The following is a 114,796-nucleotide window of genomic DNA, read 5'->3' on the forward strand; positions in this document are numbered from 1 at the left end:
TGGAGAACCGGATGACTCCCTGTAGAGAGACTGGCGAGAGGCTGGTCTCTAGATCCCGGTGACTCGACAAGACCCGAGGCAACGTGTTATTGACCTCCGCCGCCGGTCCTGAAAAGGCCCCGGACGGAGAAGGAAGGATCGAGGTTATCCACAGGTGTGAATAAGCCTGTGTATTAAGCGTGTGCATATGGAATGTCACGATTTATGAGTGTCGATACGGTGTGGCAAGAGGCGCTGCATTACATCCAGGGGAAGGTCCCCAAGCAGGTCTACGACACCTGGTTTACCCCCGTTCATCTGGATCGGATCGAAAACTCCACCGCCCATATCGGCGTCCCCAATAAGTTTTTCGGAGACTGGCTCCATACTCACTATGGACCTCTGCTTGCGGAGGCCGTTGCGACGGCCAGAGGCGGCGGCGACCTGGCGGTGAACTTCGTCGTCTTCCAGAAATCGCCGGCCCGGCCCGTGGAACCTCAGGCGGTCTTGAATGCTGCAAAAGCGGCGAGTCCGGCCAAGCCTCGTCGCGGCATTCAACTTAACCCGAAGTATACGTTCAAGAATTTCGTGGTCGGCGCCGGCAATCAATTTGCCCATGCGGCTTGTATGGCGGTCGCCGAGCAGCCCGGCAAGGCCTACAATCCGCTGTTCATCTACGGCGGCGTGGGCTTGGGGAAGACACACCTGCTCAACGCGATCGGCAACCACGTCGCCGAACACACCGATCTGCGCATCGCGTACCTGACGACGGAACAGTTCACCAACGAAGTCATCAACTCGATCCGCTACGACAAGATGATGGACCTCCGCAAACGCTACCGGCACATCGACATGCTGATGATCGACGACATTCAATTCCTGGCCGGGAAGGAGCGCACGCAGGAGGAGTTCTTCCACACATTCAATGCCCTGTACGAAGCCCACAAACAGATCGTCCTGTCGAGCGACCGGTTTCCGAAAGACATGCCCGACATCGAGGAGCGCCTCCGCTCCCGGTTCGAATGGGGTCTCATCGCGGACCTGCAGCCGCCCGATGTCGAGACGCGCATCGCCATTCTGCGAAAGAAGTCCGAGGACGAGGGTGTCACGCTGCCGGAGGACGTCATTCAGTTCCTGTCCACGACGATGAAGAGCAACATCCGGGAGTTGGAAGGCAGTTTGGTGCGGCTGGGCGCCTATGCCTCGCTCACCGGCCAGGTCATCACGCTGGAGATGGCCAAGACCGTCTTGCGCGATCTGATCGGCGACAAAAAGAAGGTCGTCGCCATGGAAGACATCCAGGAAGCGGTCTGTGCGCAGTTCCATGTGAAGATGACGGAACTGAAGTCCCGCCGTCGCAGCAAAACGCTGGTGCATCCGCGCCAGATCGCCATGTATCTCTGCCGCGAGCTGACCGATGCGTCGTATCCGGAGATCGGACGGCATTTCGGCGGCAAGGACCATACCACCATCATTCACGCCTGCCGTCAGGTGGCCAAGGCGAAAGAGAGCGACCACGCGCTGCATCAGACGCTGGAAAGCTTGAAGGAACAGATTCTGCGCAGTTAGGGGCCTCCAAGGGAGAACGCGCCATGAAAGTACGCATTGGGCGGGACGAACTGCTGACCGGACTCCAGCGGGTGCAAGGAGTCGTCGAGAAGCGCAACACGATGCCGATTCTCTCCAACATTCTACTGGAGGCCAAGCAGGAAGGGGCGGAGATCGTCGCGACGGATCTCGAAATCGGCATGCGGGGCCTGTACAAAGCGACGGTCCTCCAACCCGGCGGCGTGACGGTGTCGGCCCGCAAGCTCTATGAGATCATCAAAGAACTTCCGGCGGGGGACATTGAATTGACCGCCGGCGACAATAATTGGACGACGATCCAAGCCGGAAAAAGCCAGTTCAAGGTGGTCGGTCTGCCGAGCGCGGAATATCCGGCGCTGCCGGCCATTGAGCGGGAGGGCCTCACGCCGCTGGCCGGCGAGGGTCTGCTGGAGCTGATCCGGAAGACGCTCTTCGCCGCCGGCGACAACGACGCCCGGTACATCCTGAACGGACTGCTCGTCACGCTCGTCATGACGGAGAAGAAAACCTCCCTCCGCCTGGTCGGCACCGACGGCCATCGGTTGGCCGTCGCCGAACAGGAAGTGAGCAAGACGGGCAGCAAGACGGGGCCGCAGGAGATCAAAGCCATCATCCCGAAGAAAGCGGCGCAGGAGATGCGGCGCCTGTTGGAAGAGGGCGGCGACGGCGAGCCGTTGATCGGGTTCACCAAGAATCTGATGATCTTCCGCAAAAGCGGGCTGCTGCTGACCTCGCGGTTGATGGAAGGGAATTATCCGAACTACCAGCAAGTCATTCCGAAAGAAGGCGGCAGGAAGATCAGCGTGAACCGCACCGAATTGGAAAGCGCGCTGCGACGCGTGTCGGTGCTCTCGAAAGACAAGGCCAACGCCGTGAAGGTATCGTTCGGGTCCGGCAAAATGACGCTGTTCTCCAGCAACCCGGATTTCGGAGAAGCCACCGAAGAATTGACCGCGCGGTACGAAGGTGAGGCGCTGAGCACGGGCTTCAATGCCCGCTATCTGCTCGACGTGTTCAGCGTGATGGACGGCGAGACGATTTCGCTCCAGATGGACACGCCGCTGAGCCCCTGTTTGATTCAGGAACCGGAAAGCCCGGGCTTTAAATGTGTCGTCATGCCGATCAAGATTTAGACGGATGCTGAACTGAGTAGGAGCCTATGGCCACCGAAGACACTCAACCCAAGCCGAAGTCCGACAGCTACAGCGCCGACCAGATCAAAGTCCTCGAAGGGCTCGATGCGGTCCGCAAGCGGCCGGCCATGTACATCGGCAGCACGGGCGTGGACGGCCTGCACCACCTGGTCTACGAAGTCGTCGACAACAGCGTCGACGAGCATATGGCGGGGTTCGGCGAAACGATCGAGGTCACGATCCACATCGACGGCAGCGTGACGGTCGTCGACAACGGCCGCGGCATCCCCACTGGCCTGCACCCGACCCAGAAGAAATCCGCCGCCGAAGTGGCGCTGACCGTGCTGCACGCCGGCGGTAAATTCGAGCAGGGCGCCTACACGGTGTCCGGCGGCTTGCACGGCGTCGGGATCTCGGTCGTCAACGCGCTGTCGGAATGGCTGGAATTGGAAATCTGGCAGGACGGCCAGGTCTTCGAACAGCGGTACGAGCGCGGGAAACCCGGCGCGCCGCTGAAGAGCACCGGAAAAACCAAGCGCCGCGGCACGAAGGTCCGCTTCAAACCGGACGGCCAGATCTTCGAGACCCTGGACTTCAGCTTCGACGTGCTGGCGCAGCGCCTGCGCGAACTGGCCTTCCTCAACAAAGGGCTCGAGATTACGCTCAGGGACGAGCGCAAAGAGCCGGTCAAAGAGCAGATCTTCTTGTACAAGGGCGGCATCATTTCCTTCGTCGAGCATTTGAACGAAGCCAAAACGCCGCTGCACAAGCCCATCTACGTCAAGGTCGAGAAGGCGGAAATGATTCTGGAGGTCGCCCTCCAGTACAACGACAGCTACGCGGAGAATCTGTTCTCCTTCGCCAACAACATCAACACGAAGGAAGGCGGCACCCATCTGGTCGGCTTCAAAGCCGCGCTCACCCGCACCATCAACACTTACGCCAACGCCAACGACCTGCTCAAAGAGACGGAATCGCTGACCGGCGACGACGTGCGCGAAGGGCTCACGGCGGTCGTGAGCGTGAAGGTCCGCAACCCGCAGTTCGAAGGCCAGACCAAGGCGAAGCTGGGCAACAGCGAAGTGAAGGGCGTCGTCGAAGCCGCCGTCAACGAGGCGCTGGGCAACTACTTCGAAGAAAACCCGCCGGTCGCCCGCAAGATCATCGGCAAGGCGGTCGATGCGGCGCGCGCACGGGAGGCGGCCCGGAAAGCCAAGGAACTCATCCGCCGCAAGAGCGCACTGGACGGCGGCTCACTCCCCGGCAAGCTGGCGGACTGCTCCGAAAAAGACCCGGCGATGAGCGAGCTCTACATCGTCGAGGGAGATTCGGCCGGCGGCTCGGCGAAGCAGGGCCGGGACCGGAAATTCCAGGCCATCCTGCCGCTCAAGGGCAAGATCCTGAACGTCGAGAAGGCCCGCTTCGACAAGATGCTCACCAGCGACGAGATCCGCACGCTCATCATGGCCCTGGGCACCGGCATCGGCCGCAAACGGGAAGAAAGCGACAAGGGGGACAAGGATACGTTCGATATCGCGAAAGCCCGGTACCACAAGATCATCCTCATGACGGACGCCGACGTGGACGGCAGTCATATCCGCACGCTGCTGCTCACCTTCTTCTTCCGCCAGATGCCGGAGCTGATCGAGCGCGGCTACGTCTACATCGCCCAGCCGCCCCTCTTCAAAGTGAAGAAGGGCAAGACGGAGCGCTATCTGAAGGATGAACCGTCGCTGAACGAATATCTGGCCGATCTGGCGGTCGAAGATGTCGAGGTCTATCTGGAAGGCGCCCAGAGTTACGTGACCGGCCGCCGGCTGCTCCCGATCTTGAAGAAGATGATCTCGTTCGAAACGCTCTTGGCCCGGCTCAACAAGAAGCCGCACGAGGCGGCGATGCTGCGGGTCTTCGTCGATGAACCGGGCCTCGACCGCGATCTGTTGAAGAACCGCGCCGCCCTCTCGGCGGTGGTGGATAATGCCAAGCGGACGCTTGCGGGCGTCTATCCCAAACTGACCCCGAGCTTCGAGATCGTGGACGACGAAGAACATCAATCGAACAAAGTCGTCTGCCGCCTGCACGCGAACGGAACGCTGCACAGTCTCGACGTCACGCATGAACTGGTCGGGTCGGCCGATTTCCGCGAGCTGCAGAAGCTGACCCCCTCGGCCATCGGTTTGGGCCGGTCGCCGTACAAGCTCAAGGCCAAGGGGCAGGAGACCCCGTACCATGGGACCGACGAGCTGGTGAAAGCCATTCTGGACATGGGCAAGCAGGGACTGAGCATCCAGCGCTACAAAGGCTTGGGAGAAATGAATCCGGCGCAGCTCTGGGAAACGACCATGAATCCGGAAGCCCGGACGCTGCTGCGCGTCACCCTGGAAGACCTCACCGGTGTGGACGAGATCTTCACGATCCTCATGGGCGACGAAGTCGAGCCGCGCCGCAATTTCATCCAGACCCACGCGCTCGAAGTCAGGAACTTGGACGTGTAAAGCGGTGACAAGTGACGAATGACAAGAAGCGGGCACACCAGCCCTCATGCGCGTCACTCATCACGCGTCACTGGTCACTAGGAGTTGTAGATGCCGCCTGATGAACGTTTAGGCCAAATCGCCATCGAAGACGAGATGAAGTCCTCCTATCTCGATTACGCCATGAGCGTGATCGTGGGGCGGGCGCTCCCCGACGTGCGCGATGGTCTGAAGCCGGTCCACCGCCGCATCCTCTTCGGCATGAACGAGATGGGCCTGGCGTCGAACCGGCCCTACCGCAAGTCCGCCAAGATCGTCGGCGAGATTATGGGGAACTACCATCCCCATGGCGATTCGGCGATCTACGACACGCTCGTGCGGATGGCGCAGGACTTCAACATGCGCTACGTGCTGGTCGACGGCCAGGGCAACTATGGCTCGATGGACGGCGATTCCCCGGCCGCCATGCGGTACACCGAAGCCCGCATGACCAAGCTGGCCGAGGAAATGCTGGCGGACATCGACAAGGAAACGGTCGACTTCGGCCCCAACTACGACGAATCCCGGCAGGAGCCGCTGGTGCTCCCGACCAGAGTGCCGAACCTGCTGATCAACGGAGCGGGCGGCATTGCGGTCGGCTACGCGACGAACATTCCGACACACAATCTCGCCGAGGTCATCGACGGGCTGCTTCTCTTGCTGGAGAACCCGGACGTGACCATCCCGCAGTTGATGAAGAAGATTCCGGGACCGGACTTCCCCACCGCCGGCTTCATCTATGGGATGAGCGGGATCAAGGAGGCCTACGAGACGGGCCGGGGCCTGCTCAAATTGCGCGCGAAAGTCGTGGTCGAAACCGACGAGCGGACGGAGCGGGAACGGCTGATCGTCACGGAGATCCCCTATCAGGTCAACAAGGCCAAGCTGATCGAAAAGATCGCCGAGCTGATCCAGGAGGACCGGATCAAGGGCATCTCGGACTTACGGGACGAATCGTCGGACCGGGAAGGGGTCCGGGTCGTCATCGAGCTGAAGCGGAACGAGATCCCGCTGGTCGTGCTGAATAATTTGTACAAGCACACGCAGCTGGAAACGACCTTCGGCGTCATCATGCTGGCGCTCGTCAACAACCGTCCAGAAGTGCTGAATCTCAAGCAGATCCTGCATCACTTCATCGAGCACCGGCGTGAAGTCGTCGTCCGCCGGACGGCGTACGAGCTGCGCAAGGCGGAAGAGCGGGCCCATATCCTCGAGGGCCTGAAGATCGCCCTCGACAATCTGGACGCCGTCATCGCGCTGATCCGGCGGTCGCAGTCGCCCGATGAAGCGCGCGCCGGCTTGATGCGGCAGTTCGGGCTCACGGAGATTCAAGCGAACGCGATTCTCGACATGCGGCTCCAGCGCCTGACGCAGCTCGAACGGGCCAAGCTGATCGAGGAATATCAGGAAGTCCTGAAGCAGATCGAATACTTAAAATCCGTGCTCGCGAGCGAGGCGCTGGTCCGGACGATCATCAAGGACGAGCTGACGGAAATCCGCGAGGCCTATAAAGACGATCGGCGCACGCAGATCGTGAAGGAAGAAGCGGAGATCAGCCTCGAGGATCTGATCGCCGAGGAAGAAGTCATCGTCACGATCACCCATACCGGCTACATCAAGCGGAACGCGGTGTCGCTCTACCGCGCGCAGCGGCGCGGGGGCAAAGGGCGCATCGGCATGGGGATCAAAGAAGAAGATTTCGTCGAGACGCTCTTCACCGCCTCCACGCACGATACGCTGCTCTTCTTCACCGATGCCGGCAAAGTCTATTGGCTCAAAGTGCACGAAATCCCGGAAGCGGGCCGTGCGGCGAAAGGCAAAGCCCTCGTCAATTTGCTCGCCTTGTCAGGATCGGAAAAAGTCACGGCCACCCTGCCCGTGAAAGAATTCCGCGACGATCGCTTTGTCGTCATGGCGACCAAGAAAGGCCTGGTCAAGAAGACCGAGCTGTCGGCCTACAGCAATCCACGTCAGGGCGGCATCATCGCGCTCAGTTTGGAGGGCGGCGACAAGCTGATCAGCGTCCACCTGACGGACGGCCAGCGCGAGATTCTGCTCGGCACGAAGCAGGGCATCACGATCCGGTTCAAAGAAGACGAAGTCCGTCCCATGGGCCGCACGGCGTACGGCGTCAAAGGCATCACCTTGGAAGAGGGCAACGAAGTCATCGGCATGGAGACGATCACGCCCGATTCCACCACGGCGATCCTGACCGTCACGGAAGGCGGCTACGGCAAGCGGACGCCGGTGGGCGAGTACCGCGTCCAGGGCCGCGGCGGCAAAGGCATCATCAGCGTGAAAACCACCGAGAAGAACGGGCCGGCGGTGGGTTTCCTGCAAGTCCGCGAAGGCGATGAGATCATGCTGATGGCGGCGCAAGGCAAAGTGCTCCGCTGCAAGGTGGACGACATCCGGGAAGTCGGCCGCAACACGCAGGGCGTGCGCGTCCTCGATCTCGAAGGAGAAGAAGACCGGGTCGTGGGGGTGGCGCGACTGGCCGAAACGGTCGAGCGGGAGGATGCCGTCGCGGACGAGCCGGCCGGGTGAGCGCCGTCGCCACCCGCCTGTCGTGCCATGGATCAGCCGATTTCCCCAGCGAGGCCCGCGCCCCAAAAGAAGCCGCTCGATACGGTCGTCAAGCTCGCGCTGATGGTCTTCTTCGGGTCCTTCGCCCTGATCTGGGGCGGCATGTACCTGAGCCGGCCGGACCGCTCCATTCCACCCTACAGCATCGGATCGCAGGAAGGCACCGCGGTGGCCGTGCACGTGCCGCCCTGGACGAGCGATACCGAAATCGAGACGCTCATCGAGCGGTTTCGCAAGGTGGGACAGGAGCGCCGGAATTTCGGCGCGATGAAAATACGCCCCACAACCCCCGACGATCCCCAGGGCCGGTATCGCCGCATGACGATCTACATCTTTACGCACGACGCGTGGGCCGAAGCGGACATTCTGCACAAGTATCTGACCGGCGAAGATCGGGAGGTGCGGGACGGGTTTCGGCGGGCGTTGCGGGGCTTCTATCGCTTGACGGAATCGGAGGCGGAGGGCCGGATCGGGCCGCTCGTCGAAGGGCCCGATTCAGCGGCGACGGCCGCCTACTCCCGGCAACTGTTCAAGGACGCGATCCCGTCGAGCCCTTAACGGTCGGCTCGCGAGAAGGCCTCGGCCATCACCTGCGTCAGGCGAGCCCGCAGTTCCGGATCCTGCACGGCGGCCGCATGGGCCTGCGCTTCGGCCAGCGCCGCGTCGGTCGCCGGCGGGGGAGCGTCCGATCCGGTGTGGGCGTCGCTTCGGAGAGCGGGGATTTCACCGACACGAAAGACGATCTCGGTGATCAGATCGGGTCCCGTTTCGGCCTGGATCTTTGCGAGCAGGGTCGGTTTGAGAAACGTGAGCTGCTGCAGCCAGACCGAGTTGCGCACGACAAGATAGAGTTTCTTGAAACGGATCTGATCCGGCCAGGTGTGCGAACCGGTGGGCTCGCCCACGATCTCGCGCCATCGATGTTGCAGGCGCAGCTCGACCAAACGGGGCTCGAGACCCAGTCGCTTGGCCAATCCTGAAAGGATCGCGCCGCAAGAGTCCAACGGATGAGAGCGGGCCATGCCGGGCATGTTAGTCCCGGGCTCCGGAGCGGTCAAGCGCCGAGACGCAGGATGCCATGTCGAAAGAAGACACCATCAGAGCGGTCGTCACCAATCGCAAGGCGTACCACGATTATTTCATCGAAGAGAAATTCGAAGCCGGCATGGTGCTGCAGGGCACCGAGGTGAAGTCGTTGCGCGACGGCCGGGCGAATTTGCAGGATAGTTACGCCTCCGTGAAGGACGGCGAAGTCTTTCTACACCACTGCCATATCAGCCCCTACAGCCACGGCAACATCATGAACCACGATCCCATGCGCGTGCGGAAGTTGCTGCTGCACAAAAAAGAGATCGACAAACTCCTGGGGAAGACGCAGCAGAAGGGCCTGACGCTCGTGCCGCTCCGCATGTATTTTTCCAAGCGCGGCCACGCCAAGGTGGAGCTCGGATTGGCGAAGGGCAAAAAGCTCTACGACCGGCGGGAGACCATCAAAGCCCGCGAAGCCGGCCGCGAAGTCGAGCGGGCGATCAAAGGGAGGGGGAAAGGCGAGTAATCGGCGCCTTCCGGGGCCAAGCGACCCTCGCCATTGACAAAGACGTCTGGACGTCCTAGCGTAGCGCCCGCCTGACCGATACGGCCCCTCACTCATGCTCACAAGACGAAAACCCGGCGAAGTCAGAGATGCGATCCTGACCGTTCTTGCCGCACATCCCCAGGGGGCTTCCGTTCAATCCATCGAACAACACGTCACCCAATTGATCGGAGAATCGGCCACCTCCAGCGTCCGGTCCTATCTCCGGCTGAATACGCCGTCGGTCTTTGTTCGAACCGCGCGCGCGCATTACGCGTTGAAAGCAACGCACGGGAATGGAACGGCGCGCGAAGCGCCGGCGGAGTACGCTGTTCGCCCTACCTTTTCATTCGGCCGGGCGACAATCATTAAGGACGACTGTCTGGAATGGTTAAGAAGACGAGAAGCCAATTCGATTCATGCTGTTGTCACCGATCCTCCCTACGGCCTATTCGAGTACACCGAAGAGCAACAAGAGAAACTGAGAATTGGAAAAGGCGGCGTGTGGCGCATTCCGCCGTCCTTTGACGGAGTCCGGCGCTCGCCGCTTCCCCGATTCACCGTTCTTTCGTCTCAAGACTTGCGGAATCTGGAGTCGTTTTTTTTCGAATGGGCGGAGGCGCTCAGCCCGGTGCTGGTGCCCGGGGCGAATGTCGTCGTCGCGTCAAACCCGCTACTGTCTTATGTCGTGTCGGGGGCACTCGCACGGGCGGACCTTGAGAGGCGCGGTGAAATCGCCAGGCTGGTGATGACTATGCGGGGCGGGGATAGACCGAAAGCGGCCCATGAAGAATTTTCCGACGTGAGCGTGATGCCCCGTTCGATGTGGGAGCCCTGGCTGTTGTTCCGCAAGCCGCTGGAGGGACGGGTGCAGGACAACTTGCGGAAGTGGGGGACCGGAGGATTTCGCCGGCCGTCCGCTGACAAGCCGTTTGGAGACGTCATCCCTTCTTCGCCGACGCACAAATCGGAACGGATGCTCGCGCCGCATCCGAGCTTGAAGCCCCAGGCGTTTCTCCGAGTGTTGGTGCGAGGAGTGCTTCCGCTGGGAAAAGGAGTGGTATTGGATCCGTTTTGCGGCGCGGCGTCGACCTTGGCGGCAGCGGAAGCCACAGGGTACGCCAGCATCGGCGTTGAAAAGGACATGCGTTATTTCGAGATGGCGAAACGAGCGTTGCCCAAGCTGGCATCATTCAAGAACGGCAACGGTCACTCGTTCAACTTGTAAATCCAATTGCTCCGCAGCTTCTCGATTCCACTTCTATGTAATGTCGCCGTGCGGGTGCCCAGTTCTCCCCTCGGGTTCTTCCGAAAATCAGCTTCCGTCACCTTGCCCAGATAGACCTCGGTAAAGGTCATGGGTGTTCGGTTGCGCGCCGGCTCAGTCGCGCAATCCACTTCATAGACAAACACGCACATCCAACGGTGCGCGCAATCAATGGTTGCGACGGTATTGCGCCGAATCGCCATTGAATGCCCACCTTAAGGGGCGGCGAGAGCGTAGGCTCGCCGCGTACCGGAGTCAAATGTGATTCGTAGCCACTTGACTTGGTTCTAGCTAGAACTATTATACTGTGCGTCAGGGCTCGGGGCGTGGTGCGATACAGTCTGCTCCGGCGTCACTCAACCGGGAGGTGCGCGATGCGGCGATTCTTTGAGACAGACGAGAGGTGGGCCGGGCTTATTCTGCGTGTGACGCTCGGGATCGTGATGTTCCCCCACGGCGCGCAGAAGATGCTCGGCTGGTTCGGGGGATTCGGGTTCGGCGGCACCATGGGCTACTTCACCGAAAAACTAGGGCTCCCCTGGATCATCGCCGTTCTGGTCATCGTCGGAGAATTCTTCGGCAGTCTGGGCCTGATCGCGGGATTCCTGACGCGCCTCAATGCGGCGAGCTTGATCGTCATCATGCTGGGCGCCATTACGATGGCCCATTGGCCGCACGGGTTCTTCATGAATTGGTCTGGGCAGCAACAGGGCGAAGGGTACGAGTATCATCTGCTGGTGATCGGCATCGCCGCTGCGCTGCTCCTGACCGGGGCCGGTCGCTGGTCGGTGGATCACGAGATCGCCGCGCGGCTGGACTAAGACACTCAGGCCACCGGCGTCAGGTGCCGGGGGAGAAAGGAATCACACCATGTCTACGGAAACGACGATGATGAAAGAAGTCCGGGGCGTCTATCAGCCCGGGTCCCAACACATGGTTGGTGACGGATTTCCCGTGCGCAATCTGTTTCCCAGCAATGACCTGGACCGGGAGTTGAGCCCGTTCCTGATGCTGGATTATGCGGGACCGCAGTACTTCGGGCCGACGGAGCATCCGCGCGGCGTCGGTGAGCATCCGCATCGCGGATTTGAGACGGTCACGCTCGTCTATGAAGGCCGTGTGGAGCATCGGGACTCGGCGGGCAACGCGGGGGTGATCGGCCCCGGCGATGTGCAGTGGATGACGGCAGCCTCCGGCGTGGTGCATGAGGAGATGCACGAGCGGGAGTTTGCGCGTCGGGGCGGCACCTTCCGCGCGATCCAGCTGTGGGTGAATCTGCCGCGCGCCTCGAAGATGTCGGCGCCGCGCTATCAGTCGATCCTGGATGCCGATATCCCGGCGATCCCACTGGAAGGGGACGCCGGTGTGCTGCGCGTCATCGCGGGAAGGGTGCATGGGCGCCGGGGGCCGGCTCGCACCGTCACGCCGGTGGAACTTTATGACGTCCGCCTGCGGGCCGGGGGCCGGATGACGCTGCCCTTGCCGGAGGGGCACAACGCGGCCGTCTTCGTGTTGCAGGGGCGTGTGACGGTGAACGGGTTCCAGCAGGCCGGAGAAGCCGAGTTGGTGCTCTACCAGCGGCAGGGGTCGGGCATCGGCATCGAGGCGCTGGAGGAGACCCGGCTGTTGATCATGAGCGGCGAGCCGATCGACGAGCCGATCGCCCGCTATGGGCCCTTCGTCATGAACACGAAGGCCGAGCTCATCGAAGCGGTGCAGGACTACCAAGCCGGGAGAATGGGGCATTTGTCATGACCGACAGCCGGCTCACGATCGAGGTCTATTCCGACGTTGTCTGTCCCTGGTGTTACGTCGGCAAGCGGCGCCTGGAACGGGCCTTGTCCCAGCTCGGCGACGCGGCGCAGGCCCGGATTGCCTGGCGGCCCTTCGAATTGAATCCCACCCTCCCGCGGGAGGGGATGGACCGCCGGGCCTATCTGGAAGCCAAGTTCGGCAGCCTCGCGGCGTTTCAACGACTGGAAGCGCAGGTGCTGGCGGCCGGCGAGGCCGAAGGCATCGCCTTCGCGTTCGAGAACATCCGCCGGACGCCCAATACGTTCTTGGCTCATCGGCTCATCTGGTATGCCGCGACACAGCATCGACAGGATGCCGTGGTGGAAGCGCTGTTCCGGGGCTACTTCGAGGAGGGCGACGATGTCGGCTCGCCGTCGGTGCTCACGCAACTCGCCGAACGGGCCGGTCTGGAGGCCGCTGCGTTTCTGGACGGCGACGGCGGGACGGAAGAGGTCCGGACGGAAGAAGCCGAAGGCCTCCGACTCGGCATCCGCGGCGTGCCCTACTTCGTGCTGAGCGGCGCCTACGGCCTTTCCGGCGCACAGCCGGTGGAGGTCTTCCTCTCGGCGATCCGGCAAGCGCAAGGCGAGAACCAGGCGCGCCTGTCCGGAGGGAGGTAACGATGGCCGTGCAAGTCTATGGCTGCAACCATATCGCGATCGAAGTCACCGACGCCAAACAGGCCGTCAAGTTCTACACGGACGTGTTCGGCTTGAAAATGCTGCGAGGCGGCGAAGGCGCGGCCTGGTGCCAGCTCGGCGAGCATCAGTTCATGGCGATCTTCGAAGTGGAGCGGCTCCAGCCGGATCGCGTCAAACACTTCGGGCTGATGGTCCGCGACGCCGATCAGATTCAGGAAGTCCGCCGCAAGCTGACGGCGAAATACAAGCTGAAGCTGCATCCGGATTTTCGCTGCGACTTCCGCGATCCGTGGGGCAACCGCATCCAGGTCGGCGACCTGTCCGACGAATCGCTGGTGTGGCTGCTCCCCTATCAAGAAGTCCAGAAGGCGGGCATCAGCTTTGAAAAACCCAAGGGCCGGAGACAACGATGAAGGCACATTATTTGGGTCACGTCGTCTTTTATGTGAAGGATCTGGAACGGTCCCTGGCGTTCTACCGTGATCTGCTGGGATTCACAGAAGTCGGCCGGATTTTCAACGGCGCCGCGGCTGCGCTTACGTCCGGACGCACACACCATGAGTTGCTGCTCATTCAAGTCGGCGACGCGCCCGGGCCGCCGGCGGGCCGCCGGCGCGGGCTCTACCACATCGGCATCAAGGTCGGCGACAGCCTCGACGAGTTGCGGCAGGCGAAGCGGGAACTGGAACAAGCCGGCGTCCCGATCGACGGCATGAGCGATCACACCGTGAGTCAAAGCCTCTATCTGCGCGACCCGGACAGCAACGAAGTCGAGCTCTATGTGGACGCCGACGAAGCGCTCTGGAAACGCGACCCGTCGACGGTCGTCTCCCCGATCAAGCCGTTGCGCTTGTGACGGGGCGTCGCCCTCAGGCGGCAGTTGCGGAAGCGCCGGCGCTTCCGCATACTACCGGCATGGCTGAAGCGGTCGCCAATGGCTGTGACACGGCGGCGGGTGCGCAACAGAACGCCCTGCTGCAGGTCTCCGAAGCGATTTCCCGTCATCGCGATCTCGCCTCGCTGTTTCGCGATCTGGCGCAACGGCTGCCCGCAGTCGCGCCCTTCGACTTCATCGGCCTGGTACTCCACAATGCGTCGACCAACATGATGCGGGTGCACATTCTCGAGACGGCCTCGGCCGGCCCCCTCAGCACCAGATTCGACGGACTGCAACTGCCGATCGAAGAGTCGTCCAGCGGCTGGGTCTGGACCCACCAGCAGCCCCTCATCATCCCCTCGCTCGCGGAGGAGACCCGATTTACGATGGGTATGGCGGCGCTGCGGGAAATCGGCGTCGAGTCCGTCTGCCTCTTCCCGCTCACCACGGCGATGCGGCGTTTGGGAGCGATGGGATTCGGGAGCCTGAAACCGCGGGCCTTCGGCGAGAGCGACGTGGAATTTCTCAGTCAAGTCGCCAGGCAGATCGCCATCGCCGTGGAGAACGCCCTGAATTACGAAGAGGCGCAGGAGGCGCAGCGCCAGTTGGCCAAGGAGCGCGACCGCCTGCATCTGTTGTTGGACATCAACAATGCCGTGGCCTCGCATCTCGAATTGCGCGATCTGTTCGATTCGTTGACCGTCAGCATTCGGCGCGTCCTGAAGGCGGACATCGTGAGCCTGACCCTGTTGGATCCGGGCACCAACCAGCTCCGGCTGTACGCGCTGGATTTTCCGGGCCAAGAGGGGTTCATCGAAGAAGGCACCACCTGCACGCTCTGCGGATGTCCCTCCACGGAAGCCATCACCGGACGGAAAGCGGTCCTCCTGAAGCGGTCGGATCTCGAACAGTCGGAGAGCACGGTATCCAAACGGCTGGTCGCAGCCGGCGTCAGGTCGGCCTGTTGCGTGCCGCTGCTGCTGCGCGATCGGCCGCTGGGCGCGCTCAACGTCGGCAGCCTGCAAGACGAAGCCTTCACCGCCGCCGATGCGGACTCGCTCACCGAAGTGGGGAAGCAGATCGCGCTCGCCGTCGCCAACTCGCTGGCCTACCAGGAAATCGCCGCGCTCAAGGATAAGCTCGCCAAGGAAAAGTTGTACCTCGAGGAGGAAATTCAGACCGAGTACAACTTCGAAGAGATCGTCGGCGACAGCCGCGCGCTCCGGCAGGTCCTCAAACAGGTCCAGACCGTGGCGAAGACCGATTCCACGGTGTTGATCCTGGGAGAAACCGGCAGCGGCAAAGAATTGATCGCCCGCGCGCTGCACAATCTGAGCGATCGGCGGGAGCGCACGTTCGTGAAGCTCAATTGCGCCGCCATCCCCACCGGTCTGCTGGAAAGCGAGCTGTTCGGGCACGAAAAAGGCGCCTTCACCGGCGCCATCGCCACCAAGATCGGCCGGTTCGAACTGGCGGACGGCGGCACGCTGTTCCTCGACGAGGTCGGCGACATTCCGCTCGAGCTGCAAGTGAAGCTGCTCCGCGTGCTGCAGGAGCAGGAATTCGAGCGTTTGGGCAGCACCCGTACGATCCGCGTTAACGTCCGGGTCGTGGCGGCGACCAACCGCGATCTCAGCCAGATGGTGGAGGAACAGAAGTTCCGCAGCGATTTGTACTACCGCCTCAAGGTGTTTCCCATTACCGTGCCGCCCTTGCGTGACCGGGCCGAAGATATCCCGTTGCTCGTGCGGCACTTTGCGCAGAAGTTCGCCTCTCGCATGAACAAACGCATTGAAACCATCCCGGCGGACGCCATGAAGGCGATGCAAGCCTACCACTGGCGCGGGAATATCCGCGAACTGGAAAACTTCATCGAACGCGCCGTCATTCTGTCTTCGGGCAGCCATCTTTTCGTCCCCTTGGCCGAGCTGAAGCGCCCCTCGCAGCCGCTGCACGGCGGGAACGGCGCCATCGCGACGCTCGAACAAGCCGAGCGCGAGCATATTCTCAAGGCCCTGCGCGAGACGAATTGGGTCATCGGCGGTCCCGCCGGCGCCGCGGCCAAACTCGGCATGAAACGCACGACGCTCCAATCGAAAATGCAGAAATTAGGCATCGCGCGACCCAGTTGACCTCCGGGAACACGTCTCCCCGCATCCTCGGTCTCCTTTCGTTACGGAAACCCGTATCATCGTAGCGCGGCGCCCATATTTCGGCGGGCGCCGACTTGTCGGCACCAGCAGATCGGCACAGCGTCGAATCGAGACCTGCGTGGCGCGAGCCCGGAGAGATATTTGTCCTTGCCCCGCGAGGGGTTAGGAGATGAAGCCTTCGCGTGCGTCACAAGGGAACAGTTTCTGCTGTAAGAGCGGCGTGAGCGACGGACGAAGGGAGGGAGCGATGACGCTGCTTATCATCGCAGGCGCGCTGGCGACTCTGAAGAAGCTAATCCACTACGAGCGCCGGCTGGTTCACGGGAAACCGGCTTTGCGCTCAGGCACGGCGGGTCGCGAGCAGGTCCGGCGAGGGCGCGCAGGGCGCCTGCAACCTCGGTTCCTGATGTTTTGAGCATGTCAATGTACAGGAGGACTGTCATGAAGCCCCTACTCGATCCGATGAAACCGTTGAGCAAGCCGTCTTGGGTGCCACTGGCCGGAGGTTCGTGTCGGCACCGGCAGCCGGCCGTCCTGCGAGGGCGGAGCCGGACCGTCACGGATGACAGCGGCATGCTGGCCATTACGGCCTGGACCTGTGCCGAGTGCGGACAAGTCATCGAAGAGATCCGCATCTTGTCGCGCGATGGACGATCGGAACGGCCGGCGATCCGATACGCGGTCGCAGCGCAAGACCGGTTCACGCTGCGTCACGCGGTATCCGGACGGCATTGAACCTGACACGAACGCACGGTGCGGAGGCCGGGCATCGTGCAAACCAGGGGGGCAAGTCATGAGCACGAGAACGCTGTTTGAACCGGTGAGGATAGGATTCCTCGACCTCAAGAATCGCATTGTGATGGCGCCGATGACGAGAAATCGAGCGAGCCGCGCCGGCCTGCCGTCGCAACTGGCGGTGACCTACTATGCCCAGCGCGCCGGCGCCGGCCTCATCATTACCGAAGGGACGCAGCCGAGCCCGGCCGGCCAGGGCTATCCGCGGACGCCGGGGATCCACACGCCCGAGCAGGTGGCGGCGTGGCGGACGATCACGGAAGCTGTGCATGACCGGGGAGGACGAATATTCCTCCAACTGATGCACGTGGGCCGTATCGCGCACCGCGCCAATCGGTTGATCGATGCCGCCCCGGTTGCGCCCTCGGCGATCCGCGCAGCCGGCGACATCTACACGGATGCCTTCGGGCCGCAGCCGCACAGCATGCCGCGGGCCCTGGCGACGGAAGAGATTCCGTCCGTCATCGACGAGTATCGGCAGGCGACGGGCCTCGCGCTCGCCGCCGGCTTCGACGGAGTGGAGTTGCATGCGGCGAACGGCTATCTGCCGATGCAGTTTCTCTCCTCGAACAGCAACCGGCGGACGGACCGCTACGGCGGCAGCATTCCCAATCGGGCGCGCTTCGTGCTCGAGACCTTGGAAGCGATGGTCGACGCAGCCCGAGAATCAGGCCGTGTCGGCATCCGCATCAGTCCGGACACCACCTTCAACGATATGCAGGACGAGGATCGCGTCGGGACCTATCTCCATCTCGTGACGGAAGTGAACAAGCTGCAGCTCGGCTATCTGCACGTGCAGCGGTCGCCGGGAGAGTTGCCGCCCGAGCAAGCCTTCGATCCCATCGCGCTGCTGCGGCCGCGTTTCGACGGCCCGCTGATCGCGACCGGCGGGTTCGACCTGGAAACCGGCGCCGCCCTCGTGGCTTCCGGCGGCGCCGATCTGATCGGCTACGCCAGCTTCTTCATCTCCAATCCGGATCTGGTCCAGCGGTTCCAGCGCGGCGAGCCGTTGGCACAGCCCGATCCCGCGACCTTCTATACACCGGGAGAAAAAGGCTACATCGACTATCCGGCGCTGCAGGCGCGCTGATCCGCCTCTCCGCAGCCGCCACAACAACGGGAGGGAACATGACGCCACTGAGGGAGAAAGTCGCCATTGTCACCGGCTCGTCCGCCGGAATCGGCCGCGCGATCGCCGAACGGCTCGCCCACGAGGGGGCGGCGGTGGCGGTGCACTACGGCAAGAGCCGGGACAAGGCCAAGGCGGTGGTCGCCGGCATCGAAGCGAAGGGCGGCAAGGCGAAGGCGTTCCAGGCGGACATGGCACGGCCGCAGGAGGTGCGTCGGCTCATCGAGGACGCCATCGTGGCATTCGGCCGTCTCGACATCCTGGTGAACAACGCCGCCATCTTTATCTACAAGCCACTCGTCCAAACGACCGAACAGGAGTTCGACGAGATCTTTGCCGTCAATGTGAAAGGACCCTATGTCGCGATGCAGGAAGCGGCGAAGGTCATCGTGGAAGGCGGCCGGATCGTCAATATCTCGAGCGACGGGACGCACATGGGGGCTCCCGGCATGACGGCCTATCTCGGCACGAAGGGGGCTCTGGAGCAGTTCACCAAGGGCTTGGCGCATGAGTTGGCGCCGAAGGGCGTCACGGTCAACACCGTCTCGCCGGGCCTGACCGATACCGACATGCTCGCTCCGGGTTATCGCGAAACCGGCGCGCAGCTCTCGCCACTGAGACGCCTCGGCACTCCGGCCGACATCGCCGACGTGGTGGCGTTCGTGGTGAGCGAGGAGGCCCGGTGGTTGACCGGACAAACCATTCATGCGGGCGGCGGCGTGGTGATGTGATGGACATTCTGGCCGACATTCTCCATCGCCATGGCGCGCTCGTGCTCTTCGCGGTCGTCTTGGCGGAGCAGCTCGGGCTGCCGCTGCCCGCCTTGCCGCTGTTGATTGCGGCAGGAGTCCTGATCGGGACCGGGCACCTCGGTCTGCTCGCTGCAGTGAGCGCGGCGTTTCTCGCGACCCTCCTGGCCGACGGGCTCTGGTACGTCGCCGGCCAGCGGCGGGGACGATCGGTGCTGGCGCTGCTCTGCAAGATTGCTTTGGAGCCGGATACCTGCGTGCGGCGCACGGAAGAGATCTTCCGCGCCCATGGGCCGCACGCGCTCGTGATCGCGAAGTTCGTCCCCGGGTTGAGCACCATTGCGCCGCCGTTGGCCGGCGTCGTAGGCCTCGGTCCCCTGCTCTTCCTGTCCTATGATGCGCTCGGGACCGCGCTTTGGATAGGATCCGGATTGGGGATCGGCTATGTCTTCGGCGCCGGTGCGCCGGAGATTGCCACCCAGGCCACACAACTGACGCCCGTGGTCGGCATCGTGTTGACAGTGCTCATGGTCCTGTACGTGACCGGGAAGGCCTGGTGGCGCAGAGCGGAGTTACAGCGTGCGCCCCGGATCACGGCGGCCGACGCGCTGGGACGAGTGCATGGAGGAGAAGCCATCCTCTTCGTGGATCTGCGCTCGGCGGCCGATCGTCGTGAAGCGCCCGGCATCGCCGGTTCGATAGCTCTCACCGTCGAAGAGGTGGCCGAGCAGGCGGTGACTCTACCGAAAGACAAGCCCATCGTCTTCTATTGCGCATGCCCGGAGGATGCCTCCAGCGCGCACGCGACCCTCCTCTTGCGCCGGTCGGGATTCGAGACGGTGTGGGCCCTCCAGGGCGGCTTGACCGCGTGGCAGGAAGCCGGAGAAGATCGGAACAAGGGTGTGCTGATTCCCATGACCGTCTCATCATGACGCGACGAGGAAGAGCGATGAAACACGCACGCACGACTCTCTTGATCTGCATGGCGGCCGCATGCGCTTGTCTTTCCGCAAAAGCCTCGGCGGATGACGTACGCGGGAGCCACGCGGGAGATCCAGTCCCGCTCTACGACAATCTGGGATCGCTGCATCATTCCATTACGGCGGGTCATCCAAAAGCCCAGCAGTATTTCGACCAGGGGCTGCGGCTGGTGTATGCCTTCAACCATGAAGAGGCGATCAATTCGTTCGAGCAGGCGCTGACGTTCGACGACAAGGCCGCCATGGCGTGGTGGGGCATCGCCCTGGCGCTCGGTCCGAACATCAACGCGGCGATGGGTCCGGCGGAGGAGCGCCGCGCGTTCCAGGCGATTCAACGGGCGAAGTCTCTCGTGAGCAACCTGAGCCCGTCGGAACGGGCCTACATCGAGGCGCTCGCCATACGCTACTCCGGCGAGCCGGAAACCGGACGCGCCGACCGGGATGCAGCCTATGCCCGAGCGATGGAGCAGGTATGGAAGCGCTTTCCGGGCGATGCAGATGCCGGCACGCTGTACGCCGAATCGCTGATGGTCTTGCAGCCCTGGGATTTCTGGACGCCCGATGGCGCGCCGAAGGGCCGCGCGACCGAAATCGAAGGGACGCTGGAGCGAGTGCTGAAGCTCAATCCGGATCATCCCGGCGCCTGCCATTACTATATCCATACGGTGGAGGCCTCTCCGCATCCGGAGCGGGCACTGCCTTGCGCAGACCGCTTGCCGAGCCTGGTTCCCGGCGCGGGCCATCTCGTGCATATGCCCGGCCATATCTATCTGCGGCTGGGCCGCTATCGGGAAGCGGCGGAGCGGAACGTCCATGCGGCGGCCGTGGATCACGAGCTGCTCGAGCATCGCAAGCTGACCGGCATCTATCCCTCCGGCTACTATCCGCACAATGTCCACTTTCTCTGGTCCGCGTTGACGATGGAAGGGCGCAGCAAGGAGGCGATCCAAGCGGCGCGCGATCTCGCCGTCCTGGTTCCCTGGGAGAAGGCCGTCGAAGCCCCGCCGCTGGAAGAGTTCACGCCGACGCTGCTGTTTGCCCTCACCCGGTTCGGTCGATGGAATGAGGTGTTGGAGCTGCCAAAGCCCCCCGCCGGTCTGCCGTACACGACCGCCATCTGGCACTATGCGAGAGGAGTGTCATTCGCCGCGCTGGCGCGTTTCGATGCCGCGCAAACGGAGCAGCGACAGCTCGTCGAGCTGGCGACCACACTGCCGAAGGATCGGACCGTCGGGGTGGCTTCGATCCGCGACCTCGCACAGATCGCTTCCGACGTGCTGGCCGGAGAGATTGCCGCGCGGCAAGGCCATCTGGATGAGGCCGTGAGGCATTTGCGCGCCGCCACCATGAAGGAGGACGCGCTGCGCTACTACGAGCCTCCCCTCTGGCATTACCCCGTTCGCCACTCCCTCGGCGCGGTGCTGCTGCAGGCCGGTCGCGCGGCCGAGGCGGAACAGGTCTATCGGCAGGATCTGAAGCAACATCCTGAAAACGGCTGGGCGCTCTATGGATTGAAAGAAAGCCTGCTCGCGCAGGACAAGCGCGAGGAAGCATCGGCCGTTCAACAACGCTTTCAGAAGGCCTGGGCCCGCGCGGACATTCAGTTACGCGCCTCCCGGCTATAGCGCCACCGGGGCCGCCTCGTCGCCCGCCTCATTTCACTCATATTGGTACCGGTCGTCTTCGCTATGGAGCGAGGAGATCTCCACAGTTGCCGATATTTCGGCAGGTGCCGAAGGAAAGGCAAGACAGTTTCGGCAGCAGCGCCCGGAGAAGGAGGACTTTTCCGGCTATCTGTTGAAAAGCCGTGTGGTTAGCGACCAATCCAAGAGTGGACGATGTGGAATGCCGCTTGCTGATTTTCCACTCTGTGGAGTCCGGCATGAAGGAGGAAGGTCGATGAAACATGGAGGCTGGATCGGGTCATCGCTGTTGCTCTTGACCCTTGTGACATCGGCTGCGGGGCTGGCCGCATGGAAGTACGGGACCATCCAGGATTCGATCGCCGCCTCGGCGAGCCAACCAGAGCCGATGGAATCAGTGACCGTGGCCGTCGCGAAGGAAGTGGAACATCGCGAGACCGCCACATCCATCGGGACAGTACTGGCGCTACGCTCGATCACGCTGCGGAACGAGCTGCCGGGCACCGTCGATCAGGTGCGGTTTACGCCGGGGCAGATCGTCGAAGCCGGCACGGTGCTCGTCGCTCTCGATGTGTCGGTCGAAGAAGCCGACTTACGGGCGCAGCAAGCGCAGGCGGCGCTGGCCAAGACGATCCTCGATCGCCGGCGGGCGCTCAGCGAGGACCAGGCGGCGGCGCAAGAGGAGGTCGATCGTGCCCGCGCGGATCTCGATGTGGCCCTGGCCCAGATCGCGCGGACGAAAGCCATCATCGCGCGCAAGACGATCCGCGCGCCGTTCCGCGCCCGCGTCGGTCTGGCCGACGTGCATCGCGGCCAGTACCTGAACGAAGGAACGCAGCTCACGACGCTGCAGGGCATCGACGAGGCGGTCCATGTCGATTTTGCCGTGCCGCAGCATGTGGCCGCCGGTTTGCGAGAGGGGGATCCGATCGAGATCTTCACACGCGGAGACGCCGCTCCGATGGACGCCCGGATCGTGGCCCTCGATGCGCGTGTCGATCCGGCCACCAGGAACGCGTTCGCACGAGCCCGACTCGCCCGTACGGCCGAGTCGCCCGCCCCGGGAGCCGCCGTGCGTGTCCGGGTGCCGGTCGGGGCTCCGCGCCAAGCGGTGTCCGTGCCGGTGAACGCCTTGCGCAAGGGGCCGGCCGGCGATCAGGTGTTCGTGATCGAAGCGGATCGGGACGGGAAAACCCGCGCGCGGGTGCGTCAGGTGGAGAGCGGCGCGATGCTGGGCGACGAGGTCGTGATCCAGGCCGGCCTGTCGGCCGGCGAACGGGTGGCGGCGTCGGGGTCCTTCAAGCTCCGCGACGGCGTTCTCGTGGCGGCGGACGGCGAACCGGAGAGCCGACCGGCGACCGAGCGCCTGGTCAGTCAACGTTGACATCGGAAGGAACACCGCCATGCGTTCGTTCACCGACCTCTTCATCAAACATCCGGTCCTCGCCGTGGTCGTCAACCTGGTGATCGTCCTGGTGGGATGGCGCGCGCTCACGACGTTGCCGGTGCAGCAGTACCCGAAAATCGAAAGCTCTTCGGTCGTCATTACGACGGTCTACTACGGCGCGAGCGCCGACACCGTCCGCGGCTTTCTCACGACGCCGATCGAGCGCGTGGTCTCGGCGATCAGCGGCGTGGACTACCTCGAATCCACCAGCCGCGCGGGCGTGAGCACCGTCACGGTGCACCTGAAGCTGAATCACAGCGCCACGGCGGCTCTGGCCGAAGTCACGGCGCGGCTCCAACAGGTCCGATCGGAATTGCCGGCGGACGCCGAGCCGCCGATGATCGAGGTGCAGCGGGCCGATCGCCCCTACGCCTCGTTCTACCTCAGCTTCACGTCCGCCGAGCGCAGCGTGCCGGCGCTCACGGACTGGCTGCTCCGCACGCTGCAGCCGCAGCTCGCCACCTTGCCGGGCGTCCAACGCGTGACGATCGAGGGCGGCCGCCAGATCGCGATGCGCGTCTGGATCGATCCGGAGCGCCTGGCCGCGTACAACCTGTCGCCCGGCGACGTGCAGGCCGCCTTGCGGCGCAACAATTACCTGGCGGCGGTCGGACGCACGAAGGGCAATCTGGTGCAGGTCAATCTGCTGGCGAACACCGACCTGCGCTCGGCCGCCGAATTCGAAGAGCTGATCGTCGCCGATCGCAGCGGCGCCATCGTCCGTCTGAGAGACGTGGCGCGGGTCGAGCACGGAGCCGAAGAAGCCGACATGGTCGCGAAGTACAACCGCACGGAGGGGGTCTATCTCGGCGTCTGGCCGCTGGTCGGCTCGAACGAGATCGACGTGGCCCACCGGCTGCGCGAGGAAATGGACCGCATTCGTCCGACCCTGCCGGCCGACATCGACATGCAGCTCGTCTGGGACGGCACGATGTTCATGGAGAGCGCGCTCAAGGAGATCACCAAGACGCTCGGCGAGACGATTCTCATCGTGGCTGCGGTCGTCTTCCTGTTCATGGGATCGGTACGCACGGCGCTGGTGCCGCTCGTCGCGATGCCGGTGTCGCTGATCGGCGCGGCCGTCTTCATGTATGCGTTCGGCTTCAGCCTGAACCTGCTGACGATCCTCGCGATCGTGCTGGCGGTGGGCCTGGTCGTGGACGACGCCATCGTCGTGGTCGAGAACGTCGAACGGCATCTGCGTGCCGGCAAGTCGAGAGCGCACGCGGCGCTCGTCGGCGCCAGAGAGCTGGTCGGGCCCATCGTCGCCATGACCATCACCCTCGCCACCGTATACGCGCCGATCGGGTTCCAGGGCGGCCTCACCGGGTCTCTGTTCATGGAGTTCGCGATCACGCTGGCCTCGGCCGTCGTGCTGTCCGGCGTCGTCGCGGTCACGTTGTCGCCGGTGATGAGCGCGCGCTTCGTGCACCCGCAAGGAGTGGAAAGCCGGCTGACCCGGCTGGTGAATCATGGGTTCGAGCTCGTCCGCCGGCTGTACGCGCGGTTGCTCGACGGCGCGCTGGAGATGCGCTGGGCGATCGTCGCGGCGTCGCTGCTCCTCACGATCGCCGCCTGGCCGCTCTATCAGTTCTCGCGCCAGGAGCTGGCGCCGGTCGAAGACCAAAGCCATATCAGTCTCTTCATGGAAGCGTCGCCCGACTCGACGGTGGCGGCGACGAACCGCGACTCCCTCAAAGTGGTTGAGGCCATCACGGCGTTCCCGGAAGCCCGGTTCATGTGGTCGCTGACCGCCTCGTGGGGCGGGTTCGGCGGGCTGGTCGCGAAGGACTGGCACGGGCGCCAGCGCTCGACCGAGCTGATGTACGGCGACGTGTTCGGCGCGGTGTCGCAGATTCCCGGCCTGCGCGTCTTCCCGCGCCTGGATCCGCCGCTGCCCAGCCCCGGGCAATATGACGTCGAGCTGATCCTCCAGAGCGACGTGCCGGTGGAGCAGATGCTGGAGACGACCGCGGCGGTGCTCGGCGCCGGCTGGCGGAGCGGCAAGTTTCTCTATGTGGACACGGATCTCAAGATCGACCTGCCCGAGGCGCGCGTCGTGCTGGATCGGGACCGTCTCGCCGATCTCGGATTGGACCTGGCCGGCGTCGGGCGGGAGTTGGGGACGCTGCTGGGCGGCGCCTACGTCAACCGCTTCAATTACTTCGATCGCAGCTACAAAGTCATTCCACAGATCGGCGATCGCGACCGGGCGACGGTCGGGCCGCTCCTGGATCTGAAGATCAAGACGCCGGGCGGCCAGCTGGTGCCGGTCTCGACGTTCACGCACATCGAGACCGGTACGGCGCCGCGCTCGTTGAATCGTTTCCAGCAGCGCAACGCCGTGCGGGTATTCGGCGGCGTCAAGCCGGGTGTCACCAAAGAGGAGGCGCTCGCGGTGCTCGAATCGGCCGCGGCTTCGGCCGTGGGGCCGCGCATCGTCCTCGATCATGCGGGGGAGTCGCGCCAGATCCGGCACGAGGGCGCCGCCCTCACCGCCACGCTGGGGTTCGCCGTGCTGCTCATCTACCTGGTCCTCGCCGCGCAGTTTCAGAGTTTTCGCGATCCGTTGATCGTCTTGCTGGGCTCGGTGCCGCTGGCGATCTCCGGCGCGCTGTTGTTCAGCTTTCTCGATCTCACCACCATCAATATCTATTCGCAGGTGGGCCTGATCACGCTCGTCGGATTGATCGCGAAGAACGGGATCCTGATCGTGGAGTTCGCCAACCAGCTCCAACGCCGGGGATTGTCGAAGTCCCTGGCGCTGCGGGAAGCCTCGCTGACCCGGCTGCGGCCGGTCTTGATGACCTCGGCCGCGACGGTCTTCGGGCATCTTCCGCTGGTGTTGGTCTCCGGACCCGGCGCGGCGGCCCGCAACAGTATCGGGATGGTCCTGGTCACCGGCATGAGCGTCGGCACGCTGTTCACGCTGTTCGTCGTGCCGGTCTTCTACTCGCTGATTGCCGCGCAGCACCGGCCGGCTCCGGTGCGGGACGAGGCGAAGGTGAAAGAACCGGAACCGGCGCTGGCGCTTGTCGGGGCCCGGGGATGAACCAGGCGCCGGGCCTCCTGGGGGGGGCATGCTGAAGATTACGCTGCATCGCGAAGACACGCCGGCCCGCATGGTGCTGGAAGGCCGGCTGGCGGGGGCCTGGGTCGAGGAAGTACGCGCGGCGTGGCGGACGTTCTCACTCGACGGACGGCCGCTGCTCGTCGACCTGACCGGCGTGACCTATGTGGACACGGAGGGCAAGGTGCTCCTCGCGGACATGGGAGACGGAGGCGCGCAGTTCCGGGCGGCGGGCTGTTGCATGAAATTTCTCGTCGAGGAGATTACGAAAGGCCGCCGCGAGTAAGTTCCTTATTGTTGCCCTTAAGAGGAAGCTGTTAGACTCGTCAGACTGAGTACACGACGATGATGCGCCGACATTTTGTTAGACACCTTCCGCCCCTTCTGCCCGTCGCGCTGGCGTGGTCGGTAGGGCTTTGGATCGGCGGCTGCAAGCCCGACGCCGGCTCGACGCCTGCCGCTCCGCCGGTGCCTCAGGTGGAAGTCGTGACGGCGGAGCGCCGGACCGTTCCGGATGAGCCGGAATTTATCGGACAAGCGGAAGCGTCCCGGCCGGTCGAGATCCGCTCGCAAGTCACGGGCATTCTCAAGGAGGTGCTGTTCGCCGAAGGCCGCGAGGTAAAAAAGGGCGACAAGTTGTACCAAATCGATCCCGTGCCGTTTCAGGCGGCGTATCAAAGCGCCAAGGCCCGCATCGCCGAGGCGGAGGCGCGCCTGGTCCAGGCGAAACAGAACCTGGCGCGGGTGAAGCCGTTGTTGGCGGAACAGGCCGTCAGCCAAAAAGATGTGGATGATGCCATCGCGGAAGACCTGGCGGCGAAGGCGGCCCTGCAGGGGGCCAAGGCGGACTTGGTCAAAGCGAAGTTCGACCTCGACAACACCCTGATCCTGGCCCCGATCGACGGATTGATCGAGCGCAGCCGGTACTATGAGGGACGGCTGGTCTCCGCGCAAACGGATTTGCTCACCATGATTTATCGTATCGATCCCATGTATGTGGTGGTGAGCGTCCCGGAGAGCTTCCTGCTCAAGCGGCGAGAGGATGCGATCGCGACGGGACTCCAACATCCGGACGCGGCGCAGCTCAAAGGCACGGTCATCTTCGCCGACGGCAGCACGTACGCCCATGAGGGCGTGCTGGATTTCGCCGACGTCGGCCTGCGGACGGAAACGGGATCTCGGCAGGCGCGGTTCGTCGTCCCCAACCCCCATGGTGTGCTGCTGCCGGGACAGTTTGTCACCGTCCGGTTCAAAGGCACCGTCAAGGAGAACGCCATCCTGGTGCCGCAGCGGGCGGTCCAGCAGGGCCCGCAGGGCCCGATTGTATTCGTGGCGGGTGCAGGCGACACGGTGGAAATCCGGCCGGTCAAGGCCAGCAGCTGGCAGGACCGGGAATGGATCATCGAGTCCGGCGTCCAGCCAGGCGAACGGGTGATCGTCGGTGGGTTTCACAAGCTGGTGCCCGGCGCGCCGGTCAAACCGGTCCCGGCCGCCGAGGCCGTCCGGAACGGGCAAGCGGGCGACGGCACGCCGGCCGGCGCGGCGAATCGCGTTGAGGAGGCCAAGCCGGAGGCTTCGAGGGACGCAAAGTGAGCTCGCGATTTTTCATCGAGCGACCGATCTTCGCGTCGGTCCTCTCGATCGTCATCGTCGTCATCGGGCTGGCGGCGCTCACGACCCTCCCCATCGCGCAGTTTCCGGATATCAGTCCGCCCGTCGTTCAGATCGAAGCCGACTACCCCGGCGCCAGCGCGGAGGTCGTCGCCGATTCGGTGGCGCGCACCATCGAAGTGCAGCTCCCCGGCATCGACAATCTCCTGTATTACGATTCCACCAGCACGAACGACGGGCACGTCAGCGTGCGGCTTACGTTCGAGATCGGCACGAACGTCGACATCGCGCAGGTGCAGACGCAGAACCGGGTGAAGCTGGCGGAGCCGCAACTGCCGCCCGAAGTGGTCCGCCAGGGGATCAGCGTCTTGAAGTTCTCGCCGGATTTGCTCGCGGTCGTCGCGCTCAGCTCCAGCGATCCGACGCACGACACGGTCTTCATCTCGAACTATGCGCTCCTCCGGGTGATCGACAATCTCAAACGCATTCCGGGCGTCGGACAGGCCATGGTCTTCGGCCAGCAAAACTATTCCATGCGCCTGATCCTGGACCCGGTGCGGATGGCGCAGTTGGGTTTGACGCCCACCGATATCGCCAACGTGGTTCGGGAGCAGAACCGTGATTTCCCGGCCGGCCAAGTGGGGCGCGAGCCCGCGCCGAAGGGGACGGAGCTCACGATTCCCATCATGGCGCAGGGGCGGTTGACGGAGGTGAGGGACTTCGAACAGCTCATCGTCCGCGCCCTGCCGGACGGGTCCATGATCCGCCTCAAGGATGTGGCGCGGGTCGAACTGGGCGCCCAATCGTACGTCATGGAAGGGCGGTGGAACGGCAAGCCCAATGTCTTCCTGATCACGTTCCTCGCCCCCGGCGCCAACGCGCTCGACACGGTGAAGCGCGTGCGCACGGAGATGCAGGAGCTGGCGAAGGCGTTTCCGCCCGGCATGATGTTCGACGTACCGTACGATACGACCAAGTTCATCGAGGTCTCGATCAAGGAAGTGCTCAAGACGCTGGCCGAGGCGATGATCCTCGTCATCCTGGTCGTCTATTTGTTCCTGCAGAGTTGGCGCGCGACCTTGATCCCCGCCGTGGCGGTGCCCGTGTCGCTCATCGGGACCTTTGCCGGGATGGAGGCGCTCGGCTTTTCCATCAATACCCTCACGCTCTTCGGCATGGTGCTGGCCATCGGGATCGTGGTGGACGACGCGATCGTGGTGGTCGAGAACGTCGAGCGCCACATGCGGGAGGAATTAGTGTCCCCTAAGGAAGCCGCCCGGCGGGCCATGGCGGAAGTCACCAGACCGGTGATCGCCATCGTCCTGGTCCTCGGCGCCGTCTTCGTGCCGGTGGCGTTTCTGGGCGGGATCACCGGCGAGCTCTACAAGCAGTTCGCGATCACGATCGCCATGGCCGTCACGATTTCCGGCGTGGTGGCCCTGACGCTCAGTCCCGCGCTGTCGGCGCTGGTGCTGAAGCCGGGCGGCGAGCGGCACCGGCGGGGATTCTTCGCGCTGTTCAACCGGTTTTTTGATTGGACGCGGCATCGTTACACACGGACGGTCGAGCTCGTGATCCGGCGCTGGGCGCTGTCGCTCGGCGTCTTCGCGGTCATCGTGACGGCGGCCCTCGTGCTGTTCCGGTTGATTCCCCCCAGTTTCCTGCCTGAAGAGGATCAGGGCTATTTCATCACCGTCGTGCAGCTCCCGGACGGCGCCTCCAAGCAACGGACCGACGCCGTGCTGAGCAAGGTCGAGCAGTATTTTCTCTCGATCCCCGCCGTGCATTCGACGGACGCGATGTCCGGGATGAACTTCGTCTTCAACACGCGGGGACCCAACAGCGCCACCATGTTCATCCCCCTGCGTCACTGGGACGAGCGCCGGCCGTGGGAACACGTCCAGGCCTTGGTCGGCGCGGCGTATGGCGAGTTCGCCAAGATCCCGGAGGCGTTGATTCTCGCGTTCAACGCCCCGCCCATCCGCGGGATCGGCGCGACGGGGGGGTTCTCCTTGCAAGTGCAGGATCCCAGCGGAGGCGACTTCCGGAAGTTCGCCGCGGTCACGCAGGAATTCATCGCGAAAGCGAAGGAGAATCCCGCAATCGGCGGGATCGGCTCGAATTTTCGGGTGACGGCGCCGCGGCTGTTCGCGCGCGTGAACCGGGAGCGGGCCAAGGCCCTGGGCGTGCCGATTTCCGAGATCTTCGACACGATGCAGGCCTACTTCGGCAACTTGTACATCAACGACTTTCTGAAATTCGGCCGGGTCTATCGGGTGCAGACCGAGGCCGAGGCCGAGTTCCGGTCGAGTCCGGCCGACATCGGCAAGGTCTACGTGCGGTCGGTGAGTCCTGCCGTTTCGGGGCTCTTCGGCCGGAGCGGGATGCCGGCCCTCGGAGGAACCGGCCTGGGGGGCATGATGATCCCGCTCGACACGGTGGTCGATGTCGAGTTCACGAGCGGTCCCGACCCGGTGACGCATTTCAACGGTTTCAACACCGCCTGGGTACTGGGGGCGGCGGCTCCCGGCTACAGCTCGGGCCAGGCCCTTGAGGCGCTGGAGCGCACGGCCCAGGAGGTGCTCGCGCCCCAAGGCTACGCCATGGAGTGGAGCGGCATCTCCTATCAGGAAGCGAAGGTCGGCGGACAATCGGGGCTGGCCTTCGGGTTCGGCCTGCTGATGGTTTTTCTGGTGCTGGCGGCGCAGTTCGAAAGTTGGACGGTGCCGTTGGCGGTCATCCTCGCCGTGCCCTTCGGCGTCTTCGGCGCCATGTCCGCCGTGTGGCTCCGCGGCATGACGAACGACATTTATTTCCAGATCGGCTTGGTGACGCTGATCGGGCTGGCGGCCAAAAACGCCATCCTGATCGTGGAATTCGCCAATCACCGGAGGGCGGCCGGCATGCCGCTGGTGCGGGCGGCGTCGGAAGCGGCCCGGCTCCGGTTCCGGGCGATCATCATGACGTCGATGGCCTTCATCGGCGGCGTGCTGCCGCTGGCGATCGCCAGCGGAGCGGGAGCGGCCAGCCGGCAGTCCATCGGCACCGGCGTGCTGGGCGGCATGCTGGCTGCCACGTTTCTCGCGATCTTTTTTGTGCCGCTCTTCTTCGTGACGGTGCGAAGGGTGAGCGAAGGATGGGCCTCGGCCAGCACAGAGGCCCAGTCGACGCGGATGCCGGCCGAGCGGGTGCATCCGGAGTATGCCGGGACTCCGGCGGATGGAGAGCGATGATGGCGTTTCGACGGATCACAAGGGGCCTGTCTGTGTTGGCGTTGAGCGTGGTGCTGGTTGCCTGCGCCATGGGACCGAACTATCTGCGTCCCGATCAGGAGACCGGCGATCGGTTTCGCATGGCGGAGGGACCGCCGGAGGCTCCTTCCCTGGCCAACCTGCCGTGGTGGGAGCTGCTGCGCGACGAGCAGTTGCAGCAGCTGATCCGCACGTCGCTGGCGGAAAACCGGGATCTGCAACGAGCCGTGGCGGCGGTGGAGGAATTCCAGGCGCGCGCCCTCATCGCCAAGACCGAATGGGCGCCCAACGTGCTCGTCTCGGGCAGCGCGCCGACGTTCGGCCGCAAAACCATCTTTCTCTTTCCCGGGTTCGCCAGCCCCTTCAACTATTATCTCCAGGGCAACCTCTCTTGGGAGCTCGACGTGTGGGGACGTATCCGGCGGACGAACGAAGCGGCGCGCGCGGACCTGTTTTCCCGCGAGGAGAACCGCCGGGCCGTCGTGCTGCAATTGGTCAGCGGCGTGGCGGAAGCCTATTTCAACCTCCTCCAGTTCGACGCGCAGCTGGACATCGCCAAACGGACGCTGCAGTCCTGGGAAGAATCGGTCCGCATCGCACAGGCGCGCCTCAAGCAGGGGATGACGTCGCGGCTCGACACGGATCAGTTCGAAGCCGAGCGGGCCAACGCGGCGGCGCGGGCCGCCGAATTGGAGCGGCAGAGGGTGCAGGCGGAGAATCAACTGAGCGTGTTGGTGGGACGCAGGCCTTTCGCCATCACACGGGGGAAGCCGCTCACCGAGCAAGTCATGCCGCCGGACGTGCCGGCCGGCCTCCCGTCGGAGCTGTTGCAGCGGCGTCCCGATCTGCTCCAAGCCGAGCAAACGCTGCATGCCGCCGTGGCGCGGATCGGCGCCGCCAAGGCGGACCGGTTTCCCAAGATCTCGCTGACGGGACTGCTCGGGGTCGCCCATCCGCAACTGTCGCAACTGTTCACCGATCCCTCCTCGTTCGCCGTGTCGGGAGTCGGATTGATCGGCCCGCTGGTCAACAGCTCGGTCCTCGGCTTTCAGCAGGAAGCGATTGAGGCGCAGGCCAAACAGGCGGCTGCGCAATACGAACAGACGGTCTTGACGGCCTTCCGTGAAGTGGAAGACGCGCTGATCGCCGTCCGGACGGCCCGCACGCAGAGCGAGGCCCAGCAGCAGCAGGTGACGGCGCTCCAATCGGCCTTGCGTTTAGCCGAGCTGCGCTATAAAGGCGGGCTGGCCAATTATCTCGACGTGCTGGTGGCCCGGCGCAATCTCTTCGAAGCCGAGTTGGCGCTGACCGGCACGCGTCGGCTGCATCTCGTGTCGGTCGTCCAACTCTACAAAGCGCTCGGCGGAGGGTGGTCGCCCGAAATGGACCGCGTCCAAGACGTCGAGAAAGGATGACCCAGCATGGAGAAGCCGGCGCCGACGCAGCATCCAATCCACGAGCTCCTGAGCCGCCGGTGGAGTCCCCGCGCGTTCGACACGCGGCCGGTCGAATCGGACAAGCTCGCCAGCCTGTTTGAGGCGGCCCGGTGGGCGCCGTCTTCCAACAATGAGCAGCCCTGGCGGTTCATCGTGGGAAGACAAGGCGCGCCGGGCGCGTACGACCGGCTGTTCGCCTGCTTGATGGCCGGCAACCAGAAGTGGGCGCACCGCGCGCCGGTGTTGCTGCTCTCCGTCGCCAAGCTGACCTTTGACGACGGAGCGCCCAATCGCCACGCCTATCACGATGTCGGGCTGGCGGCGGAAAATCTCGTGTTGCAGGCCACCGCGCTCGGCCTCGCGTCCCATCAAATGGCCGGCTATCATGTCGACAAGGTCCGGGCGGAGTTCGGCATCCCTGCCGAGTTCGATCCGGTCGCCATGATTGCGATCGGCTATCCCGGCGATCCGGCCGACCTGGACGAGCGCCTGCGCCAGCGTGAAATGAAGCCGCGCGAACGAAGTCCGATTGCCGAGTTCGTGTTCGGCGAGCAATGGGGCCGTGCCGCGACGTGGTGAGCGGTCCGCCATGAGCCCGCCGGCGCGCCGCACCGATCCCCTCCGCCATCTGTGCCGCGCCGATCCCGTCATGCGCCGGCTGATCCGGGACGTGGGTCCGTTCCTGCTGAAAGCGCGGGCGCGCCGGTCGCCCTTCGAATCGCTCGCGCGGGCGATCGCCTACCAGCAACTCCACGATCAGGCGGCCGAGAGCATTCTGAAGCGGTTCTGCTCGCTCTTTCCGGGACGACGGTTTCCACGGCCCGAACAGATCCTGGCGGCCGATCCGGAGGCGATTCGGCGGGCCGGGTTCTCGCGCGCCAAAGTCGCGGCGCTGCGGGACCTGGCCGAGAAAGTGCTCGACGGCACGGTGCCGACGGGCCGCATGGTCCGAGCGCTGGACGACGAAGCGATCATCGAGCGGCTCATCGTGGTGCGCGGGATCGGGCGGTGGACGGCGGAAATGCTGCTCATCTTCCAGCTGGGCCGCCCGGATGTGCTGCCGGTGGACGACTTCGGCCTGCGGAACGGATTCCGGATCGCCTACGGGCTCCCCTCGATGCCGACGCCGAAAGACGTGTTACGATATGGCGAACGGTGGAAACCGTATCGCACCGCGGCCGCGTGGTATCTGTGGCGCGCGGCGGACCGGGGCAGCGGAAAAGCCAAGATCATTACCCTGTAGAGGGCACCATGGCGAACCAGGCGAAGCGGCTGGCGGCAAACGTGGCCGGCAACTTTTTTGTCGATGCCACCTGCATCAACTGCGACACCTGCCGGCAGCTCGCGCCGGAGACGTTTGAAGAAGCGGGCGACTATTCGGCGGTCGTCCGCCAGCCTGACAATGAGCGACGCGAGTTGCAGGCCTACCGAGCTTTGCTCGCCTGCCCGGTCGGGTCCATCGGCACCGAGCATAGCAATCCGGCCCAGCTCCAGGCCGCCAAGGCCGGCTTTCCCCTGCATCTGGACGACGCCGTGTACTACTGCGGATTCAACTCGCCCCAGTCGTTCGGCGCCAACAGTTTCTTTGTGCGGCATCCGGACGGCAATTGGCTGATCGACTCCCCGCGCTATATCAAACACCTCGTAGACGCCTTCCAGCGGATGGGCGGGCTCGCGTTCATCTTTCTCACTCATGAAGACGACGTGGCCGATGCCGATCAGTACGCCAAACAGTTCGGGGCGCGGCGCATCATCCACCGGGCCGATGCCGAGGCCGTCCCCGATGCCGAGTGGATCCTGGACGGGGCGGACGCCATCCGTCTCGCGCCGCAGTTTCAAGCCATCCCGGTGCCGGGCCATACGCCGGGGAGCCATGCGCTGCTCTACAACGATCGGGTCCTCTTCACCGGCGATCATCTCTGGTGGGAACCGGCAACCCGGACATTGGGCTCGCCCCGTCAGCTCGTGTGGAACCATGAGGCCCTCCTTCACTCCATCGAGCGCTTGCTTCACCATCGGTTCGAATGGGTGTTAGCCGGCCACGGCGATCGTGTGCGGCTGCCGCAGGATGAGATGCGGCGGCAGCTCCGAGCCCTGGTCGATCGTCGAAAGGCGGTCACCGCATTTTGAGCCAGCCGCAACGGTGTGCCGCGCAACGCGCGGCAGGTCGCCGGCCAGACCGCTCGTTCAGCGGCACGGTGACGTGACGAATGCTGCGCCGCATCTACCACTGGATCGATCACAATATCCTCTCCCTCGGCCGCGACATGCGGCTCTCGTACTTGCCGCCGCTGATGGTGTACATGGCCTACGGCATCTCCGGGCTGACTGGTATCGTGGGCACCTTCTTTGTCAAAGAGTATCTGGGCTTGTCCGCCTCCTTTCTGGCTGCACTGGGCTTTTGGGCCGGCATTCCATGGGCGCTCAAGATGCCGATCGGCCATACGGTGGACCTCTTGTGGCGCTGGAAAAGTTGGTTGTTGGTCGCAGGCGCGGCATTGCTCGCGGTGAGCCTCGGCATCATGGCGGCCTTGATCGGCAACCGCGACGCCATGACGGCGGTGCTGTCGGCCGAAGTCTGGTTCGTGCTGAGTACGTTGCTCGCGCCGGTCGGCTACGTCATTCAGGACGCCGTGGCGGACGCGATGACGGTCGAAGCCGTGCCGCGCGTGGACGAGCAGGGCCGGCCGTTCGACGAGCTCACCCGCAAGATCATGCATACGACGATGCAGACGCTCGGCCGGGTCGCGATCGTGGGGGGCGGCATTCTGGTGGCGCTGGTGAACGTCTATGTCTTTACGGGCGTGGAAGGCCTGCCGCAACACGAGATCGTCAAGCTCTACCGGCAGGTCTATCTCCTGGCGCTGGTGATCCCGTTCGTCTCCGTCCTCGGCATCGGCGTTGCCTGGGTGCTCCAGCAGCGGCATAAACGGCAACTGATCCGCCAGGGTTTCACGCGCGAGCAGGCGCGGCAGATGATCACTGTGCGGGATGCCGAGAGTGAGCCGACGAAGCCCAACTGGTGGATTCTGGGCGGGAGCCTGGGTTTCGTGTTGTTCACCTTATCCGTCGGCTTCGGCGGGCTGGCCCATAGCGAGGAAATCGTGTTCGCCGGCTCCATGGCGATCGTGCTGTTTCTCATGGCCCGGCTCGTCAAGGAGCTGGAGCCGGATAAGCGCTTCACGCTGGTCGGCACGGCCGTCGTCGTGTTCCTCTTCCGCGCGATTCCCTCGACCGGCCCCGGCACCACCTGGTGGATGATCGACGAGCTGAAGTTCGATCAGCAGTTTCTTTCCATGCTCTCCTTGATCGGGAGCACGCTCACGCTCGTCGGCATGTTCGTGTTTCGGCGGTTCATGGCTGAGCGGTCCATCGCCTACGTGGTCGGGTTTCTGACCATCATCGGTACGATCTTAAGTCTGCCGATCGTGAGTATGTTCTACGGCTTGCACGAATGGACGGCGAAAGTGACCGGCGGCGTGGTCGACGCGCGGTTCATTGCGATCGTCGATACGGCGCTGGAGTCTCCGCTGGGCCAGATCTCCATGATCCCCATGCTGGTCTGGATCGCGAATTCGGCCCCGGCGCATTTGAAAGCCACCTTCTTTGCCGTGATGGCATCGTTTACCAACCTTGCCTTGTCGCTGAGCCAGCTCGGAACCAAGTATCTCAATGAAGTCTTCGTGGTCACACGTGAAGTTCGGGACCCGGCCACCGGCACGATTCAAATCCCGCCCGACTACAGCCAGCTCGGCCTACTCCTCATCACCCAAGTCCTTCTCGGCCTCGCCCTCCCCTTCGCCGCGATCCTGTTCGCCAAAGTCACGCGGTTCAAAAGTGCGTGATGCTATCCGCTGGCATCCCCTTGACCTGTGCGGTATCATGAGCATCTAAGGTGATGCTGAATCGAAACGCCGCCGGCTGACGTTTTCAACAACCTGAATAAAAGGGGGCGACCGGTCTCGACGGGGATACTGAGACCATCGGTGCATGTCGAGCTCTCGGGGACTCGTAAAACTCCGGGACAATGCAACTGCCAACCAAGAACTGGCACTCGCAGCTTAAATAACTGCGACGTTCTTCCATCTGAGGCCCGCGGGGGTGGAAGGGCGCGATGCAGCGGGCTGGTCCAAGGCCGGTGCTCAGCGGCGGCGGACGAGAACTTTCTGGGCTAGCGGCCATTCTAAGCCAGCCGATGGGTGTGGATGGCTGCGAAGCTAAAACTATCGGCTACACATGTAGATCCGGTGCGTTGACGATCTTCGGACAGGGGTTCAACTCCCCTCGCCTCCACCAAACCGCACTTCGTGCGTGCCGCTGGCCTCTTTTGGGGATTATCGTAAGTGAGGCCAGCGGATAACCGCATCCAGTGTGCCCATCCAGGTAAGCTTGCGCGTACCGGCGCCTCATTATCGGAGCACCGTAGTTGATGGCGCCGGATAAAACCCCTCCAGGTGTTTCGCGTTTGGTCTATGCCCATCTTTCAGATGCCTCACTCAGTCGACATCGACTCCATCCGCTCCCACTGGCGTTCTCGCGGCTTCAGCTGCGATATCTGGACCGATCCTCCCGGCCAGACCTGGGAAGACTATACGCATGGAGTCGATGAGCTCGTGATGGTCTTGGAAGGTGACGTGGAGTTTGAGATCGACCGGCGAATCCTACGCCCAGCCGTCGGCGAAGAGATCGCCATCCCGGCCGGCGTGCGACACAGCGTGAGGAATAGGGGGCGGTCCACCTCCCGCTGGCTCTATGGCTACAAGACATCGGCACCGGCTTGACGAACAGACCGCGCTTCGCTGCCTCTCACCCCTCCGCCGCCGCCATGCCCTTCTTATACGTCGTATAGACGTACACCGGAATGGGAAGATCCTTCAGCGTGCTTTCGATGAGCGGTTTCACCTGCTCCCACGTCAGTCCGCCCACTCCTGTCGCCAGCCTCGGCAAGGCGAGGCTCTTCACCTGTTGGCTCTGCACTTCTTTCTTCAACGCCTGCAAGACATGATTGATGTTCGGCACAGTGGCCTTCCCGGGCCGGCTCTCGTGGCCGTCCGGAGGTTCTTGCGTGAACAAATTGATGATGACGGGCGAGGCCGGACCTTTCCAGCTCCAGAGCGTTCCCGGTTTGGGATTGTAGGTCTGACAATAGTGCCGGAAGTCTTTGTACATGGCCGGCCATTGCTCGCGCAGCGCCAGCGCCAAACCCTGTTTGAAATCATCGTGAGGCGCCACGCCGTGGGCAATGGCGCCGGCCTTGGAAAGAAGAATGTCGCCGCTGACTTCCTTGATCATGATCAGTCCTTTCGGTTGAAGATGGGCATCGGCCGATAGCTAAGGCGAATTCCCGAAGAGGTCAATAAGGCCGCGGTAGATTTTTCAAGAAAGCTCAGAAAAATCCCCCATTGACAGGTTTGTCCGATAGGCGTAGACAGACACCAGCGGCCCTACTGCCATTATGGAGGACGGGAGATCGGGCAGGCCGCGCGGCTGCTATCCAGGTCTCTCGGTGACTTACCAAGAGAGGAGGGTGGCGATGAACGACACGACTCCACCTGGTCCGTCCGGCCCGCCGATCCGAGGGCGGGCGTCTCATCGGTCGTGCTAGCCGGGTCTTCAGCCGGCTGTGCCTCTCGGCATCTCAGACCAACCGGATATCAGCCAACGGCACGAGCGCCGCGAGCTAGCACGAGGAACCCAAGCCCCTGGGATAGACGACGTTCTCCCCCGATTGGACGCTCAGTCTCCCCTTAGATTGCGCGGGTCTTGCGGGCCGCGACAATATAAAAATATCTCTCGGCGTCCTAAGCGCCAATCACGGGCGACCTCCCACCGGCAGTGCAAGGTCGCCCGTGCTTTTATGCGGATGCTGAAAAAGCCGTCCCGCTTCGTTCTCAGTCGCGGGCCTCCCTGCGACGTACCGCGAGGGTACGTCTCAGTCGTCCCGCTCCTTGCGGCCTTGCTGGCCCGGCTTTTGAGCATCCGCTTCAGGCAGCAGTTTAGATAGTCGGTTCCTGTTCTGACTTCTCCAACGGTCTTGACCTTTTCCAGAACAGATACAGCGGGATTCCGCTCAGAACGGTGGCGGCTCCCCACAGCGATTCGGCCGGCCGTTGGAGGAGGCTGTAGGCTACTAAGGAGAACGCTCCTGCGACCAGCACAGCAGGCAGCACGGGATAGAACGGCGCTCGATAGGTGTCGTTGCCGCCCGAATGAGCGGGTCGCAGGCGAAAGATCGTGGATAAGCTGAGCGCCATGAACAGCGCCAGGACGAGCCCGCTGTACACCAACAATTCTTCGAATGTGCCGCTCAGAACCAACATCGAGGCCCAACAACTTTGAAACAGAATAGCGCGAACCGGGACACCGGTCTGCGGGCTGAGCTGGGCCAGCCATGGGCTGATGGCGCCGTCTTTCGCCATGGCCCAGTAGATGCGCGGTCCGGCCCAGACCATGGCGCTGACCGCGCCGGCGATGGAGAGGCAGAGGAGGGCCGCGACGAGTCGGCCGCCGGCCGGCCCCCAGAGGGCGGCGGCCGCTTTTTCCGCTACCGGAATGACCGGTTCCCGGGCGAGCTCCGGGATCGAGAGCGCCAGGAAGTAGACGATATTGAGGAGGACATAGATGACGCCGACGAACAGGGTTCCACCGATCATGATCCGGGGGAGCGTCCGTTGCGGGTGCTCGACCTCGTTGGCGATGTAACTGGCGACATTCCAACCAAGGTAGCAGTAGACCACGATGACCAGGGCGATGGCCGCAGAGCCCAGCGTCGGCCTTCCGGTCGGAGATCCTCCGGTCACCACGTGGTCCCACTGCCCTGCGCCAGCCCACAACCCCATGAGGATCAATCCGCCGATGGCGAGCACCTTGGTCGTAGTGAGCAGGCGCTGCAGGCGCCCGCCGGCGGCGAGTCCTCGAGAGTGTGCCCACGTGATGCTCCACAACAGCACGAGTGACAGGCCCTTCGCGATCCAGCCGCCAGGGTCCTCCATCGCGACCATCCGTAAGGCATAGGCGGAAAAACTGATCGTCGATGCCGCGACGGCCGCGCCGAAGCCGATCGTGAAGGAGGTCCATCCGCTGAGGAAGGCCACCAGCGGCCCGTATGCTTGGCGTAGATAGACATAGTCCCCGCCGGCGTGCGGAAGGATGGAGCCGAGCTCGCCATAGATCATCGCGCCGCCCATGGCAAAGAGAGCGCCGATGAGCCACAGGAGGAGAATCACGAGGGGGTCGCCCACGTCGCGGGCCAGCAATCCCGTCGTAGCAAAAATGCCGCCGCCGATAATGTTGCTGACCAGCACGCAGGCAGCCGTGAACCAGCCGATCCGTGGTGACGTGGGCATACTGGGCGGCAGTGTAATGGCTCCCGTTCGGGAATGCGAGCCGACCGCCTTTCCTTTCTGAGCCGAGTCGCATACCATAGACGGCCATGGCGGAAAAAAAACGAGCGCGCAGCGGGTCGCCGTCCAAGCGCCGCAAAAAACCGGGCGGTGCTTCGACCGGCCTTGCTGCGACGGAGCTGCAGGCCGCCGCCCCGCCTCATGAGGTGGCGGAACTGCATCAGACGATCGATCAGGACGGTGGGAAAGTCCTCGCCGTCTATCGTGAACCGTACGGGGGCCGGTGGCTGGTCTTGGCCGCGCTGCCGATCGATCTGGTCGAACCGACGCCCTATCAGCGGAATCTTTCCGAGACACACGTTCGGAAACTGGAAACGGTCATCGGCAAGATCGGCCGCTTTCTCGACCCCATCATCGCCGTGCGGCTCTCCAAGCCGGACCATGCGGCCAAGTACTGGACGCCGAACGGTCACCATCGTTTGTCGGCCATGCGGACGCTCGGCGCCAAGAGCATCATCGCGATCGTCGTGCCGGAGGCGGCCGCCGCCTATCAAATTCTGGCGCTCAATACCGAGAAAGCGCACAACCTGCGCGAAAAGGCGCTGGAAGTCATCCGCATGTACAAGGAGCTCGCGCAGTTGGACGACTCCACCGAGGAGTCCTACGCGCTGGAGTTCGAAGAGCCCGCGCTGATCACGCTCGGCCTCTGTTATGAGGAGCGGCCGCGGTTCAGCGGCGGGGCGTACCATCCGGTATTGAAACGGGTGGACGACTTTCTCACGAGGCCGATGCGGGAGGCGATCGCCACCCGCCGAGAGCGGGCGCGTACCGTGTTGGCGCTCGATGACGAGATTGTCAGGCAGGTCGAGGCGCTCAAGGCGAAAGGGCTGACGAGCCCCTACTTGAAAAGTTTCGTGGTGGCCCGGGTCAATCCCATCCGGTTCCGTCCAAAAGACGCGCCGCCCCTGTCGTTCGACGAGGCGCTCGACCGGATGCTCAAAGCCGCGGTCAAGTTCAATCCCGACAAGATCAAACTGGACGACCTGGCCAAGTCCGGCGGGGCTCCGGACGACGCGGAATAGGCCGCCGTCCGCCTTGTTTCTCTGCGCGCCGGCCCTTTAGAATGTTCGCTGATCCGCATCGCAAGGAGGCGACCCATGAGTCTGGCCGACAATAAATGTGTTCCGTGCCGCGGCGGCGTGCCGCCGGTGCCGGCGGATCGCGCGCAAGCGCTGCTGACAGAATTGGGCCGCGGGTGGTCGATCAATACGCAGGGCCATTTGGAACGGCTCTACACCTTCAAAGATTTCGCGCAGGCGCTCGCGTTCGTCAATAAGGTCGGCGCGGTGGCCGAAGCGGAAGGCCACCATCCCGATTTCTACCTCGCGTGGGGGAAATGCAAGGTGGAGATCTGGACGCACAAGATCAACGGCCTCACGGAAAGTGATTTCTATCTGGCGGCGAAGGCGGATCGGGAATTCGAGCCGTTTCGCACCGTCGCGGCATAACCATCCTGACCCATGGCCCGGCGAGGCAGCAGATGAGCGGTCCCGCGCAAGTCGCGCTCGTCAACATGCCGTTCAGTTACTCGAAGTATCCCTCGATTCAATTGGGCACGCTGTCGGCCCTGTTGAAAGCGCAGGGGATCCCGGTCGATTGCCATCATCTGAATGTCCACTTCGCGCACCGGATCGGCGTGCCGCTGTACGAGCTGATCTGTGAAAAGCGCGCATTGTTCGGCGAATGGCTCTTCTCGTATCTGCTCTTCCGTGACAATCCGAAACGTGCGGAGTACCCCCGGGTCTTCAAGCCGGTCTTCGAACAGCTCGCCCAGCAGAGCGGCCACCCGATCGGCTTTTTCGAAGAGATGAGCTCGCGCATCGCCCCGCAGTTCCTGACGTGGGCGCTCACCGCGGTCGATTGGGGGCGATACAAGCTGGTGGGCTTCACCTCCACGTTCGATCAGAACGTGGCGAGCCTGACCCTGGCGCAGCTCATCAAGGACCTCTATCCGGACGTGACGATCGTCTTCGGCGGCGCCAATTACGACGGGGAGATGGGCTTGGAATACTTCCGTGCCTTCTCCTTCATCGACCATGTGGTGGTCGGTGAAGGAGAAACGGCCTTTCCCGCGTTGGTCCGCCGCACGTTGACCGGCGGATCCGGTCCCTACCCGAGCGGCGTGGCGTATCGGGACGGCGAGCAGATCCGATTGACGCCGAACCCCGCGCTCTTCACGGAGTTTTCACGGACCGGCCCGCCGGATTACGACGACTATTATCACTTGCTGGCCGAGCTGGGCGAGGCGGCTCAGGGGCTGGATCGCGTGCTGCTCTATGAAGGCTCGCGCGGCTGCTGGTGGGGCGAGAAGCACCACTGCACGTTCTGCGGGCTGAACGCCCAGAGTATGAAGTTCCGCGCCAAATCGTCCGAGCAGGTTGCGAGCGAAATGGCGTATTTGTCCAACCGGTACGACACGGCGCGGTTTCGTCTGGTCGACAACATCATCGATATGAAATATGTGGACCGGTTGTTCGGCCGGTTTGCCGCCGACCATTGCGATCTGGATATCTTCATCGAAACGAAAAGCAATCTCCACAAGAGCCAGATCCGCACCTTGGCGATGGGCGGCGTGAAATGCATGCAGCCGGGTTTGGAAAGCTTGAGCCTGAATCAGCTGCGGGCCATGGACAAGGGCGTGACGCCGATGCAGAACATCGTCTGCCTGAAGTGGAGTTTCTACTATCGGGTGGCGGTGTCCTGGAATATTCTCCTCGGCTTCCCCGGAGAAACGAACGAGGATTATCAGCGCCAGATCGAGCTGATTCCTTCGTTGCTGCATTTGCAGCCGCCGGAGGCGACGGGCAAATTCTGGCTGGAGCGATTCAGTCCCTACTACACGAGGCCTCATGAATACGGCGTGCGTATCACCGGGCCCGGCATGGCCTACGAGTATGTGTATGACGGCCGCCGGGTGGATCTGAACAAGATCGCCTATGATTTTGAATATGAGCTGGACAACTGGCCCGTCGATCCGCACGTGTACCAGGAACTGGTGAGCGCCATCGAGGGGTGGCAACGGCGGCACCGGTCCGGCGATCGGCCGTTCCTCTACTACTCCAAGGGCATGGGGTACGTGACGGTGTATGATGGGCGCGATCTGAAAACGCCGATGCGCCGCCGCTATGACGGCATCGCGGCACAGGTGATCGAAGTCTGCAATGAAGCGCCGAAAACCGTGGATCAGATCAGGTCAACGCTGGCCTTAGAGGCGGAGTCCGCCGAGCGATCCCGCGAATTGAGCGCGGCGCTCGACGAGCTCACCAGCCGGCGGGTGTTGTACGAAGAGCGGGGCAAATACTTCACGCTGGCGATTCCCGAGAATCCCTACCTTTAATCGGACTGTCTAGCGCCATATCAGTTGCCACTCGCTGCCGGCGGGTGCGTGACGAAACGCGTCGGCCTACATCGACAGTTTTTCGGCGACGTTGCGCATCTGCACCCCGTGCACCAGCGAGGCGCCGCCTCGAATCGCACAGGCGACATGCACCGCTTCGGTCATCTCTTCCACATTGGATCCCTTCTCGAGGGAGGCTTGGGTGTACGCATCGATGCAATAGGGGCACTGCACGGTATGGGCCACGGCCAGCGCGATCAGCGCCTTCTCGCGTTCGGTCAGCGCTCCTTCGGCGAACACCGCGCCGTAGTAGCCCATGAACTTCTCCCAGAGTTCCTTGTTGCCTTTCCCCATATCCGAAAACTTTCCGAGATCATGCGAATGATAGTACGAATCCATAGGGCCTCCTGTGTCATGGTCTGGGGCGAGCGAGAGAAGAAGTCGCGAGAAGACGCTGCTCAGGCATGACCGGGCGGGTCCGGCTCCACGCTCGAGAGGATTTGCGAAAAACGTGCTCCGACAATGTTCGTCACCTTGGCCATCAGGTCGGTGACTTCCTTCCACTCCTCCGGTTTCAAATCCAGCTTCAGCTGAGGATGGATCGCCCACTGGGCATCGACCTGCGTGCCTGTCCGGCTGACGAGGACACGGAGCAATTCCACGTCCCAGGCGGTGGGCTCGTTCGGCTGGTCCATGGGTGAATTGCCGTTGGGTTGTCCGGAGGGCGGTGTTGCCTGTGCCATGGTATGTGCTCCTGAGTAAGACTAGGGAGAGCATACTCCATCGACCGGCCGGTTGTACATGAAGGGGCCACAGGCAGATGAAGTCTTCGCCCCTCATGCGGGTGTCGGAGTTTCTCCCTCCCGAAGAACCTCCAGCATGGCGCCATGGATGAGACCGTTGGTGGCCACCAACTCCTGTCCATAGATCGACAGGTCGTCGCCGCGGAAGTTGGTGAGGCGCCCTCCGGCTTCCCGCACCAGCACCGTGCCGGCCGCCATATCCCACGGATTGAGCCGCACCTCCCAAAACCCGTCGAACCGACCGGCTGCCACGTAACAGAGGTCCAGCGCAGCGGAGCCGGTGCGTCTCACGCCTTGAGCGTTGAGCGCAAACCGCCCGAAGTGATCAAGGTTATTCCGCGCGGTTTCTCGGATGTCATAGGCGAATCCCGTCACGAGCAGGCTATGCTCCAACGAGTCTTCCCTGGAGACGTGAATCGGGTTTCCATTGAGCCGGGCCCCCGTTCCGTTCAATGCCGTGAACAACTCGTCGCGGGAAGGATCGTACACCACGCCCAGGACGCACCGTCCTCGGTGCTCAAGTCCGATGGAGACGCAGTAGGTGGGATAGCCGTGGGCAAAATTGGTCGTGCCGTCGAGCGGATCAATGATCCAGCGGTAGGGCGAGGGGCCGTGTTCGATTCGGCCGCACTCTTCCGCCAAAAATCCATGGCTTGGATAAACGGAGCGGATGCGATCAATGACACACTGTTCGGCGGCATGGTCGGCATCAGTCACCAGGTTAATGGGGCTCTTGTGGGCGACGTGAAATCCGGTTCGCGCATAGTCCAGAAGAAGCGCTCCGGCCTCCCGGGCGGCGGCCATCGCAAGCTCGAGCAACTGGTGGAGTGACGGTTCAGAGGACTGCACAACCGGAAGAATAACATGGCCAGCGTGTCTCTTTTCCACATTCTTCAAGGAGTTGAATGGGATACGCACCGGTCGGTTCTTGCCAAAGCTCGGTTGAGTGTCCAACACGGCAACAAGCCTTACATAAACTGATTGCAGAATGATTACTTGTACACTGATCGGCATGAAATCTTATCCGTTATTGTTTCAACCGAGAGACAGTTGACAAGGCATAGAAGCAATGCTATAAAGCAAGCATGCTTTTTCGGAGAGGGGTGTGGAAGAGTTAACCGATATTCTCGTCGGCCTGGAGCAGCGGATCAACGCCTACAAGAACAGGTTCCAGGAGCTTGAAAAAAAGCGCCGCCGCCTGGATGACGAGATTGCAACGATCAAAAAGTATCTGGAACTCGCAGAAACCCTGTATCGAGTCGAAGCGGACAAAGCCAAGCTCGCCAGTCTTTCCAACCAGCTCATCACCGACGATACGAAGGGATCCCGCCCGGCTCCCGTTATGGACGTCACGGATCAATCGCGGGAAATTCTTTTGGGGCGCAGCAAGTATGTGGGGAAGAGTGTGCCCGAAGCCGCCTATGAGATTCTGCGTGAGTCCAACCGGGCCATGCACGCCAAAGAACTGGTGCAGCGCCTGGGAGAAGGGGGTTTGCACATCAAGGGGAAAACACCCTTGACGTCTATCGCGACGTCACTGAAACGGGACAAACGATTTCGGAAAGTCGGACCCAATACGTTTGAAGCGCTGGACGACATGCTGATTCAGGCCGTGTAGAAGCCCAAGCGGATACCTATAAGAGACGAAGGGGGGTGAGGCTCTTGGCAACGAAGAAGGCAGCGAAGAAGAAGAAGAAGTAATCCCGCCGCGACTTATTCGCCGAGGGTGGGGCCACTCACTCTCGGCGTAATTCTTCCGTGCTCCATCAAGAAACCGAACGAGAGAAGGTTCCTCCTAGGCACCGATCACCGTCGTTAGGCTGAAATGACGCGGGAATCAGGAGGGCTGAAGGACGATGGCGGGCTGGAGTCGGGGCAGGCCGAGTGCAGGCCGAGGCTCAGCCGGAAGCGTCTCGGTGTTGAGGAGCACCCACTTGTCGGGCTGTTCCAGAATTTGCTGAACCAGCTTCGTATGCAGGGCATGGCCCGAGCGGTCGGCAACAATGTGGCCGATGAAGGACATGCCGAGCAACGAAAAGTCACCGATCAGATCCAGGATTTTGTGACGAACGAACTCGTCGGCGAACCGTAAACCGGATTCGTTCATGATCCCGGTCTCGGAGAGCACAACCGTGTTGTCCAAAGTCCCGCCCTTCCCGAGACCGCGCGCCCACAGGGCCTGCACTTCGTTCAGAAATCCGAACGTCCGCGCTTCGGCGATGTGCCGCTCAAACGACGCTGCCGTACAGTCATGCACATAGGTCTGTGTCTGGATGAGCGGATGGTCGTAATGAATCGAGTAACTGATACGGGAGGTGGCCGACGGTTCAATTCGAACGCGCTTCGACCCTTCGGACACTTCCATCGGAGCCATGATTTTGAGATACGGCTGCTTGCGGTTCTGCGCCACCACGCCGACCGACCGGATGAGGCGGACGAACGGCGCGGCACTGCCATCCATGACCGGGATCTCTCCGGCGGTCACGTCGATATAGACATTGTCGACTTCCAGGCCGGCTAAGGCCGCCAGCACATGCTCAATGGTCTTAACCTGAAACCCATTCCCGCTTATGGCTGTACAGAGTTCAGTTGGGACGCGATACTCGATCGAAGCAGGAAGAGAAGCGCCGGCATGGCCGTTTCGATTGACGAAGACCACCCCGGTATTCGGAGGTGCCGGTCGGAGCGTCATGGCTGCCGGCTGGCCGGAATGAAGCCCAATCCCAGAGCAGGTGACCGCCGCCGCTAACGTCTGCTGATTTCGCACAAGTCCTCCGTTCCAAAACAACACGGGGCTTACCCTAGCAACTCATATGCCAATGCAACCTTGTCATAAGTCATCGTATGTCAATGGAAAATCCATTGATCAAAAGAAAATGACTTGTGTCGTAAAAATCACATCTGTGGGCTTTTGATGGGATACTTTGGTTCAAGAGGCGTGCAGGCGTCAAGCATCTTCGCGCCCCAGCCGCGGCGACGCTACTACATATCTTGCAACGTCACCGCACGTCTGGCTTCGCTATCTTTCCGTGAATTGCGAATCCCGGTGAGCGGCGAGGGCGGAGGCCAGGCGGGATTTCAACTCCAAACGCTTGGGTTTCCCCGTCGAGGTGTAGGGCACGTCATCTCCGAACAGAATGACCTTCGGACATTTGTAAAATGGTAGGAATCGCCGGCAGTGGGCGAGCAGATCCGGTTCCGTGGGGAGAGACGTCCCGTCTCGCGGGACGACATACGCCGCGATCTCTTCGCCATAGTAGCGATTCTCAAACGGGATCGCCATGGCGAACCGGACCAGCGGGTGGCTTTTCAGCGCGTCATCGATCTCGAGCGGCGAAATGTTCACGCCGCCTCTGATGATCAGTTCCTTGAGGCGGCCGGAGATGAAGAAAAACGGCCGGCCTCGCTCGTCGCGCACATAGAACCCTTCGTCGCCGGAACGGAACCACCCCCCCTGGAAAGCCGCATCATTGGCGTCGTCGCGCTTGAAATACCCGGCACACACCGTGCCGCCCCGGATGCAGATTTCTCCCCGCGCCAGTTCGGGCACCGGCTGCCCCTCCCCGTCGAGAATCGCCATCGTATTGTGCCGAAGCGGGACGCCGATGGAAGGAAACTCGTAGCCCGTGAGCCAATGGCGATGCTCCTCGCGCGACAGGTCGTTCGGCAAAAAGCAAGAGTAGCAGGTCGTTTCGGACAAGCCGTAGCCGTGGCGGATCGGAAACCCGAAGCGGTCTTCGAACCGCGCCGCGGTATCCTTGAGCAGCGGGCCGGCGCCGCAGATGAAGCCGCGGAACGCGCTCAGGTTGCAGGCCGTCGCGTCTTCATTCGCATCGAGGAGAAACTCCAGTAAGGTCGGAACGACGCTCACGCAGGTCACGGCTTCTTCGTGCAGTCTCCGCCAAAAGGCGGCGCTCTTGAATTTGCGATTCAGGACCACGCTGCCTTTGCAGTAGAAGGGGGTGACGAGGGTGACGACCGTTCCGTTCACATGGTGGATCGGAAGCACGCACATGAGGCGGTCGTCGGCTCCGAATGCGTGCCAGTCGGCGATCGCATCGGCGTCGGTCAGCAGATTGTCTGCGGTCAGGACCACTCCCTTTGGAAGGCCGGTCGTCCCCGACGTGTAAACAATGAGGGCTTCGTCGTCCAGGCTGGAGCCGAGAGACGTGAGGCGAGAGCTCTTCGAGGACGGTTTCCCCTTGTCTCGAGCCTCCCGTCCCGCCTCTTCTAAGAAGCCCTCGTCGTTCACCGCGATGACGCGCCGCAAGGCGGGAAGCTCCTTTTGGAGACTCGTGACCTCCTCCATGTAACTGTGCCGGCAGCAGACGGCCGACGCTTCCGAATGGTCCAAAATGAACCGCTTCTTCTCCGGGGATTCTTCGACGTTGATCGGCACCACCGTGATCCCCGATAACCAGGCGGCAAAATACAACACCACGGTGACGTCATGATTGAACAGGAGCGTCGCCAGACGGTCTCCCCGCCGGAGCCCGACCGAATCATGAAGGAAGGCGGCGGCCCGTTGGACGACCGCCCCGAATTCCGCATAGCTGTAGGTGTAATGGATGTTTCGGTCATCGTCGCGGTAGGTGAGAAACGGCCGGTTGACCAAGGCACGATCGTGGATGCGGGATTTGAAGAGATCGGCAAACGAGCGCCACGGGAGCGCGGGGGCGAGGCCGTCCCTTCTTCGCGCTTGCGCGATATGGTCAGGTACGGCGACCAAGGGGGACATACTCCCTCTTCGCCGGCCCCGTGTAGAGGGCGCGGGGCCTCATCAGGCGATTGTGATCCTGTTGCTCGATGACATGCGCGCACCATCCCGTGATGCGCGAGCAGACGAAGACCGGCGTATAGAGTGCGCGGGGAACCGCCATCAGGAGATAGGCCACCGCCGTGTAGAAATCGAGATTGGGATAGAGCCCTTTCTCCTCTTGCATGACCCGCTCGACGGCGGTCGCAATGTCGTACCAGCGGCGCTCGCCGCACAGGCGGCTCAACGAGTCGGCGTGCCGTTGAATGATGGCCGAGCGGGAGTCGCCTTTCTTGAGCACCCGATGGCCGAAGCCCATGATCCGGCGTTTGCTCGCCAGCGCCTCCCGCACCCATCGCTCCGCCTGTTCCCGGCGTCCGATTTCGAGAAACATCTCGGCCACGGCCTCGTTGGCTCCCCCGTGGAGCGGCCCCTTCAAGGTTCCGATGGCCGAGGTGACGGCCGAGTGCAGATCCGTCATCGTCGAGGCGGTGACGCGGGCCGCGAAGGTGGAGGCGTTGAATTCGTGCTCGGCGTAGAGGGTCAGCGAGACGTCGAGGACGCGCGCCATGGCGCGTGCCTGCTCGTCGCCCTTCCGGTCGGTGAGCAGATACAGGAGATTGTCGGCGAAGCTCAACTCGGCATGCGGCGGCGCCAGAGGGGCGGCGTTCGCGAACCGATACGCGGCCGAGACGAGCAGCGGGATTTGCGCGAGCAGCCGGAGGGACTTGCGCACGTTGGCTTCGTGCGAGTGGTCGGCGGCGTCCGGGTCGGTCATGCCGAGCAGTGACACGCCCGTCCTCAGAACGTCCATCGGATGCGCCCCGGTTGGTACCAAACTCAGGAAGTCTTCGATGGGACGCGGGAGGACGGAGTGGAGGGCGAGCTCTCCGCGGAAGTCGTTCAGCTCTTTCGCGGTCGGCAGATGGTCGAACAGAAGCAAGAAGGCCACCTCTTCGAAGCTGCCGTGCTCCGCCAAGTCGCCGATCGCATAGCCGCGATAGCGGAGACCGGCCTCTCCTTCGTCCACGAGACACAAGGCCGATTCTCCGGCGATCACCCCCTCCAGGCCGGGACTGTAGACAGGACGGTCTAGGGAATCAGTCGCGGGAGACTCGCTCATGACCTGGTTCATATCTCTCTCCCTCCTGTGGTCCTTGGGAATTGATATAGCCGAGCAGATTGTACAGCTCTTGTCGCGTCATCATGTGGTGAAGCCAGTCGCGTTGCGTGCCGAACAGCTTCAATTCGGCCAGCAGCGCCTCGATAGCCCGCAGGGCCGTCCGTAACGCCGTGACCGGAAAGAGCACGCCGCGATATCCGAGGGATTCGAATTCCGTGACGCTCAGGAGAGGCGTTTTGCCGAATTCCGTCATATTGGCGATCAGCGGAAGGGTAACTCCTCCCTTCCGGATTTCACTCGCGAACGTTCCGAACTCGTGCGCGGACTCCAGCGCCTCGGGGAACAGCGCATCGGCTCCGGCTTCGGCATAGGTCAAGGCCCGCCGAACGGCGGCGTCAAACCCTTCCACCCCGCGGGCATCCGTGCGCGCCACGATCAGGAAATTCGGATCCCGTCTGGCGTGAACCGCCGCTTCGATCTTGGCCGCCATGTCGGCCACGGGCACCAGGCGTTTCCCCGGGAGGTGACCGCATTTCTTCGCTTCCTCCTGATCCTCGATCTGCATGCCGGCGAGACCGGCCTCCTCGAACGCCGTGGCTGCCTCCGCGGCGGCCTGGGGGCCGCCGTATCCCGTGTCGGCGTCGACGATCGTGGGAATCGACACGGCTTGGGCGATGCGCCCCGCCTCCGCCGTCACGTCCGTGAGCGTCAGAAGGCCGATGTCCGGTATCCCCCGGCAGGCGGAGAGCGCGGCTCCCGACACGTACAGGGCTTCGTAGCCGGCTCGCTCGATCTGCATCGCGATCAGCGCGTTGAACGCTCCGGGAATGGCGATCGTGCGCGTGCCCAACAGCTCCCGCAGACGGGATGTCTTCATCTGTCCCTTGTGATCCATCGTCGTCTTCAACCCATCCTCAACCTTGACCTGAGCCTCGACCGTTGATCCGCAGCAGCGGCATCAGTGCGCCGATGTCCTGGACTTCGTCAAGCCTCCACACGAATCGAATGAGCCGATCGATGCGCGCGCGATCGAGCCGTCCGGCGGCCAGGCGGCGGACCTTCGCTTCGAGCTCCCAGTCCGACATGGGATTGCCGGGATGGCCCAGCGGGATGTCCGCCTGTCGTAGGTAGGTCTTCCCCGCGCCAGTTTTGATCGTGATGCGGGTCGGCATCGCCTCGGGGTACCGCTCCACGAACTCGGGCTGCCGCACGACGCGGACCTTCTTCATCAGATTGCGCACGGCCGCATCCCGCAATCGGGCCGGACTGAACGACGACAGCGTCAGCCGACCGTCGAGCAACGCGACAGCCACGCAATAGGGGAAACTGTGATCCGCCGTTTCCCTCGTGGCCGGCTGCCACTTTTCGGGATCGCGGCCGATGATTTCGATCGCGACGTCGTAGCTTCCGATTTCCACGTCGGTGATCTGCTCCAGCGCCTGAGCGCCCTCGGCCTGGATCACTTCGCCCCGCAGGGCCAGCGTTGCTTCGACCGCTGTCTGCGCGTGGTACTCCACCGGGTAGTGCTTGATGTAGGTATCCAAAATCTTGAACGAAGGGGACCGGCTCCCGCCCCCATCGGGAGCCTGTCCCCCTTCTCTTCCGAATGCCGCCAACTCAAACGGTCCCGACACGAGTTTCATGAAACCCTTTTCGCCTTCGAAGATCGGCGAGGGGCCCGTCATGCCGCGCTGAGCCAGTAAGGCGGCGAAGACCCCGTTGCGGGCGGCGTTCGAGAAGGCGCAGGCCTTCCACATGGAGAGGTCCCCGACCCGCGTCTGCCGCAACGCGATGTTCGAAACGCCGGCGAGGTTGACGGCGTGGAACGTCTGCGCGTCCGACAGCTTCAGGACCTTGGCGGCGGCGAGCGCGGACGAGATGGGGCCGTATGTCACGTGGTCCCAGCCGCGCGGCCGCAACGCCGCGGCGTCGCAGAGCCGGCATTGCACTTCATAAGCGAGCGCGATGGCTTGGATGACGCGTTTGCCGGACGCGCGAGCCGCCTCTCCGACCGCAAGCACGGCCGCGATATTATCGGAAGGATGAGCCGGTTCCTTGGCGAGGTACGTGTCATTGAAATCGAGATAGCGGACGAGTGCGCCGTTGGCGAAGGTCGCAAGATCGGGAAGCGTTTTGTGTCGCGTGCCCCACAGGGTGGCGCCTTGCACCACCTTGACCGTCTGAGCGAGCTGACGCGCGATCCGGCAGGGGGCCGCGTTCCAGGCGCCCAGCGCGCAGCCCAGGCTGTCGAGCAGCCGCCGCTTCACTTCATGCACGACGGTTTCGGGCAAGTCGTCGTAGCAAAGTGCCTGACCATAGCGAGCGAGACGATCCGCGAGCATCTTGTTGTACCAAATGACTATTGACCAATGACCGGTGACGCAGGTCTCCGTCGATTCACGCGCCGGCCACCTTCGCCTGTCGCCGTTCCAGAAAGGCGCGGACGGCCTCCTGCATGTCGGCCGTGACGCATAATTTGCCGAATAACTCCGCTTCCCTGGCCAGCCCTTCGGACAACGGGATATCGAGCCCCCCTCTGATCGCATGCAACGCCGCTTCGACGGCGGCCCTGCCGCGCGCCGTGATCAGCGCGGCGACCGCCTCCGCCTGCGTCATGAGCTCCTGGGGCGGCACGACGCGGCTCACCAGCCCGATCTTGAGTGCGTCCTCAGCCGAGAGCGTCTCGCCCGTCAGGATCATCTCCGCCGCCTTCGAAGCGCCCACGAGTCGCGGCAGTCGCTGCGTGCCGCCGAAGCCCGGAATCAGACCCAGCCTGATCTCCGGCAACCCCAACTGGACGCCGGACGCGGCAAGCCGGATGTGACAGGCGAGGGCCAGCTCGAGGCCTCCGCCGACACAGGTGCCGTTGATCGCCGCCAGCACAGGCTTGTCGCAGCGCTCGAGCCGATTGAAGAGGGCCTGCCCGCGGAGGGCGAACTCGGTGCCCGCGTGGCTCGTGTGTAAATGGGATAACTCGTGGATGTCCGCGCCGGCGCAAAAAAAGCGGCCGGAGCCGGTCACAATCACCGCGCGAACGTAGTCGTCGTCTTCCACCTGGCTCAAGATCTGCTGAAGCTCGTTGAGCAGGGGGGCGTTCAGCGCGTTGGCCGGCGGATTGTGGAGCGTGATCCGCGCGACGTTGTGTGAGATCGTCAACAGGTGGTGCGTCATAGCGTCCCCGTGGTTCAAAGTCAGTTCGGGTGTCGCATCGCGGCACGGGCGGATCCCGGGCCTAGATCGCGCAGCCGCCGATGCTCCGCGATCGCGGCCACGAGGTCGGACACTCCTTCTCCGGTCGTCGCCACCGTGCGTAGGACGATGGGGCACCATTCGCGCAGGTCCCGCACCGCCGCGTCCGCATCCGGATGGTCGGCCTTGTTCACCACGACGATGTGCGCCATTTCCAGCAATCCGGCCTTCATGGCTTGTACTTCGTCGCCCAGCCCGGGCGCCACGACGGCCACGACCGTCTGTGCGACGTCGACGATGTCCACTTCGTTCTGCCCGACGCCGATCGTTTCGATCAGAATGACGTCGTATCCCGCCGCGTCGAGCACCAGCTTGGCGCGGTCGGTCGCGCGGGCCAGGCCGCCCTGTCTCCCGCGGGTAGCCATACTGCGGATGTACACCCCGTGATCGAGCGCATGATCCTGCATCCTGATTCGGTCCCCCAGCAACGCGCCGCCCGTGACATGGCTGCTGATATCGACCGCCAGGACCCCTACCTTCAGCCCAAGCCGCCGGTAAGTGGTGATGAGCTGACCGATGAGCGTGCTTTTGCCAGCTCCCGGATACCCGGTGATTCCGATGACGGCTGCCTGGCGCCGGGTCAGCAGGCGCAACGCCGCCGTGCCGCCCGGATGCTGGTCCTCCAGCAGGCTGATCAGCCGGGATACGGCGCGGATATTTCCGGACTTCACTTGCTCGGCCAGGGCACTCATGCACTCGGAACCGCTCGTGATTTGCTCACCAGCCGTCGTCATGGAACAGCCTCATAGGCTGCGTGACGCTGGTACACCAGCGAGAGCCGTGACGAAAGAGAGCGTTTCAACGCTGTCTCCATCTGCCGGGCCGCGGCCACGACCAGCCGTTCATCGACCGCGACGGCGGCTCCGGAAGCCTTCAAGGCATAGACTATGTCTTCGGTCGCCACGTTGCCCGACGCGCCCGGCGCATAGGGGCAGCCGCCGAGTCCTCCGGCGGAGGTGTCGAACGAGTCGATGCCGTATTCCATCCAGGCGACCAGCGCGTTGGCGATGGCCATGCCGTAGGTGTCGTGGACATGGAGCGAGAGCGCGGTTCGGCCGATCTCCGGCTTGACGGCATCCAGCAGATTGCGGACATCGGGGGGTGCGGCCTTGCCGATCGTGTCGCCCAACGAGATCTCGTCGACGCCAAGATCCAGCAGCAGGCGCATCACCTCCACCACGCGCGAGGGCGGCACCGGGCCCTCGAAGGGGCAATGGGCCGCAGTGGAAATGTATCCGCGCACGATCATGCCGTCCCGTTTCGCGCCGGACACCACCGGCTTGAACCGCTCGATCGACTCGCGAACCGTGCAGTTGATGTTCCGTCGGGTGAACGTGTCGGAGGCCGCCGTGAAGACGGCGATCTTGTCGACTGCCGCGGCCCTCGCCCGTTCCAATCCTCGTTCATTCGGCACGAGGGCTGAGTAGACCACGCCCGGCCGTCGGTCGATCTTCCGAAACACCTCATCGGAGTCCGCCAATTGCGGGATCGCCCGGGGCGCGACGAACGAACCCGCTTCAATCTCGGCCACACCGGTCCGGGACAGGGCGTCCACGAACGACACCTTGGCCTCCGTCGAAACGATGGCCGGCTCATTCTGCAGCCCGTCGCGCGGACCCACTTCGACGATCCGGATCGGGCGTGACACGTCTCTATGTCGATCGGGCGTCGACATCGTGGGGTTTCTCCTCCGGTGATGCCGTCTCTCTGCCATCGGCCGAGGCGGCCCAGTCGGGAGTTCTCCGTTCACGAAAGGCCCGAAGTCCTTCCTGCGCCTCCGCCGAGAGGCGGGCCCGGACGTTGGTCTGAACACCCAGCCTCCAGATCCTGTCCTCCGGAACCTGATGGAGTCTGCTGATCCAGGCTTTCGTGTCCCGCACCGCGCGGGGCGGAAGGCGCAAGACGAGTTCCACGAGTTCATGGACACGCTTGTCGAGCGCCGCCGAGTCGACCGCCTCGTGAACGAGCCCGGCCGCCGCCGCCGTCGACGAAGAAAACGGCTCTCCTATCAACCCATACCGTCGCACAAACGACTCGCCGGTTTTCCGAAGGATAAACGGCGCAATCACCGCGGGGACCAGCCCCAAACGCACCTCGCTGAACGCGAAGGTCGCGTCCGCCACGGCCACGGCGATGTCGCACACCGCGATCAATCCGAGCCCGCCGCCGTAGGCGCCTCCCTGAATGCGGCCAATCACTGGACAGGGACAGGCGTCGATGGTCCTGAACATGGCGAGCAACCGCTCGGCGTCGTCTTGAGCGTCCTGCGCAGTGATCGTCCGGTCCGGCGCCAGCCAATCGAGATCGGCCCCCGCGCAGAAGAGCGACCCGGCGCCGGTGAGGACAATCGCACGCACGGAGGAATCCTGTCCCAACGACTCGAACGTGCTGCACAACGCGCTCACCATCCCCGCATCGAACGCGTTGCGCCGATGCGGCCGATTCAACGTCACGCGCGCCAGGCCGTTATTTGACTCGACCAGGATCGATGCAGATTCCTTCATCGGCGCCTCACATGCGGAAAACCGGCGGATGCGACGGCCGGATCGGCGTCGCCATCGCGAGATCCAAGCAGAGACCGAGAATCTTCCTCGTCTCGACGGGATCGATGATCCCGTCGTCCCAGAGGCGCGCGGTGCTGAAATAGGCATGGCCTTCCCGCTCATACTGGGCCAGTGTGGACTCGCGCATCTTGCGCTGCTCGGCCTCCGAGAGGACGGCCTTCTCACGGGCCCGCTGCTGCCGCTTGACCGTAACGAGCACCTCCGCCGCCTGCTGCGCCCCCATGACCGACGTCCGCGCGTTGGGCCAGAGGAAGAGAAACCGCGGACCGTAGGCCCGTCCGCACATCGCGTAATTCCCGGCCCCGTGGGAGGCTCCGATGATGATCGTGAATTTCGGGACGTCGGCCGTCGCCACGGCCTGCACCATCTTGGCGCCGTCCTTGATGATCCCGCGCGCCTCATACTCTTTGCCGACCATGAAGCCCGTGATGTTCTGAAGAAACACGAGCGGCACCCGCCGTTGCGCACAGAGCTGCACGAAGTGCGCGCCTTTCAAGGCGGCTTCGGAGAGCAACACGCCGTTGTTGGCGACGAGGCCGACCTGGTGCCCCATCCAACGGGCGAAGCCGCAGGTGAGCGTCCGGCCGTAGCGGGCCTTGAACTCGTGAAAGCGGCTGCCGTCCACCAGGCGGGCGATGACGTCACGCGCCTCGAAGGTCTGCCGCGGATTGCTCGGAATGATGCTGTACAGCTCGTCAGCCGGATAGAGCGGCTCCTCGATCACCGCGGGCTTGCGCGTGGCGGGCCGGCGAGGCAGCGTCTCGACGATCGACCGGCAGATGTCGAGCGCGTCGCGGTCGTTCTCCGCCAGATGATCGCTCACGCCGGACAGCCTCGTGTGGAGGTCGGCCCCGCCGAGCTCTTCGGCGGTGACGTCCTCGCCGGTCGCCGCTTTGACCAGCGGCGGTCCCGCCAGATAAATGGTCCCGGTGCCTTTCACGATCACGTTCTCGTCGCACATGGCCGGCACATAGGCGCCGCCCGCGGTGCACATGCCCATCACCACGGCGATCTGCGGAATGCCGAGCGCCGACATCCGCGCCTGGTTGTAGAAGATCCGTCCGAAGTGATCCTTGTCGGCGAAGACCTCGGCCTGCGTCGGCAGGAACACGCCGCCCGAATCCACGAGATAGATCGCCGGCAGCCGGTTCTCCAGCGCGATCTCTTGCGCCCGGAGATGTTTCTTGATCGTCATCGGGAAATAGGTCCCGCCTTTGACCGTCGCGTCGTTGGCGGCGATCACGCAGGGGCGGCCCGCCACGTAGCCGATGCCGGCGATCAATCCCGCGGATGGAACCTGGTCGTCGTACATGTCAGAGGCCGCGAGCGGACTGAGCTCCAGCCAGGGCGCGTCGGGATCGAGGAGGGCCGCGATCCGCTCGCGGGCGGTCAGCTTGCCTCGTTCTTTGTGCAGCGCGACGGCCTCCGCCGATCCTCCGGCCCGGGCGAGCGCCAGCCGTTTGTGGAGATCGGCCATCAGGCCTTCGTAGTGGGCCCGATTCGACGTAAAGTCAGGGGATGTGGACGAGATGGACGTGACCAGCGTGCGCATGGCGCCTCAACCGTGTTTGAGCCCTTTGACGAACTCGACGATCTCCTGCATGGGCGCGCCGGGCCTGAACAGCGCTTTCACGCCCGCCGCTGTGAGCCCGGGAATGTCGTCATCCGGGATGATCCCGCCGCCGAACAGCACGATATCGTCGGCTCCCTGTTCCTTGAGCAGCTCCGACACGCGCCGAAACAGCGTGTTGTGGGCGCCCGACAGAATGCTCAAGCCGATGGCATCCACGTCTTCCTGGATTGCCGTGCTCACGACTTGCTCCGGCGTTTGATGGAGGCCGGTGTAGATCACTTCCATCCCGGCGTCACGCAGCGCGCGTGCGATCAGCTTGACGCCTCTGTCATGGCCATCGAGGCCGACTTTGCCGATGAGGATTCGCATGGGCGCCGTCGCTACTGCCATGCCGTCACCTCCCGAAGAAAATATTTGCCCTCGTGATCCCTCCGGACATAGCCCGCTTGCACCAGCGGATCATGCTCGAAGAGCAGCAACCATTGTTCCTCGAACGCCCGATCCAACACCCACCGTTTGGTCTCGAGCGTCTGAACGGGAAACAGGTCGTAGCCCATGATGTAGGGCAGGGGCAGGTGAGAGACGGTCGGGATCAGATCGCCCAGAAAGAAGGCCACCTTCCCTTCCGATTCGATCCTGATGCTTTGATGACAGCGCGTGTGCCCGGCGGTGACGACGGCGGTGATCCCCGGAAACAATTCCGTATCGCCGCGCAGGAATTCCCACTGGTTCACGTGCGCGATCGGCGTGAAGTTCTCCCGCCGATAGCTGGCCCTGGTCCGCTCGTTCGCGCGGGCTGCGTCGTCGTACTCCCCCTGCTGCACGAAATACTGCGCCTTGGGAAACGAAGGCCGGATCGTCCCGTGCTCGTCTCTCATCGTATTGCCGCCGGCGTGGTCAAAATGCAGATGCGTGTTGATGACCATATGGATGTCGCCCGGATTCAACCCGCGGCGCTTCAACGAACCCAGGATGGTCGGCGACCGCTCGACGGCGAACATCTGGTGAAACTTCCTGTCCTCCTTGGTGCCCAACCCCGTGTCCACGAGGATGTTCTTGCCCTTCGCTCGAATCAGGAGCGCGGTGAGACTGAGCGGCACCCGGTTCAAGTCGTCGGCGGGACAGCACCGCTCCCACAAGACTTTGGGAACGACCCCGAACATCGCCCCGCCGTCCAGCGCGAAGCGGCCGTCGCTCACCGGATAAATCTCAAACGCGCCGAGTCTCATACACCATCACCCCCGGGCTGCTCAGCGACAGGACCCGCGCTCCATCTCACAACACCACCGGCTCTCGATACGTCCCGAACACCTCTTTCAACGCCGCGCAGATTTCGCCCAGTGTTGCCTTGGCCTTCACCGCCGCGATCAGATAGGGCATCACGTTCTCGCTGCAGGCCGCCGCTTCCTGCAGTTCTTCCACCGCGCCCGCCATCCTGAACGGATCGCGCGCCTTGCGCAGGTCCGACAAGCGCGCCACCTGCTCGCGCTCGACCTCGGGCCCCACCTTCAGGATCGGGATCGAGCGTTCCTCTCGCTCAACATACTCATTGACGCCGACGATGATGCGGTCGTTGCGCTCCACCTCACGCTGATAGCGTTGGGAGGCGTCGAGGATCTCCCGCTGCGGATACCCCTGCTCGATCGCTTTGACCATCCCGCCCAGGCTGTCCAGCTTGTGAAAATACTCCAGGGCGGCGTCTTCGAGCCGATTGGTCAACGTCTCGACATAGTACGATCCACCGAGCGGATCCACGGTGTTGCCGGCCTCGCTCTCCTGCGCGATGATCTGCTGCGTGCGCAACGCGAGCTTCACCGCCTCCTCGGTCGGCAATGCCAGCGTTTCGTCCATCGAGTTGGTGTGGAGCGACTGCGTGCCGCCTAACACGGCCGCGAGAGCCTGAATCGTTGTCCGCACCACGTTGTTCATGGGCTGTTGCGCCGTGAGCGAGCAGCCCGCCGTCTGCGCATGACACCGGAGCTGCGCCGATCGCGGATCGTTGGGACGATACCGACGCGTCATTTCACGGGCCCAGAGCCGCCGGGCCGCCCGGAACTTGGCGACCTCCTCGAAAAAGTCATTGTGGACGTTGAAGAAGAACGACAGCGGCGGGGCGACACGGTCCACGTCAAGGCCCGCCTTCACCGCCGCTTCGACGTAGGTCAGGCCGTCGTAGAGCGTAAAGGCCAATTCCTGCACCGCCGTCGAGCCGGCCTCCCGGATGTGATAGCCGCTGATGCTGACGGGGTGCCACTTGGGCACCTGTGCGGCGCAATAGGCCATCGTGTCGGTGATGAGCCGGAGCGAGGGTTCCGGCGGGAAGAGCCATTCCTTCTGGGCGATATATTCCTTGAGGATGTCGTTCTGCAGCGTGCCGCCCAGATGCTCAAGACGGATGCCGCGCTTCTCCGCGACGGCGAGGTACATCGCGAAGATCACCGCGGCCGGTCCGTTGATCGTCATCGAGGTCGTGACCCGGTCGAGCGGAATGCCGTCGAACAGCCGCTCCATGTCGTCCAGCGAGGACACCGCGACGCCGCAGTGGCCGATCTCGCCGTGGGCCCGCGGATCGTCCGCGTCGATGCCCATCAGCGTCGGCATGTCGAACGCGACGCTCAGCCCCGTCTGGCCGTGCTCCAGCAAATACTTGAAGCGGCGGTTGGTGTCCTCGGCCGAACCGAAGCCGGCGAACTGCCGCATCGTCCACAGCCGTCCCCGGTACATGGTGGGATAGACGCCGCGTGTGTAGGGGAATGAGCCGGGCGCCCCGAGGTCGTCGTCCGGCGACCAGTTTTTCAAATCGTCCCGCGCGTAGACGCGGTTGATGTCGAGGCCGGAGAGTGAGGTGAAGCGCGGTTTACGTTCTTGCATCGACCGCTTCCTCCAACGCGGCGCCGCTCGCCCGCCCAGCTAGCGTGCAGGGGGACAGGCACCGCCCCAGACGGCGGAGCCTGTCCCCTTCGCCGTCTCGTGTCGTTCGCCGCTCGCTTCGTAGAGGTAGAAGCCGTGGCCGCTCTTTCGTCCCAGCCATCCCGCCTCGACATACCGGCGCAGCAACGGGCAAGGACGGAATTTGGGATCTCCTAGATCCTGGTACAGGACCTCGCAGATGGCGAGTACGGTGTCCAGCCCAATGCGGTCGGCGAGGGCCAGCGGTCCCACGGGATGATTGGCGCCCGTCGTCATCGCGAGATCGATATCCTCGGCGGACGCGACGCCTTCTTCCAGCGCGAAGGCGGCCTCGTTGATCATCGGCATCAAGATGCGGTTCACGATGAAGCCCGGCACGTCTTTGGCCACGACCGGCGTTTTCCCCAAGCGCTTGGCGAGGTCCAGGGCGAGATGCAGCGTCCGTTCGGACGTTTCCAGGCCGCGGACGATTTCCACGAGCCGCATCACGGGGGCGGGATTCATGAAGTGCAGCCCGACCACGCGATCCGGCCGGCCGGAGGCTGCGCCCAATTTCGTGATGGAAATCGACGAGGTGTTGCTTGCGAGCACCACGGAAGCGTCGCAGATGCGGTTCAATTCGGCGAAGAGCGCTTGCTTGAGGGCGAGGTCCTCCGGAACCGCTTCGATGACCAACTGTGCGTCCCGCAGTCGATCGAGCTGCACGATCGGACGAATGAGGGCCAAGACTTTGCCGGCCTGGTGCCGGGTGATAGATCCCCGTTCGACGGCCCGCTCGAGTCCGGCACGTATCTTTGAGAGAGCCTCCTGCAATGGCGGCTCGGCGACGTCGACGAGCAGCACCTGATACTCGGCTGTGGCGCAGACCTGGCCGATGCCCCGCCCCATTTGGCCGGCCCCCACGACGCCGATGGTCTTAATATCTTCCAACTGCATGATCAGAAACGGGGTACCTGAGTCACCAGCGCGATCCCGCCATCGCCTTGCCCCGCGCTACCCCGCGTACCCCCTTTCCACGATGATGGCCAGCGCCTCACCGCCGCCGATGCAGAGGCTGGCCAATCCTCTCCGAGCGCCCCGCGCGTTCATGGCGTGGACCAGGGTCGTGAGAATCCGCGCGCCGGTCGCACCGATGGGATGGCCGAGTGCGACGGCTCCGCCGTTCACGTTGACCTTCTTCGTGTCCAGTCCCAGTTCCCGGTTGATCGCGAGGGACACGGCCGAAAACGCTTCGTTGATCTCGAAGAGATCGATGTCCCCGATGGTCAGGCCCGTCTTCTTGAGCACGAGCTTGATGGCTTCCACCGGCGCGATCGTAAACCACTCCGGCGCCAGCGCCGCGCCGGCATAGCCGACGATGCGGGCCAGCGGGGCGAGACCGAGGCGCGCGGCTTCCGCTTCCGCCATGACGACCAACGCCGCCGCGCCGTCGTTGCAGGAGGGCGAATTGCCGACGGTCAGGATCCCGTTTTCCTGAAACGCCGGTTTCAGGTCGCGCATCTTCTTCAGGTCCACCCGGTTCGGCTCCTCATCATCCACGACCGTGACCGGCGGCCCTTTGCGCTGCGGCACTTCAACCGGCACGATCTCCGGTTTGAACGCGCCGGTGGCGATGGCCTCACGGGCGCGCCGGTAGCTTTCCAAGGCGAAGTCGTCCACTTCGCGGCGGGTGAGCCGATACTTCGCCGCGCAGAGCTCGCCGCCGTCGCCCATATGGAAGTCGTTGTACACGTCCCACAGACCGTCCTTGATCAGGCTGTCCACGAGTTCCGCATGGCCGAGCCGGTATCCCTGTCGGGCTTTTTCGAGCAAATAAGGGGCGCAGGTCATGTTCTCCATCCCGCCAGCGACGACGATCCCCGCCTCGCCGAGCGCAATGGCCTGCGCGGCCATGATCACCGTCTGGATGCTGGAGCCGCACACTTTGTTGACGGTCACGGCGCCGACCGAACAGGGAATGCCGGCCCCGATCGAGGCTTGTCTGGCCGGCGCCTGCCCTAATCCGGCGCTGATCGCGCAGCCCATATAGACCGCCTCCACGCGGTCGGCGGGCAGATGAATCCGCTTCAAGGCCTCGGCGATCGCGAGGCTGCCCAGCTTGGTCGCGGGGACGGCGCTGAACGCGCCGTTGAAGGCGCCCATCGGCGTCCGCACGGCGCTGACGATGACGGATGTCTGTGGCGCGCTCACAGAATTTGCTCCCAATGACTCTGCTCGAGATAGTGCTTGACCTTCGCCATGAATTGATCCGCGGTCGCTCCGTCGATGACCCGATGGTCGAACGAGAGGCTGAGGTAGCCCATCGGGCGGATCGCAATGGCATCGTTGGTCACCACGGCCCGCTTTTGGATTGCGCCGACCCCGAGGATCGCGATCTGCGGCTGGTGAATGATCGGCGTGCTGAACAGGCTGCCGAACCCGCCATGGTTCGTGATCGTGAAGGTGCCGCCTTGGACCTCTTCGGGACTCAGTTTCTTCGACCTGGCCCGCTCGGCCAGATCGACGATCTCCTTGGCCAACTGGCTGAGTCCTTTGCGGTCCGCGTGCCGCACCACCGGCACGAGCAACCCGTCTTCCAACGCCGTCGCGATCCCGATATGGAGATCCTTCTTGATGATAATGCCGTGCTCCGTCCAAGCCGAATTCACGATGGGAACATCCCGAAGGGCTTTCGTCACGGCGCGTACGACGAACGGGAGATAGGTGAGGTCCCGGCCTTCCCGGAATTTGGCGACGCTCGAAAAATCGGCTTCAAAAAACGTCGCCACATGGGCGGAGGTCTGCTTGCTCTGGACCATCCGTTCGGCGATGGTCTTACGCATCTGGGTCAGGGGACGAATCTCTTCGCCCATGGATGGCTCGCCGCCTCCAGGCGCCACCGTGCCCTGTGCGCCGCGCTGGGCTATGAAGTCCAGGACATCGTTCTTGGTGACTCGGCCGCCGGCGCCCGTGCCTTTGACCTGCGCCAGATCCACTCCGTGTTGCTTTGCCAGCTGCCGGACGGCGGGAGAATGATGCTCCTCGCCCGCTGGCGCCGGTTCCATCTGACGGACGACCACTCCGCCGACGCGGTTGATCACGTCGGCCGGCGGCGTCCTTTCGATGCGGGCAAGCAGGGCGCCGACAGGAACCGTCTCTCCTTCCTTGACGAGAATCTCGCTCAACACGCCGGTGGCCGGCGAAGGGATTTCCAACGACACCTTCTCCGTTTCCACTTCCAGCAAAGACTGATCCTTCTCGATCGATCCTCCGGCGGGGATGAGCCACTTCACGACCGTGCCCTCGGCGATGCTTTCTCCCAGCTGCGGCATGATGATGTCGGTGGCCACTGCAAACCTCGTGATCAGTGATGAGTGATCAGTGATGGGTGAAGCGAACAAGCATCCGAACTCGTCATGCATCACCCATCACTGTTTCAATACGCTGCCAGCTTCCGTGCCGCGGCTATGATGTCGCTCGTCTTCGGCAGGAAGAATTCCTCCAACGGCGTGCTGAACGGGACCGGTGTGTCCGGCGGCGCGACGCGGAGAATCGGCCCGTCCAAACAGTCGAAACAGTTTTCCGCCAAGAGCGCGGCGATCTCCGCTCCGATGCCGCCGGTCTTGTTGTCCTCGTGCAACAGAAGCGCTTTGCTGGTTTTGCGCACCGACGCGTAAATCGTCTCTTTGTCCAGCGGGATGAGCGTGCGAAGGTCGATCACTTCGAGGTCGATCCCTTCCTTGGCCAGGCTCTGCGCGGCTTCGAGCGCCAAATGGACCATCGCGCCATAGGTCACGAGCGTGATGTCGGTGCCGGGGCGTTTGACGTCGGCCTTCCCGATCGGGACGATGTAGTCCTCCTTCGGCAGCGCGGCCTTGATCCGCCGGTACAGAAATTTGTGCTCGAAATAAATCACCGGATTGGGATCTCGAATGGCCGCTTTCAAGAGCCCCTTCGCATCGTAGGGCGTGGAGGGGGCCACGAGCTTGAGACCCGGCGAATGAAAGAACCACCCTTCCGGACATTCGGAATGAAACGGCCCCCCGTGCACGCCGCCGCCGAACGGCGCGCGGATGACCATCGGCACCGCGGCTCCCCAGCGGTAATGATTCTTGGCCGCGACTTCGGTGATCTGATCGAAGGCGCAGGAGATGAAGTCCGCAAACTGCATTTCGACGACGGGACGGAGGCCCATCATCGCCGCGCCGATCGCCGCCCCGACAAAACCGGATTCGGCCAGCGGCGTGTCGATGATCCGCCACTCGCCGTATTTATCGAGGAAGCCCTCGGTGATTTTGAAGGCGCCCCCGTAGGTCCCGATATCTTCCCCCATCAAGAAGACCCGTTCATCGCGGGTCATCTCTTCGTCCAGGGCTTGGGAGATCGCCTCCAGGTAGCTCACTTCCCCTGTGGCTTGAGTCATGGTCGTCATAGGAGCTCCTCCCGGGCTAATGGCGTTCGGCCTTTTCCGCAAAGACCCCTTCCAGCACCTCCGGCCCCTCCGGGAGCGGACTCTGCTCCGCGAATTCCAGCCCGGCTTCGACTTCTTTCTTCGCCCGTTCCGCCACATCCTTGAAGGACGCGTCATCGCCATACCCCAGCTGCTTGAGCAGTTGCTCGGCTTTCAGAATGGGATCTTTCTGTTTCCACTCTTCCAGCAGCTCGCGCGGCACGTACTTGGCGGGGTCGTGCTCGGAATGGCCGTGCATGCGCATCGTCTTGAATTCCAGAAACGTCGGCCCTCCTCCTTCCCTGGCCCGCGCGATGGCGCGCTTGGACGCCAGATACACCGCCGCCACGTCGTTTCCATCCACGATCTCGCCCGGCATGCCGTAGGCTCTGGCCCGCTCGGCGATGTCCGTGATCGCCATCTGGTAGCGAAGAGGGGTCGAATAGGCGTATTGGTTGTTGTTGCAGAAGAAGACGACCGGGAGTGTGCGGACTGCGGCAAAGTTCATGGCTTCGTGGAAGTCCCCCCGGCTTGTTCCACCGTCGCCGGTGCCCGTGAACACGACTCGGGCTTCACCCCGGATCTTGAACGCCAGCGCCGCACCGGCGGCGACCGGCAGATTGTCCGCCAGGTGACTGACAAAGCCGATGATCCCGCGCTTGAGGTCTCCCATGTGCACGTTGCCGTCTTTCCCCTTCGTCGGGCCGGTCCGCTTGCCCAAATATTGCGCGAGCACCTCACCGGGCGTGATGCCGCGGATCAGGAAGGCGCCCATGTCGCGGTGAAAGGGCGCGATCACGTCGTCGCGTTCCAACGCCGACGCATAGCCGACGGCGATCGCCTCCATCCCGTGGCTGGTGTAGACGCCGCCGACGATGCGTCCCTGGCGGTACAGTGCCGTGATGCGGTCCTCAAGTGTTCTGGTGAGCCGGAGGTAGTAGTGCATCTGGAGCAGGTCGGCTCGTTTGATCTCACGGGAAATGACGGCAAGATCCATGACAAACCTCCAGAGGCTAAGGCTGGTTTACAAATCCGGCATGTCCCTCCACGACAGCAGAGGCTTTTCGGCGCGGCACAGGGGGCAGTGGGCTGGCTCCCACTGCGGCATGTCCAAATCCGTCGCGTAATAAAATGGATGCCGGGCGATGAGTTCGTCCATCAGCGGGAACTGCCCGCTGTCGCGACGGGCGAAGACCATCATGCCGGCCAGGACGCCCCCGTGGTCCGTGATCACCGTACCCAGTTTGCTCACGCAATTGCCGCGCGTGGTCACATCGTTGAGTGCCAGGAACCGCTCGCCGTCCGTGACCGCGCCGATCGCGATGTCCGTTCCGATCCGTCCCGTGTCGCAACTGTACGGTGTCAACGTCACGCGCAACGGCATCGTGCCGCGGAGCTGCTCCGCAATCCCTCCGGCGAGCCGCTCCGCGGCCGAACTGGTCGCGACGATTCCCGTCACGGGGTGATTATGAAACGTCCGCCTGACCCAGTCGGCCATGTCTCCGGCGATCAGTCCGATCAAGTCGGGGAAACGGGCGACGGAGTCGAAGCGGAGATAGGTGGCCGTATGGTGGCCGGACACGACCTCCACGTGGGTATCGAAGAAGACCGCACGGGAGGTCCGCAAAATATGCAGGATGTCCCACTCGGTCAGATTGGTATGCGACCCGGCCCGGATCACGGTTTCCAACTTCGAGTCGATCGCGGGCCCGCCGTAGAGCGCCCGGTGCCGATCCGCCAACTCAACAAGCGCCTGCCCGACAGTGCCGACAGTCATAATGCATCCCGCTTCGTTGCGCCCACCACCTGCGTTTTCAGGATGCCGATGGGCTGGATTTCCAATTCCACCACGTCGCCCGGCTTCAAGTAGCGATCCATCTCGAGCCCGCATCCGCCTCCGACGGTGCCCGATCCGAAGACATCGCCCGGGTAGATCGTTTCGCCGCGCGATACATGTGCGATCATCTGAGGGAACGACCAGTGGATCGTCCCGAACCGTCCCCGTGACCATTCCTCGCCGTTCACACGTGCGATCATCGTCACGGCGCCGAGATCCGCGATCTCGTCGGGCGTCACCAACCAAGGCCCTAACGCCGTGGCAAAGTCTTTCCCCTTCGCCGGACCCAGCCGGCAGGCCATTTCTTGAAACTGAATGTCGCGGGCGCTGAAGTCGTTCATGATCGTGTAGCCGGCGATGTAGTCCTGCGCCTGCTGCTCCGAAATGTCGCGACCCTGGCGGCCGATCACGCATGCCAGCTCCAATTCATAGTCCAATTTAGCGGTATCCAGCGGCCACGGCAGCGTATCATCCGGCCCGATGATGGTCCGGTGATTGCCTTTGTAGTAGACAGGAAACTTGTACCATTCCGGCGGAATCGGCTGGCCCCGCTTCTTCGATGTGGCCGCGATGTGGTCTTCGAAGGCGATGAAGTCCCGCAGTGACGGCGGATTCGGAAGCGGGGCGACCAGCCGGATGTCGCCCGGCTGATAGAAGATCGTCTCACCGGCGGGTCCTTTGGACGAGGGAGCGAGCTGAGCCGCATAGTCCACCGCCCCGCGCGCGGCCGCCATCGTGGATGAGCCGCCTTCCAGGAATTCCAACATGGTGGAGGGAACCAAGGCGTCGGCCAAGCGCCGCGGCTGCGCTTCCCGCTGGTCCGCCAACCAACGGGCATAGGCCTGGTTTACGTCCACGATGGTGCGGCCATGCATCGCTCCCACTCGCGTAAAGGTGCCGACGGGCGTGGCGACGAGAAAACTGACGAGTTTCATCGGCGGCTCCAACTCAAGGCGTAGTCCTTGACCTCCCACGGTGCCATCTCGGGCATGACCGTAAACGGCCGCTTCGATTCGATCATCACCGCGACCTCGTTCGTGTGCGTCTTGGACGTGCTCGACTGCACGGCGCTGGGCTGCGGTCCGTGATGGATGCCTTGGGGGTGCAACGTCAGCATACCCGGCTGGATCCCGGCGCGGCTGAAGAAGTCCCCCTGGTGGTAAAAGAGCACTTCGTCGTAGTCCATGTTGCGGTGGTAGAACGGCACGCGCAGCGCTTCGGGATCGGTTTCCAGCGGTCGCGGAGCAAAGGTGGAAATGAGGCAGCCGCCGGCTTGAAACGTCCCATGCACGCTTGGCGGCAGGTGATAACGGGGGCTCGTCACGGGGCGGAAGTCGCGGACGTTGAGCTTCGCCACCCACAGGTCGCCTTTCCATCCGATGACGTCCATCGGATAAAACGGATACGTGACCCGCGTCCAATGCCCGTCCCGCTTGATGTGGACTTCCCACGAGCGGCCCTGCGCTTCCGGCGGTTCCCCGATCTCCAGCTCAGGCGCGACCAGCACGCCTTTGTCGAACAGCGCGTGTTGACCGAGCGGACCACGCTCCGGAAGCGTCACGGCTTCCGGCGTTTCGGCGAGAAGGCAAAGGGCGGGGTCGCCGTCGACATGGATCCGGTAGGTCGTCCCTTTCGGGACGACGATATAGTCGCCCGGCTCGTAGGCCAGTATCCCATAGTCGCTCTCAAATCGGCCCGTTCCCCGGTGCACGAAATAAATTTCGTCGCCGTCCGCGTTCCGGACGAAATGCGTCATGGTCTCCGCCACGCGTGAAAGGTACAGGCTCACGTCCCGGCTCTGCATGATGAGTACCGGCGGTACCGGAGAAAATTGACCGCCGGCGGTGGAAACAGTCGTGCAGACAAAGGCCCGCGGTTTCAAGGGACCTTCGATGGCCGTCCAACCCGTCGGTGGATGGGTTCGATAGAGATGGGACACCGGCCCGGAGAACCCGTTTCGACCGTGCTCCTCTTCACAAAGCCCCTCCGGGATACCGACGTGCGCCTGCTTGGGCACCTTGCCTTTCCGGTTGAGGTACATAGCCGGCCCTCCCCAAGTGACGGCGTCCGTTTATGAGGCCTTTTTGAGACCGCTCCTCACGCGAACCGGGATACTCTTGTACTCGATGATCGTCCGTTCCGTACCGGTGGCCTGGTCCCGCTCGATGTCCTTGTACAACGCTTCCACGGTGCTCCGGACAAAGGTCTTCGAGCGCTCCCCTCCATGATCCCGCTGGGTCAGCTCGATGAACATGCCGCTGCCGGGAAACAGCGGATAGGTGAAACGCTGCTTCAGCGGGCCGAACCCGTCGCGGCCTTCCTTCACCGGTCCGCTGAATTGCACGCCGTGCGATTCCCATTCCCGGCACACGGCGTCGATATCGTCCACTTCCAGGGCGACGTGCTGCACGCCCTGCCCGTACTTGTCGATGAACTCGTTGATTTGGGACTTCATGGCCTTGTCCCGGCCCTGCATGAGCGCGATTCTGGCCGTCCCACATTGAACCACGACGGTGTCCATGGAGGACGTCTCGCTGCCCACGTCGCGGGCCGACCAGATTACCTCAAACCCCAGCACCTTCGTGAACAGAAATTCCGCTGCCTCCAGGTTCTCCACGCAGAGAGTGATGTGATCGATGCCTCTCGCCTGGTTCATAGTGGTGCCTCCTCGTGACGAAACGTCGTCCATCTTCAACGGGCAACTCATCTATTTCAAGCATCGGATGATGTGATATTACTATTATTCATCGACAGTGACAAGCTCTTTTTGTGCTTCGTCTCGCAAGACGAGACCATAGATGGCTTATAAACAGTAGAGATTCGTTCAGCATAAGATGTTGCTATACTAATAGTGAAAGTATATCATCGTGACCATAAGCCAGAGGTGCTCGCCGTGATCCCGCCGCTCGCAACTCGCCACGGGAGGTGCCCATGACGTTCTACGAAGAGATGAGGCGACTGGTACTCGGGCATGGGGCCATCAATAACTCCTATCTCACCCGCTTCCGGACCGGCGATCTATCCGACAAAGAGCTCGAGGAATTTGCAGTCGAGTTCTACAACTTCGCGCGGTTCTTTCCCCGAATTCTTGTCGCACAGCTGGTGAATACCGAGGATGAGCAGGTCGCCGACGAGCTCACCAAGGTGCTCTATTCCGAGTTGGGGGACGGTCAAACCCGACACCGCCATGAGCTGCTCTATCGCGACTTCCTTCGCTCGATCGGGATCGGCGTCCATGAGGCCATGACCCGGCCCATGCTGCCGTCGACCCGGGCCTATATCGAGGGGATGGAAGGCTTGTATCGCGATGGAAACCACGCGAAGGCGTTGGGAGCCTCCTTCGGCCTGGAAAACATGGCCATTACGATGTGGGACCACCTGATCCCCGGGCTCGCTCACCTCAAGCGCACCCGCTACCCCCGGATGGACATGACCTATTTCACATTTCATCGCGAGCTCGAATCCACGCATGAAGAGGCGATGGAGCATGCGGTGGAGGCTGTCCAGGGAATAGCGAAGGCCGGCATGTCCGAACAGGACAAGGCTGACTTTCGGCAGGGCGTCCAGGCCGTCCTCGATTATCTCGAAGGATTCTGGATGGGCTTGGAACGGCGAGCGTCTCCCGATCACCGGTCTCCGGCGATCCGGTCTCACGCGGCGTGACGAAATATCCAAGGAGCCGTGCATGTCCGAGATGGCGACGTATCTTGAAGCGGTGAAGGAACGGTACGACCTCGGCAGCGATTATGCGCTCGCCGAGAAGCTCGGCATCGCGCAGCCGGACGCCAATCTGATGCGCCGCGGCCTCAAGGTCCCGAAGCCGGAGCTCTGCATCAAAATCGCCAAGCTGCTGAACAAGAATCCCGTCGAGCTGCTGCTGATCGCGCAAAAAGACAAGGCTCCGTCCTCCGCCAAAGAATACTGGACCCTCGCCCAGACCGCGGTGGCGGTCATGCTTCACGTGCCCAAGACGCCCAAATACATTCCGAAAAAAGTGGAGGCCATCGGGCGCGAACTGCGCCAGCTGGAGGCCCAAACCTTGACGTATGAAGGGGCGGAGGCGAACGCCGAGGCGGTCCGGCTGGTCCACACGGCCGAACGCTCGATCGATGCGCTGATGGAGCGCTGGAATATCTGGAAGAAAGGCGAGGCCCTGTATCCGAATTATCTGCTGGCCAATCAGGCGGCGGCCAAGCGCGGGGTGGTCATTCGCCGCCTGCTGGTGCTGACGCACGAGCAGATGCTGCAGGAAGCCGTGGTGAACGACGCCATTCAAGTGATGGGGGATCAGCAGCGGGTGGGCATCAATATTTTTTATGCGTTTCGGGAAGAATTGGACCGGTCTCCCGCGTTTCGGCGCTTCGAAGAGGATTACAGACGCCAAGGCGCGGCGAGGGACCTCAATGCCGCCATGTTCGATCGGGAGATCCTGATATTTTCGCAGTCATACGGGCAAATGGATCTCGGGGTGGTGGGGCCACCGACGCCCATCACGATGATCAATCAGTTGGAGATCACGTGGAAGCCGGAGCTGCTGCGGGATCTCGATCCGGCTCCGCTGTTCGACATGACCCGATATGTCTTCGAGTATTCCGGACCCCACGCATTCAAAATGGAGCTGGCCCGGTTCATGAGGTCGGTACCATGAAATTCCCATCCGAGCCGTTCAAGATCAAAGTCGTCGAGCCCATCCGGCGCACAACGCGCGCAGAGCGGGAGCGCCTGCTGCGCGAAGCCGGGTACAACCTGTTCCGCCTGCCGGCCGAAAGCGTCTATGTGGATCTCTTGACCGACAGCGGCACGTCGGCCATGAGCGACCACCAGTGGGCCGGCATGATGCTCGGGGACGAATCCTATGCCGGCAGCAAGAACTATTACCATTTCGAGGACACGGTCCGCTCCATCTTCGGCTACAAGCACGTAATTCCCACCCATCAAGGCCGCATGGCCGAGAATCTCCTGTTCTCCACGGTGGTCAAGCCGGGGATGTGCGTCCCGAACAACATCCATTTCGACACGACGCGCGCGAACGTCGAGCACCAAGGGGCGCAGGCGCTCGATGTGGTGGTGAAGATGGCCTACGACCCGCATGACGAATCGCCGTTCAAGGGGAATATGGACGTGATCCGGCTGGAAGAGACGATCAACCGTGTCGGACGCGATCGTATTCCGCTGGTGCTGCTGACGATCACGAACAACAGCGGCGGAGGACAGCCGGTGTCGATGGAGAATATCCGGAACACCCGCGCGCTGTTGGAGCGCTACGGGATTCCGCTGTTCTTCGACGCCTGCCGCTTCGCGGAGAATTGTTTTTTCATCAAGGAGCGCGAGCCGGGGTACGCGGACCGTTCGATCCTGGAGATTGCACGAGAACTGTTCAGTTACGGCGACGGCTGCACCATGTCGGCGAAGAAAGACGGGCTCGTGAACATCGGCGGATTCCTCAACCTCAATCACGACCAATGGGCGCAGGACATCACGAACATGCTCATCCTGGTGGAAGGGTTCCCCACCTATGGCGGGTTGGCGGGCCGCGATCTCGAAGCGATGGCCAGAGGACTCCGGGAGGTGCTGGACGAAGACTATCTCAACTTCCGGGTGGGGCAGGTCCGATATCTGGGCGAGCTGCTGGATCAAGCCGGCGTGCCGATCGTCAAACCGATCGGCGGGCATGCCGTCTATCTCAACGCCAAAGAGTTTCTGCCGCACATCCCCCAGGCGGAGTTTCCCGCCCAGTCGCTCGCCGTGTCCCTGTATCGGGAGCACGGGATCAGAGGAGTCGAAATCGGCACCGTGATGTTCGGAACGAAAGAGGCCGGGACCGGGCGCACGCTCCATCCGGAGCTCGAGCTGGTCCGGCTGGCCATCCCGCGCCGAGTCTATACGAACATGCAGATCGCCTATGTGGCTGAATCGATCATCGACCTGTACCGGCGGCGCGAGGGCATCCGGGGTCTCGCCATGACCTACGAGGCGCCGATGCTGCGCCACTTCACGGCCCGGTTTGAGGAGCTTGAGGATCGGTCTCTCGCGCGGGCGGCATCCTGAGGAGAGCCGGATGACGCAACTCTTTAAAGGACTCGAGCGCATCGAAGAAGCGCGCGAGCGGCTTACGGGGCGGAGCTTCATGGCGGGCGTCTTTGCCGGGGCGCCCGATTTTTCGCTGTTGCTCACCCCGGAAGAACCCCCGGAACAGAAGGCCGCGTGGGAGGAGTTTCGCCCGCGTCTGGAAAGCTTTCTCACCACACAGGTGGACCCCGACGAGATCGAACGCACCGCCCGGATCCCCGATTCGGTGATCAAGGGACTGTTCGCGCTCGGCGCGTTCGCCATGAAGATTCCGAAAGAATACGGCGGGCTGGGATTGTCCTACAGCTATTACGGTCGCGCCCTCGTGCTCATCGCCGGGTGGAGCAACATTCTGGCCTTGACGGTGGCGGTGCCCCAGTCCATCGGCATCGCCATGCCGCTGCTGTTGTTCGGCAGCGAGGAGCAACGGCGCCGCTACCTGCCCATCGTGGCCCGCGAAGCCGTATCGGCCTTCGCCCTCACCGAGCCGATGACCGGATCAGATGCCGCCAATATCCGGACGGAAGCGGTGCTGGACGCCGGCGGGTCGGCGTTCATCGTGAACGGCGAAAAGCTCTGGTGCACGAACGGGCCCATCGCCCGCTACGTGACGTTGATCGCCCGTGTGCCGGCGAAACGCGAACAGCGCGGCGGACAATCGGTCTGGGTGCCGGTGCCGGAAGGCAAAGAAGCGGACGATTCGGTTCCCACCGCGCTGATTCTCGATATGACGACCCCCGGGGTCGTGGTCCGCCAGCGCTGTCAGTTCGAAGGCTGCCGGGGAATCGAAAACGCCTACATGACGTTCAGCGATGTCCGCATCCCGGCCGAGAATCTCATCGGAGAGGTCGGCAGGGGGCTCAGATACGCCTTGACCATTCTCAATGTCGGCCGGGCGGTCAGCATCCCGGCCATCTGTCTGGGCATGGCCAAGCAAGCATGGCTGCCGACGCTCGACCGGGCCAACAGCCGTGTCACGTTTCAAAAGCCCCTCGGCGAGCGCCAGACACAGCGCATGCGAGTCGGCCGTATGGCAGCGCAGTTGTTGGCGATGGAGGCCCTGGCCTCCGCCGTCTGGAGCATGGCCGATCAGCACCGCTACGACGTCAGAATCGAAGCGGCGATCGCCAAAATCTTTTGCTCGGAACAGACGATCCGGTTCCTCAAAGATGCCCAGACGCTGTTCGGCGGCATGGGCTATGAGACGGCGGACTCCAAACGGGTGCGCGGCGAGCCGGCCTTCGGCATCGAACAGTTGGTGCGCGACGCCGAAATGTACCGGATCGGCGAAGGGGCGACGGACATTTTACGGCCGTTCGTGGCGCGCGAGGGCCTCAATCTGCATCTGGAGCGCGCCCGGAATTACTTTGATGAGAAGGTGACCGGCCTGCGCCGAGTGGCGGAGGTTTGGCGTCTGGTCCGATTCTATGTTCCCTGGTACCTGCGGCAATGGCGGCGTCGACCGTGGCCGTCCGGTTCGGTATTCCAACATGCGAAGGTCCGACCACGGCTGGCGTTCGTCGAACGCGCGAGCCGGCGGCTCGCGCGCGCGACGTTCTACGCCATGATGCGGCATGGGCCAGCGCTCCGGGATGACCAAGGACGGCAGAATCGCATCGAGGAGGTCGGCGAAGATCTGCTCGTCATCGCAACGACCGCGCTCTACGCGGAAGCGCAGGAGCGGACGACGGGACATGCGGAGGCATGGGACCTGGCGGACGAGATCTTCCGTGAGACGAAGCCGCGCGTCGCCCGGCAGACTCGCGAGCTGATGTGGAATCGCGACCGGCCGGTGACGGACGTCGGGGCCAAGGCGGTCGATGGAACCTATGCGTTCTTGTCAGACGGAATCATCCCCCGCACGCTTCAAGATTACCGATCTCCGGAAAAGCGCCCTCTCCGTCCGGAGAAGCAAGCCATCTAGGGAACATATGCGCGCCTGGTTGATGGACTCTTATGAAGGAGTCGAACGGCTGCGGTTCGGTGAGGCGCCCGATCCTGAACCGGGGCCAGCGGATCTGCTTCTGAAAGTGCGATTGGCCGCGCTGAACCCGGCCGATGCGTTTCTTGCAAAAGGCCTGTACCCCGCCAAGCCGCCACTCCCCCACATTCTTGGCCGTGACGGTGTCGGGGAGGTGATCGCGGGAGGAGCCGGGGTCGAGGGAATACGGCCCGGTGAGATGGTGGGGGTCCTGCGCTGCGACGTGGGCGTCGAACGGTGGGGAACGTTGGCCGAGCAGGTGGTCGTTCCCGCGGACAGTGTGGCCCGCGTTCCTCAGGGCTGGTCGCTCGAAGAGATGGCCGGCGCGCCGCTCGTCTTTTTGACCGCCTGGCAGGCGCTCACCCAGTGGACCGATCCGCCGGCTCCGCCTCTTGCCGGATCGGTCCTGCTCGTGACCGGCGCCTCAGGCGGTGTGGGCGTGGCGGCGGTGTTACTGGGCAAATCGATGAAACTGACGGTGGTGGCCTTGTCACGGAACGCGGGAAAAAGAGCAAAATTGAAGCAGCTCGGAGCGGACCATGTGCTCGATCCGACGGATACGAACTTGGTGAAGGGTGTGACGGCGGCCCTCAAGACGAGAAAGGTCGATCTTGCGGTCGACAGCGTGGGAGGCGGGTTGTTTCCTCACATCGTGGCGCTGATGAACCATGGCGGCCGGATCAGCGTGGTCGGCCGAAGCGGCGGGCCGGTCCTGGAATTTAACACCGCCACCCTCTTGTTCCGGCGCGTTCGATTGGGCGGTGTGTCGGTAGGAGACTACGGTGCGTCGGTCGCCCAGGCAGTATGGAATGAGATCGCCGGCCGGTTGAATGCCATGGGGATGCGGCCGCAGGTCGACTCCATCGTCCCGTTCGAGCAGGTGAAGGAAGGATTCGCCCGGTTGGCGCAGGGGCCCATGGGAAAAATCCTCGTGCGAGTGGCTCAATAAGGATGCTGGAGTTGTGGCATTACAAAATTTAGAGAAACTTCCTCTTTTCTAACCAATTGATATCACGTTGGTATACAACCTGGCAAAGATAGAAGATATGGAAACTTTTCAAATCGGCCAATCCAGCGAGATCCAAATTCATAACAAAAAATATGGAAACTAATTCTCTTTCTTCTTTTCTTCAGAAAACTCCCAGCGGCCTAGGTTTCAGTGAAATCTCATTCTTGGCGTGACTAAATTGGCCTGGTGGCCTAACCCCTGGGGGCGGACCACTCCAGCCTAAACCTCACCTGCCAACTCCAAAATGAGACCCATTCAACGGATTTTCTGGACATATGAAGGAGATCATCTTCATACAGAAAAGTCACTAGAGGTACAAGGCTTAACCGGACGCGTGCATGTTTTCTAATCTTCTTCCATACTAGATCCCAAAGCTGATCGACGGCGGGGACATTCCCGCCTTGGCTCATAAGGCCCGATACGCTGGATCTCATCTCTGCGTTGGCCGGCAGACGATGCGCCGTCAGATGTTAGTCCCAGTTGATCACAGGCGGCCCCAGCCTAATCCGCTCCACTCCTCCACTTTCGAGTCGATCTAGTCAGACACGAATGCGCTGAATGGCGTGTATGCGGTGAACCGCACCATCCCGAGAATTCTCACCCTCGGCAACCACCGCGCCACCGATGGTGGAACTCGCGATTTAGACGGTTGGCAAGATCATGGGTTAAATCATCATCCAGGGCCTGCCACTCCGCATTGCCGCGCTATCCGCGGGCCATATTCCTTGTGGAATACGGCTACATTTCAGGTTGTCCCCTCTCTTGTTTGCCAGGCTCATTTTCATCCGGCCAAAAATCGACTGAGTTGGAGCTGCTGAAGGCATCTCGCGTTTCTGAATCCATTACTGTTTCTCAACTCAGGCATTCTGCTGGTTGTTTGTCATTAAGCTGACAGACTTGGATTTGGACGACCTATTAGTATCCGTGAAAGTGTTTAAACGCTTGAACCACAAAAAGCACGCCCGTTGATCATATGGTGCTGACGCGGATTCTGGTTGGGGATGATCAATGGCTGTAATGTGCAAAACTTAAAAAATGTTCGCTCAGTATACCACTATAGCCAAAGTTCAGTGTCGCCCCACTGACACAGCCTGCTGATGCAGGATCTATCCTCCCTGAACGCTCCACGTGCTTGGTCATGGCGTTCCTAGGAAATGAAAGGGTTTGAAAATGAACTCATCAAGATTGTTTCTGGCATTGGCAGGGATGGTTGGCCTTCTGGCTTGGTTGAGCCCTGCCGTGGCGGCGAAAGATTTCCCAGGTAGCCCGGAGCGTGGGAAGGCCTTGTTTAAGCAGTGCCTCGCCTGTCACCAAGTTGGCGAGACGGCACAAAACGCATTTGGGCCGGTTCTAAATGGGGTGGTCGGCAGGAAAGCAGGTTCCTACCCTGGATACGACTATAGTCATGCCCTTCAGGAATCCAACGCAAAAGGGCTCATTTGGACCGAGGATTTACTTACGCAATGGCTGCATGGACCGTCTGATTTTGTTCGGCTCTATTTAGGCAATCCAAAGGCGCATAGCAAGATGCCGATCATGGTCGAGGACGCCCAGGCGCGTCGTGACGTCGTCGCCTATCTTGGAACGCTCGCACATGAGAGTTCCAACATGGATACAGCCGGCCATGACTTAAGTATGGTGACCACGGCCGCTTCCAAGGAAGTAGCGGATTTAGTTGCTAAGCTCGAGCGAGTGAAGCTTGATCTCGTCCCTCCGCCTATGTTGCCACTACACGATCAAGCCACGACCGGTGATCCTAAAGTGGTTGTCGTTGAGCTGACGGTGCAGGAAAAGAAATGGGTTTTGGATAGTGACGGCACAGCGATTATGGCGCTGACTTACAACGGCTCAATCCCTGCTCCAGCTATCGTCGCTCATGAGGGAGATTACGTTGAATTAACGATTAGAAATCCATCTTCCAATCTGATGGAGCATAACATCGATCTGCACGCAGTGACTGGAAAACTTGGAGGAGCGGCATTGACGACTGTGACACCAGGCAATCAAGCCACCATTCGTTTTAAGGCTACGAAATCAGGTACGTTCTTGTATCACTGCGCTCCAGAGGGAATCATGACCCCCTACCATGTCACGCATGGGATGACGGGAGTCATATTGGTCCTGCCTCGCCAGGGGCTCACCGACGAAAAGGGTAATTCCTTAACCTATGATCGAGCCTATTACATCGGAGAAAATGATTTTTATGTGCCACGCGATGCCACGGGAAAGTTTAAACAATACTCGTTCTCTGGCGAAGATCTGAACGACTGGGTTGCCTCGATGCATAGCCTCACCCCATCTCACATTGTTTTTAACGGACGTGTCGGAGGATTAACAGGCAAGGACGCCATGAAAGCGAAAGTCGGCGAGCGAGTGTTGTTTATCCACATGCAAGGAAACCGAGATACCCGGCCTCACCTTATCGGTGGCCACGGAGACTACGTGTGGGAAACAGGCTCGTTTTCCTCTCCGCCATTAAAAGATGTGCAGACGTGGTTTGTGCGAGGAGGTGCGGCAGGTGCGGCTTTATATACCTTTAAGCAGCCTGGTTTATACGTGTATCTCAATCACAATCTGATCGAAGCGGTCGAGTTTGGTGCGGCTGGTCATGTCATGGTCGAAGGTGGTTGGAATAGCGAATTGCTGCAAAGCCTCTATCACGGGTCTCTCAAGCAATAACCTACACATTATGGTGGAGGGAGGGCGGCGGGTTCTTGCGCCGTCCTCCCCACTCCTATCCTTGCTTTGTGCTGAGGTTCTCCCCCTCAGCACCAGTTTCCCTAGGGTCGGGGCGGTGCAAGGCATGTCTGTCTCGCAGCAAGTAGATCTTCTATAAAGCGGACTTTCAAACCTTGGCTAGGAGCATAGGGCGGGCGAATAAGATTCCCAAGTCGAAGGAGAACGGAACTGATATGAGGTTTGTTTTTCGTGACCGGCGTGCATTGTTTCTTGCTTTGTTCCTCTGGCCCGCTTCATTGATGGGGGCCGAGCCCACCGAATCGGTTGTGTCTACATGGAAGTTTAGCGGAGAGTTAAACACATTTTATACTGATAACGTATCCAATTTCTCTGCCTCGCAGCGTCTATCACTGCTTGAGGACCCAACACAGCCGGTCCTTGATATTCCCAGGCAAGGGCGCAGCTTTGTCGTCGAGCCAGTGATTCAGGCGACCCGCTCTTTTCTCCCCTCGTGGGGTAAGCTTGATGCCGCCATTCGTGCCCAAGGATTTATTTTCGAGAACACTCCTGAATTCAATCACGGCACATTCGGCGCACAGATTACGCAAGCGCTCCCGGCAAATACACAGCTGAGGCTTCGGTATCATTACGGTCCCAACCTGCTTTTAGGGACCCACGAAGAGAGCAGACTGGGGGAATCCCGCATCGGGCAAGAGCGTGTCACAACTCATTTTGGAGCAATTGAATTAGAGCGTAAGGTTCTTGATAATTTGACGCTCCGTCTCCTTAATCGATACGGAACCCGTTCGTACAACGAAGCATTTTCTGGACGGGACACGTTCTTTTGGACACTGGGTACGCATATGGAGTGGGAGTTTCGTGAAGGACTCACCTTTATGCTCGGCTACCACCTCGAGCGTGGCCTTGCGAGGGGGCGAAAACAACCTGAATTTGGCGAGGACGTCTCCGGGTACATTCATTACCTTGAGGCGGAAATCGTTGCGCGTCTAACAGAGAGGCTTTCGATTAGATGCGGAATAGACTATGAAAGGAATTCGTTGACGTCGGGTATACCTGATGATGATTTTCGAGGCGCCCATGATACAACCTTGCAGGGTGAGATTGAAGGACGATACGCGCTCACTCAAGGAATTGATCTCACGCTTGGCTATCTTCGATCACAAGGAAAACTGACTTTTGAGAAAGATCTCACTATCGTGAATACGGTCTGGATTGGTAGTGCCTTCCGCTTCTAATCAAACAGATGGAGTCCTTGGTTGTGCCTCACCCAAGAGATGGTCCTCCCCTCAGCACAGGTACCGGATCTTGAGCTCTGTCAGGCAACCCATGTCCATCGCATACCTGGTTCTCCTGCAAGCTGATGAGGCCTACGGGCTCCGGGTATGTTAGAGAGCTTGTCTTGCTCTTTTCATGATCACGCCCTATCCAGGCCGAGCCTCACTACATAAACCTACAGTCTCGGGAGGTCAATTCGCTCAGTGGGGTACCTCCGTTCTCTCCACGCATCAAGTCCCCCTTCAAGAGGCCGAACACGTTGAATGCCGTGTTGTTTCAGCTTTAATGCGGTGCGGGCGCTGGAAATATCGTTCGGGCACGTGCAGTACAGGATAACCTCGTGATCTCTCGGCAGCTCATCTTTGCGATGATCAATCTCTTCGAATAGCAAGTGTATGGCGCCCGGAATACTTTCGGGGTCCGTCTCACGCGACAGGAGGTTTCTGACGTCAATAATCTTGACCGGCTGCCCGCCATCCATCATGTCTTTCAATTCATCGGTGGAAATCTTCGCCATCCGATGTTCACGCAACACCTGTTGTCTACGATGAAATTTGTGCCCGATAAAAATGGCAATCCCGATGAGAGCAGTGACGAGGATCCATTCACCAGCCTGATCGAAAAGAGCCATCATGGACTCCAGTTGATTGCTAAATAAGAATCCCACTCCCTCGGAAATAGCGATCCACAATGCGTATTCCGACCCAAGCCGGCCACTGATTCCGACGCAAGTCGGCCACCCATTCCGACGGAACGCGGCCACTGATTCCGACCGGAAGTCGGCCACTGTTTCGAGTCTCCTCGGAATCGGTGGCCGACATCCCTCGGAATAAGCCGGCGATCCGCCACGGGCTCCTGTCGGAGCCGCCCGCGACACAGGTCCTCCTCAACCTGGGTATCGTGTCCCCTCCATTTACTAGGGGGGAGGGACTGATGCCAGCGGAGCGAGTGACCATGCGAAAAATCAAAGACCTATTGCGACTCAAATGGGCTTGCGGGCTCAGCAACCGACAAGTCGCGGCCAGTTGTGGGGTGGCGCGCAGCACGGTGGCGGAAACGCTCTATCGCGCCACGGCGGCTGGGCTGTCCTGGCCGTTGCCGGAAGAGCTGGATGACGCGCAGCTGGAAACCCGGCTGTATCCGGCGGCCCCCTCGCCGACCAGCCCGCCGCGGGCCATGCCGGACTGGGCCACGGTGCATCAGGAATTGACGCGCAAGGGCGTGACCCTGGCGCTGCTGTGGCAGGAATACAAAGCGCAGCACCCCGACGGCTATCAGTACAGCCGCTTTTGTGATCTCTACGGGGCCTGGCGCGCCACCCTGGATCGGTGTCTGCGGCAGGAGCATCGGGCGGGCGAGAAACTCTTCGTCGATTATGCCGGCCAGACCGTGCCGGTCCAGGATCGGCAGACCGGGACGATTCGACAGGCCCAGATCTTTGTCGCGGTTCTTGGTGCATCGAGCTACACCTATGCCGAGGCGACCTGGACCCAAACGCTCCCCGATTGGACCGGCTCGCATGTCCGGGCCTTCGCCTTCTTGGGCGGTGTGCCGGAAATCCTCGTGCCCGATAATTTACGCAGCGGCGTCACCAAGGCCTGCCGGTATGAACCGGAGCTGAACCCCACCTACGCCGATCTGGCCCGGCACTACGGCGTCGCGGTAATCCCGGCGCGGGTGCGCAAACCGCGGGACAAGGCCAAGGTCGAAGCGGGCGTGCTGCTCGTCGAACGCTGGATCCTGGCCTGCCTGCGGCATCACCCCTTCTTCAGTCTGGCGGAGCTCAATACGGCCATCGCCGCCTGTTTGGACCGGCTGAATCGCCGGCCCTTCAAAAAGCTCCCTGGCTGTCGGCAGTCCCAGTTCGAGGCCGTGGATCGGCCGGCCTTGCAGCCGCTGCCGACCGAGCCCTACGTCTATGCCGAGTGGCGGATCGCCCGAGTGAATATCGATTCGCATCTTGAGGTCGAGGGCCACTACTACAGCGTCCCCTCCGCCTTGGTCCATCAGGCCCTGGATGTCCGGCTCACGGCGGCCACCATCGAGTGTTTCTACAAGGGGCAGCGGGTGGCCAGCCATATGCGGAGTGCCGAGCGCGGCCGCCACACCACGGTCACCGCGCATCTCCCCTCGGCGCACCAACGCTATCTGGCGTGGTCGCCCTCCCGGCTGATCCAGTGGGCGGAGACCGTCGGGCCCGCGACCGGCACCGTCGTGGCCGAACTCCTGGCGCGGCGGCCGCATCCCGAACAAGGCTATCGCTCCTGTCTGGGGATTCTCCGCCTGGAGCGGACGTACAGCGCAGCGCGGTTGGAGGCCGCCTGTCGGCGGGCGCAGGTGCTGGAGGCGTTCACCTATAAGAGCGTGCAGTCCATTTTACAGACCGGCCTCGACCAGCAGCCGCTCCCCGAGCCGGTTCCGACGGTCCCACTCCCGCATGCGCACGACCATCTGCGCGGCACCACCTATTATCAACAGGAAGGAGGGTTCTGATGTTACGTCATCCCACACTCACGGCGCTGGAGGCGATGAAGCTCACCGGCATGGCCACCGCTTTGGCGGAACAACTGGAGATGCCTGAGGTGCAGCGGCTCAGCTTCGAGGAACGACTGGGGCTGCTCGTCGATCGCGAGTGCACGGTCCGGGACAATCACCGGTTGGCGCGGCGGCTGGCCCAGGCCCGGTTCCCCGGCAGTGCCACCTTGGAAGATCTCGATTATCGCCATCCGCGGGGGCTGGAGAAAAGCGTCATCGCGTCCCTGGCTACGGGGCAGTGGATTCGTCAGCATGACAATGTGTTGATTGTGGGGCCCACCGGCGCGGGCAAGACGTATCTGGCCTGTGCGTTGGCCCAGATGGCTTGCCGGCTGGGCTGCTCCGCCTTGTATTTGCGACTGCCGCGGTTCTTCCGGGAGCTGGCGGTGGCCAAAGGCGATGGCCGCTATGGGCGCCTGCTCCGGAGTCTCGCGAAGACGGACCTCGTGGTCCTCGATGATTGGGGGCTGGCTCCCTTAACTGACGAACAGCGCCGCGATCTGTTGGAACTCCTTGATGATCGCCACGGGCGGCGGGCCACCCTCGTGGCCAGTCAACTCCCGATCGATCACTGGCATACGGCGATCGGGGAGCCGACGCTGGCCGATGCCATTCTTGACCGGCTCGTGCACAACGCCTATAAGATCACGCTCAAAGGAGAATCGATGCGCAAACGGCTGGCAAAATCGGACGGAAGTCGGCCACTGAAGACAGACCACTGAGGCCCTGCGTCGCGGGGCTCCGAGGGGTGGCCGGATTCGCTCGGAATCGGTGGCCGGATTCAGCGGAATACACAATCCACAACAATGATCCAGCCGTGTCATACAGGATGAAGATGGGAATTGACATTCCGACGATGCCCGCGAGTGGAGGCGCAATGGTGCTTAGGCCTGGGATGAACTTCGCGACCAGGAGCGTGCGAGTGCCATGGCGTCGAAACAGATTCTCCGAACTCCTCACGCAGGAATCAGGCTCGAGAGACACCTTGCAAAGAAGGCCCAACACTTTCCCCCCTCTCGACCGCCCCAAGTAAAACCAGGCAAGATCGGGAAGGACAGCGGCGAAGAGGGGAATCAGCAGCGCAACACCGACATGCATTTTCCCGGCACCTACCAAAGCACCTGCCGTCACCAAAAGAGGAATAGCAGGAATTGGAATCCCTGCTTGTTCTAGAAATACGACAATGAATAGTATCCACGGTCCGTAGTTGACTAAGACTTCTAGAGCATTCATTCAATATTCCTTATCAATCAGGCTCATATGAACGGCCATCTACTCACAAGATCCCCACACGGAATTGTGGGAGTGTCACGCAGGCATTTACTGCCAATCCCTTCGCCCACTGCTGTGAACCTAAGTATGTCGACTCACTTCAAGGAGTTGAGCTTGCCGCCTCAGCCGCCTGGAGAGTTGAGGCAATGGCTTGACTCACAGCGAAAACAGCCCGACCATACGCGGCAACCACAGCGTCGTAACTCTCATCGGGTACAGATTCTTGAACGTGCACACTATCGGTCTGTCGTCCTGTGCTACCGGCCCGTTGGATAGTCCAAATGGCGTCAATTGTGGCGGCCTTACCGAGGACGGACTCAAATCGCTGGATGTCGACATAGATTCGAGTTTCGGCCGTGTCCGATCCGTGCTGAGGATAATACCGAATGTTCGTAGAGCCAAGTATCCGAGAAAGATTCTCCGCAATGACTCGGGGAATTTCGTTCTTAAGCAGCCCGGCCCAACGATGGGTGTCGGCAACGACGACGCGGTTAGTATTGGTCCGCACCACGAGCTGTGGGCGATCTATCATCTCGGGTAGCGTGATCGGACCAAGCCCGACCGATAGATTCGGAGCAAGATGGGGGCGTTCCTTTCCAGTTACAACAACGCTATTGAGCATGTAATACTGTATGGGAGGCGAGGCCCCGCAACCCGCGATGAGCACGGATAAAACCACCCCCATGGCAAGTCGCGCCTGGACAAGGCTCATGGATTGTCATCCTTTCTCCCGCGAATCAGTGCTTCCGGGTGGCGATCCAAATAATCAGCCAACGTCTGAAGAGATTGGGAGGCTCTCCCTAGCTGGCGCATCGCTTCCCGCGCATCCTGTTGGAGCGGTGAATTGGATGCCGTGAGGCGCTCCACAGACTGCAACGCTTGTTTAGATTCCGCGATAGTTGCCAGCGCTGTCGGTAGAAGCTGTTCGTCAACCCGTTGCACCAGGTGCTCCGTACGCTGCAGTGCGGTGCGCATGGATAGGAGCGTATGGCGGACATCCGTTGCGATCGCGTCGAACGGAACCTTATCCAGCTTTTTAGCCAGGTTCGAAAGGTTTCGCTCAATTCCGGAAAGACCACCGGGAATGGTCGGTAGCTCAGGCGGGTCCCTGGTCCAGTCCGCTGCAGCTTTTTCAACGTCAGGGAAAAAGTCTAGCGCGACAAACAGTTGTCCCGTGAGGAAGCTTCCCGTATTCAATTGCGCGCGCAGCCCGTGCTCTACGAGTGCGTTTATTTTGTCCTTTGTAGTCAAGCCAGTATCTTCTTCTCGCATTAAGTTGTTCTTGAAATGTCTGGCTAATCGATCGGGGTGAAGGGAGAATTCGACCGGAAAGTGGTACGTCTGGGTGTGTGCATCGTACTCCGCTCCGATAGACGTGATTTCTCCAACCGAAATACCGTGAAATTCGACGGGAGAACCAACAGTCAGTCCACGCAAAGATTCTGTGAAGCTTGCGGCGAATCGGATAGCCTGCTTGTCTGGCGCTTTCATCGCCTGCGCCCGATTTTCAAATAGGCGAAAAATCGTATGTTCCTTGGCTTCCTCCATGGCCACCGTACCGTCGGGGGTTTCAAATGCGATGCCGCCAAGTACGATGGTGGCAAGGGATTGGGTCTGGACCATAAACCCGGTCGAATCCAGCGTGACATCGACCCCGCTCGCGTTCCAAAATCGAGTATTTTCGGTAACAAATCGATCGTACGGAGCCTCCACAAAAACAGTAAGTGTGACTCCTGCTCCATCTTGATCGAGGTTGGCCGCTAACACCCGTCCCACAGGCACTCTGCGAAGGTACACCGATGTCCCCACATCGATTGACCCTTGATCCGGCCCTTTGATGATGAATTGTCTGCCGGCTACATCGCCCGTAAAAACAGGGGGCGCTTCGAGGCCCTGAAAATCCCTTCTCGCCTCCGCGGAAGACCCAACATCCAACCCAATGTAGGCGCCAGAGAACAATGTGCCAATTCCTGAAACCTGGCCGAAGGCAATCCTCGGTCTGACGATCCAGAACCGGGTATCATCTCTCAGATACGGAGAAAACCGTTTCGACATCTCCGCGGTGACAATGACCTGTGTCAAATCTTCACTGATCATTACTTGTTTGACTTCCCCAATGTCGACGTCCTTGTATTTGATCTTTGTTTTGTTGGCCTCAAGCCCCTCGGCGGCTCGAAACGTGATGGTAATGGTTGGTCCCTGATCCCAAATAGCCTTAAACGCCAACCACCCTCCGATCAAGGCAGCGATAATAGGGACGAGCCAGACAAGGTGTAGATACCACCGCCCCTTTGGCGCAGCGACGGCGTCTGGTATTTCTGGGATCGCGGTGTCGTGTGGACGGTTAGTCATCAAGGCTTCTCGCTTCGTGCACAGGATCCCAAATCAGCCGTGGGTCGAATGCCCTGGCTGACAGCATACTGAGTACGACAACTGCCCCAAAGGCGATTGCGCCAGGCCCGGCCGAAATGGCCGCAAGTGGTTGTAATTGCACAAGAGCCACGAGCACGGCGACCACGTAGACGTCGAGCATGGACCAGCGGCCGACGAGCTCGACCATCCGATAGACTTTGGCCCGTAGATAAGGCCGCCAAGTCGACCGGCGCCAGGCCGTCGCCACCAGCAGCGTCAGTGCGAATAATTTCAAAAGCGGCACCAACACACTCGCGATGAACACCACTGAGGCAAGTGCCCATGCCCCGGACGTCCAGAGATAGATCACGCCGCTCACAATCGTGTTTTCCTGAGCGCCGAACAAGGAACCCGTTTCCATGAGTGGCAGGACGTTCGCGGGTACATATAGGATATAAGCTGCCACAAGAAAGGCCGCAGCACGTGCGACGCTTTGAGGCTTGCGCAGGCGCAGATGGGTGCCACAGCGGGCACAATCAGAGTCCCCCTGCTGCGATGGCCTCGAGATGAGGCCGCAGGTATGGCAGGAGTAGAGCCCGAGCGCTTTCACTGTAGGGATGGCTGGTGTCATTCGGGATTCACGTGCTCCCACAGCTCTTGGAGATTGAACGCTTGGCCTGCGGCAATCAGCAATATCATCATGCCGCCGAATGACCACAGCGCAATACCTACGACGACATGGGCAATATGGGCCAACTTCACGAGCGAGACCAGTACCGCCAAGACGAATACTTCCGTCATGCTCCATGGCCGCACTTCGTGCAGGAGCCGAAGCAGCATGGACATCCCTACCGGGGTAGCACCGCGGCGCAACGCAAACAGAATCGACAGCATGATGACCAACTCCACGGTAGGAAGGACTATCGTTGTCGCGGCAATGAGCGCAGCGAGTGTCTTCATGTCTTGATGCCACAATTGTGTGATCGCACCGTAGAGGCTGGAGGAGATTCTGTTGCCCTGGATTTCCAATTCGATGATCGGATATGCGTTGGCCACAAGAAACAAGACCAGGGCGCCCAGTGCAAAGGCGAACGCGCGATCGAGGCCCCCTTGAGCACGATAATACAGCGGACCTTCGCACCCACGACAGAGCGCCCATCCTCCATCATGCAGAGGGATGGGGTGCTGGACGAGATCGCATTCATCACACGCGACGACTGAGTTCAAGAAGTTGGCAGCTTTCTTTTGCATCCCCAATAGCGTGGAGGGGGAATTACTGCAAGCCGAGCGCCCGCAAATCAAGGCGCCCGCTCTCCATCGGCGGGCACCAGAAATAATCTCCCGAGACCGGACGAGTGAAGGTAAACAGCGCATCCGTTATTCCATCTTCAGCACCAGCCATTCTGCCTAGAAGAGCCTCAAACGGGTCAAAGGTACGGCCAAATGCCACAAACATGAGCCCCCCTTGTTGATCTTCTATCCAAGGCATCGATCGCCTCACGATAAACGCAGGCGGCGAAAAACTTTCCTGTGCGGTCCGTTTGACGTGCGCAGATTGTGACGCCAAAGGAAGCTCGCTGTTGTCATCCCTTCGACGGCCGATAGCATCATCTTGCTTCGATGGGTCCAGACCTCGAAATCGGCTGAAGTCATGGACCCACTGTTGCACAGCCACGTAACTGCCGCCGTCAAGTCCGAGGCCAAGGCCGCTCGCTACCGCGGCATTGACCGCATCGGTTCCTTCAGGATTCTCAGTTCCATCCTCATACCCAAGTAGGTCAAATCCCGAACGATATCGAAAAGCGTCAACCACCCTGAATAAATGCAGAGCAGGAGAGACACTTCCGGCAATATCATGGGTCTGATGGAAAAGTTCTCCTCGGTCGTTTCCTCGAACCCAACACCAGAGAGCTGCAGGTGTCGCAGACATGTTGATGTCAGTTTTAGAAAAGGCTGGAAATGGACGAAGGCCAGGCACCTCACGATTCAACGCAGCGACAAGCCAGTTGCCAATCCCCACAACAGTCGTCTTGCCGTCGATGAACTTACGAAGATTCACCAATGCCTTGGTGAAATCGCCTCCCGGCGCCATAGTAAAAAACAGATATCGCGCCTGTTCTGGCACCGGCTCGAGGATACCTTTCTGGATTAAACTCATGGAACCCTCTCAGGCTTAGCCCTGGGAAACAGCGGCCATATCGTTTATTACAAAAACACGTGGATCCGCTACGCGCTCTCCTCAGGGGCCAGGTGTCCGACCGAGGAAGAACGAACTATTGCAACGCCTCGCAGAGTGCGATGCCCAACGCCTTAGCCACTCCCTCCCCGTAAGCAGGATCCGCCCTATAGCAGTTACCGATATGGCGGATCTTAATCTCTCTGGGAATGTTCCCCATGGCACGGGCCGTATTCCCAAACAGGGCGGTTTGCTGTGCAGAATTCATCAGGCGGAATAACGCAGCCGGCTGCGAATAATAATCCGTGTCCTCACGATGGCTCCAGTGATCCGCTGCACCATCGAGACTCAACGCCGGCTCTCGGAATTCTGGCTGCTCCAGCCACTCACCACCGCTGTTGGGTTCATAGCTGAGAGTCCCCCCATGATTGCCATCGACTCGCATGGCGCCATCACGGTGGAAACTATGGGCTGGGCAACGAGGGGCATTAACGGGGATCAGGTGGTGATTGACTCCTAGCCGATACCGCTGGGCATCCCCGTACGCGAAAAGGCGCCCCTGTAACATTCTGTCCGGTGAAAAACCGATCCCAGGAGGAACGTTGGCCGGGTTAAATGCTGACTGTTCAACATCGGCGAAAAAATTGGCTGGGTTACGATTTAACTCCATGGTCCCCACATCCATCAACGGATAGTCTTTGTGAGGCCAGACTTTGGTGAGATCAAACGGATTATACGAGACCTTTCGTGTGTCACCCTCCGGCATGATCTGCACCTTAATAGCCCACTTCGGGAAATCGCCTTTTTCAAGACTCTCAAAGAGGTCCCGTTGATGGCTCTCTCTGTCTTTGCCGATCATGGCCTCTGCCTCTGCATCGGTCAAATTACGAATGCCTTGCTGTGAGACAAAGTGAAACTTGACCCAGTGACGCTCCCTTTGTTCATTAATGAAACTGAACGTATGGCTCCCAAACCCGTGCATGTGTCGATAGGTCGCCGGAATTCCGCGCTCACTCATGACGATTGTAATTTGATGCAAGGCTTCTGGGAGGGAAGTCCAAAAATCCCACATGTTCTTAGCGCTGCGCATGTTTGTACGAGGGTCACGTTTGACGGCGTGGTTAAGGTCAGGGAACTTGAGCGGGTCCCGATGAAAGAACACGGGAGTATTATTTCCCACCAGATCCCAATTTCCCTCCTCCGTATAAAACTTCACGGCAAACCCTCGGATATCGCGTTCAGCGTCCGCAGCGCCGCGTTCGCCAGCCACGGTCGTGAAACGAGCGAACAGTTCTGTGGTCTTGCCAATCTGAGCAAATAGTTTTGCGCGAGTGTACCGGGTCACATTGTGCGTGACCGTGAACGTCCCAAAGGCACCAGACCCTTTGGCATGCATGCGCCGCTCAGGAATCACTTCCCGGTTGAAATGACCAAGCTTTTCTAGAAACCAGACGTCCTGTAGTAATTGAGGGCCCCGAGGGCCAGCCGTCATGACATTTTGATTGTCGACGACAGGCGCCCCTGCGTTAGTTGTTAGCTTCTTGTCCTTATCTCCCACAATGGATAACCTCCCTAAGAGAATCGATCGGCCTTAGAAATCATGCTTGCTGTATTGCCATACCACGATACTTCTGAGCCAGTTGTTCTGTCAGAGAGTCTCAACCGGGCCTTGCTCTAGCATCACCAAAGAAAGAGCGTTAATGCAATATCGAAGGCCGCTGGGGGCTGGCCCATCCGGGAACACATGCCCAAGATGGGCTTCACATGCGTTACAAGTTGTTTCAATGCGGCGCATGCCATGAGCGTTGTCATCATGATACGCGATTACATTGGGTTTAACCGGTTGAGTAAAAGACGGCCATCCCGTTTGTGACGGGAATTTACCGGTTGAGTCAAACAACACGGTACCACAGCACACACACGCGTATAGGCCGGGGACAAATAGATTGCACATAGGCGAGCTATGCGCATGCTCGGTCCCCTTGAGGCGCGTTATTCGATATTGTTCTGCCGAAAGAAGCCGCTTCCACTCCTCGGTAGATTTTATGATGGCCCGATCAGGACTGGGATTGCCCGTATGAGCCAGATGAATGACGTTGGACCAGTTCAGCATCGTGATCGTCTCCTTTGGCCCGCGAAGAACGACTCAAATCCGCAGCAAAAAGAAACTGCCTGCCCATGCTAAAACACACACAAGCAGGCAGTCGTTCAATCATGGGCGGTCGTTATTCTCTCCCCCCTCTATGGAGCGGGGTGTGCTTGAAAAATACTAGGATCATCATTTCCACCCACTTTAAGAATCCCCAACGCGCCCTTGGCTACCCTGAAAAAACTATGATCCACCAAGACGTATGCCCCAGGCACGTCGACCTTAAACTCTACGATCGTGGCCCCTGCAGCCGGAACGAGCGTTGATTGCACATGATGGTTTACAGTTCCTCCGATCGTTCCCTCCGTATGAACGTTATCGAAGATTTCTCCGATGATGTGGAAAGAGGAGGCGCTGTTGGGTCCGATATTCCCGAAATACAGGCGAACAGTTTCTCCCACACTGGCCTTCAATTCCCCCTTACCTAATAACGATCCGGTGTGCCCGTTGAACACGACGTAGTCGGAATGTTCCGCCAACCCCTTTTCCATCGAAAATTCTAAGACATCTTTGTCTTCGCTTGGCTTGGTGAAGAACTCGCTTTCTATGACGGCATACTCCCGATCAACTTTCGGCAATCCATGCTCTGGCTCGACGAGGATCATTCCATACATGCCATTGGCAAGATGAATGTGCGGGTTGGGAACGGGGGACGCGCAATGATACATAAAAAGACCCGGTGCTAATGCCTTAAACGTAAACACCCCTGTGGCTCCGGGAAACGCTAAATTCGCTCCTGCCCCTCCACCGGGTCCATTAACCGCATGGAGATCCATGTTATGCGCGAATTTATTCTCTTTTGGATTTTCTAAGCGAACCTCGACCGTATCCCCCACTCGCACGCGTACCATAGGCCCAGGAACCGTTCCGTTGAACGTCCACAGTTTGTATTGGACGCCATCCCCGATGGAACCAATCAATTCCTTTGCCTGGACACGTACAACAACATGCGCTGGTTGAGTCCGGCCTGTGGGAGGAGGAACTTCTGGAGGTGTCGTGAGACGAGCCTCTATTGTTTCCATCGCCGTTGCGTTACTTGGAAAGGGGAAAGCAAGCCCCATCAATGTTGCAAAACACCAACACAAGAAACGTTTGCATGTGAACATAAACCATATCCTCCCATGGTACACTGCCGGTTTACATGACCCCCCCGCTGCTATAGTCGTGGAGATTAAAAAGATTTCTACAAAATGCCACCGTCACCGATTAGCCTATTGCTCCTTTCTCTTATATTCGGTTCCTGACCTGCCGGTAAGAGGCGTTGTGACCCCAAGGCACATTCAGTCAAAACCATTTAGGGGTAAAAAACGAAATGCCCACATACGGAAGAACTCCGTTTATTCCTGTATTGCGATCACCAAGCCCGCCGTTTGAGATGTGATGTAGCCGTACACCCATTGTCCAAGTCACGTGTTCGTAAAGAAAATAATGAACACCAAGTCCAGTCTCCAACGTAAACTCAAATTGAGTGCTCTGTTCCGAAATGCGTGGTGCAAGATTGGTCCAAATCATGCCTGCCCCCGCGTCCACAAAAGGCACCCATCGACCTAATGACAGGAAGTTATACGCAAGAAGAAAAGATCCCCCAGCGGCTTCCGCAGCAAAGGGCCTCGTAAATCGAGCAAACACTGGCTGAACCACAAACTCGAAGTTACCTTGCCACCAGCCAGATGCCACGGGATCAGTCAACACCATGCCTAGCCTCGGCATGACGAAAACGGCGCTTCGATCAGCGGACGGCGCATTCCCTATCGCCGTTGTGGCTTGATCAAACCCTGCGGCCACTCCTAATTCGATCGTACCCTTTGTCAGCACATCCCGCGCTTCGAATGCCGTTGGCCCACCAAGCGCGGGGCAGACGCCTGTGAGCATTGCGACGATGAAAATTCCTACTATGATGACGGCATGACGATGTTCTCGTGGCATGATGGTTCGCAACTCATTCTATTAAGGGAAAGAACTTGCAACATGAGATACTTGCTGCGTGGATTGCCCATCTCACTCGCTCAGGCAACTTTCTAAATGGCCATCGTTTGACATGATATGCCTGTCTTCTGATATCAGTCTGTCAGATATCCGACAATTCAAAAACCTGTCATATGGGCATGATAGTAACGATACGGAAAAAGACTATGGTAATCAGGTCAGACACAGGGCTGTGTAAGCTCATCTGGAGAGCAAAGATACCGTCTGAAGTCATGTATTGCTCTCTAGGAAACGACGGCAAGTTAAAGCGGGGGGACGCTAGCGGCTTTGGCGGTCCCTTGCGAAAGGAGTGGATCGATAAGGCGGCCAAAGTGCACCGACGAGCCAATCGCTTACGCCCTCTGACAATCTGAATTCGTCCCCCTACCGGAGATATCTGCCAGCAGCTCGGCATCGCCGAGCAACCTTCTACATCTGAAAGGAGAGGTATGTTTATCTCCGAGTGGGTGAGCCCTGCAGGTTTAGGCAGGAAGAGGAAGAGAACAGCTAGCTGAAGCGGTTTGGGCAGATCTCCCACTAAACAAGCTCATGCGGTCGAAGGCCCTGTGAAATAGGCTTGAAGCCCACGTCCCGCCGAGAACTTACCCGCCAGCTTCAGGACGCCTTCTCGGTGAGTCGTGTGCAGGCCTGTTGACGTTGGTCCCGTAACGAGACAGTCCTTAACCAGAGCAGACGACTTTTTCGACGATCGATTGTCCCTGACGTTGCGCGAGAAACTCATTCGAGGTCAGGTGCCCGAGTGAGCTGTGCAGGCGGTGGTGATTGTGATCCATCCGCCACGCTTCGATGATGGCCTGGGCCTCGGCGAGCGAGGCGAACTGGTGGACGTTCAAGCACTCATCGCGGAGCCGCCCGTTAAATGACTCAATGAACGCGTTTTCGACTGGTTTCCCCGGTCGAATGAAGTCGAGCTGGACACCACGTCGATAAGCCCAATCCTCCAAGGCGCGTGATTGGAATTCGGTGCCATGATCGACGGTGATGGAGCGAGGGCTCAGGCCTTGGCTCATGACGCGATCCAGCACCTGCAATCGGCGTCATACCCACGGTCGGCGATCAGATGTTGGGCTCGAGGAAGACTGAGGAGCAAGTGTCCCGCGCCGGTGTAATCACTCGTCGGCCCGGTGGTTAGCAACAGACGTACCGGCTTCCCAGTGTCGTCGCACACGGTGTGCAGCTTCGAGTTCAGGCCGCCTTTCGTGCGGCCAATGCAGCGGGGCAGCGCCCTTTTTTAAGTAAGCTAGCTGGCCGCGGTTCTGTGGGCCTTCAGATGCGTGGCATCGATCATGAGGCATTCGGTTGTCCCGTGTTACTGTGCTACCTCGTGGAAGATCTTATTGAAGATCCCAGCCCGGCTCCATCGCACGAAGCGGTTGTAAAGCGTCTTGTACGAACCATAGGCCGGTGGCGCATCTTTCCATTGCAGGCCGTATCGGATGACACAGATGATCCCGCTGATCACCCGCCTATCATCCACACGTGGGATGCCGTACGAGACGGGGAAATACGGCTTGATCCTGTTCAACTGCTGCTGGGTCAACAGAGACACTTCCCTCATGGCCACCTCCAGCCCGAATGAAGCACATCTCGTTTCCCGAGGGAAGGCCAAAGCTTAATGAGTCCCGACCCTAGTACGATCATTCGGTTTGTTATCTAAATTGGCGCTAAGATTCTCACGGTATTGCAATGGTTTGTCCTGTATATGACAGACCCTGAGGAAGGTATTGACTAGAATGCACAACGTTTCGTTGATGTCTGGTGAAAGCTGAGTGATTAAGATTTTACGCAACGGGCTTTAAAGGATGGCAAGCCGGAGGCCACGCATAAGATTATTGAGGCAGGCACTCGTTGCACGGAAGCAGGAATACAGTAGGCATGCAGGTATTGCACTGGAGAGGGGGAAATAATCGTCGGATTGCCCGATTGAATCGATATTCATGGGCATATTGAATAGAAAAGGGTGACAACATGTATAAAGCTAATGTTTCCCGTCGTGATTTTCTGAAGTGGTCAGGTGTCGCTGCGTCGGTGCTGACCGTTCATTCGGTCGCCGCGGTCGATGAGAAGGCGAAGACCGCCACAAAGGATTCCGTCGGCCTGCTCACGACTCCATCTGGTGCAAGTGGTGCCCCGCAAGATTGTGCTGATCCTCGATGGCCATCCTATGCATAAGGCGAGACGGGTTCAGCAGTTTGCCACACGGCAGGCAGGACGCTTGGAGGTGCACTTCTTGCCACCGTACTCGCCAGACTTGAACCCCGACGAACTGGCATGGGCTCATGTCAAAACCGAGCTGGGCCGGGGGATCGCCCGGACAAAAACGGAGTTGAAGACCCGCGCGCATGGGATTCTGTGCAGCTTTCAACGTCGCCCCCATCTTGTCCGCCGGTTCTTTCATGCGCCCTCATGCCTCTATGCTGCCGCATGAGGCTTTACTAACGCCAGCCTTAGTAACAGAAATACTTTACCGAACCTGGTAAACAGTACTGCAGGGAAATGACAATCACCAGTGATCGAAGAACACCGACCATGCGAAAAAGTGGAAAAGCAGGCTGTCCGCTCTATCGATGTCTTTGTTTTTCATCTTCAGATTATAGGAGCCTTAGCTGCTCATGAATCAGGAGCACCAATAAAATGGCCCAGACCATGAAGAAGCGAATTTCCCTTCTCCTACAAGATATTCAGGCTTGTACCATATGCCAACCGACCCTTCCTCTCGGGCCACGACCGATTCTACAGATTCACCCGAAGGCTTCTATTTTAATTGCTGGGCAGGCACCGGGGCGAAAAGCCCATGAGACCCGTGTACCCTTTGATGATCCGAGTGGAGACCGCCTTCGAGAATGGCTAGGGGTGAATCGAAAAACCTTTTATGATGCCCATCAAATTGCGATCCTTCCCATGGGGTTTTGCTATCCTGGGGCCGGCAAGTCTGGGGATCTCCCTCCGCGTCCAGAATGTGCATCGGCCTGGCGAGCCGAGCTTTTAGCCATGTTGCCCAATATCAAGCTCACACTCGTAATTGGTCAATACGCTCTCGACTATCACTTACAGGAATCCCCATTTCGGAGCGTCACCGAGGCTGTCAAAGCTTGGAAGGAATTTTGGCCAGACCGGCTTCCACTTCCGCACCCTAGTCCGAGGAATAATATTTGGTTGAAACGCAATTTGTGGTTTGAACACGATCTCTTGCCGGTGCTGAGAAGAAGAGTGAAGACTGTCTTGCGTAAGGGAACGATTCTGAAGAAATGAGCATCTCTGGGCTTACTTGTGGTAAGGCGACGCGCGGTTACAGGGAGCTTCTCCCGCCTAACATTTGAAAGCGTCCTCATGCCGGAACTGTATCGGATTGCAATCATCCTCCTTGGAATTGTGGGCTTCGTAGCCTTTTCGCGTCGACTCGAAGAGTCGATCGTGGACTTCCTGGGCTTTCACGGACACTTTAGGGTGGTTGTTAGAACAGGGGGAGGACCGATCGTTCCGTCAGGCCACTTGCCGGTCTTCATGTACACGTCATAGGGCCAAGGGATTACATAGGTATCTAATTATTCGGCCGTCAGTATCGGCTTCTTGTCGAGGACATTCATCAGACCTTTCGGAAGGATGACTGATCCTACATGGATCCAGCCACGGCACCCAACTGGCCGATTCAAGGAACCATCTTTATTGAAGACAATCTTCTCTTCGGCTGCGGAGCCTGTTCCTACCATGAATGCCGATAAGATGAGGGGTCCCGACGAGTACAACCATTTTGCCGATCGATTTCATCGCATTCTCCTTTTTGCTTGAAAGCCAGCTCGTGGTCTCAAATAGTGACTAGAGCACTATTATCAACACCACTCGCTGTCCAGGTGGATCGAATAATTATCCCTCTGCATGATCATGTTCGCATCAAATGTGTACGTCATCATGATTGGTCACACGTGGTGATACCCTGCGGCCGGGACCGATAGTACACCCCGTCCTGACCAAGATGTCGGGAGTGTGCAACGGACGGGATGCCTTCGCCATCTACCCGTAGACAATGTAAAATATTTCCCTCTTCGCGCGTGTTCTCGTCAGTCTGATTGATCCGTTGGCAGATGACATACAGGAACTGTTCCTTTGGATCCAGAACGCATTGAAATGCCGTGCTTCCTGGGTGACTGAACATTCGGTTGTTAATAAACCACTCCCCTGGATGTGGAAGCTGCAATCGGCTGATCTCGATGGGTTTCACGGCCCGCTCTCCGGAAATATCGTAGGTACTCACGGTTGCTGCCTTATCGTCTTTGTCGGTACGAGGCAAATTATTGATCGTATAGAGGCGAGTGCCTTCTTTGTTGGGCAACACCCAGCAAATATCCTGACCGCTATTGGGGACGGAGCCAAGAAATGTCATCGCTCCTTCCTTATTGAAACGGTAGACACCCAATTCGTTGCGGGTGACAAACCCAACATAAAGCAGTGGTTCCGTAGGATGTGCCCAGATGCCTAAAGGCATCGACGGAACGCCGTCCATGTCCTTGTACTTATAGCCGGGATTCGTCTCTGGTAGTTGCACCAAGCGTCGCTCGGTTAGCCGGCCGTCTCGCCCCACCTGAAAGACATGGAGTTGGCCTTGCACGCTCGGTTTGAGTCCAGCTAAGAACGATCTCGTTCCTTCACCATCGAAATCCACATCCACCTGGAAGTCATTGCCGAACGCTATGTCAGGATATGCGGATGGGACATAGACCTGCGTCGGTTTCTGTGAGTTCTCCACGTCAATCTTAGAGACAAATCGCAATGTGCCGTCCTGCTCGATCGTGAATGAGACGTAGCTGGCTTTCGCCGTGCCACGCAACGCCTCTAGTTGATGATAATCTTCATTCCGGTTTGACACGAGCAACGTCGTTCCGCTCAGCGAAAGACTGTTCGGCGCGACGCCGCGCGACGAAAAGGGCGATCCTTTCACATGCCGTAACGTCCCATCGGACTGAATATCGAAGACGGCGATGGTGTTGCTATGTGTGTTGACCGTAAAGAGACGCTTCCCGTCCTGGCTGACAATCAGCGGGGTATCGTTGTCATGTGGGCCGAGTTTGCCATGGGTGTCATTGTTGATGCCCGTTCCCCCTGTATAAAATGGATTGCCAGGCAAGGGCGTGAGCGTCCCATCGTCGTTTCGTGTATAGCCTAGCACTGCATTCTGGCCTTCACGAATGTCGTTGGTCTGGATGTATAAATATCGACCTTGGGCTTTCATGTTCGTTGCGCCTCCTATTTTGTAAAAAGTGGGTGCCTTTCGAGCACTGAACACATATCAACGCTAAAGACGTTTCACGGAAATCGCTGTAACGACAGGAGCACGTGCTGAAGACCGTTCTGGCACTGCCCCGTACAAGTTTCAGATAATTCGGAAGCACACTTCCAGCGCGTCTCAGCAAGGTGCTATTTCGAATCTCCTGTAAGCACGATGGGAGGTGGAATCCTTCTCCCCGACGCAGCCGATTGTCAGGCCGGCTCTGTGGTAACCGAGGAGAGATAGTCCGCGGACGCAATAAGACCTTCCGCGTCGAGCGTAAATCCTCCGTAGATAGGTTCCCCAGACGGATTGATGACGATGAACCATGGAGTCCCACGTGTGTGGTAATCAGACATGATCGTAGGATATCCGCGTTCCGGCGCGTCGTATCCGAACGGCACTTGAAGATCGTAGAGTAGCTGAGCGTCCCGCATCCGTTCGAATGTATTCACATCTTTGCCTTCAAAGACGGTCTGCACAACGGCAAAGCCAAATCCCTTTGGAGAGAGGGCCTTCACCAGCTTTTTCATTGTCGGAAAACCAGTGGAATGGCATCCAGGACACCAATGTTGGAAACAAAAGATGATTCTATATCCTGTGCCAAGATCAGCTAGCTTCAGCGGAGCACACGGTCGGCCATAACCATCCAGCCATCGGCTGACGCGTAGTTCCGGAGCCTTGAGAAGCGATGACGCCCGTTGATTCATATCTATCCTCTTGGGCAGATGTATCCGTTCCTAGTGACTCATACGTTCATGCCGGCTTCGGGAGTTTCCAGTTAGGTCTCACGAAATGGCAGGTGTACCCCTGAGGGTTGTGCTTGAGATAGTCCTGGTGTTCGGGCTCCGCTATCCAAAATGGTCCTGCGGGGTGGACTTCCGTGACTACCTTTCCTGGCCAAATTCCCGAGGCATCAATCTCTCCGATTATCCGTTCCGCCTCCAGCCCCTGCTCATCGGACGTGTAATAAATCCCAGAACGATAGGACGTTCCTCGATCGTTGCCCTGACGATTGATGGTTGTGGGGTCGTGGATCTGAAAAAATGTTTCCAATAAGCCTCGAAACGGCAGCCGATCTGGGTCGAAAACCACTTCGATTGCTTCGGCATGGGTTCCATGATTGCGATAAGTCGCAGTCGGTGCGTTGCCGCCGCTGTAGCCCACTCGCGTGGAGAGCACACCGGGCAGTTTACGAATCAGATCCTGCATCCCCCAAAAACATCCACCCGCTAAAATCACTGTCTCTGCTCGGCTCATGACGGTCTCCATTCATGAACGTGGTTCAGCCTAGTTTAGTGGTTCGTAGATTGCTGGCTTTCCTCAGGCCTCTCATGAACTTCATAATCATAACTTCCACACTCTTATTACCGGCGACCGCTTACTTTCATCTTATCCTCCCACTCAGCCCACTCATCGGCACACTCGCCTGCTCGCCCGCTCGCCCAGCTGACGGAAGCAAATCCCTCGCAATGAAACTAGCCACAGAAAGAATGCAATCCAAAAGGCTGCCCCTTCCTGGACACCTATAAGACGTGTCCTAACCCAGGCCCTCCCAAGAGCCTTTAGCGCCCACATCTACGACAGATGTAGTTAGGTACCACAGAATGTTTTGTAGCAGGCCGTGGCCTCAGCAGGCGCCGGTTCGGCATAGGAGGCTGAATCGGCGCGTTCCTCAAACGGATGCGCTAAAACCTCCAGCAGTCGTTCAAAGGGTTGGAGGTCGGCATGAACTGTCGCCGCCGTGAGAGCCTCTTCCACCTGGTAATTCCGTGGAATGTACAGGGGATTCACGCGCCGCATTCTTTCAGCTTGAGTCAGGACCCGTGTCGGATCTCGTCGGCTTCGTTCACGCCAACGCCCCAACCAGCGAGACAATTTCGTCGTCGTGACAAACAACGATGCTAGGCTTTGTTCATTCCCCTCCGCAGCGTCGGCAAGCCTTCGCCAGGCCAGAGTATGATCGACTGCGGATTCTTCCAGTAGTACGATCCAATCTCGAGCGAGAATACCGTCGTCAGGTTCATTCGTGATGAGCCCCAATTTATCCCGCGCGATACTCAACCAATGAATCTCGTAACGCGCAGGGAAGGCCTCGATGATATCAACTACCCTTGATAATGAGCGACCGGGATCATGCTCGGCTATCAACGGCAATACCGTTTCAGCCAATCGCAGAAAATTCCATTGTGCAATACGAGGCTGATTTCCATAGGCATAGCGCCCCTGATGATCGATCGAACTGAAGACGGCCTGTGGATCATGGGTCTCCATAAATGCACATGGTCCATAATCGATTGTCTCTCCTGAAATGGTCACGTTATCGGTATTCATCACGCCATGAACAAACCCGACATGCATCCATTGGGCGATCAATTGTGCTTGACGATCTGCAATGGCACGCAGCCATTCGACATACCGATCCGGATGATTGAACAGTTCAGAATCATGTCGTCGGATTGCGTAGTCTGCGAGCTTTTGCACCTGATCAAACTCTCCACGGGCCGCAAAAAACTCAAATGTACCGATCCGCAAATGGCTCGCTGCTACACGCGTCAAAACAGCGCCAGGCAACGGTGTGTCCCGATAGACGATTGTCCCAGTGCCGACCGCTGCCAAGGCGCGCGTGGTGGGGATCCCTAGAGCATGCATGGCTTCCCCAATCAGGTACTCCCGAAGGACCGGACCTATTGCCGCCCGTCCGTCCCCTCCCCGTGAAAAGGGCGTTGGCCCTGAACCCTTCAGTGCAATATCATATCGACGCGCTAGGCGGTCCACGATCTCGCCGAGGAGGAGCGCACGGCCGTCTCCCAGTGTCGGAGAGAATACCCCGAACTGGTGTCCGGCATATGCCTGAGCCAACGGAAAACATCCGGGTAATTGTGCATTCCCAGAGAAAATGGCAGCCCAACGTGACGAATCTACATTGTCGACGGCAAAACCTAACTGGCGAGCCAAGGGGTAGTTCAGCTGAAGCAGGACAGGTTTCACGACATGGACCGGGTGCCATGAAACATAGCATCCTAGAAGCTCTTCAGCGTAGGTGTGTTCGAGCCGAACCATCTCTTCCTCTCGTGATACCGTGCTATTAAGATCCATGGCTATCGTATTAGGGCCTCGGTGCGGTTCTCATTTCGGACCAAATATAGATACCTATGCCCACTCGAGGTTTTCGGAGAACCACTTCTTCTTAAACCCTCGATTTGCCCCCACGGATCTGAGCTGACAATCCGAGCAGATCGGCCTCAATCACTTCTTCTGGAGAACGGGATAACCAAATGCATAGATCCATTTGTCTGCATCAGGTGCATTGGACCGCGCAAGTTCCCTCGCTGGTACGTGACAAGGGATGCAATCAGTCTTGTAATTTTTAGACACTGTATGGTTGGGGTCCTCTGCATTGAAAAGTGACCAGGCCCAACCATCTCCCCACAGACTCGATTCCTTGTAACGCCCTTTGGTATCGCGCACTAACACGAACCACCCTTTAATAGTGGTGGCGTGACCGACCGCCGGTCCCGTTGTCATCGCCATAGTCTTCGCATTTAGTAATTCTTTTACCAGCACGGCCCCATCGGGAAACCGTCCCGTCTTTTTATAGTAGGCGATGGTCTCAGGCTGAGTGTATACCGTATGGTATTCGTGGAGGCCCGGCCCCATCTTCTCAAGACTTTCACCAGTGTTCGCGTGAGCCCACGTTCCCAACGTCGGCCACTCCGTATAGTTTTCCGGAACGTGAAGTGCTCCCGTTGCAACATCGACAGCTGGAGAAAAGGGCTGTTCCCCCTCGGCGAGCGATGAACTGCTCTGGGCAATTGATATGAGCACGAAATAAAGTACGACAATTAAGTATCCAGCCTTGCTCATGTGCACACCTCCTAGGTTAAGCTCAGATCTGAATCAGATCTGATATGACTCAGTTGCCTCGATCAAGCCCACTGGCACTGATATTTGATCACCACGCCGCTGCGTACACTTCTGAGCAATTTGCTCCGTATAGGAAAACGACAAATTCCATGATTCATTCGAATGAGTGACATAGTGTGAGAAAATATCGCAAGGCATGTGCACGCGTCTGTCAGATATATGACGTATGTAAATAATAAATTAGAAGATACCTACGGTGATAATGGAGCGTATCCATGCATCGGGGGAAAGGATGGTAAGGTAGATAGCTTTAAAAGCGAAATGCAATCGCGTCAGGTTCTTTCTTAGGGAAAGTCTGATTAATATATTCTCCTCGACGGGAACGCGTAGGAGTTCCCTGATTTTCAATATTTACTTATGTCAGAACCGGAATAAATCAGACTTTCCTTAGTTCTCGTCAATACCCAGCCCTCGAGTGCTTTTGCGACTTGTGCCCATAGCCGTGAGTATGGCCCCTGCGAAAACAACGGGAATTAGCCTGGTCAGATATTGCGAGGAGGAATCGGGTGTGAGAGCGGAACGCTTGCAGCCTGTGCATTCGCTATGATCCAGGCACCCGAGAAGCTAACATTCCTATCTCTGGCGGAGGATTGCCAAGGTAACATTTGGGATATAATCCGGCAGCTAGTGCCTTGCGCAGGAACGCATTGGATGGATCTTTCCGTTCTTCGGCTGGTCAATAGGCTAAACGGTGTTTTAGCCGTTCAAGATTTCTTACGCATATGAACGCTCTCGTGGATGAGATAAGTTGTTCTTGGTGAAAAATGCTTAAGATGGCGCTCACAGTTGGACGGGCTGCTCCGATGATTTCCGCAAGCTCTTCGTGCGTTACCCGAATATCAACGGCATAACCCGGGCCATGGGGACAGGGTCTCCCTCCGAAGCACAAGAGGTCATAAAGGACCAGAGCTATACGTTTGTCTAGCGGATTGGTTTGCTGCCACTGCAGTCTGCGAGACAGCATCTGTAACTGTGCTCCAAGGAGTTCCACCAGAAGGCGCTGCGCGGCCGTGTTGTCTCCCAACGCTTCTTCCATAGACACAAAATCAAACTCAAGGACGCAGGTTGGTCCGTTGGCCAGTGCGTCCTCATCGGTTCTAAAGAGACTCGGAACAAACGGTAGCTGGCCAAACATCCCTCCTTTTCCAAGAATCATTCTTGTTACCCGTTTTCCATCTAATTGAATGGACGTGAGTCGCACAAAGCCCTTATCTACGATATAGAATTTCATGTTGGTCGACGACAGGTGTATCTCCGCTCCGTGCTTGAGGGTGTGCCGCCGAAAAGAGCACAATTGCTTCCAGATTGAAAGTGTACGCTGAGCAAGGGCTTGAGGAAGATCCATATGAGCACACCCTGAGTTAGTCGATTGGTCAGCTAGTCGAGCGAATGATACGCTTTACGGTAATAATTTGTAACTATTGAGATATTCTATGCCGCCAGAAATAGCTACTCGTTAGCTTCCGCTTCAACTCACAATCTCTCTGAGCAGGCGCGTCCATTCATATCTTGAAATGCCGCGTCCCTGACCGTGCAGGTTACTCTACATAAAAAGTAATTAATCATTTGTCATACACATGACTGATGGCTACCCCGTAATTTGTTACAAACAGTTTGCAGCTGGTTTACTTGTCTTCTACCTACAAACATTTAAGGGGGGCCGCATGTACAGCATGTCAAAAAGGAAGAGCACGTTAGTGATTGCTGCGTTACTCGGAGGATTGCTTTGGTATTCGGGGAGCGTCGGTGTAGTCGCCCAAGCTGGAGAGGGGAATGGGGGCTCGAAAACGGTCGAGTATACGCCAGAAGGTAAGATGAAGAGGCTCTCGCCAGCGGCCTATCGGAAGTGGGTCTATGTCGGCACGCCGGTTACGCCGAATGATATGAATGATGGGAAAGCCAACTTCCCGGAATTTCACAACGTCTATATGGACCCCGAAAGCTTTGCCTATTTGGAAAAGACCGGGAAGTACCGTGACGGGACTGTGTTGGTGAAAGAATTAGTCAGCGTGGGGCAGAAAGAAGCCAGCAGCGGGGCTGGATATTTCCAAGGAGAATTTATTGGCCTTGAGGTATCGGTCCTGGATACCAAGCGCTTCCCAAAGGACCCAGGACACTGGGGGTATTTCAGCTTTGGACATTCCTATCCACTCAAGGAAGTATCCTTACCGAATAAGGTCGATGAGTGCAACCGATGTCATGAGGCCAATGCCACCGACTTTGTATTTTCGAAGCACTACCCTGTGATTCGAGCAGCCATCGCAGCGGCAGGAAAGTAGAGCGTTGTTCGGAGACCCGCGCCTGAACTTCTACGGAGTTCAGGCGCGGATTTATTTAACGGCGCTCTCATGAAGTTCTTCGACGAATGACACGCCAAGAGACCCGCAAGCGTACTGTTTGATGACAGAGATTTCCAGAAAGACAGGAGCTGTTTGAGGGTCTTAATGTAGATCATCGTTATACCTTTCCACCAAACCAGGCTCAGAAACACTCTATGAATGCCCTAGTTGGTCAATGCCCTTTCCGCGATGATTTGGGCGCTTGAACGGCAGACTCGCTTCACAATAGAAGGGATTCTGGTCTGCGTCGAATCCCCAAGCTCCCGTACGTACATCGGAGAATCATTATTGCCAACACCTAAGGGATCGTATATCCCGGGATTGTACGTCGATCGGATTCCCGTGCATCATATAGTTAATCACCCGAGAGACATTACAGCTCCATTAGACCCAACAGGATACGTGGCGTTCAGCCTTCGGTTGAATAGTATCTTGGTGACGACACATCACTGCTTGATGCAGTACAAATCTGCGTACGAAACGGTTGCCCAGCGAGTTGTAAACGGGGTTTGGGTAGAGACGTCTGTCTTCCACCAGCGCGGAGAAGTACCGGAAGGAACATAGACATGAGAATCGTCTTGGGCTCGATACTGACGATCAGCACGTGGGCGATCATTCAATTCGTGGGGGCGTCATATGCGACAGCCGGCACCCAGGAGAAACCTCCTTCCACGCGGACACCCGTCGTTCTGAAATCCCTCTTAGGCCTCGAGAATCCCAATGACCGTCTTCTTGCTGGAAACGTATTGACCGAAGGGCAGATCCAGCTCGGAAGACTGTTGTTTTTCGACAAGCGGCTCTCCATCGACCGATCAATTGCTTGCGCAAGTTGCCACATCGCTACAACGGCGTTTACGGACTCTCGCCCGGTCTCAAGAGGGGTCAGAGGTTTGACTGGCGACCGTAATGCTCCGACGGTCATCAATCGTGTCTTTGGCAAGCAGCTGTTTTGGGATGGGCGCGCAGCCACGCTGGAAGAACAATCCCTCGGTCCGTTAGTAAACTCCGTAGAGCATGGGTTTCTCGTTTACGATGACGTAGTGAAGACGCTCAGGTCCATTCGGGGCTACCGCAAGTTATTCATGGAAGTATTTAGCGAAAACATCACTATAGAAAATGTTGGGATCGCTCTCGCAAATTTTCAACGAACGATATTGTCCGGCAATAGCCCTGTAGACCGTTTCGATTACGGTGTCGACCTCAACGCTTTGACGCAGTCAGCCCAACGGGGATTTCGTGTCTTTCAAGGAAAGGGCCGTTGTATACGATGTCACGCGGGACCAAATTATACAGATGAACAATTTCATAATTTGGGAATTGGTTGGGAATCGAGTCACGTGGATTTAGGACGATATGCCATAACCCATCAGCCTGAGGATATTGGAGCATTTAAAACACCTACCTTGCGAGAGATCTCCCGTACGGCCCCATATATGCACGACGGTCGCTTTAACACCTTGAGGGAGGTCATCAATTTCTATAACCATGGGGGAGTAAAGAATCCGTTTCAAGACAATACGATCGGTTCACTATTTCTTTCGGACGAAGAACGAGAGGATCTTGAAGCATTTTTAACTGCTCTAAATGGAGAAGGGTGGCAACATGTTCTGCCGCCGGCGTCTTTCCCAAAGTAACGCCTGAAAGCTAGCGCTAAACCCACCTCCTCAATGGCCATAACGAAATGGGCCGCTGCTCTCGCCTCCAAAGCACGAGCGGCGGCCCGAATGTGGGCACCAACACACCGTAGGAAAGGGTGCCACAAAGGGCATATCTACCCTCACTCTTGGGAAAGATGTCACAATGCGGACATTCGGAAAGGACCGCTATGATCGGACTCTCGCAGATGTCGTCCTACCGGATGGGGGCAATCTCAAACAGCAACTCGTGAAAGTAGGAATGTGTTGGTGGTATTGCAAATATGCACCGAGAAATGCGGTGTTAGAGGAGCTCGAAACAGACGCAGGGGAGAAGCGAATGGGGCTCTGGGCTGAGGCTCAGCCCATTCCGCCATGGGAATGGCGGAAGGCTAAACGCCCCCCCACGCCTTACGTGATCCGGTTGACGTCATCCGACTCATTATTTAACGTAGCCTGCTTTCGGATCTCGTCCTGGTGGTGTTGCCACCGCTGCTTGAGTTCCTGGATGTCCTGACGCACGCGCTCCTGCTTTTCTGATGAGAGCGGGTCAGAAGAGAGCATAACAGGGATAATCGCCGGGGTGATGCTGTGCGGGTTCTCGAGTTGTCTGCTCATCGACACCCTCGTTTTGGTATGATCCCAGTATGTACGAATCCTCTCAACAACCCGAGGTGCCCTCACGGCTCCATGTGATACTTGAACCGCGTGCCGGTCATTCCCTCCAGGAAATCCTCACAGCATTGGAACACCTAGACGCCACTGAGATTGATCCGATCAGCGCCGAGTTTGTTTCAGCTGAGATCCACGCAAGCTCAGTGCCCTGCCTAGAAACTATTGCGTTCGTGGAAACAAAGAAACCCCACGGGCCAGCTTAACGACAAGCCCTATTCAATCATTAAGGTGGTGTTACCTGCGAGCCAGGTCTAGATAGTGTTGACGCCGCTTCAAGATCTCCTGGACCTCTTGGCGTACCTGTTCCTGCTTTTGGGGTGAAAGGGGCTCAGCGGAGAGGCGGACATGAATAATGGCCGGAGTAAGGTTACGAGGGCTGTCTTGTTGTCTGCTCATCTCAATGAAGTCTTCATCCTTGTGGGATGAGACCTCTCTCGCCAGACCGAATGGAATCTAGAGACATCCACAGGATCGTCCGAAGGACGGTGCTCCATAAGCTGATCAACTACCTAGCCTCAATCTTCCGCCTTCCGGATCGTGCTCACGGAGCGAGCCTTTCGACTGGCAACGGTTTTCTTTTTCTGAAGTGGCGCGTCTACGGGAAGTGGAGATCGTTTAGTCCTCTTCAAGAGCTGCTCCACGCGAGCGTTTCCGGCCGTGGTTCCAAGAATGGAAAGCGGAGTTTTGTTCTTGAGCGCCCGATGTTTACGGATCAGCCATGCCGTTGCTGCGACTTCGCCACCCAATACGTCACTTACCCGCTGCTGTAGATCAAAGGCCTCCTGTGTCGCTTGCGTGCGTATTCCGACCCAAGCCGGCCACTGATTCCGACGCAAGTCGGCCACCCATTCCGACGGAACGCGGCCACTGATTCCGACCGGAAGTCGGCCACTGTTTCGAGTCTCCTCGGAATCGGTGGCCGACATCCCTCGGAATAAGCCGGCGATCCGCCACGGGCTCCTGTCGGAGCCGCCCGCGACACAGGTCCTCCTCAACCTGGGTATCGTGTCCCCTCCATTTACTAGGGGGGAGGGACTGATGCCAGCGGAGCGAGTGACCATGCGAAAAATCAAAGACCTATTGCGACTCAAATGGGCTTGCGGGCTCAGCAACCGACAAGTCGCGGCCAGTTGTGGGGTGGCGCGCAGCACGGTGGCGGAAACGCTCTATCGCGCCACGGCGGCTGGGCTGTCCTGGCCGTTGCCGGAAGAGCTGGATGACGCGCAGCTGGAAACCCGGCTGTATCCGGCGGCCCCCTCGCCGACCAGCCCGCCGCGGGCCATGCCGGACTGGGCCACGGTGCATCAGGAATTGACGCGCAAGGGCGTGACCCTGGCGCTGCTGTGGCAGGAATACAAAGCGCAGCACCCCGACGGCTATCAGTACAGCCGCTTTTGTGATCTCTACGGGGCCTGGCGCGCCACCCTGGATCGGTGTCTGCGGCAGGAGCATCGGGCGGGCGAGAAACTCTTCGTCGATTATGCCGGCCAGACCGTGCCGGTCCAGGATCGGCAGACCGGGACGATTCGACAGGCCCAGATCTTTGTCGCGGTTCTTGGTGCATCGAGCTACACCTATGCCGAGGCGACCTGGACCCAAACGCTCCCCGATTGGACCGGCTCGCATGTCCGGGCCTTCGCCTTCTTGGGCGGTGTGCCGGAAATCCTCGTGCCCGATAATTTACGCAGCGGCGTCACCAAGGCCTGCCGGTATGAACCGGAGCTGAACCCCACCTACGCCGATCTGGCCCGGCACTACGGCGTCGCGGTAATCCCGGCGCGGGTGCGCAAACCGCGGGACAAGGCCAAGGTCGAAGCGGGCGTGCTGCTCGTCGAACGCTGGATCCTGGCCTGCCTGCGGCATCACCCCTTCTTCAGTCTGGCGGAGCTCAATACGGCCATCGCCGCCTGTTTGGACCGGCTGAATCGCCGGCCCTTCAAAAAGCTCCCTGGCTGTCGGCAGTCCCAGTTCGAGGCCGTGGATCGGCCGGCCTTGCAGCCGCTGCCGACCGAGCCCTACGTCTATGCCGAGTGGCGGATCGCCCGAGTGAATATCGATTCGCATCTTGAGGTCGAGGGCCACTACTACAGCGTCCCCTCCGCCTTGGTCCATCAGGCCCTGGATGTCCGGCTCACGGCGGCCACCATCGAGTGTTTCTACAAGGGGCAGCGGGTGGCCAGCCATATGCGGAGTGCCGAGCGCGGCCGCCACACCACGGTCACCGCGCATCTCCCCTCGGCGCACCAACGCTATCTGGCGTGGTCGCCCTCCCGGCTGATCCAGTGGGCGGAGACCGTCGGGCCCGCGACCGGCACCGTCGTGGCCGAACTCCTGGCGCGGCGGCCGCATCCCGAACAAGGCTATCGCTCCTGTCTGGGGATTCTCCGCCTGGAGCGGACGTACAGCGCAGCGCGGTTGGAGGCCGCCTGTCGGCGGGCGCAGGTGCTGGAGGCGTTCACCTATAAGAGCGTGCAGTCCATTTTACAGACCGGCCTCGACCAGCAGCCGCTCCCCGAGCCGGTTCCGACGGTCCCACTCCCGCATGCGCACGACCATCTGCGCGGCACCACCTATTATCAACAGGAAGGAGGGTTCTGATGTTACGTCATCCCACACTCACGGCGCTGGAGGCGATGAAGCTCACCGGCATGGCCACCGCTTTGGCGGAACAACTGGAGATGCCTGAGGTGCAGCGGCTCAGCTTCGAGGAACGACTGGGGCTGCTCGTCGATCGCGAGTGCACGGTCCGGGACAATCACCGGTTGGCGCGGCGGCTGGCCCAGGCCCGGTTCCCCGGCAGTGCCACCTTGGAAGATCTCGATTATCGCCATCCGCGGGGGCTGGAGAAAAGCGTCATCGCGTCCCTGGCTACGGGGCAGTGGATTCGTCAGCATGACAATGTGTTGATTGTGGGGCCCACCGGCGCGGGCAAGACGTATCTGGCCTGTGCGTTGGCCCAGATGGCTTGCCGGCTGGGCTGCTCCGCCTTGTATTTGCGACTGCCGCGGTTCTTCCGGGAGCTGGCGGTGGCCAAAGGCGATGGCCGCTATGGGCGCCTGCTCCGGAGTCTCGCGAAGACGGACCTCGTGGTCCTCGATGATTGGGGGCTGGCTCCCTTAACTGACGAACAGCGCCGCGATCTGTTGGAACTCCTTGATGATCGCCACGGGCGGCGGGCCACCCTCGTGGCCAGTCAACTCCCGATCGATCACTGGCATACGGCGATCGGGGAGCCGACGCTGGCCGATGCCATTCTTGACCGGCTCGTGCACAACGCCTATAAGATCACGCTCAAAGGAGAATCGATGCGCAAACGGCTGGCAAAATCGGACGGAAGTCGGCCACTGAAGACAGACCACTGAGGCCCTGCGTCGCGGGGCTCCGAGGGGTGGCCGGATTCGCTCGGAATCGGTGGCCGGATTCAGCGGAATACACAGCTTGCGCGTCGATCATCATAGTTTTGGTTTTGGCACGCGATGCTCTACCACTTTTTGGCGGTTGAGGGCACTCACTCTCCGCATACGAGGGCGGCAATCCTGTTGTCAGGAAGAAGACCTCATCGACGAACATCTGTTGTGTGCGTGGCGGCAGTTTTGGCAAAGCAATATCGAGCCAATCTTGCATGGCCTCGTCAGTGAGTTTCTTAATGCCACTAAACTTTTGCACTGCTTGGCGATACCCCTGCATCATACCCATCGTCATGCGATCCTCCGTTCGTTTCTAGTCTTCTGGCATATGAGAGGTGACGATTCGATTGAGTGTGGCACGAGTCGCGGGAAGGCGGTGTAAATTAGGTTGAATGAGGTGTCGGTATCCAGATTGTCTGATGAGCTTGTTTATTGAGATGCGGTGATGTCCTGACAGAGCTGGAAGTAAGGGTTGTCTTTCAAGAACATGGACAAGAAACTGATCTCTTTCTATCCAGTCGACTCTCGTGTGTGATCCAGCCAGACGAGGGATTCTCGGCCGACGAGGTTGAGCGATGAGCCAGGCATGATCATGTCGAAAAAGCCAGTGGTAGAGTCGGCGCTCTTCTCTTAATTCGGATCCTGAAAGGGGGGTCAGGTGACACAAAGTTATCCAGCTCTCTCGTGCTAAGGCAAGTGACGCTCCTGCGGGCCGTTCCGGGCGTCCGCGCCAGGTGCGTTTGCGACCCGGTGTGGCGGCCCGTCCATGCTCTCTTCTCCATACGGGGAGTTTGAGCCGGGCAGCATGCAATGACAGATTCTTTTCTGCGATTCCAACCTCTTGAGAAATGAACTGCAGCGTAAGTTCTGCTGTTGACCAGAGGCGCTTGAACTTGCCATCCCATAAGGCCCCATATTGGGCTACACGGGTATAGCTATACTGAGCGAGCGGTCCCCAGTCTGGTCCGACTCGTACATACTGAAATCCACAGTCACACGAAAATGTTGCCACGGGACGTGCGCCATCCTTTTGCACATCGATCGAGCACTTCGTGACCACCGGAGTCCGGTAATGTGGGGCAATGGGATTAAGGCACGGCCATGGGCCAATACCGAAAGCTTCAGGTTCGGGTGGCATGTGAAAGAAATCTTCCGCTGTCGTTCCAAGTAATTGGATCATGAGCAAATGGTACAGGGGGGGCAATCCTCCCCGCGGCTTGCGCAGGAGGCTAAGAAGGCCTCTTCCTGAGGTTAGGCGCCCAGAGGTGCCTTCGTTTCGAGATAGCATTGCCATGGGGATTGTCTGATGGATGCGCGCGAGGAGTTTACCAATCGAAACCTTTCCTCGATAACTGCTGAGTCCTTGTTCTCTGAGTAGAAAGCGATAACGCTTCCACAGCGCTGAGTGATCGACAGAAAGAGAGGGTTGCTGGAGAAGCCATTCAGCATCATGGACCAGCTGGAGAAGGAGGCTTCTGCCTGGTTCGTGAGCAGAAAGTGAACGACTCTCTGCGGTAGGTACTGTGTCTTGGGCAAGCGAGAACGTATGCCACGCGCCGAGACTCCGGGTTGGCGCAGACGTTGACTCAAGCCAGACCTCATGCCTTGCACACACTTCAATGCCAGGAACTTGATGCAGACGGTGCCAATAGCACTCGCCATACATGGTTCGCTCCTCCATGGCACATTCCGGGCAGAACCGTAGAAATTCCGGTACTGTCACACTATCTCGTCTGGGGTTGAGAGGGGGCCGCCGGCACTTCGCTAAGCCTTTTTCAATCACCTTCAGAAGATTACGGGCCTGTTGTGGCTGCAGAAAAGGGGCATAGATGGGAAACAGGGTGTGATTGTTTACAAGGTCGACCTGGGAAAGTGCTAAGCACGGCTTCAACTTCGCTGCGAAATGTTCGATCCCATAGCCATAATCTGTAGAGACAGCGGTGCTTGGGGATCCAAATAGGTCCTCCATGAGTGACTGGATGGAGGGATGCCGCATACGCGTACGGTATCGAGCTATCCAGCTATAGAGTGTCTCGTCCGAATACGGGACTGGCCACGGCGCAATCATCCAAAGACTCCTGCTTGATAGCGGCAACGCGAATGGCAAGGGCTTTCACTTCTGCGAGGATGGCGTCCAACGACATGTGGTGCGCACAGTCATGCCTTCGGGGTGTTTCCGCTGGCTGTCGTGTAAAGAGATGGTCTGGGAAAAACCCCTGGTTGTTCTCTGGAGGGGGGCCTGGATGTTCTGGCATCACACCAATCTCCTTGAACGACAGCCAGGCGACCTTTAAAGGTGTGTCTGGGCCGTAGGCGGCTAACATATCGAGCAGCCCGCAATATGGATTGTCGCTGCGAATGCCACCTGGCCCGATCCACGTGACCTTCTTAAAATACTCTTTGAGGTGCTTCGGTGTGGACCATGGCAGACGCAACTGTTGTTCAGCAAGCCGCGCGGTATAGAGCTTGAGCTGCTCTAGCGGCATCACATCGCTGCCGTGTGTATGCAGCAGCTCATCGGCGAGGAGAGCCAGTTCATGACACCTCACATCCTTAGGTTTGTGTTTATCGACTAGCGTGAGCGCGACCTCTTGAACCGCTTGCTCTGCCGAACGAGGGGCAAGCTGGCTATAACTTTTCCCAAAATTCACAATGGTACTGGTGGCAAGAAACGCCTGATGTGTGGCGCATGTTTGCACGCCCGGGATCTGATGAGCACGATGCCAGTACGTTTCTCCATACATCTTGCGATCCTCTTGGACGCACGCCCAGCAGTATTTGAGGTACGCGCTGGCGACAAAATGGCCAGTGAGCCAGGCAAACAATCCGTCGCACGGCAACGAAGCGCCCTCATACACGAACGTCCGGAAGTGCGTCAACATGTCGGCATCGACGAAATGCCGGTAGAAATTTAGCAGTGTGTGCTCGGAGATAAGCCGGCGGATCGTCAGCGGGTGCCATGGCGGCAACTCTCGACCGAAGGTACTTAGGTTGCGAGGCAGATCCCATCGCACCGGACCGCTCGATGTCCCCAAAAGAGTTTTAAAGCACACCACCGAAGGCTGGCGAAGCCTCTCTGCAAAGCGGCAACAGATGCTATACAGCAACTCTTCTGGATAGCCGTGAGGTAGGCAATGGTTCATCTTCTGCTCCACCATTTAAAGAGATGCAAAGCCAAGATCTTGCACCTGAAGGCCTGTATGCAGGGAGATCCCCGCTTTTTCACACTCTTGAGCTATCTGGCGTAACGTCGGTTCTGCGGGTGACGAGTCAGAATCTGTACCGGTATTCACCCGTTCGGCGGTCGCTGCGGGCACCTCGGCTGGGACGACGGTAGAGTCCTGTGATAAGGATTCATTGCTATGGGACCCCTTAGGCTTAGATCGGCCTGGTGTTGCTAGTGTCTGTTCTGCGTGATCCGATCCAGTAGTGGACGCGATTGTTGGTTCAGTTGGAACCGAAGCGTTAACGGGCTTTTCTGTATTGAAAAGAGACATGTCAGGTGGATAGACGTCTCCTAACTTCGTGAGATCCTCAAGTGTCACGTTGCCGCGTAAGGCATCAAGGACATGGCGAGAGCTCCGAAGGCTATCGTGTGCGACCGAACGGATGAGAGCCGACGTGATGCGTTCACGCCCCGTAGTAATGGCACGCCACTGGGCTAACATGAAGACTTTGATCGCGAAATCGGTGATGCCTTGGCATTCGTCAAACAAGACATCCATCAGCTCTGAGGTTATGGGCGTGTTATGACGGGTATATTGGAATTGCCACATGCTTTCGATCAGGTTCGCCCAATCCTCAGTGTTGCGATCCATGCGCTCCCACATAAAGTCGCCCTGCCCCGAGCCTCGCCGGATTTGTCGGAACTGCCGGGTCAGTAAGGGCCAAGAGGCAAAGGTCCCACCATAGATGATCGGAACACCGATGGTGTTGACCAAATGCACAAGGGCATTCAATAGCGCTTCTGACCCGCCGCTTGTGGCGGCATTGGCATTCTGCACCTCTTCGACGACGAGAACGCCCAGATTGTGATTACTCACAATCATTGCCATGACGGGCATCAACATATCGGCTGTGGTCATCCGTCGCACGTGGGTCTTGCGATAGGTAGTGCCAAGAATGTCGTCGACGGTCGTGATGAAGTTGAGGCATAGCGCCCGCAATGAACCGTCTGGAGGACAATCCATGTGTACCCAGACTAGCTGTTGAAAGGGAAATGGGTGCTTTTCATATTCCCTGTGAAGGATGACTTGCGGGTACGTGGCGAAGATCCGTTCTAGCGTGGTCGTCTTTCCCATTCCGCTCATGCCAATCATGGCAAAGCCCAAGGCCGTTGTTCTCTGCTCCACGGTGGGGGTCCGCATGCGGATGAGCGTTTCCAACTCGTCGATTTTGTTGTTAGCTTCACCGTAGTATCCCGGCTTGAACGGGTTGCGATAGGGCAGACTTCCTCGGATCACACGCGAAAGCCGTTGCTCTAGGTCGATGTGGATCGGAAGTGGCTCGAACCACTCGAGCATGTCGGCTTGGATCATGTGTAAACGATCTTCGGCACGAGCGGACCGATTCTTGGGATTATAGGCGGGCATTTTCGCGAGCGCGGTGATCGTGTCTTCTCGGGAGAAAATGCGTGGTAGGGCACGGATGGTCGGAATGTTGTACATCGGGATGTCCAAGAGGTCTTGGTAGTGAGCCATTTCCCACCGACCACGGCGGATAATCATAGGGGGGTGGATGGATTCTTCCATTGGGCGGCCCTCCTTTCTCGCATTTGGCGCAGCAGGTCATAGGGTTTGTCCGGAGGCACATACTCGTCCTGGCTGTCCGGCGGCGGAGGTCCTGGCTCTGCCTGCGGCGCCGGCAAATACTTGGCAACGTGTTGTTGTTGCTCATACTGTTGCTCGAGGCGCTTGTTGTGGCCGATGGCTTTTAACTGAGCCGATTTGCTGATCGATGGTACGTGGCTATCTCGGGCCTGGACCGCCGCTTCCACAATGGCTTCTTGCTTCGAGACGAAGCTAGCTGTCCGTTGGGTTTTGGACTGTTTGGCAACTTTCCCTTCTATGGAGCGAATCTTGAAATAATCTTCGACATCATACAAGTCTTGTCCCTGCCACGAGGTTTCATTGACACGTTCCAGCAACTGACAAGGCTCGAGAGTCCGACCGTCGTTCAAGCAAACAAATAAGATTTTGGTACTGCGTGGGTGGTAGGCGACATCGACGGTCCATTCTCGAAGAGAGGCTTTGACACACCATTGCTGTGTCAGTGCCGTCGAACACATGTAATAGAGGCTCTTAAAGCGAATGCCCTGGCGTGTGACCCGAGCGGTGTCTCGTGGGAGGAGACAGGCACGGACTTGGTCAGGAACTGCCGCGCGAAGCGCGCTAGACCCTTCTTGGACCCCCCAATTCCACAATGCTGCCGGGTACGGTGTGATGTGATCCTCGATCATGGCTTGCGTCAAGGGATAGCGATCGAGATGGTGGTGCAGATTGTACTGTTGAATACACCAGACCAATAATTCCCTGAGCGATCGTGGGGTGAGGGCTCCATCGAGGCGATAGTCAGGATCACCTCGGTCCCGATCGGGATGCACATAGCCAGGAACCCAATTGATCCTGTCATGCACGGTCCTGAAATAGCGTTCTACAAGTCCCTTCCAATCCGGTCGCAGTGGGGCGGCTTGATGGACGGGCACGCCGAGTTGCACCAGGCTTTCCGCGTTGTATCCAAGAAATTCTCCGTTGTCGGCAAGGATGGATTCAGGTAGGCCTTCACAGGGCCAATCATTGGGGGAAATGGTAATGCCAAGCCCCTGACAGAATTCCACCTTGTTACAGAAG

At 60.1% G+C, this 114,796-nt stretch carries 104 protein-coding genes, 1 other RNA gene and 2 pseudogenes (1 of these 107 cut by a window edge); 52 read left to right on the forward strand and 55 right to left on the reverse strand.

Translation table 11 applies throughout. From position 1 onward, the window contains the following. The first annotated feature begins 192 nt into the window (after positions 1-192). The 5 genes from dnaA to NITMOv2_RS00025 all read left to right on the forward strand — a co-directional run bounded on the left by dnaA (position 193) and on the right by NITMOv2_RS00025 (position 8,356). A complete protein-coding gene (gene dnaA / locus NITMOv2_RS00005; protein WP_083447606.1) occupies positions 193-1,548 on the forward strand; it encodes a chromosomal replication initiator protein DnaA in 1,356 nt (451 codons plus the stop codon). A 23-nt stretch (positions 1,549-1,571) separates the two neighbouring features. Continuing rightward, entirely contained in the window at positions 1,572-2,699 is a 1,128-nt protein-coding gene (gene dnaN, locus NITMOv2_RS00010) for a DNA polymerase III subunit beta (RefSeq protein WP_053377949.1), read from the forward strand. A 26-nt stretch (positions 2,700-2,725) separates the two neighbouring features. Then, positions 2,726-5,194, forward strand: coding sequence for a DNA topoisomerase (ATP-hydrolyzing) subunit B (gene gyrB, locus NITMOv2_RS00015; protein WP_053377950.1), 2,469 nt, complete (start codon positions 2,726-2,728; stop codon positions 5,192-5,194). A 90-nt stretch (positions 5,195-5,284) separates the two neighbouring features. Further along, positions 5,285-7,759 (forward strand): DNA gyrase subunit A, encoded by a 2,475-nt coding sequence (gene gyrA / locus NITMOv2_RS00020; protein WP_053377951.1) that lies wholly within the window; start codon positions 5,285-5,287, stop codon positions 7,757-7,759. Positions 7,760-7,786: 27 nt separating this feature from the next. Beyond that, on the forward strand, positions 7,787-8,356 hold the full coding sequence (locus NITMOv2_RS00025; RefSeq protein WP_053377952.1) for a hypothetical protein: 570 nt from the start codon (positions 7,787-7,789) through the stop codon (positions 8,354-8,356). Here the strand turns inward: NITMOv2_RS00025 and NITMOv2_RS00030 are convergent. Next, positions 8,353-8,820, reverse strand: a complete 468-nt coding sequence (locus NITMOv2_RS00030; protein ID WP_187299312.1) for a DciA family protein — start codon at positions 8,818-8,820, stop codon at positions 8,353-8,355. The genes NITMOv2_RS00025 and NITMOv2_RS00030 overlap by 4 nt on opposite strands. A gap of 56 nt (positions 8,821-8,876) precedes the next feature. Between NITMOv2_RS00030 and smpB the strand changes: the two genes are divergently transcribed. After that, the gene (gene smpB / locus NITMOv2_RS00035) at positions 8,877-9,353 is read left to right on the forward strand and encodes an SsrA-binding protein SmpB (protein ID WP_053377954.1); all 477 of its coding nucleotides are present in this window, start codon (positions 8,877-8,879) and stop codon (positions 9,351-9,353) included. 94 nt (positions 9,354-9,447) lie between these two features. Then, entirely contained in the window at positions 9,448-10,599 is a 1,152-nt protein-coding gene (locus NITMOv2_RS00040) for a DNA methyltransferase (protein ID WP_083447607.1), read from the forward strand. Here NITMOv2_RS00040 and NITMOv2_RS00045 read toward each other — a convergent pair. Further along, positions 10,581-10,841, reverse strand: a complete 261-nt coding sequence (locus tag NITMOv2_RS00045; RefSeq protein ID WP_053377955.1) for a hypothetical protein — start codon at positions 10,839-10,841, stop codon at positions 10,581-10,583. The genes NITMOv2_RS00040 and NITMOv2_RS00045 overlap by 19 nt on opposite strands. Before the next feature lie 171 nt (positions 10,842-11,012). On the opposite strand from NITMOv2_RS00045, the gene NITMOv2_RS00050 reads away from it, so the two are divergent. The 24 genes from NITMOv2_RS00050 to NITMOv2_RS00155 all read left to right on the forward strand — a co-directional run bounded on the left by NITMOv2_RS00050 (position 11,013) and on the right by NITMOv2_RS00155 (position 36,995). Continuing rightward, positions 11,013-11,459 carry a DoxX family protein gene (locus tag NITMOv2_RS00050; RefSeq protein ID WP_053377956.1) on the forward strand — a complete coding sequence of 149 codons (447 nt, stop codon included), beginning with the start codon at positions 11,013-11,015 and terminating at the stop codon, positions 11,457-11,459. Positions 11,460-11,529: 70 nt separating this feature from the next. Next, complete coding sequence (locus NITMOv2_RS00055) at positions 11,530-12,393, forward strand: pirin family protein (RefSeq protein WP_145976481.1); 864 nt, start codon at positions 11,530-11,532, stop codon at positions 12,391-12,393. After that, entirely contained in the window at positions 12,390-13,052 is a 663-nt protein-coding gene (locus tag NITMOv2_RS00060) for a DsbA family oxidoreductase (RefSeq protein WP_053377957.1), read from the forward strand. The genes NITMOv2_RS00055 and NITMOv2_RS00060 overlap by 4 nt, the downstream gene beginning before the upstream one ends. A gap of 2 nt (positions 13,053-13,054) precedes the next feature. Continuing rightward, the gene (locus NITMOv2_RS00065) at positions 13,055-13,486 is read left to right on the forward strand and encodes a VOC family protein (RefSeq protein WP_053377958.1); all 432 of its coding nucleotides are present in this window, start codon (positions 13,055-13,057) and stop codon (positions 13,484-13,486) included. Continuing rightward, positions 13,483-13,929, forward strand: a complete 447-nt coding sequence (locus NITMOv2_RS00070) for a VOC family protein (RefSeq protein WP_053377959.1) — start codon at positions 13,483-13,485, stop codon at positions 13,927-13,929. The genes NITMOv2_RS00065 and NITMOv2_RS00070 overlap by 4 nt, the downstream gene beginning before the upstream one ends. Positions 13,930-13,988: 59 nt before the next feature. After that, entirely contained in the window at positions 13,989-16,082 is a 2,094-nt protein-coding gene (locus NITMOv2_RS00075) for a sigma-54-dependent Fis family transcriptional regulator (RefSeq protein ID WP_053377960.1), read from the forward strand. Positions 16,083-16,350: 268 nt separating this feature from the next. Then, positions 16,351-16,518 (forward strand): hypothetical protein, encoded by a 168-nt coding sequence (locus tag NITMOv2_RS23710; protein WP_187299313.1) that lies wholly within the window; start codon positions 16,351-16,353, stop codon positions 16,516-16,518. A 26-nt stretch (positions 16,519-16,544) separates the two neighbouring features. Continuing rightward, complete coding sequence (locus tag NITMOv2_RS00080) at positions 16,545-16,838, forward strand: protein kinase family protein (RefSeq protein WP_053377961.1); 294 nt, start codon at positions 16,545-16,547, stop codon at positions 16,836-16,838. Between the two features lie 58 nt (positions 16,839-16,896). Further along, a complete protein-coding gene (locus NITMOv2_RS00085) occupies positions 16,897-17,988 on the forward strand; it encodes an alkene reductase (protein WP_053377962.1) in 1,092 nt (363 codons plus the stop codon). A gap of 38 nt (positions 17,989-18,026) precedes the next feature. Then, positions 18,027-18,758 (forward strand): glucose 1-dehydrogenase, encoded by a 732-nt coding sequence (locus tag NITMOv2_RS00090; RefSeq protein WP_053377963.1) that lies wholly within the window; start codon positions 18,027-18,029, stop codon positions 18,756-18,758. Further along, positions 18,758-19,708: a rhodanese-like domain-containing protein gene (locus NITMOv2_RS00095; protein WP_053377964.1), complete on the forward strand. Its 951-nt coding sequence runs from the start codon at positions 18,758-18,760 to the stop codon at positions 19,706-19,708. Before NITMOv2_RS00090 ends, NITMOv2_RS00095 begins: the two co-directional genes overlap by 1 nt. 17 nt (positions 19,709-19,725) lie before the next feature. Further along, positions 19,726-21,381 carry a tetratricopeptide repeat protein gene (locus tag NITMOv2_RS00100; protein WP_053377965.1) on the forward strand — a complete coding sequence of 552 codons (1,656 nt, stop codon included), beginning with the start codon at positions 19,726-19,728 and terminating at the stop codon, positions 21,379-21,381. Between the two features lie 274 nt (positions 21,382-21,655). Next, entirely contained in the window at positions 21,656-22,783 is a 1,128-nt protein-coding gene (locus NITMOv2_RS00105; RefSeq protein WP_053377966.1) for an efflux RND transporter periplasmic adaptor subunit, read from the forward strand. Positions 22,784-22,802: 19 nt separating this feature from the next. Beyond that, positions 22,803-25,898, forward strand: a complete 3,096-nt coding sequence (locus tag NITMOv2_RS00110; protein WP_053377967.1) for an efflux RND transporter permease subunit — start codon at positions 22,803-22,805, stop codon at positions 25,896-25,898. A 28-nt stretch (positions 25,899-25,926) separates the two neighbouring features. Beyond that, positions 25,927-26,202, forward strand: a complete 276-nt coding sequence (locus NITMOv2_RS00115) for a hypothetical protein (RefSeq protein ID WP_053377968.1) — start codon at positions 25,927-25,929, stop codon at positions 26,200-26,202. A gap of 59 nt (positions 26,203-26,261) precedes the next feature. After that, positions 26,262-27,509, forward strand: coding sequence for an efflux RND transporter periplasmic adaptor subunit (locus NITMOv2_RS00120; protein WP_053377969.1), 1,248 nt, complete (start codon positions 26,262-26,264; stop codon positions 27,507-27,509). Further along, a complete protein-coding gene (locus NITMOv2_RS00125) occupies positions 27,506-30,760 on the forward strand; it encodes a multidrug efflux RND transporter permease subunit (RefSeq protein WP_053377970.1) in 3,255 nt (1,084 codons plus the stop codon). The genes NITMOv2_RS00120 and NITMOv2_RS00125 overlap by 4 nt, the downstream gene beginning before the upstream one ends. Further along, positions 30,757-32,193, forward strand: a complete 1,437-nt coding sequence (locus tag NITMOv2_RS00130) for an efflux transporter outer membrane subunit (RefSeq protein ID WP_053377971.1) — start codon at positions 30,757-30,759, stop codon at positions 32,191-32,193. Before NITMOv2_RS00125 ends, NITMOv2_RS00130 begins: the two co-directional genes overlap by 4 nt. A gap of 6 nt (positions 32,194-32,199) precedes the next feature. Beyond that, a complete protein-coding gene (locus NITMOv2_RS00135) occupies positions 32,200-32,793 on the forward strand; it encodes a nitroreductase family protein (protein ID WP_053377972.1) in 594 nt (197 codons plus the stop codon). A 10-nt stretch (positions 32,794-32,803) separates the two neighbouring features. Continuing rightward, entirely contained in the window at positions 32,804-33,457 is a 654-nt protein-coding gene (locus NITMOv2_RS00140) for a DNA-3-methyladenine glycosylase family protein (RefSeq protein WP_053377973.1), read from the forward strand. An 8-nt stretch (positions 33,458-33,465) separates the two neighbouring features. Next, positions 33,466-34,344: an MBL fold metallo-hydrolase gene (locus NITMOv2_RS00145; RefSeq protein ID WP_053377974.1), complete on the forward strand. Its 879-nt coding sequence runs from the start codon at positions 33,466-33,468 to the stop codon at positions 34,342-34,344. A gap of 80 nt (positions 34,345-34,424) precedes the next feature. Continuing rightward, positions 34,425-36,059: an MFS transporter gene (locus NITMOv2_RS00150; RefSeq protein ID WP_053377975.1), complete on the forward strand. Its 1,635-nt coding sequence runs from the start codon at positions 34,425-34,427 to the stop codon at positions 36,057-36,059. A gap of 103 nt (positions 36,060-36,162) precedes the next feature. After that, positions 36,163-36,510: a transfer-messenger RNA gene (gene ssrA, locus NITMOv2_RS22315) on the forward strand. Between the two features lie 191 nt (positions 36,511-36,701). Continuing rightward, on the forward strand, positions 36,702-36,995 hold the full coding sequence (locus tag NITMOv2_RS00155) for a cupin domain-containing protein (RefSeq protein WP_053381927.1): 294 nt from the start codon (positions 36,702-36,704) through the stop codon (positions 36,993-36,995). Positions 36,996-37,020: 25 nt separating this feature from the next. Here the strand turns inward: NITMOv2_RS00155 and NITMOv2_RS00160 are convergent, their stop codons facing one another. Both NITMOv2_RS00160 and NITMOv2_RS00165 read right to left on the reverse strand, forming a co-directional pair. Beyond that, the gene (locus tag NITMOv2_RS00160) at positions 37,021-37,506 is read right to left on the reverse strand and encodes a macro domain-containing protein (RefSeq protein ID WP_053377976.1); all 486 of its coding nucleotides are present in this window, start codon (positions 37,504-37,506) and stop codon (positions 37,021-37,023) included. A gap of 704 nt (positions 37,507-38,210) precedes the next feature. Further along, positions 38,211-39,560: an APC family permease gene (locus NITMOv2_RS00165; RefSeq protein WP_053377977.1), complete on the reverse strand. Its 1,350-nt coding sequence runs from the start codon at positions 39,558-39,560 to the stop codon at positions 38,211-38,213. An 86-nt stretch (positions 39,561-39,646) separates the two neighbouring features. Between NITMOv2_RS00165 and NITMOv2_RS00170 the strand changes: the two genes are divergently transcribed. The 3 genes from NITMOv2_RS00170 to NITMOv2_RS00180 all read left to right on the forward strand — a co-directional run bounded on the left by NITMOv2_RS00170 (position 39,647) and on the right by NITMOv2_RS00180 (position 42,954). Further along, entirely contained in the window at positions 39,647-40,639 is a 993-nt protein-coding gene (locus NITMOv2_RS00170; protein WP_053377978.1) for a ParB N-terminal domain-containing protein, read from the forward strand. A gap of 75 nt (positions 40,640-40,714) precedes the next feature. Further along, a complete protein-coding gene (locus tag NITMOv2_RS00175; RefSeq protein ID WP_053377979.1) occupies positions 40,715-41,065 on the forward strand; it encodes a 4a-hydroxytetrahydrobiopterin dehydratase in 351 nt (116 codons plus the stop codon). Between the two features lie 32 nt (positions 41,066-41,097). Next, the gene (locus NITMOv2_RS00180) at positions 41,098-42,954 is read left to right on the forward strand and encodes a RiPP maturation radical SAM C-methyltransferase (protein ID WP_053377980.1); all 1,857 of its coding nucleotides are present in this window, start codon (positions 41,098-41,100) and stop codon (positions 42,952-42,954) included. Positions 42,955-43,020: 66 nt separating this feature from the next. Here the strand turns inward: NITMOv2_RS00180 and NITMOv2_RS00185 are convergent, their stop codons facing one another. The 3 genes from NITMOv2_RS00185 to NITMOv2_RS00195 all read right to left on the reverse strand — a co-directional run bounded on the left by NITMOv2_RS00185 (position 43,021) and on the right by NITMOv2_RS00195 (position 44,645). After that, the gene (locus NITMOv2_RS00185; RefSeq protein WP_053377981.1) at positions 43,021-43,353 is read right to left on the reverse strand and encodes an arsenosugar biosynthesis-associated peroxidase-like protein; all 333 of its coding nucleotides are present in this window, start codon (positions 43,351-43,353) and stop codon (positions 43,021-43,023) included. A gap of 59 nt (positions 43,354-43,412) precedes the next feature. Then, complete coding sequence (locus NITMOv2_RS00190; RefSeq protein WP_053377982.1) at positions 43,413-43,697, reverse strand: hypothetical protein; 285 nt, start codon at positions 43,695-43,697, stop codon at positions 43,413-43,415. Between the two features lie 93 nt (positions 43,698-43,790). Continuing rightward, a complete protein-coding gene (locus NITMOv2_RS00195) occupies positions 43,791-44,645 on the reverse strand; it encodes an inositol monophosphatase family protein (protein WP_420799879.1) in 855 nt (284 codons plus the stop codon). A gap of 217 nt (positions 44,646-44,862) precedes the next feature. Here NITMOv2_RS00195 and NITMOv2_RS00200 point away from each other — a divergent pair, with 217 nt between their 5' ends. Beyond that, positions 44,863-45,375 (forward strand): winged helix-turn-helix domain-containing protein, encoded by a 513-nt coding sequence (locus NITMOv2_RS00200; protein WP_053377984.1) that lies wholly within the window; start codon positions 44,863-44,865, stop codon positions 45,373-45,375. A 219-nt stretch (positions 45,376-45,594) separates the two neighbouring features. On the opposite strand, the gene lpxC is transcribed toward NITMOv2_RS00200, so the two are convergent. From lpxC to NITMOv2_RS00310, 22 genes are all read right to left on the reverse strand, one after another. After that, the gene (gene lpxC, locus NITMOv2_RS00205; RefSeq protein ID WP_083447610.1) at positions 45,595-46,548 is read right to left on the reverse strand and encodes a UDP-3-O-acyl-N-acetylglucosamine deacetylase; all 954 of its coding nucleotides are present in this window, start codon (positions 46,546-46,548) and stop codon (positions 45,595-45,597) included. Positions 46,549-46,776: 228 nt separating this feature from the next. Further along, complete coding sequence (locus tag NITMOv2_RS00210) at positions 46,777-48,495, reverse strand: class I adenylate-forming enzyme family protein (RefSeq protein ID WP_053377986.1); 1,719 nt, start codon at positions 48,493-48,495, stop codon at positions 46,777-46,779. Continuing rightward, the gene (locus NITMOv2_RS00215) at positions 48,470-49,648 is read right to left on the reverse strand and encodes a citrate/2-methylcitrate synthase (protein ID WP_083447611.1); all 1,179 of its coding nucleotides are present in this window, start codon (positions 49,646-49,648) and stop codon (positions 48,470-48,472) included. Before NITMOv2_RS00215 ends, NITMOv2_RS00210 begins: the two co-directional genes overlap by 26 nt. Next, positions 49,614-50,513 (reverse strand): methylisocitrate lyase, encoded by a 900-nt coding sequence (gene prpB / locus NITMOv2_RS00220; RefSeq protein ID WP_187299315.1) that lies wholly within the window; start codon positions 50,511-50,513, stop codon positions 49,614-49,616. The genes NITMOv2_RS00215 and prpB overlap by 35 nt, the downstream gene beginning before the upstream one ends. Before the next feature lie 37 nt (positions 50,514-50,550). After that, positions 50,551-51,978 carry an MmgE/PrpD family protein gene (locus tag NITMOv2_RS00225; RefSeq protein ID WP_053377988.1) on the reverse strand — a complete coding sequence of 476 codons (1,428 nt, stop codon included), beginning with the start codon at positions 51,976-51,978 and terminating at the stop codon, positions 50,551-50,553. 55 nt (positions 51,979-52,033) lie between these two features. After that, entirely contained in the window at positions 52,034-52,807 is a 774-nt protein-coding gene (locus NITMOv2_RS00230; protein WP_053377989.1) for an enoyl-CoA hydratase-related protein, read from the reverse strand. A 20-nt stretch (positions 52,808-52,827) separates the two neighbouring features. Then, positions 52,828-53,619 carry a methylmalonyl Co-A mutase-associated GTPase MeaB gene (gene meaB, locus NITMOv2_RS00235; protein ID WP_053377990.1) on the reverse strand — a complete coding sequence of 264 codons (792 nt, stop codon included), beginning with the start codon at positions 53,617-53,619 and terminating at the stop codon, positions 52,828-52,830. Further along, a complete protein-coding gene (locus tag NITMOv2_RS00240; RefSeq protein WP_053377991.1) occupies positions 53,616-54,560 on the reverse strand; it encodes a hydroxymethylglutaryl-CoA lyase in 945 nt (314 codons plus the stop codon). The genes meaB and NITMOv2_RS00240 overlap by 4 nt, the downstream gene beginning before the upstream one ends. Beyond that, positions 54,538-55,389, reverse strand: a complete 852-nt coding sequence (locus tag NITMOv2_RS00245) for an enoyl-CoA hydratase-related protein (RefSeq protein ID WP_053377992.1) — start codon at positions 55,387-55,389, stop codon at positions 54,538-54,540. The genes NITMOv2_RS00240 and NITMOv2_RS00245 overlap by 23 nt, the downstream gene beginning before the upstream one ends. Positions 55,390-55,396: 7 nt before the next feature. Next, entirely contained in the window at positions 55,397-57,001 is a 1,605-nt protein-coding gene (locus NITMOv2_RS00250; protein ID WP_053377993.1) for a carboxyl transferase domain-containing protein, read from the reverse strand. A gap of 6 nt (positions 57,002-57,007) precedes the next feature. After that, positions 57,008-57,412, reverse strand: a complete 405-nt coding sequence (locus NITMOv2_RS00255; RefSeq protein ID WP_053377994.1) for a coenzyme B12-dependent isobutyryl CoA mutase small subunit — start codon at positions 57,410-57,412, stop codon at positions 57,008-57,010. Further along, positions 57,403-58,251, reverse strand: coding sequence for an MBL fold metallo-hydrolase (locus tag NITMOv2_RS00260; protein ID WP_053377995.1), 849 nt, complete (start codon positions 58,249-58,251; stop codon positions 57,403-57,405). Before NITMOv2_RS00260 ends, NITMOv2_RS00255 begins: the two co-directional genes overlap by 10 nt. Positions 58,252-58,297: 46 nt before the next feature. Further along, entirely contained in the window at positions 58,298-59,893 is a 1,596-nt protein-coding gene (locus tag NITMOv2_RS00265) for an acyl-CoA mutase large subunit family protein (protein WP_053377996.1), read from the reverse strand. A 39-nt stretch (positions 59,894-59,932) separates the two neighbouring features. Next, entirely contained in the window at positions 59,933-60,868 is a 936-nt protein-coding gene (locus NITMOv2_RS00270) for a 3-hydroxyacyl-CoA dehydrogenase family protein (RefSeq protein ID WP_083447612.1), read from the reverse strand. Positions 60,869-60,925: 57 nt separating this feature from the next. Continuing rightward, on the reverse strand, positions 60,926-62,122 hold the full coding sequence (locus tag NITMOv2_RS00275; protein WP_083447613.1) for a thiolase family protein: 1,197 nt from the start codon (positions 62,120-62,122) through the stop codon (positions 60,926-60,928). Beyond that, a complete protein-coding gene (locus NITMOv2_RS00280) occupies positions 62,119-63,261 on the reverse strand; it encodes a dihydrolipoamide acetyltransferase family protein (protein WP_053377997.1) in 1,143 nt (380 codons plus the stop codon). Before NITMOv2_RS00280 ends, NITMOv2_RS00275 begins: the two co-directional genes overlap by 4 nt. Before the next feature lie 86 nt (positions 63,262-63,347). Beyond that, complete coding sequence (locus NITMOv2_RS00285; protein WP_053377998.1) at positions 63,348-64,343, reverse strand: alpha-ketoacid dehydrogenase subunit beta; 996 nt, start codon at positions 64,341-64,343, stop codon at positions 63,348-63,350. A gap of 16 nt (positions 64,344-64,359) precedes the next feature. Then, positions 64,360-65,358, reverse strand: coding sequence for a thiamine pyrophosphate-dependent dehydrogenase E1 component subunit alpha (locus tag NITMOv2_RS00290; protein WP_053377999.1), 999 nt, complete (start codon positions 65,356-65,358; stop codon positions 64,360-64,362). 27 nt (positions 65,359-65,385) lie between these two features. Further along, complete coding sequence (locus NITMOv2_RS00295) at positions 65,386-66,138, reverse strand: hypothetical protein (RefSeq protein ID WP_053378000.1); 753 nt, start codon at positions 66,136-66,138, stop codon at positions 65,386-65,388. Then, positions 66,135-67,133, reverse strand: a complete 999-nt coding sequence (locus tag NITMOv2_RS00300; protein ID WP_053378001.1) for a fumarylacetoacetate hydrolase family protein — start codon at positions 67,131-67,133, stop codon at positions 66,135-66,137. Before NITMOv2_RS00300 ends, NITMOv2_RS00295 begins: the two co-directional genes overlap by 4 nt. Continuing rightward, on the reverse strand, positions 67,130-68,239 hold the full coding sequence (locus NITMOv2_RS00305; protein ID WP_053378002.1) for a homogentisate 1,2-dioxygenase: 1,110 nt from the start codon (positions 68,237-68,239) through the stop codon (positions 67,130-67,132). The genes NITMOv2_RS00300 and NITMOv2_RS00305 overlap by 4 nt, the downstream gene beginning before the upstream one ends. A 30-nt stretch (positions 68,240-68,269) precedes the next feature. After that, the gene (locus tag NITMOv2_RS00310; RefSeq protein WP_053378003.1) at positions 68,270-68,854 is read right to left on the reverse strand and encodes a VOC family protein; all 585 of its coding nucleotides are present in this window, start codon (positions 68,852-68,854) and stop codon (positions 68,270-68,272) included. A gap of 275 nt (positions 68,855-69,129) precedes the next feature. Here NITMOv2_RS00310 and NITMOv2_RS00315 point away from each other — a divergent pair, with 275 nt between their 5' ends. From NITMOv2_RS00315 to NITMOv2_RS00345, 7 genes are all read left to right on the forward strand, one after another. After that, positions 69,130-69,861 (forward strand): iron-containing redox enzyme family protein, encoded by a 732-nt coding sequence (locus NITMOv2_RS00315; protein WP_053378004.1) that lies wholly within the window; start codon positions 69,130-69,132, stop codon positions 69,859-69,861. A 22-nt stretch (positions 69,862-69,883) separates the two neighbouring features. After that, a complete protein-coding gene (locus NITMOv2_RS00320) occupies positions 69,884-70,846 on the forward strand; it encodes a hypothetical protein (protein WP_053378005.1) in 963 nt (320 codons plus the stop codon). After that, on the forward strand, positions 70,843-72,246 hold the full coding sequence (locus NITMOv2_RS00325; RefSeq protein WP_053378006.1) for a tryptophanase: 1,404 nt from the start codon (positions 70,843-70,845) through the stop codon (positions 72,244-72,246). Before NITMOv2_RS00320 ends, NITMOv2_RS00325 begins: the two co-directional genes overlap by 4 nt. 10 nt (positions 72,247-72,256) lie before the next feature. Then, positions 72,257-74,191 carry an acyl-CoA dehydrogenase family protein gene (locus tag NITMOv2_RS00330; RefSeq protein WP_053378007.1) on the forward strand — a complete coding sequence of 645 codons (1,935 nt, stop codon included), beginning with the start codon at positions 72,257-72,259 and terminating at the stop codon, positions 74,189-74,191. Between the two features lie 7 nt (positions 74,192-74,198). Further along, positions 74,199-75,197, forward strand: a complete 999-nt coding sequence (locus NITMOv2_RS00335) for a quinone oxidoreductase family protein (protein WP_053378008.1) — start codon at positions 74,199-74,201, stop codon at positions 75,195-75,197. 1,266 nt (positions 75,198-76,463) lie between these two features. After that, positions 76,464-77,936, forward strand: a complete 1,473-nt coding sequence (gene nirK / locus NITMOv2_RS00340; protein WP_083447617.1) for a copper-containing nitrite reductase — start codon at positions 76,464-76,466, stop codon at positions 77,934-77,936. Between the two features lie 233 nt (positions 77,937-78,169). Further along, positions 78,170-79,192: a TonB-dependent receptor gene (locus tag NITMOv2_RS00345; RefSeq protein WP_053378009.1), complete on the forward strand. Its 1,023-nt coding sequence runs from the start codon at positions 78,170-78,172 to the stop codon at positions 79,190-79,192. Between the two features lie 215 nt (positions 79,193-79,407). Here NITMOv2_RS00345 and NITMOv2_RS00350 read toward each other — a convergent pair whose 3' ends face one another. Then, entirely contained in the window at positions 79,408-79,866 is a 459-nt protein-coding gene (locus NITMOv2_RS00350; RefSeq protein ID WP_083448308.1) for a rhodanese-like domain-containing protein, read from the reverse strand. A 320-nt stretch (positions 79,867-80,186) separates the two neighbouring features. Here NITMOv2_RS00350 and istA (NITMOv2_RS00355) point away from each other — a divergent pair, with 320 nt between their 5' ends. Then, on the forward strand, positions 80,187-81,725 hold the full coding sequence (gene istA / locus NITMOv2_RS00355; RefSeq protein ID WP_145976116.1) for an IS21 family transposase: 1,539 nt from the start codon (positions 80,187-80,189) through the stop codon (positions 81,723-81,725). Continuing rightward, the gene (istB, locus tag NITMOv2_RS00360; RefSeq protein WP_053378012.1) at positions 81,725-82,489 is read left to right on the forward strand and encodes an IS21-like element helper ATPase IstB; all 765 of its coding nucleotides are present in this window, start codon (positions 81,725-81,727) and stop codon (positions 82,487-82,489) included. The genes istA (NITMOv2_RS00355) and istB (NITMOv2_RS00360) overlap by 1 nt, the downstream gene beginning before the upstream one ends. Here istB (NITMOv2_RS00360) and NITMOv2_RS22320 read toward each other — a convergent pair. From NITMOv2_RS22320 to NITMOv2_RS00405, 13 genes and pseudogenes are all read right to left on the reverse strand, one after another. Further along, entirely contained in the window at positions 82,419-83,000 is a 582-nt protein-coding gene (locus tag NITMOv2_RS22320; RefSeq protein WP_083447618.1) for a DedA family protein, read from the reverse strand. The genes istB (NITMOv2_RS00360) and NITMOv2_RS22320 overlap by 71 nt on opposite strands. Positions 83,001-83,139: 139 nt before the next feature. After that, complete coding sequence (locus tag NITMOv2_RS24795) at positions 83,140-83,751, reverse strand: PqiC family protein (RefSeq protein WP_053378013.1); 612 nt, start codon at positions 83,749-83,751, stop codon at positions 83,140-83,142. Beyond that, positions 83,748-85,265: a PqiB family protein gene (locus tag NITMOv2_RS00370; protein WP_202967290.1), complete on the reverse strand. Its 1,518-nt coding sequence runs from the start codon at positions 85,263-85,265 to the stop codon at positions 83,748-83,750. The genes NITMOv2_RS24795 and NITMOv2_RS00370 overlap by 4 nt, the downstream gene beginning before the upstream one ends. 118 nt (positions 85,266-85,383) lie before the next feature. After that, the gene (locus NITMOv2_RS00375; protein ID WP_053378015.1) at positions 85,384-86,022 is read right to left on the reverse strand and encodes a paraquat-inducible protein A; all 639 of its coding nucleotides are present in this window, start codon (positions 86,020-86,022) and stop codon (positions 85,384-85,386) included. Then, positions 86,019-86,642: a paraquat-inducible protein A gene (locus tag NITMOv2_RS00380; protein WP_053378016.1), complete on the reverse strand. Its 624-nt coding sequence runs from the start codon at positions 86,640-86,642 to the stop codon at positions 86,019-86,021. The genes NITMOv2_RS00375 and NITMOv2_RS00380 overlap by 4 nt, the downstream gene beginning before the upstream one ends. 22 nt (positions 86,643-86,664) lie before the next feature. Further along, complete coding sequence (locus NITMOv2_RS00385; protein ID WP_053378017.1) at positions 86,665-87,549, reverse strand: Dyp-type peroxidase; 885 nt, start codon at positions 87,547-87,549, stop codon at positions 86,665-86,667. 115 nt (positions 87,550-87,664) lie between these two features. After that, positions 87,665-89,125 (reverse strand): catalase, encoded by a 1,461-nt coding sequence (locus tag NITMOv2_RS00390; RefSeq protein WP_083447620.1) that lies wholly within the window; start codon positions 89,123-89,125, stop codon positions 87,665-87,667. Between the two features lie 90 nt (positions 89,126-89,215). Further along, on the reverse strand, positions 89,216-89,680 hold the full coding sequence (gene msrB / locus NITMOv2_RS22325; RefSeq protein WP_083447621.1) for a peptide-methionine (R)-S-oxide reductase MsrB: 465 nt from the start codon (positions 89,678-89,680) through the stop codon (positions 89,216-89,218). A 128-nt stretch (positions 89,681-89,808) separates the two neighbouring features. Next, positions 89,809-90,822 carry a copper-containing nitrite reductase gene (gene nirK / locus NITMOv2_RS00395; protein ID WP_053378018.1) on the reverse strand — a complete coding sequence of 338 codons (1,014 nt, stop codon included), beginning with the start codon at positions 90,820-90,822 and terminating at the stop codon, positions 89,809-89,811. Between the two features lie 178 nt (positions 90,823-91,000). Continuing rightward, positions 91,001-91,642: an acyloxyacyl hydrolase gene (locus NITMOv2_RS22330; protein ID WP_083447622.1), complete on the reverse strand. Its 642-nt coding sequence runs from the start codon at positions 91,640-91,642 to the stop codon at positions 91,001-91,003. A gap of 719 nt (positions 91,643-92,361) precedes the next feature. Then, positions 92,362-92,730: pseudogene (locus NITMOv2_RS00400) on the reverse strand (integrase core domain-containing protein); the annotation flags it as partial. After that, entirely contained in the window at positions 92,709-92,870 is a 162-nt protein-coding gene (locus NITMOv2_RS24800; RefSeq protein ID WP_187299305.1) for a transposase, read from the reverse strand. The pseudogene NITMOv2_RS00400 and the gene NITMOv2_RS24800, both read right to left, overlap by 22 nt. Before the next feature lie 141 nt (positions 92,871-93,011). Further along, entirely contained in the window at positions 93,012-93,260 is a 249-nt protein-coding gene (locus tag NITMOv2_RS00405; RefSeq protein WP_083447624.1) for a transposase, read from the reverse strand. 410 nt (positions 93,261-93,670) lie between these two features. Between NITMOv2_RS00405 and NITMOv2_RS24805 the strand changes: the two genes are divergently transcribed. The 3 genes from NITMOv2_RS24805 to NITMOv2_RS22350 all read left to right on the forward strand — a co-directional run bounded on the left by NITMOv2_RS24805 (position 93,671) and on the right by NITMOv2_RS22350 (position 94,954). Then, positions 93,671-93,874: a twin-arginine translocation signal domain-containing protein gene (locus NITMOv2_RS24805; RefSeq protein WP_083447625.1), complete on the forward strand. Its 204-nt coding sequence runs from the start codon at positions 93,671-93,673 to the stop codon at positions 93,872-93,874. Then, positions 93,843-94,130, forward strand: a complete 288-nt coding sequence (locus NITMOv2_RS24810; protein ID WP_420799883.1) for a transposase — start codon at positions 93,843-93,845, stop codon at positions 94,128-94,130. Before NITMOv2_RS24805 ends, NITMOv2_RS24810 begins: the two co-directional genes overlap by 32 nt. 206 nt (positions 94,131-94,336) lie before the next feature. Further along, positions 94,337-94,954, forward strand: a complete 618-nt coding sequence (locus NITMOv2_RS22350) for a uracil-DNA glycosylase family protein (protein WP_083447627.1) — start codon at positions 94,337-94,339, stop codon at positions 94,952-94,954. A gap of 655 nt (positions 94,955-95,609) precedes the next feature. On the opposite strand, the gene NITMOv2_RS00415 is transcribed toward NITMOv2_RS22350, so the two are convergent. From NITMOv2_RS00415 to NITMOv2_RS00440, 6 genes are all read right to left on the reverse strand, one after another. Next, positions 95,610-96,929, reverse strand: a complete 1,320-nt coding sequence (locus NITMOv2_RS00415; RefSeq protein ID WP_053378020.1) for a lactonase family protein — start codon at positions 96,927-96,929, stop codon at positions 95,610-95,612. 248 nt (positions 96,930-97,177) lie between these two features. Beyond that, positions 97,178-97,498 (reverse strand): hypothetical protein, encoded by a 321-nt coding sequence (locus NITMOv2_RS24165; protein ID WP_202967289.1) that lies wholly within the window; start codon positions 97,496-97,498, stop codon positions 97,178-97,180. Positions 97,499-97,721: 223 nt separating this feature from the next. Continuing rightward, complete coding sequence (gene msrA / locus NITMOv2_RS00425; protein ID WP_053378022.1) at positions 97,722-98,225, reverse strand: peptide-methionine (S)-S-oxide reductase MsrA; 504 nt, start codon at positions 98,223-98,225, stop codon at positions 97,722-97,724. A 333-nt stretch (positions 98,226-98,558) separates the two neighbouring features. After that, positions 98,559-100,064: a protein adenylyltransferase SelO gene (locus tag NITMOv2_RS00430; protein ID WP_202967288.1), complete on the reverse strand. Its 1,506-nt coding sequence runs from the start codon at positions 100,062-100,064 to the stop codon at positions 98,559-98,561. 150 nt (positions 100,065-100,214) lie between these two features. Continuing rightward, entirely contained in the window at positions 100,215-100,832 is a 618-nt protein-coding gene (locus NITMOv2_RS00435; protein WP_053378023.1) for a cytochrome P460 family protein, read from the reverse strand. Positions 100,833-101,568: 736 nt separating this feature from the next. Next, positions 101,569-102,123 carry a Crp/Fnr family transcriptional regulator gene (locus NITMOv2_RS00440; protein WP_187299302.1) on the reverse strand — a complete coding sequence of 185 codons (555 nt, stop codon included), beginning with the start codon at positions 102,121-102,123 and terminating at the stop codon, positions 101,569-101,571. Positions 102,124-102,556: 433 nt separating this feature from the next. Here NITMOv2_RS00440 and NITMOv2_RS00445 point away from each other — a divergent pair, with 433 nt between their 5' ends. The 3 genes and pseudogenes from NITMOv2_RS00445 to NITMOv2_RS24815 form a co-directional block, all read left to right on the forward strand. Then, complete coding sequence (locus NITMOv2_RS00445) at positions 102,557-103,171, forward strand: cytochrome P460 family protein (protein ID WP_202967287.1); 615 nt, start codon at positions 102,557-102,559, stop codon at positions 103,169-103,171. Between the two features lie 626 nt (positions 103,172-103,797). After that, a complete protein-coding gene (locus NITMOv2_RS00450; protein ID WP_053378026.1) occupies positions 103,798-104,865 on the forward strand; it encodes a cytochrome-c peroxidase in 1,068 nt (355 codons plus the stop codon). 55 nt (positions 104,866-104,920) lie between these two features. Then, a pseudogene (locus NITMOv2_RS24815) lies at positions 104,921-105,208 on the forward strand (thermonuclease family protein); the annotation flags it as partial. Positions 105,209-105,276: 68 nt separating this feature from the next. Here NITMOv2_RS24815 and NITMOv2_RS24330 read toward each other — a convergent pair. Together NITMOv2_RS24330 and NITMOv2_RS24820 are read right to left on the reverse strand one after the other, a co-directional pair. Next, positions 105,277-105,483: a hypothetical protein gene (locus NITMOv2_RS24330; RefSeq protein WP_053378027.1), complete on the reverse strand. Its 207-nt coding sequence runs from the start codon at positions 105,481-105,483 to the stop codon at positions 105,277-105,279. A 572-nt stretch (positions 105,484-106,055) separates the two neighbouring features. Next, positions 106,056-106,601 (reverse strand): antitoxin Xre/MbcA/ParS toxin-binding domain-containing protein, encoded by a 546-nt coding sequence (locus tag NITMOv2_RS24820; protein WP_083447630.1) that lies wholly within the window; start codon positions 106,599-106,601, stop codon positions 106,056-106,058. Here NITMOv2_RS24820 and istA (NITMOv2_RS00465) point away from each other — a divergent pair. After that, entirely contained in the window at positions 106,600-108,138 is a 1,539-nt protein-coding gene (gene istA, locus NITMOv2_RS00465; RefSeq protein ID WP_145976116.1) for an IS21 family transposase, read from the forward strand. The two genes, NITMOv2_RS24820 and istA (NITMOv2_RS00465), sit on opposite strands and share 2 nt — an antisense overlap. After that, entirely contained in the window at positions 108,138-108,902 is a 765-nt protein-coding gene (istB, locus tag NITMOv2_RS00470) for an IS21-like element helper ATPase IstB (protein ID WP_053378012.1), read from the forward strand. Before istA (NITMOv2_RS00465) ends, istB (NITMOv2_RS00470) begins: the two co-directional genes overlap by 1 nt. Before the next feature lie 358 nt (positions 108,903-109,260). On the opposite strand, the gene NITMOv2_RS24825 is transcribed toward istB (NITMOv2_RS00470), so the two are convergent. The 4 genes in view from NITMOv2_RS24825 to NITMOv2_RS00490 are tightly spaced (each overlapping or abutting the next) and all read right to left on the reverse strand, a layout consistent with a single transcriptional unit that may run on beyond the window. Then, complete coding sequence (locus NITMOv2_RS24825) at positions 109,261-111,015, reverse strand: TnsD family Tn7-like transposition protein (protein WP_083447631.1); 1,755 nt, start codon at positions 111,013-111,015, stop codon at positions 109,261-109,263. Then, positions 110,969-112,105, reverse strand: coding sequence for a TniQ family protein (locus NITMOv2_RS00480; protein WP_053378030.1), 1,137 nt, complete (start codon positions 112,103-112,105; stop codon positions 110,969-110,971). Before NITMOv2_RS00480 ends, NITMOv2_RS24825 begins: the two co-directional genes overlap by 47 nt. Continuing rightward, entirely contained in the window at positions 112,106-113,698 is a 1,593-nt protein-coding gene (locus NITMOv2_RS00485) for an ATP-binding protein (protein ID WP_083447632.1), read from the reverse strand. It lies immediately after the preceding gene. After that, on the reverse strand, positions 113,671-114,796 hold the 3' portion of the coding sequence (locus NITMOv2_RS00490) for a Mu transposase C-terminal domain-containing protein (RefSeq protein ID WP_053378032.1). 1,064 nt of this gene lie beyond the right edge of the window; the window shows 1,126 of its 2,190 coding nt (coding positions 1,065-2,190); its start codon lies beyond the right edge, outside the window — the gene reads right to left on this strand; its stop codon occupies positions 113,671-113,673. The genes NITMOv2_RS00485 and NITMOv2_RS00490 overlap by 28 nt, the downstream gene beginning before the upstream one ends.

This window comes from Nitrospira moscoviensis (assembly GCF_001273775.1).
GTDB lineage: Bacteria > Nitrospirota > Nitrospiria > Nitrospirales > Nitrospiraceae > Nitrospira_D > Nitrospira_D moscoviensis.

What these genes read in the sequence shown, in the direction of transcription:
- NITMOv2_RS00180 (WP_053377980.1), top strand. Translation starts at nt 41,098, where the DNA reads ATGAGCGGTCCCGCGCAAGTCGCGCTCGTCAACATGCCGTTCAGTTAC.
- NITMOv2_RS00315 (WP_053378004.1), top strand. Translation starts at nt 69,130, where the DNA reads ATGACGTTCTACGAAGAGATGAGGCGACTGGTACTCGGGCATGGGGCC.
- NITMOv2_RS00040 (WP_083447607.1), top strand. Translation starts at nt 9,448, where the DNA reads ATGCTCACAAGACGAAAACCCGGCGAAGTCAGAGATGCGATCCTGACC.
- NITMOv2_RS00075 (WP_053377960.1), top strand. Translation starts at nt 13,989, where the DNA reads ATGGCTGAAGCGGTCGCCAATGGCTGTGACACGGCGGCGGGTGCGCAA.
- NITMOv2_RS00025 (WP_053377952.1), top strand. Translation starts at nt 7,787, where the DNA reads ATGGATCAGCCGATTTCCCCAGCGAGGCCCGCGCCCCAAAAGAAGCCG.
- NITMOv2_RS00255 (WP_053377994.1), bottom strand. Translation starts at nt 57,412, where the DNA reads ATGGCAGTAGCGACGGCGCCCATGCGAATCCTCATCGGCAAAGTCGGC.
- NITMOv2_RS22330 (WP_083447622.1), bottom strand. Translation starts at nt 91,642, where the DNA reads ATGCCACGAGAACATCGTCATGCCGTCATCATAGTAGGAATTTTCATC.
- NITMOv2_RS00330 (WP_053378007.1), top strand. Translation starts at nt 72,257, where the DNA reads ATGACGCAACTCTTTAAAGGACTCGAGCGCATCGAAGAAGCGCGCGAG.
- gyrB (WP_053377950.1), top strand. Translation starts at nt 2,726, where the DNA reads ATGGCCACCGAAGACACTCAACCCAAGCCGAAGTCCGACAGCTACAGC.
- NITMOv2_RS00070 (WP_053377959.1), top strand. Translation starts at nt 13,483, where the DNA reads ATGAAGGCACATTATTTGGGTCACGTCGTCTTTTATGTGAAGGATCTG.
- NITMOv2_RS00095 (WP_053377964.1), top strand. Translation starts at nt 18,758, where the DNA reads ATGGACATTCTGGCCGACATTCTCCATCGCCATGGCGCGCTCGTGCTC.
- NITMOv2_RS00325 (WP_053378006.1), top strand. Translation starts at nt 70,843, where the DNA reads ATGAAATTCCCATCCGAGCCGTTCAAGATCAAAGTCGTCGAGCCCATC.
- istA (WP_145976116.1), top strand. Translation starts at nt 80,187, where the DNA reads ATGCGAAAAATCAAAGACCTATTGCGACTCAAATGGGCTTGCGGGCTC.
- NITMOv2_RS00135 (WP_053377972.1), top strand. Translation starts at nt 32,200, where the DNA reads ATGGAGAAGCCGGCGCCGACGCAGCATCCAATCCACGAGCTCCTGAGC.
- NITMOv2_RS24820 (WP_083447630.1), bottom strand. Translation starts at nt 106,601, where the DNA reads ATGGTCACTCGCTCCGCTGGCATCAGTCCCTCCCCCCTAGTAAATGGA.
- NITMOv2_RS00210 (WP_053377986.1), bottom strand. Translation starts at nt 48,495, where the DNA reads ATGTCCCCCTTGGTCGCCGTACCTGACCATATCGCGCAAGCGCGAAGA.
- NITMOv2_RS00295 (WP_053378000.1), bottom strand. Translation starts at nt 66,138, where the DNA reads ATGACTGTCGGCACTGTCGGGCAGGCGCTTGTTGAGTTGGCGGATCGG.
- NITMOv2_RS00450 (WP_053378026.1), top strand. Translation starts at nt 103,798, where the DNA reads ATGAGAATCGTCTTGGGCTCGATACTGACGATCAGCACGTGGGCGATC.
- NITMOv2_RS00185 (WP_053377981.1), bottom strand. Translation starts at nt 43,353, where the DNA reads ATGGATTCGTACTATCATTCGCATGATCTCGGAAAGTTTTCGGATATG.
- NITMOv2_RS00100 (WP_053377965.1), top strand. Translation starts at nt 19,726, where the DNA reads ATGAAACACGCACGCACGACTCTCTTGATCTGCATGGCGGCCGCATGC.
- dnaA (WP_083447606.1), top strand. Translation starts at nt 193, where the DNA reads ATGTCACGATTTATGAGTGTCGATACGGTGTGGCAAGAGGCGCTGCAT.
- NITMOv2_RS00215 (WP_083447611.1), bottom strand. Translation starts at nt 49,648, where the DNA reads ATGAACCAGGTCATGAGCGAGTCTCCCGCGACTGATTCCCTAGACCGT.
- msrA (WP_053378022.1), bottom strand. Translation starts at nt 98,225, where the DNA reads ATGAGCCGAGCAGAGACAGTGATTTTAGCGGGTGGATGTTTTTGGGGG.
- NITMOv2_RS24825 (WP_083447631.1), bottom strand. Translation starts at nt 111,015, where the DNA reads ATGATTGCGCCGTGGCCAGTCCCGTATTCGGACGAGACACTCTATAGC.
- NITMOv2_RS00305 (WP_053378002.1), bottom strand. Translation starts at nt 68,239, where the DNA reads ATGTACCTCAACCGGAAAGGCAAGGTGCCCAAGCAGGCGCACGTCGGT.
- istA (WP_145976116.1), top strand. Translation starts at nt 106,600, where the DNA reads ATGCGAAAAATCAAAGACCTATTGCGACTCAAATGGGCTTGCGGGCTC.
- NITMOv2_RS00085 (WP_053377962.1), top strand. Translation starts at nt 16,897, where the DNA reads ATGAGCACGAGAACGCTGTTTGAACCGGTGAGGATAGGATTCCTCGAC.
- NITMOv2_RS00155 (WP_053381927.1), top strand. Translation starts at nt 36,702, where the DNA reads ATGCCTCACTCAGTCGACATCGACTCCATCCGCTCCCACTGGCGTTCT.
- NITMOv2_RS00030 (WP_187299312.1), bottom strand. Translation starts at nt 8,820, where the DNA reads ATGGCCCGCTCTCATCCGTTGGACTCTTGCGGCGCGATCCTTTCAGGA.
- NITMOv2_RS00265 (WP_053377996.1), bottom strand. Translation starts at nt 59,893, where the DNA reads ATGCAAGAACGTAAACCGCGCTTCACCTCACTCTCCGGCCTCGACATC.
- NITMOv2_RS00430 (WP_202967288.1), bottom strand. Translation starts at nt 100,064, where the DNA reads ATGGATCTTAATAGCACGGTATCACGAGAGGAAGAGATGGTTCGGCTC.
- NITMOv2_RS00150 (WP_053377975.1), top strand. Translation starts at nt 34,425, where the DNA reads ATGCTGCGCCGCATCTACCACTGGATCGATCACAATATCCTCTCCCTC.
- NITMOv2_RS00375 (WP_053378015.1), bottom strand. Translation starts at nt 86,022, where the DNA reads ATGACACCAGCCATCCCTACAGTGAAAGCGCTCGGGCTCTACTCCTGC.
- NITMOv2_RS00055 (WP_145976481.1), top strand. Translation starts at nt 11,530, where the DNA reads ATGAAAGAAGTCCGGGGCGTCTATCAGCCCGGGTCCCAACACATGGTT.
- nirK (WP_053378018.1), bottom strand. Translation starts at nt 90,822, where the DNA reads ATGTTCACATGCAAACGTTTCTTGTGTTGGTGTTTTGCAACATTGATG.
- gyrA (WP_053377951.1), top strand. Translation starts at nt 5,285, where the DNA reads ATGCCGCCTGATGAACGTTTAGGCCAAATCGCCATCGAAGACGAGATG.
- NITMOv2_RS22350 (WP_083447627.1), top strand. Translation starts at nt 94,337, where the DNA reads ATGGCCCAGACCATGAAGAAGCGAATTTCCCTTCTCCTACAAGATATT.
- NITMOv2_RS00310 (WP_053378003.1), bottom strand. Translation starts at nt 68,854, where the DNA reads ATGAACCAGGCGAGAGGCATCGATCACATCACTCTCTGCGTGGAGAAC.
- NITMOv2_RS00290 (WP_053377999.1), bottom strand. Translation starts at nt 65,358, where the DNA reads ATGGATCTTGCCGTCATTTCCCGTGAGATCAAACGAGCCGACCTGCTC.
- NITMOv2_RS00380 (WP_053378016.1), bottom strand. Translation starts at nt 86,642, where the DNA reads ATGCAAAAGAAAGCTGCCAACTTCTTGAACTCAGTCGTCGCGTGTGAT.
- msrB (WP_083447621.1), bottom strand. Translation starts at nt 89,680, where the DNA reads ATGCTGAACTGGTCCAACGTCATTCATCTGGCTCATACGGGCAATCCC.
- NITMOv2_RS00140 (WP_053377973.1), top strand. Translation starts at nt 32,804, where the DNA reads ATGAGCCCGCCGGCGCGCCGCACCGATCCCCTCCGCCATCTGTGCCGC.
- NITMOv2_RS24165 (WP_202967289.1), bottom strand. Translation starts at nt 97,498, where the DNA reads ATGAAAAAGCTGGTGAAGGCCCTCTCTCCAAAGGGATTTGGCTTTGCC.
- NITMOv2_RS00165 (WP_053377977.1), bottom strand. Translation starts at nt 39,560, where the DNA reads ATGCCCACGTCACCACGGATCGGCTGGTTCACGGCTGCCTGCGTGCTG.
- NITMOv2_RS24795 (WP_053378013.1), bottom strand. Translation starts at nt 83,751, where the DNA reads ATGAGCCTTGTCCAGGCGCGACTTGCCATGGGGGTGGTTTTATCCGTG.
- NITMOv2_RS00065 (WP_053377958.1), top strand. Translation starts at nt 13,055, where the DNA reads ATGGCCGTGCAAGTCTATGGCTGCAACCATATCGCGATCGAAGTCACC.
- NITMOv2_RS00250 (WP_053377993.1), bottom strand. Translation starts at nt 57,001, where the DNA reads ATGCGCACGCTGGTCACGTCCATCTCGTCCACATCCCCTGACTTTACG.
- NITMOv2_RS00115 (WP_053377968.1), top strand. Translation starts at nt 25,927, where the DNA reads ATGCTGAAGATTACGCTGCATCGCGAAGACACGCCGGCCCGCATGGTG.
- NITMOv2_RS00130 (WP_053377971.1), top strand. Translation starts at nt 30,757, where the DNA reads ATGATGGCGTTTCGACGGATCACAAGGGGCCTGTCTGTGTTGGCGTTG.
- NITMOv2_RS23710 (WP_187299313.1), top strand. Translation starts at nt 16,351, where the DNA reads ATGACGCTGCTTATCATCGCAGGCGCGCTGGCGACTCTGAAGAAGCTA.
- NITMOv2_RS00090 (WP_053377963.1), top strand. Translation starts at nt 18,027, where the DNA reads ATGACGCCACTGAGGGAGAAAGTCGCCATTGTCACCGGCTCGTCCGCC.
- NITMOv2_RS00170 (WP_053377978.1), top strand. Translation starts at nt 39,647, where the DNA reads ATGGCGGAAAAAAAACGAGCGCGCAGCGGGTCGCCGTCCAAGCGCCGC.
- istB (WP_053378012.1), top strand. Translation starts at nt 81,725, where the DNA reads ATGTTACGTCATCCCACACTCACGGCGCTGGAGGCGATGAAGCTCACC.
- NITMOv2_RS00120 (WP_053377969.1), top strand. Translation starts at nt 26,262, where the DNA reads ATGATGCGCCGACATTTTGTTAGACACCTTCCGCCCCTTCTGCCCGTC.
- NITMOv2_RS00415 (WP_053378020.1), bottom strand. Translation starts at nt 96,929, where the DNA reads ATGAAAGCCCAAGGTCGATATTTATACATCCAGACCAACGACATTCGT.
- meaB (WP_053377990.1), bottom strand. Translation starts at nt 53,619, where the DNA reads ATGACGACGGCTGGTGAGCAAATCACGAGCGGTTCCGAGTGCATGAGT.
- NITMOv2_RS00320 (WP_053378005.1), top strand. Translation starts at nt 69,884, where the DNA reads ATGTCCGAGATGGCGACGTATCTTGAAGCGGTGAAGGAACGGTACGAC.
- NITMOv2_RS00190 (WP_053377982.1), bottom strand. Translation starts at nt 43,697, where the DNA reads ATGGCACAGGCAACACCGCCCTCCGGACAACCCAACGGCAATTCACCC.
- dnaN (WP_053377949.1), top strand. Translation starts at nt 1,572, where the DNA reads ATGAAAGTACGCATTGGGCGGGACGAACTGCTGACCGGACTCCAGCGG.
- NITMOv2_RS00270 (WP_083447612.1), bottom strand. Translation starts at nt 60,868, where the DNA reads ATGCAGTTGGAAGATATTAAGACCATCGGCGTCGTGGGGGCCGGCCAA.
- NITMOv2_RS00245 (WP_053377992.1), bottom strand. Translation starts at nt 55,389, where the DNA reads ATGAAGGAATCTGCATCGATCCTGGTCGAGTCAAATAACGGCCTGGCG.
- smpB (WP_053377954.1), top strand. Translation starts at nt 8,877, where the DNA reads ATGTCGAAAGAAGACACCATCAGAGCGGTCGTCACCAATCGCAAGGCG.
- NITMOv2_RS22320 (WP_083447618.1), bottom strand. Translation starts at nt 83,000, where the DNA reads ATGAATGCTCTAGAAGTCTTAGTCAACTACGGACCGTGGATACTATTC.
- istB (WP_053378012.1), top strand. Translation starts at nt 108,138, where the DNA reads ATGTTACGTCATCCCACACTCACGGCGCTGGAGGCGATGAAGCTCACC.
- NITMOv2_RS00480 (WP_053378030.1), bottom strand. Translation starts at nt 112,105, where the DNA reads ATGGTGGAGCAGAAGATGAACCATTGCCTACCTCACGGCTATCCAGAA.
- NITMOv2_RS00050 (WP_053377956.1), top strand. Translation starts at nt 11,013, where the DNA reads ATGCGGCGATTCTTTGAGACAGACGAGAGGTGGGCCGGGCTTATTCTG.
- NITMOv2_RS00105 (WP_053377966.1), top strand. Translation starts at nt 21,656, where the DNA reads ATGAAACATGGAGGCTGGATCGGGTCATCGCTGTTGCTCTTGACCCTT.
- NITMOv2_RS00060 (WP_053377957.1), top strand. Translation starts at nt 12,390, where the DNA reads ATGACCGACAGCCGGCTCACGATCGAGGTCTATTCCGACGTTGTCTGT.
- NITMOv2_RS00285 (WP_053377998.1), bottom strand. Translation starts at nt 64,343, where the DNA reads ATGACGACCATGACTCAAGCCACAGGGGAAGTGAGCTACCTGGAGGCG.
- prpB (WP_187299315.1), bottom strand. Translation starts at nt 50,513, where the DNA reads ATGAAGACATCCCGTCTGCGGGAGCTGTTGGGCACGCGCACGATCGCC.
- NITMOv2_RS00225 (WP_053377988.1), bottom strand. Translation starts at nt 51,978, where the DNA reads ATGCTCGCGGATCGTCTCGCTCGCTATGGTCAGGCACTTTGCTACGAC.
- NITMOv2_RS00350 (WP_083448308.1), bottom strand. Translation starts at nt 79,866, where the DNA reads ATGATGGCTCTTTTCGATCAGGCTGGTGAATGGATCCTCGTCACTGCT.
- NITMOv2_RS00240 (WP_053377991.1), bottom strand. Translation starts at nt 54,560, where the DNA reads ATGTCGACGCCCGATCGACATAGAGACGTGTCACGCCCGATCCGGATC.
- NITMOv2_RS00385 (WP_053378017.1), bottom strand. Translation starts at nt 87,549, where the DNA reads ATGAGTTTAATCCAGAAAGGTATCCTCGAGCCGGTGCCAGAACAGGCG.
- NITMOv2_RS00175 (WP_053377979.1), top strand. Translation starts at nt 40,715, where the DNA reads ATGAGTCTGGCCGACAATAAATGTGTTCCGTGCCGCGGCGGCGTGCCG.
- nirK (WP_083447617.1), top strand. Translation starts at nt 76,464, where the DNA reads ATGGTTGGCCTTCTGGCTTGGTTGAGCCCTGCCGTGGCGGCGAAAGAT.
- NITMOv2_RS00435 (WP_053378023.1), bottom strand. Translation starts at nt 100,832, where the DNA reads ATGAGCAAGGCTGGATACTTAATTGTCGTACTTTATTTCGTGCTCATA.
- NITMOv2_RS00110 (WP_053377967.1), top strand. Translation starts at nt 22,803, where the DNA reads ATGCGTTCGTTCACCGACCTCTTCATCAAACATCCGGTCCTCGCCGTG.
- NITMOv2_RS00335 (WP_053378008.1), top strand. Translation starts at nt 74,199, where the DNA reads ATGCGCGCCTGGTTGATGGACTCTTATGAAGGAGTCGAACGGCTGCGG.
- NITMOv2_RS24330 (WP_053378027.1), bottom strand. Translation starts at nt 105,483, where the DNA reads ATGAGCAGACAACTCGAGAACCCGCACAGCATCACCCCGGCGATTATC.
- NITMOv2_RS00405 (WP_083447624.1), bottom strand. Translation starts at nt 93,260, where the DNA reads ATGAGGGAAGTGTCTCTGTTGACCCAGCAGCAGTTGAACAGGATCAAG.
- NITMOv2_RS00145 (WP_053377974.1), top strand. Translation starts at nt 33,466, where the DNA reads ATGGCGAACCAGGCGAAGCGGCTGGCGGCAAACGTGGCCGGCAACTTT.
- NITMOv2_RS00445 (WP_202967287.1), top strand. Translation starts at nt 102,557, where the DNA reads ATGTACAGCATGTCAAAAAGGAAGAGCACGTTAGTGATTGCTGCGTTA.
- NITMOv2_RS24805 (WP_083447625.1), top strand. Translation starts at nt 93,671, where the DNA reads ATGTATAAAGCTAATGTTTCCCGTCGTGATTTTCTGAAGTGGTCAGGT.
- NITMOv2_RS00260 (WP_053377995.1), bottom strand. Translation starts at nt 58,251, where the DNA reads ATGAGACTCGGCGCGTTTGAGATTTATCCGGTGAGCGACGGCCGCTTC.
- NITMOv2_RS00440 (WP_187299302.1), bottom strand. Translation starts at nt 102,123, where the DNA reads ATGAAATTCTATATCGTAGATAAGGGCTTTGTGCGACTCACGTCCATT.
- NITMOv2_RS00080 (WP_053377961.1), top strand. Translation starts at nt 16,545, where the DNA reads ATGAAGCCCCTACTCGATCCGATGAAACCGTTGAGCAAGCCGTCTTGG.
- NITMOv2_RS00300 (WP_053378001.1), bottom strand. Translation starts at nt 67,133, where the DNA reads ATGAAACTCGTCAGTTTTCTCGTCGCCACGCCCGTCGGCACCTTTACG.
- NITMOv2_RS00230 (WP_053377989.1), bottom strand. Translation starts at nt 52,807, where the DNA reads ATGACGCACCACCTGTTGACGATCTCACACAACGTCGCGCGGATCACG.
- NITMOv2_RS00485 (WP_083447632.1), bottom strand. Translation starts at nt 113,698, where the DNA reads ATGGAAGAATCCATCCACCCCCCTATGATTATCCGCCGTGGTCGGTGG.
- NITMOv2_RS00345 (WP_053378009.1), top strand. Translation starts at nt 78,170, where the DNA reads ATGAGGTTTGTTTTTCGTGACCGGCGTGCATTGTTTCTTGCTTTGTTC.
- NITMOv2_RS00160 (WP_053377976.1), bottom strand. Translation starts at nt 37,506, where the DNA reads ATGATCAAGGAAGTCAGCGGCGACATTCTTCTTTCCAAGGCCGGCGCC.
- NITMOv2_RS00045 (WP_053377955.1), bottom strand. Translation starts at nt 10,841, where the DNA reads ATGGCGATTCGGCGCAATACCGTCGCAACCATTGATTGCGCGCACCGT.